Annotated in this window: 99 protein-coding genes, 3 pseudogenes and 1 riboswitch (1 of these 103 running past the window's edge); of the genes and pseudogenes, 59 read left to right on the forward strand and 43 right to left on the reverse strand. The window is 61.2% G+C overall.

What is annotated here, in order from left to right:
• From repA to ACD590_RS32795, 4 genes are all read left to right on the forward strand, one after another.
• The coding region (gene repA / locus ACD590_RS32780) for a plasmid partitioning protein RepA (protein WP_018247073.1) at window positions 1–1,218 on the forward strand (1,218 nt) is incomplete at its 5' end.
• Window positions 1,203–2,243, forward strand: coding sequence for a plasmid partitioning protein RepB (repB, locus tag ACD590_RS32785; protein ID WP_439004245.1), 1,041 nt, complete (start codon window positions 1,203–1,205; stop codon window positions 2,241–2,243). The genes repA and repB, both read left to right, overlap by 16 nt.
• 239 nt (window positions 2,244–2,482) lie before the next feature.
• Window positions 2,483–3,748, forward strand: coding sequence for a plasmid replication protein RepC (gene repC / locus ACD590_RS32790; RefSeq protein ID WP_439004246.1), 1,266 nt, complete (start codon window positions 2,483–2,485; stop codon window positions 3,746–3,748).
• A 1,735-nt stretch (window positions 3,749–5,483) separates the two neighbouring features.
• On the forward strand, window positions 5,484–5,750 hold the full coding sequence (locus ACD590_RS32795; RefSeq protein ID WP_247264763.1) for a DUF2277 domain-containing protein: 267 nt from the start codon (window positions 5,484–5,486) through the stop codon (window positions 5,748–5,750).
• A 91-nt stretch (window positions 5,751–5,841) separates the two neighbouring features.
• Here ACD590_RS32795 and ACD590_RS32800 read toward each other — a convergent pair.
• The 3 genes and pseudogenes from ACD590_RS32800 to ACD590_RS32810 form a co-directional block, all read right to left on the reverse strand.
• Window positions 5,842–6,943 (reverse strand): annotated as a pseudogene (locus ACD590_RS32800) (Fic family protein).
• Window positions 6,944–7,091: 148 nt separating this feature from the next.
• Window positions 7,092–8,009, reverse strand: a complete 918-nt coding sequence (locus ACD590_RS32805) for a recombinase family protein (protein ID WP_247264764.1) — start codon at window positions 8,007–8,009, stop codon at window positions 7,092–7,094.
• 434 nt (window positions 8,010–8,443) lie between these two features.
• A complete protein-coding gene (locus ACD590_RS32810; protein WP_439004409.1) occupies window positions 8,444–8,764 on the reverse strand; it encodes a hypothetical protein in 321 nt (106 codons plus the stop codon).
• Here ACD590_RS32810 and ACD590_RS32815 point away from each other — a divergent pair.
• Window positions 8,660–8,993, forward strand: a pseudogene (locus ACD590_RS32815) (helix-turn-helix domain-containing protein); the annotation flags it as partial. The gene ACD590_RS32810 and the pseudogene ACD590_RS32815 overlap by 105 nt on opposite strands.
• A gap of 16 nt (window positions 8,994–9,009) precedes the next feature.
• Here the strand turns inward: ACD590_RS32815 and ACD590_RS32820 are convergent.
• Entirely contained in the window at window positions 9,010–10,155 is a 1,146-nt protein-coding gene (locus ACD590_RS32820; protein WP_247264574.1) for a helix-turn-helix domain-containing protein, read from the reverse strand.
• A gap of 354 nt (window positions 10,156–10,509) precedes the next feature.
• On the opposite strand from ACD590_RS32820, the gene ACD590_RS32825 reads away from it, so the two are divergent.
• The 14 genes from ACD590_RS32825 (at window position 10,510) to ACD590_RS32890 (ending at window position 25,953) form a co-directional block, all read left to right on the forward strand.
• Entirely contained in the window at window positions 10,510–11,556 is a 1,047-nt protein-coding gene (locus ACD590_RS32825) for a UDP-glucuronic acid decarboxylase family protein (protein ID WP_131647128.1), read from the forward strand.
• On the forward strand, window positions 11,556–12,542 hold the full coding sequence (galE, locus tag ACD590_RS32830) for a UDP-glucose 4-epimerase GalE (protein ID WP_130654113.1): 987 nt from the start codon (window positions 11,556–11,558) through the stop codon (window positions 12,540–12,542). Before ACD590_RS32825 ends, galE begins: the two co-directional genes overlap by 1 nt.
• Window positions 12,539–14,446 (forward strand): glycosyltransferase family 2 protein, encoded by a 1,908-nt coding sequence (locus ACD590_RS32835; protein ID WP_439004247.1) that lies wholly within the window; start codon window positions 12,539–12,541, stop codon window positions 14,444–14,446. Before galE ends, ACD590_RS32835 begins: the two co-directional genes overlap by 4 nt.
• Before the next feature lie 19 nt (window positions 14,447–14,465).
• Window positions 14,466–15,404: a glycoside hydrolase family 26 protein gene (locus ACD590_RS32840; RefSeq protein WP_115157764.1), complete on the forward strand. Its 939-nt coding sequence runs from the start codon at window positions 14,466–14,468 to the stop codon at window positions 15,402–15,404.
• Between the two features lie 18 nt (window positions 15,405–15,422).
• Complete coding sequence (locus ACD590_RS32845) at window positions 15,423–15,929, forward strand: DUF995 domain-containing protein (protein ID WP_018247062.1); 507 nt, start codon at window positions 15,423–15,425, stop codon at window positions 15,927–15,929.
• A gap of 414 nt (window positions 15,930–16,343) precedes the next feature.
• Entirely contained in the window at window positions 16,344–17,354 is a 1,011-nt protein-coding gene (locus ACD590_RS32850; protein WP_439004248.1) for a LacI family DNA-binding transcriptional regulator, read from the forward strand.
• Window positions 17,355–17,394: 40 nt separating this feature from the next.
• Window positions 17,395–18,687, forward strand: a complete 1,293-nt coding sequence (locus ACD590_RS32855; RefSeq protein ID WP_018448914.1) for an ABC transporter substrate-binding protein — start codon at window positions 17,395–17,397, stop codon at window positions 18,685–18,687.
• A gap of 72 nt (window positions 18,688–18,759) precedes the next feature.
• Window positions 18,760–19,692 carry a carbohydrate ABC transporter permease gene (locus tag ACD590_RS32860; protein WP_018247059.1) on the forward strand — a complete coding sequence of 311 codons (933 nt, stop codon included), beginning with the start codon at window positions 18,760–18,762 and terminating at the stop codon, window positions 19,690–19,692.
• On the forward strand, window positions 19,685–20,578 hold the full coding sequence (locus ACD590_RS32865; protein ID WP_018247058.1) for a carbohydrate ABC transporter permease: 894 nt from the start codon (window positions 19,685–19,687) through the stop codon (window positions 20,576–20,578). The genes ACD590_RS32860 and ACD590_RS32865 overlap by 8 nt, the downstream gene beginning before the upstream one ends.
• A 2-nt stretch (window positions 20,579–20,580) precedes the next feature.
• Entirely contained in the window at window positions 20,581–22,281 is a 1,701-nt protein-coding gene (locus tag ACD590_RS32870) for a glycoside hydrolase family 32 protein (protein ID WP_247264570.1), read from the forward strand.
• Between the two features lie 13 nt (window positions 22,282–22,294).
• On the forward strand, window positions 22,295–23,341 hold the full coding sequence (locus tag ACD590_RS32875; protein WP_130654117.1) for an ABC transporter ATP-binding protein: 1,047 nt from the start codon (window positions 22,295–22,297) through the stop codon (window positions 23,339–23,341).
• Window positions 23,342–23,855: 514 nt separating this feature from the next.
• A complete protein-coding gene (locus tag ACD590_RS32880; RefSeq protein WP_439004249.1) occupies window positions 23,856–24,866 on the forward strand; it encodes an Lnb N-terminal periplasmic domain-containing protein in 1,011 nt (336 codons plus the stop codon).
• 452 nt (window positions 24,867–25,318) lie between these two features.
• Window positions 25,319–25,552 (forward strand): AbrB/MazE/SpoVT family DNA-binding domain-containing protein, encoded by a 234-nt coding sequence (locus tag ACD590_RS32885; RefSeq protein WP_018247053.1) that lies wholly within the window; start codon window positions 25,319–25,321, stop codon window positions 25,550–25,552.
• Window positions 25,549–25,953 carry a type II toxin-antitoxin system VapC family toxin gene (locus tag ACD590_RS32890; RefSeq protein WP_018247052.1) on the forward strand — a complete coding sequence of 135 codons (405 nt, stop codon included), beginning with the start codon at window positions 25,549–25,551 and terminating at the stop codon, window positions 25,951–25,953. The genes ACD590_RS32885 and ACD590_RS32890 overlap by 4 nt, the downstream gene beginning before the upstream one ends.
• A 163-nt stretch (window positions 25,954–26,116) precedes the next feature.
• Here ACD590_RS32890 and ACD590_RS32895 read toward each other — a convergent pair whose 3' ends face one another.
• Entirely contained in the window at window positions 26,117–27,112 is a 996-nt protein-coding gene (locus tag ACD590_RS32895) for a LacI family DNA-binding transcriptional regulator (RefSeq protein WP_130719528.1), read from the reverse strand.
• A gap of 175 nt (window positions 27,113–27,287) precedes the next feature.
• Here ACD590_RS32895 and ACD590_RS32900 point away from each other — a divergent pair, with 175 nt between their 5' ends.
• From ACD590_RS32900 to ACD590_RS32925, 6 genes are all read left to right on the forward strand, one after another.
• Window positions 27,288–28,235 (forward strand): sugar ABC transporter substrate-binding protein, encoded by a 948-nt coding sequence (locus ACD590_RS32900; RefSeq protein ID WP_439004250.1) that lies wholly within the window; start codon window positions 27,288–27,290, stop codon window positions 28,233–28,235.
• A gap of 124 nt (window positions 28,236–28,359) precedes the next feature.
• Window positions 28,360–29,481 (forward strand): ABC transporter permease, encoded by a 1,122-nt coding sequence (locus ACD590_RS32905; RefSeq protein WP_018448921.1) that lies wholly within the window; start codon window positions 28,360–28,362, stop codon window positions 29,479–29,481.
• A gap of 2 nt (window positions 29,482–29,483) precedes the next feature.
• Window positions 29,484–30,278 (forward strand): ATP-binding cassette domain-containing protein, encoded by a 795-nt coding sequence (locus ACD590_RS32910; RefSeq protein WP_018247048.1) that lies wholly within the window; start codon window positions 29,484–29,486, stop codon window positions 30,276–30,278.
• A gap of 83 nt (window positions 30,279–30,361) precedes the next feature.
• Window positions 30,362–31,165 carry a TIM barrel protein gene (locus ACD590_RS32915; protein ID WP_439004251.1) on the forward strand — a complete coding sequence of 268 codons (804 nt, stop codon included), beginning with the start codon at window positions 30,362–30,364 and terminating at the stop codon, window positions 31,163–31,165.
• Window positions 31,166–31,196: 31 nt separating this feature from the next.
• The gene (gene iolG / locus ACD590_RS32920) at window positions 31,197–32,189 is read left to right on the forward strand and encodes an inositol 2-dehydrogenase (protein ID WP_018247046.1); all 993 of its coding nucleotides are present in this window, start codon (window positions 31,197–31,199) and stop codon (window positions 32,187–32,189) included.
• A gap of 126 nt (window positions 32,190–32,315) precedes the next feature.
• Window positions 32,316–32,603: a MurR/RpiR family transcriptional regulator gene (locus ACD590_RS32925; RefSeq protein WP_130719502.1), complete on the forward strand. Its 288-nt coding sequence runs from the start codon at window positions 32,316–32,318 to the stop codon at window positions 32,601–32,603.
• A 197-nt stretch (window positions 32,604–32,800) separates the two neighbouring features.
• Here the strand turns inward: ACD590_RS32925 and cysE are convergent, their stop codons facing one another.
• Complete coding sequence (cysE, locus tag ACD590_RS32930; RefSeq protein WP_439004398.1) at window positions 32,801–33,649, reverse strand: serine O-acetyltransferase; 849 nt, start codon at window positions 33,647–33,649, stop codon at window positions 32,801–32,803.
• A 372-nt stretch (window positions 33,650–34,021) separates the two neighbouring features.
• Between cysE and ACD590_RS32935 the strand changes: the two genes are divergently transcribed.
• Window positions 34,022–35,398 (forward strand): FAD/NAD(P)-binding protein, encoded by a 1,377-nt coding sequence (locus tag ACD590_RS32935; RefSeq protein ID WP_130654124.1) that lies wholly within the window; start codon window positions 34,022–34,024, stop codon window positions 35,396–35,398.
• A 201-nt stretch (window positions 35,399–35,599) separates the two neighbouring features.
• On the opposite strand, the gene ACD590_RS32940 is transcribed toward ACD590_RS32935, so the two are convergent.
• Window positions 35,600–36,529 carry a TauD/TfdA dioxygenase family protein gene (locus ACD590_RS32940; RefSeq protein ID WP_018247042.1) on the reverse strand — a complete coding sequence of 310 codons (930 nt, stop codon included), beginning with the start codon at window positions 36,527–36,529 and terminating at the stop codon, window positions 35,600–35,602.
• An 816-nt stretch (window positions 36,530–37,345) separates the two neighbouring features.
• Between ACD590_RS32940 and ACD590_RS32945 the strand changes: the two genes are divergently transcribed.
• Window positions 37,346–37,492 carry a DUF1127 domain-containing protein gene (locus ACD590_RS32945; RefSeq protein WP_003552150.1) on the forward strand — a complete coding sequence of 49 codons (147 nt, stop codon included), beginning with the start codon at window positions 37,346–37,348 and terminating at the stop codon, window positions 37,490–37,492.
• An 855-nt stretch (window positions 37,493–38,347) separates the two neighbouring features.
• Here the strand turns inward: ACD590_RS32945 and ACD590_RS32950 are convergent.
• Window positions 38,348–38,785 (reverse strand): hypothetical protein, encoded by a 438-nt coding sequence (locus ACD590_RS32950; protein ID WP_018247040.1) that lies wholly within the window; start codon window positions 38,783–38,785, stop codon window positions 38,348–38,350.
• A gap of 27 nt (window positions 38,786–38,812) precedes the next feature.
• Entirely contained in the window at window positions 38,813–39,271 is a 459-nt protein-coding gene (locus ACD590_RS32955; protein ID WP_018247039.1) for a helix-turn-helix domain-containing protein, read from the reverse strand.
• Between the two features lie 355 nt (window positions 39,272–39,626).
• Here ACD590_RS32955 and ACD590_RS32960 point away from each other — a divergent pair, with 355 nt between their 5' ends.
• The 5 genes from ACD590_RS32960 (at window position 39,627) to ACD590_RS32980 (ending at window position 44,501) form a co-directional block, all read left to right on the forward strand.
• On the forward strand, window positions 39,627–40,829 hold the full coding sequence (locus ACD590_RS32960) for an MFS transporter (protein ID WP_439004252.1): 1,203 nt from the start codon (window positions 39,627–39,629) through the stop codon (window positions 40,827–40,829).
• A 219-nt stretch (window positions 40,830–41,048) separates the two neighbouring features.
• Window positions 41,049–41,609 carry an FMN reductase gene (gene msuE / locus ACD590_RS32965; RefSeq protein ID WP_018247037.1) on the forward strand — a complete coding sequence of 187 codons (561 nt, stop codon included), beginning with the start codon at window positions 41,049–41,051 and terminating at the stop codon, window positions 41,607–41,609.
• Between the two features lie 243 nt (window positions 41,610–41,852).
• Window positions 41,853–42,692 (forward strand): MetQ/NlpA family lipoprotein, encoded by an 840-nt coding sequence (locus tag ACD590_RS32970; protein WP_018247036.1) that lies wholly within the window; start codon window positions 41,853–41,855, stop codon window positions 42,690–42,692.
• Window positions 42,693–42,781: 89 nt separating this feature from the next.
• Entirely contained in the window at window positions 42,782–43,867 is a 1,086-nt protein-coding gene (locus ACD590_RS32975) for a methionine ABC transporter ATP-binding protein (RefSeq protein WP_026188819.1), read from the forward strand.
• Window positions 43,848–44,501 carry a methionine ABC transporter permease gene (locus ACD590_RS32980; RefSeq protein WP_032980232.1) on the forward strand — a complete coding sequence of 218 codons (654 nt, stop codon included), beginning with the start codon at window positions 43,848–43,850 and terminating at the stop codon, window positions 44,499–44,501. Before ACD590_RS32975 ends, ACD590_RS32980 begins: the two co-directional genes overlap by 20 nt.
• 1 nt (window position 44,502) lies before the next feature.
• Here the strand turns inward: ACD590_RS32980 and ACD590_RS32985 are convergent, their stop codons facing one another.
• A complete protein-coding gene (locus ACD590_RS32985) occupies window positions 44,503–45,861 on the reverse strand; it encodes an LLM class flavin-dependent oxidoreductase (protein WP_047622191.1) in 1,359 nt (452 codons plus the stop codon).
• Window positions 45,862–46,094: 233 nt separating this feature from the next.
• On the opposite strand from ACD590_RS32985, the gene scpA reads away from it, so the two are divergent.
• A complete protein-coding gene (scpA, locus tag ACD590_RS32990; RefSeq protein ID WP_439004253.1) occupies window positions 46,095–48,233 on the forward strand; it encodes a methylmalonyl-CoA mutase in 2,139 nt (712 codons plus the stop codon).
• A 63-nt stretch (window positions 48,234–48,296) separates the two neighbouring features.
• On the opposite strand, the gene ACD590_RS32995 is transcribed toward scpA, so the two are convergent.
• On the reverse strand, window positions 48,297–49,457 hold the full coding sequence (locus ACD590_RS32995) for a fumarylacetoacetate hydrolase family protein (RefSeq protein WP_018247031.1): 1,161 nt from the start codon (window positions 49,455–49,457) through the stop codon (window positions 48,297–48,299).
• A gap of 366 nt (window positions 49,458–49,823) precedes the next feature.
• Between ACD590_RS32995 and ACD590_RS33000 the strand changes: the two genes are divergently transcribed.
• Genes ACD590_RS33000 through ACD590_RS33010 form a run of 3 tightly spaced genes read left to right on the forward strand, consistent with a single transcriptional unit; the run spans window position 49,824 to window position 52,371 of the window.
• The gene (locus tag ACD590_RS33000; RefSeq protein ID WP_018247030.1) at window positions 49,824–50,834 is read left to right on the forward strand and encodes a Gfo/Idh/MocA family protein; all 1,011 of its coding nucleotides are present in this window, start codon (window positions 49,824–49,826) and stop codon (window positions 50,832–50,834) included.
• A 10-nt stretch (window positions 50,835–50,844) separates the two neighbouring features.
• A complete protein-coding gene (locus ACD590_RS33005) occupies window positions 50,845–51,942 on the forward strand; it encodes a Gfo/Idh/MocA family protein (protein WP_018247029.1) in 1,098 nt (365 codons plus the stop codon).
• Window positions 51,943–51,960: 18 nt separating this feature from the next.
• Window positions 51,961–52,371, forward strand: coding sequence for a VOC family protein (locus tag ACD590_RS33010; RefSeq protein ID WP_439004254.1), 411 nt, complete (start codon window positions 51,961–51,963; stop codon window positions 52,369–52,371).
• 97 nt (window positions 52,372–52,468) lie between these two features.
• On the opposite strand, the gene atzF is transcribed toward ACD590_RS33010, so the two are convergent.
• From atzF to ACD590_RS33050, 8 genes are all read right to left on the reverse strand, one after another.
• Window positions 52,469–54,274, reverse strand: a complete 1,806-nt coding sequence (atzF, locus tag ACD590_RS33015; RefSeq protein ID WP_018247027.1) for an allophanate hydrolase — start codon at window positions 54,272–54,274, stop codon at window positions 52,469–52,471.
• Between the two features lies 1 nt (window position 54,275).
• Window positions 54,276–57,815: an urea carboxylase gene (gene uca / locus ACD590_RS33020; protein WP_018247026.1), complete on the reverse strand. Its 3,540-nt coding sequence runs from the start codon at window positions 57,813–57,815 to the stop codon at window positions 54,276–54,278.
• Window positions 57,816–57,818: 3 nt separating this feature from the next.
• Complete coding sequence (locus ACD590_RS33025) at window positions 57,819–58,469, reverse strand: urea amidolyase associated protein UAAP2 (RefSeq protein ID WP_439004255.1); 651 nt, start codon at window positions 58,467–58,469, stop codon at window positions 57,819–57,821.
• A 12-nt stretch (window positions 58,470–58,481) separates the two neighbouring features.
• Entirely contained in the window at window positions 58,482–59,303 is an 822-nt protein-coding gene (locus tag ACD590_RS33030; protein ID WP_018247024.1) for an urea amidolyase associated protein UAAP1, read from the reverse strand.
• The gene (locus ACD590_RS33035; RefSeq protein ID WP_317277970.1) at window positions 59,300–60,130 is read right to left on the reverse strand and encodes an ABC transporter ATP-binding protein; all 831 of its coding nucleotides are present in this window, start codon (window positions 60,128–60,130) and stop codon (window positions 59,300–59,302) included. Before ACD590_RS33035 ends, ACD590_RS33030 begins: the two co-directional genes overlap by 4 nt.
• Window positions 60,127–60,945 carry an ABC transporter permease gene (locus tag ACD590_RS33040; protein WP_018247022.1) on the reverse strand — a complete coding sequence of 273 codons (819 nt, stop codon included), beginning with the start codon at window positions 60,943–60,945 and terminating at the stop codon, window positions 60,127–60,129. Before ACD590_RS33040 ends, ACD590_RS33035 begins: the two co-directional genes overlap by 4 nt.
• Window positions 60,946–61,010: 65 nt before the next feature.
• On the reverse strand, window positions 61,011–62,084 hold the full coding sequence (locus tag ACD590_RS33045; protein WP_018247021.1) for a putative urea ABC transporter substrate-binding protein: 1,074 nt from the start codon (window positions 62,082–62,084) through the stop codon (window positions 61,011–61,013).
• A 74-nt stretch (window positions 62,085–62,158) separates the two neighbouring features.
• Window positions 62,159–62,267: riboswitch (guanidine-I (ykkC/yxkD leader) on the reverse strand.
• Between the two features lie 211 nt (window positions 62,268–62,478).
• Entirely contained in the window at window positions 62,479–63,396 is a 918-nt protein-coding gene (locus ACD590_RS33050; protein WP_439004256.1) for a helix-turn-helix domain-containing protein, read from the reverse strand.
• Window positions 63,397–63,482: 86 nt separating this feature from the next.
• On the opposite strand from ACD590_RS33050, the gene ACD590_RS33055 reads away from it, so the two are divergent.
• The 5 genes from ACD590_RS33055 (at window position 63,483) to ACD590_RS33075 (ending at window position 69,679) form a co-directional block, all read left to right on the forward strand.
• Window positions 63,483–64,757 carry an extracellular solute-binding protein gene (locus ACD590_RS33055; RefSeq protein ID WP_018247019.1) on the forward strand — a complete coding sequence of 425 codons (1,275 nt, stop codon included), beginning with the start codon at window positions 63,483–63,485 and terminating at the stop codon, window positions 64,755–64,757.
• Window positions 64,758–64,840: 83 nt separating this feature from the next.
• Window positions 64,841–65,701, forward strand: coding sequence for a carbohydrate ABC transporter permease (locus ACD590_RS33060; protein ID WP_018247018.1), 861 nt, complete (start codon window positions 64,841–64,843; stop codon window positions 65,699–65,701).
• Window positions 65,698–66,534: a carbohydrate ABC transporter permease gene (locus ACD590_RS33065; protein ID WP_018247017.1), complete on the forward strand. Its 837-nt coding sequence runs from the start codon at window positions 65,698–65,700 to the stop codon at window positions 66,532–66,534. The genes ACD590_RS33060 and ACD590_RS33065 overlap by 4 nt, the downstream gene beginning before the upstream one ends.
• Before the next feature lie 20 nt (window positions 66,535–66,554).
• Entirely contained in the window at window positions 66,555–67,637 is a 1,083-nt protein-coding gene (locus tag ACD590_RS33070) for an ABC transporter ATP-binding protein (protein WP_130654140.1), read from the forward strand.
• Between the two features lie 38 nt (window positions 67,638–67,675).
• Window positions 67,676–69,679 (forward strand): aldo/keto reductase, encoded by a 2,004-nt coding sequence (locus ACD590_RS33075; RefSeq protein ID WP_130654141.1) that lies wholly within the window; start codon window positions 67,676–67,678, stop codon window positions 69,677–69,679.
• A 43-nt stretch (window positions 69,680–69,722) separates the two neighbouring features.
• On the opposite strand, the gene cydX is transcribed toward ACD590_RS33075, so the two are convergent.
• The 7 genes from cydX to ACD590_RS33110 all read right to left on the reverse strand — a co-directional run bounded on the left by cydX (window position 69,723) and on the right by ACD590_RS33110 (window position 77,659).
• Complete coding sequence (gene cydX / locus ACD590_RS33080) at window positions 69,723–69,845, reverse strand: cytochrome bd-I oxidase subunit CydX (RefSeq protein WP_017957645.1); 123 nt, start codon at window positions 69,843–69,845, stop codon at window positions 69,723–69,725.
• Window positions 69,846–69,945: 100 nt separating this feature from the next.
• Entirely contained in the window at window positions 69,946–71,100 is a 1,155-nt protein-coding gene (gene cydB / locus ACD590_RS33085) for a cytochrome d ubiquinol oxidase subunit II (RefSeq protein WP_130654142.1), read from the reverse strand.
• Between the two features lie 6 nt (window positions 71,101–71,106).
• Window positions 71,107–72,687 carry a cytochrome ubiquinol oxidase subunit I gene (locus ACD590_RS33090; protein WP_130654143.1) on the reverse strand — a complete coding sequence of 527 codons (1,581 nt, stop codon included), beginning with the start codon at window positions 72,685–72,687 and terminating at the stop codon, window positions 71,107–71,109.
• Window positions 72,688–72,762: 75 nt separating this feature from the next.
• Window positions 72,763–74,454 (reverse strand): amino acid ABC transporter ATP-binding/permease protein, encoded by a 1,692-nt coding sequence (locus ACD590_RS33095; protein ID WP_130654144.1) that lies wholly within the window; start codon window positions 74,452–74,454, stop codon window positions 72,763–72,765.
• Window positions 74,451–76,196, reverse strand: a complete 1,746-nt coding sequence (cydD, locus tag ACD590_RS33100; protein WP_168278600.1) for a thiol reductant ABC exporter subunit CydD — start codon at window positions 76,194–76,196, stop codon at window positions 74,451–74,453. The genes ACD590_RS33095 and cydD overlap by 4 nt, the downstream gene beginning before the upstream one ends.
• Before the next feature lie 4 nt (window positions 76,197–76,200).
• Window positions 76,201–76,779: a GbsR/MarR family transcriptional regulator gene (locus ACD590_RS33105; protein ID WP_026188818.1), complete on the reverse strand. Its 579-nt coding sequence runs from the start codon at window positions 76,777–76,779 to the stop codon at window positions 76,201–76,203.
• Between the two features lie 280 nt (window positions 76,780–77,059).
• Window positions 77,060–77,659, reverse strand: coding sequence for a HupE/UreJ family protein (locus ACD590_RS33110; protein WP_018247009.1), 600 nt, complete (start codon window positions 77,657–77,659; stop codon window positions 77,060–77,062).
• Window positions 77,660–77,935: 276 nt separating this feature from the next.
• Between ACD590_RS33110 and ACD590_RS33115 the strand changes: the two genes are divergently transcribed.
• Window positions 77,936–78,967 (forward strand): hydroxyacid dehydrogenase, encoded by a 1,032-nt coding sequence (locus ACD590_RS33115; RefSeq protein ID WP_247264546.1) that lies wholly within the window; start codon window positions 77,936–77,938, stop codon window positions 78,965–78,967.
• A gap of 131 nt (window positions 78,968–79,098) precedes the next feature.
• Here the strand turns inward: ACD590_RS33115 and ACD590_RS33120 are convergent, their stop codons facing one another.
• Window positions 79,099–80,094, reverse strand: coding sequence for a Tim44 domain-containing protein (locus ACD590_RS33120; RefSeq protein WP_247264545.1), 996 nt, complete (start codon window positions 80,092–80,094; stop codon window positions 79,099–79,101).
• A gap of 84 nt (window positions 80,095–80,178) precedes the next feature.
• A complete protein-coding gene (locus ACD590_RS33125; RefSeq protein WP_003549231.1) occupies window positions 80,179–80,637 on the reverse strand; it encodes a YbaK/EbsC family protein in 459 nt (152 codons plus the stop codon).
• A gap of 247 nt (window positions 80,638–80,884) precedes the next feature.
• Here ACD590_RS33125 and ACD590_RS33130 point away from each other — a divergent pair, with 247 nt between their 5' ends.
• The 7 genes from ACD590_RS33130 (at window position 80,885) to ACD590_RS33160 (ending at window position 88,072) form a co-directional block, all read left to right on the forward strand.
• Complete coding sequence (locus tag ACD590_RS33130; protein WP_247264544.1) at window positions 80,885–82,231, forward strand: extracellular solute-binding protein; 1,347 nt, start codon at window positions 80,885–80,887, stop codon at window positions 82,229–82,231.
• A 63-nt stretch (window positions 82,232–82,294) separates the two neighbouring features.
• Window positions 82,295–83,596: a carbohydrate ABC transporter permease gene (locus ACD590_RS33135; protein WP_439004257.1), complete on the forward strand. Its 1,302-nt coding sequence runs from the start codon at window positions 82,295–82,297 to the stop codon at window positions 83,594–83,596.
• 2 nt (window positions 83,597–83,598) lie between these two features.
• On the forward strand, window positions 83,599–84,441 hold the full coding sequence (locus ACD590_RS33140; RefSeq protein ID WP_439004258.1) for a carbohydrate ABC transporter permease: 843 nt from the start codon (window positions 83,599–83,601) through the stop codon (window positions 84,439–84,441).
• The gene (locus tag ACD590_RS33145; protein ID WP_018247003.1) at window positions 84,441–85,496 is read left to right on the forward strand and encodes an ABC transporter ATP-binding protein; all 1,056 of its coding nucleotides are present in this window, start codon (window positions 84,441–84,443) and stop codon (window positions 85,494–85,496) included. Before ACD590_RS33140 ends, ACD590_RS33145 begins: the two co-directional genes overlap by 1 nt.
• Window positions 85,496–86,275, forward strand: coding sequence for a glycerophosphodiester phosphodiesterase (locus tag ACD590_RS33150; protein ID WP_247264543.1), 780 nt, complete (start codon window positions 85,496–85,498; stop codon window positions 86,273–86,275). Before ACD590_RS33145 ends, ACD590_RS33150 begins: the two co-directional genes overlap by 1 nt.
• On the forward strand, window positions 86,259–87,263 hold the full coding sequence (locus tag ACD590_RS33155) for a LacI family DNA-binding transcriptional regulator (RefSeq protein ID WP_247264542.1): 1,005 nt from the start codon (window positions 86,259–86,261) through the stop codon (window positions 87,261–87,263). Before ACD590_RS33150 ends, ACD590_RS33155 begins: the two co-directional genes overlap by 17 nt.
• The gene (locus ACD590_RS33160; protein WP_439004259.1) at window positions 87,263–88,072 is read left to right on the forward strand and encodes an inositol monophosphatase family protein; all 810 of its coding nucleotides are present in this window, start codon (window positions 87,263–87,265) and stop codon (window positions 88,070–88,072) included. Before ACD590_RS33155 ends, ACD590_RS33160 begins: the two co-directional genes overlap by 1 nt.
• Before the next feature lie 75 nt (window positions 88,073–88,147).
• Here the strand turns inward: ACD590_RS33160 and ACD590_RS33165 are convergent, their stop codons facing one another.
• The 11 genes from ACD590_RS33165 to ACD590_RS33215 all read right to left on the reverse strand — a co-directional run bounded on the left by ACD590_RS33165 (window position 88,148) and on the right by ACD590_RS33215 (window position 101,096).
• Window positions 88,148–89,806: a tetratricopeptide repeat-containing diguanylate cyclase gene (locus ACD590_RS33165; RefSeq protein ID WP_334545493.1), complete on the reverse strand. Its 1,659-nt coding sequence runs from the start codon at window positions 89,804–89,806 to the stop codon at window positions 88,148–88,150.
• Between the two features lie 128 nt (window positions 89,807–89,934).
• Window positions 89,935–90,798 (reverse strand): glycerophosphodiester phosphodiesterase, encoded by an 864-nt coding sequence (locus ACD590_RS33170; RefSeq protein ID WP_247264539.1) that lies wholly within the window; start codon window positions 90,796–90,798, stop codon window positions 89,935–89,937.
• Between the two features lie 71 nt (window positions 90,799–90,869).
• The gene (locus tag ACD590_RS33175; RefSeq protein ID WP_439004260.1) at window positions 90,870–91,964 is read right to left on the reverse strand and encodes a pyridoxal-phosphate-dependent aminotransferase family protein; all 1,095 of its coding nucleotides are present in this window, start codon (window positions 91,962–91,964) and stop codon (window positions 90,870–90,872) included.
• Window positions 91,965–91,975: 11 nt separating this feature from the next.
• Window positions 91,976–92,758: an ABC transporter ATP-binding protein gene (locus ACD590_RS33180; RefSeq protein ID WP_282681130.1), complete on the reverse strand. Its 783-nt coding sequence runs from the start codon at window positions 92,756–92,758 to the stop codon at window positions 91,976–91,978.
• A complete protein-coding gene (locus ACD590_RS33185; RefSeq protein WP_439004261.1) occupies window positions 92,755–93,549 on the reverse strand; it encodes an ABC transporter ATP-binding protein in 795 nt (264 codons plus the stop codon). Before ACD590_RS33185 ends, ACD590_RS33180 begins: the two co-directional genes overlap by 4 nt.
• Window positions 93,546–94,379, reverse strand: a complete 834-nt coding sequence (locus ACD590_RS33190) for an ABC transporter permease (protein WP_439004262.1) — start codon at window positions 94,377–94,379, stop codon at window positions 93,546–93,548. Before ACD590_RS33190 ends, ACD590_RS33185 begins: the two co-directional genes overlap by 4 nt.
• Window positions 94,376–95,365 (reverse strand): ABC transporter permease, encoded by a 990-nt coding sequence (locus tag ACD590_RS33195; protein ID WP_439004263.1) that lies wholly within the window; start codon window positions 95,363–95,365, stop codon window positions 94,376–94,378. Before ACD590_RS33195 ends, ACD590_RS33190 begins: the two co-directional genes overlap by 4 nt.
• A 40-nt stretch (window positions 95,366–95,405) precedes the next feature.
• A complete protein-coding gene (locus ACD590_RS33200) occupies window positions 95,406–97,016 on the reverse strand; it encodes an ABC transporter substrate-binding protein (protein ID WP_439004264.1) in 1,611 nt (536 codons plus the stop codon).
• Window positions 97,017–97,138: 122 nt separating this feature from the next.
• Entirely contained in the window at window positions 97,139–98,536 is a 1,398-nt protein-coding gene (locus ACD590_RS33205) for an LLM class flavin-dependent oxidoreductase (protein ID WP_018448966.1), read from the reverse strand.
• A gap of 17 nt (window positions 98,537–98,553) precedes the next feature.
• Window positions 98,554–99,615, reverse strand: a complete 1,062-nt coding sequence (locus tag ACD590_RS33210) for an ABC transporter permease (RefSeq protein WP_168278620.1) — start codon at window positions 99,613–99,615, stop codon at window positions 98,554–98,556.
• Complete coding sequence (locus ACD590_RS33215; protein WP_439004266.1) at window positions 99,612–101,096, reverse strand: sugar ABC transporter ATP-binding protein; 1,485 nt, start codon at window positions 101,094–101,096, stop codon at window positions 99,612–99,614. The genes ACD590_RS33210 and ACD590_RS33215 overlap by 4 nt, the downstream gene beginning before the upstream one ends.
• Window positions 101,097–101,331: 235 nt before the next feature.
• On the opposite strand from ACD590_RS33215, the gene ACD590_RS33220 reads away from it, so the two are divergent.
• Together ACD590_RS33220 and ACD590_RS33225 are read left to right on the forward strand one after the other, a co-directional pair.
• Complete coding sequence (locus ACD590_RS33220; RefSeq protein WP_439004267.1) at window positions 101,332–102,378, forward strand: substrate-binding domain-containing protein; 1,047 nt, start codon at window positions 101,332–101,334, stop codon at window positions 102,376–102,378.
• 76 nt (window positions 102,379–102,454) lie between these two features.
• Window positions 102,455–103,663: pseudogene (locus tag ACD590_RS33225) on the forward strand (acyl-CoA dehydrogenase family protein).
• A gap of 81 nt (window positions 103,664–103,744) precedes the next feature.
• Here ACD590_RS33225 and ACD590_RS33230 read toward each other — a convergent pair.
• The gene (locus ACD590_RS33230) at window positions 103,745–104,962 is read right to left on the reverse strand and encodes an SfnB family sulfur acquisition oxidoreductase (RefSeq protein ID WP_168278626.1); all 1,218 of its coding nucleotides are present in this window, start codon (window positions 104,960–104,962) and stop codon (window positions 103,745–103,747) included.
• Window positions 104,963–105,284: 322 nt separating this feature from the next.
• On the opposite strand from ACD590_RS33230, the gene ACD590_RS33235 reads away from it, so the two are divergent.
• A complete protein-coding gene (locus tag ACD590_RS33235; protein ID WP_439004269.1) occupies window positions 105,285–106,622 on the forward strand; it encodes an LLM class flavin-dependent oxidoreductase in 1,338 nt (445 codons plus the stop codon).
• Here ACD590_RS33235 and ACD590_RS33240 read toward each other — a convergent pair.
• The 3 genes from ACD590_RS33240 to ACD590_RS33250 all read right to left on the reverse strand — a co-directional run bounded on the left by ACD590_RS33240 (window position 106,619) and on the right by ACD590_RS33250 (window position 108,457).
• On the reverse strand, window positions 106,619–107,050 hold the full coding sequence (locus tag ACD590_RS33240; protein WP_018246984.1) for a type II toxin-antitoxin system VapC family toxin: 432 nt from the start codon (window positions 107,048–107,050) through the stop codon (window positions 106,619–106,621). The genes ACD590_RS33235 and ACD590_RS33240 overlap by 4 nt on opposite strands.
• Window positions 107,050–107,310, reverse strand: coding sequence for a type II toxin-antitoxin system Phd/YefM family antitoxin (locus ACD590_RS33245; protein ID WP_018246983.1), 261 nt, complete (start codon window positions 107,308–107,310; stop codon window positions 107,050–107,052). The genes ACD590_RS33240 and ACD590_RS33245 overlap by 1 nt, the downstream gene beginning before the upstream one ends.
• Before the next feature lie 103 nt (window positions 107,311–107,413).
• The gene (locus ACD590_RS33250; protein ID WP_247265070.1) at window positions 107,414–108,457 is read right to left on the reverse strand and encodes a substrate-binding domain-containing protein; all 1,044 of its coding nucleotides are present in this window, start codon (window positions 108,455–108,457) and stop codon (window positions 107,414–107,416) included.
• 134 nt (window positions 108,458–108,591) lie between these two features.
• Between ACD590_RS33250 and ACD590_RS33255 the strand changes: the two genes are divergently transcribed.
• From ACD590_RS33255 to ACD590_RS33285, 7 genes are all read left to right on the forward strand, one after another.
• A complete protein-coding gene (locus tag ACD590_RS33255) occupies window positions 108,592–109,626 on the forward strand; it encodes a Gfo/Idh/MocA family protein (protein ID WP_168278630.1) in 1,035 nt (344 codons plus the stop codon).
• An 11-nt stretch (window positions 109,627–109,637) separates the two neighbouring features.
• On the forward strand, window positions 109,638–110,537 hold the full coding sequence (locus ACD590_RS33260) for a sugar phosphate isomerase/epimerase family protein (protein WP_247265069.1): 900 nt from the start codon (window positions 109,638–109,640) through the stop codon (window positions 110,535–110,537).
• A 103-nt stretch (window positions 110,538–110,640) separates the two neighbouring features.
• Window positions 110,641–111,903, forward strand: coding sequence for an ABC transporter substrate-binding protein (locus ACD590_RS33265; RefSeq protein WP_130654171.1), 1,263 nt, complete (start codon window positions 110,641–110,643; stop codon window positions 111,901–111,903).
• A 66-nt stretch (window positions 111,904–111,969) separates the two neighbouring features.
• Window positions 111,970–112,878: a carbohydrate ABC transporter permease gene (locus ACD590_RS33270; RefSeq protein ID WP_439004270.1), complete on the forward strand. Its 909-nt coding sequence runs from the start codon at window positions 111,970–111,972 to the stop codon at window positions 112,876–112,878.
• Between the two features lie 3 nt (window positions 112,879–112,881).
• Window positions 112,882–113,769 carry a carbohydrate ABC transporter permease gene (locus tag ACD590_RS33275; protein WP_130654173.1) on the forward strand — a complete coding sequence of 296 codons (888 nt, stop codon included), beginning with the start codon at window positions 112,882–112,884 and terminating at the stop codon, window positions 113,767–113,769.
• A 58-nt stretch (window positions 113,770–113,827) separates the two neighbouring features.
• A complete protein-coding gene (locus ACD590_RS33280) occupies window positions 113,828–114,904 on the forward strand; it encodes an ABC transporter ATP-binding protein (RefSeq protein WP_247265067.1) in 1,077 nt (358 codons plus the stop codon).
• Between the two features lie 252 nt (window positions 114,905–115,156).
• Window positions 115,157–115,343, forward strand: the start of a protein-coding gene (locus tag ACD590_RS33285) for a LacI family DNA-binding transcriptional regulator (protein WP_247265066.1). 836 nt of this gene lie beyond the right edge of the window; the window shows 187 of its 1,023 coding nt (coding positions 1–187); its start codon is at window positions 115,157–115,159; the stop codon falls past the right edge of the window.

Genomic DNA, 115,343 nt, shown 5'->3' on the forward strand with positions numbered 1-115,343 from the left:
ATGGATCAGATGACGACACGCAAGCAAACGAGCGAATCCTCCGCTGCGAAGATTACACGCCAAGCGCAGATGTTGTCAGCGCAGTTGCAGTCGCTTCGGACACATATGTATCCGCCCGAAGCGATGAAATCGTTGCGCACGTTCACATCACGCGACGTTGCCAGCATGCTCGGGATCGCAGAATCGACCCTCCGCCAAATGTCGTTGGACGGCGAAGGTGCAATGCCGGAGCGGCTGGAGAATGGCCGCAGGAGCTACACGCTGGCCCAGGTCAATGAACTCCGACGATACCTGGCAGCCAAACGTCCTGTGGAAGCGTTGGATTTCTTGCCGCGCCGGCGTCCCGGCGAGAAGCTGCAGGTCATCGCGGTTGCAAACTTCAAGGGCGGATCCGCCAAAACGACGACGACCGTCCATCTTACCCATTATCTCGCGCTGGCCGGTTTGCGAGTGCTGGCAATCGATCTCGACCCGCAGGCATCATTGTCGGCCATGTTTGGCTATCAGCCCGAGTTCGATGTCAGCGAGAACGAGACCATTTATGCGGCCATTCGCTATGACGAAGACAACCGACGGCCGATGCGCGACATCATCCGCAATACCTATTTTGACGGCATCGATCTGATACCGGGCAACCTGGAACTCATGGAATACGAGCATGAGACGCCCCAGGCGATTGCAAGCGGCGGCGGCCGCGGCGACGGGATCTTTTTCCGGCGGCTCGGCGCCGTCATAAACAGCGTTGCGGACGACTATGATGTCGTGGTGATCGATGCGCCGCCGCAGCTGGGTTATCTTACGCTGGGCGCTCTCTGTGCCGCCACCTCGCTGCTGATCACCGTTCATCCGGCGATGATCGACGTCGCCAGCATGAACCAGTTCCTGGCAATGTTGAGCGATGTCATGCACGTGATCGAGGAACGTGGCGGTATTCTTGAACACGATTTCATTCGATATGTCATCACTAGGCATAATCCGAACGATGTTCCTCAGGTGAATGTCGTCGCACTGCTGCGCTCACTGTTTGGCGAGGACGTGCTGGCGCCAGCCGTGGTGGACACGACGGCAATCGCCAGCGCCGGCTTGGAGAAGAAGAGCCTTTACGAAATGGCACGCGGTTCTGTCGGTCGTGACACCCTCACACGCGCCTTGGACTCCGTCGATGCTGTCAATCTCGAGATCTTCAACCACATCAAATCGGTATGGGGACGGTCATGACCAATGCCAAAGAACGCTCCAATCGGATGAAAACCCTTTTTGGGAATGTCGATTCCGCTGAGCTTGCCAAACAGATCTCGGCAGGTCCCGCGGTCAAAGTTGGATCTGGGGCCGTCAAGTCGATGGACCGGGCCTTTGTCGCCGTGGAAGAGGAGAACGACCGCCTTCGTGAACAACTGAGCGGTTCTGAAGCAATTGTCGAAATTGACTCCGCCCATGTCGTTCCCTCCTTTGTCAGGGATCGCCTCGACATCGAGGGAGATCCGTTATTTCAGGGTTTCGTTGAGAGCATCCGCGAAAGCGGCCAGAGACTTCCCATCCTCGTTCGCCCCTCCCCTGACAAGCAAGGCTACTTTCAGGTCGCTTATGGCCATAGGCGTTTGCGGGCCTGTCAGATTCTTGAACGGCCGGTAAAAGCGATCATCCGTGAGCTCACCGACGACGAGTTGGTGGTCGCTCAAGGGATCGAGAATACCGAACGCGCCAATCTCTCGTTCATCGAGCAGGCGCTGTTTGCTGCAACCCTCAAGTCGCGCGGCTTCCGCCGGGAGACGATTGCTGCCGCCCTCGGCAGGGCAGACGGCAAGCTGACCTATATTTCGATGCTGATTGGGATCGCAGAACAGTTCCCGGCCGAACTGATCGCCAGGATCGGTTCGGCGCCTTCAATTGGCCGGCCGAAGTGGGAAAAGCTCGCCGCCCATTTCAAGGACGGTAGGGCTCCGGCCGCAGCCCAGGTTATCATTGACCAGGTGACGTCGACGAGGACATGGGTTGCGTCCCCAAGCGATCAGCGCTTCGCCGCGCTCATGAACGCCCTGGAACACAAGGCAGCCAGCGGAGATCGCGGCGAAGAGATCGAGATCGGTGGCGGCGCGGTGATTACCGCGAAATCCTCGCGTTCCTCAACGCTCATTACAATTCCGGAAAGCAAGATGCCAGGCCTGTCGGCCTGGCTCATCGAAAAGCTTCCGGCATTGGTGGACGAGTACCGGCAACAAAACGGGGAGACGCCGATGCGGTAGGCTGGTTCAGAAATAGGAAAGGGCTCACCGACGGCAATCGGCGAACCCTTAAAATCCTAGCCGACAGTACGAAAACGTCCCGTCGACATCAGCTCTAACAAACTGATTCTATGACGGACCGCTGGCACAATCAACCCCCGCGTAACAGCTGGGAACGAAAAACTGTGCCCGTCTGCTGGCTTTCATCAACAAGAATCTCGATGGAGCCGCACGCTAAGGCGCTGCGGGCAGGCTAGCTAATGACAGAAGCAACGGCAATCGCATCGTTCAGACGCGTCAGTCCGGCCATTCTCGCAAGCGCGCGAATGGCGATGGCCAACGACATACCAGACACCTCGAAATCGGAGATCTCCCTCCTGTTGAAGAAAGCAGCGCCGATCCTTGGGATCGACGGCACGACCTATCATGTCCTGGACATTCTCCTTGGCCTCTCGCGCGGCGATGACTGGAAAGGGGCCGGCAGGCCGATCGTTGCAATTTCGAACGCCAAGCTCGCAGAATACACGCTGCGCTCCGAGCGCACGGTTACGCGGTGCCTCCGCAGGATCGTTGAAGCTGGGATCGCGGCCTACCGCGACAGCCCAACGGGCCGGCGCTTCGTGTACCGCGACAATGACGGGATGGTTGCCAGCGGCTTCGGGCTCGATTTTACGCCGGCGCGCGTGCGGCTTGCGGAGATCAAGGAGAGCGTTGACAACTATCAAAGGGAACTGAAGGCTACCCAGGATGCGCGGCGTGCGGTTACGCGGTTTTCCAGGGCAATCATCGATGCCTGCGAAGCATTCCCGGAGAAGGCGGATAGCTGGAGGTGCGCTGCACAGGCGATCATGGAGACGATGGTGAGCCGCGCTGAGCAAGCAAGCAAGCTCGAATCACTGCATTCCGAGGTTCTTGAATATGCCGAAGTTCGCTTCGGTGAGCATAATATGTCATGCGCGGGTGACATTGGCGTCACCTCCATTATAATTACAACCCCTAAAGACCTTTCTGAAAGTAATGAACGGACTCGCTCTTCCGAGCGAGACATCAAACAAACTGACGACGGCTCCGCCGTCGAAATGGCTTATGAAAATAAGCCTGAAGCGGCGGTTGGTGACACGCAATCCCGATTGCGGCAGGCGGAGAAGGCGGTTGGTGATATCCAGGGTGCTGTTTTAGCTGCGGTGCCGGTTGGCTTGCTGCAGGTTGGGTGCCGCGCGGCGCAGGAATGTGTCAGTGTGGAGTTTGACGGCTGGTCCGATGTTGTCGGCGCGGCGGAAATGATGCGGCGCATGATCGGCCTTTCGGAGGCTGCATGGGTAGACGGTGTAGGGAGGGTCGGCCGTTATGCTGCGTCCGCCATCTTGGCGACTGTGCTCGAAAAATCTTTGCGTGACCCGGAGCTGATTGCAAAGCCGGGGGGCTATTTCCGTGCAATGGTCGACCGGGCGGTCGATGGGAGTCTTCACCTTTCAAAAAGCCTTTACGGTCTTGCCGAAAGCAGGATGAATACACGGGATAGATAGGCGAAAGGTAACAGCTGTTACTCCGCGCTTGGGCATGCGGAACCGGCGACGAGGTTTACCTTGACGCCGCTACAGGAATAGTTCGATTTCCGGGTGTGGCTTCGCCATCTGGGTCGCTTGAGCGGCAATGAGGCGGGTGTATCCACAAAGAGCGGTCGTTTCGCCAGGTATCGGTTTGCGCCCGCCGTCGTGCAGCCATAGTCCATCTGGCTTCCGCAAGACGGCGAGGGCGGTACAACTGCCCTGAAGGACAGGCTGACATAGCTGAGGCTGGGGAGTCCCATTCCTCCTGTTCATTGAGACCTAACCTGCCTATCCGGGGCACCCTCCGTTCTGAATGTGTTGCCGATCGGAGGCGAAATCTTTGCGCGTTCTTGGAGCCACTCGGCTCGAAGAAGAACATGGGTGTTGGAGGGCGTAAACGAATTCTAAGGAGCGGGGTGGCGCGTGTCGAGGGCATTGAGCGAGGCCGAGCGCACAGCATCCATGATTCTGGGCGGTTCCCTTGTTCGGACATTTTGGCCAGCCAACGGGGTCAGCAATGGACGTTGATCAGGGAGAGAATGAGTGAGAGCCGTGACGAAAGGTGGTCTCCGAATGTTCATTCAAGAAGCCCTGCCCGGTTCGGCCAGCTTGTGACCCGTCCGGAGATCATTGCGTATTGCTGCCTAAAGGACGGAGAGGCAGTCGGCATGTGCGGCACCCGCCGAGCAGAAGAGGTTGCAGGAAGGCCGGTAATGGCGTTTGCGCGGGCCGGGTGCTGCAGGCTGCCTCGCCGCGGGGAGAGATGGACGGGCGGGGGCTACCTATCGCCACCTCGTTCTCCCTCCCCTGTCGAACGTAGTCTGCCTATCCACTTATGGAGGGCCGAGGCAGGATCCGGTCGACACCCACTTCGCTGGGCATCAATGCCAATTTTTTTGCCCTCGGGTTCGACGAGTCAGGCGACCTTGATCCGATGGGCTCAGGTACCAGCTGTTACCTTTTGGGTGGTGCGGCCGACAAGCATGACCCTTCTCCTCCTTGAAAACGCTCAATCACCAAAAGCGAGACAGCTTCCGGGACTTCGGCCGTTACGAGTAAGTGCCGAGCGGTCTGACGTTTTAAACATGTGGGCCGTGGAAGGATCCGACGCGGGCGGTCAAACGATGTCACCAATGGCGCGTGGCGTGCTGTGCACTTAATGCACGGAGCGATGGCAGCGACAATAACTTTGGGACAGAGAGGGAAGGGGCAGGGTCGCTCGACAAGCGCGTTTGCGGTGGCATCAATGTTAAAATTTCTGCAGCTCGTGTTGGGCGATCGAGGCGATCTTGATAGCCGGGGTCCAAAAGGTAACAGCTGTTACCTTTTGGCGAGACAGCTTCCGGGGCTTCGACGTTATGGGTTAGTGCCGAGCGGTCTGACGTTCAAGGCAAAAGGGACATGGAACCATCCGACGCAGGCTGCAAAATCAGCGTCAATGGTGACCTCGACGCCATTGCGCATGCACCCGATGCCAGGAGCGGTGGCTGACAGAATGACTTATGGCGTCTTTTTCGTTATCTAGGTGTTGTCAGCCCGAGCGACGGAGGGGTAGGACTGTCGGATCGAGGGGGAGGCGAGGATGGGATGGGCACGGGAAGTGGTCGCACCGAGAGAAGGCGCATCGTGTTTTGAAATCTCCCGGCGCAGATGAGCCACCGTCCGGCCGGCCCTAGGCCACGTGTTAAGCGGAGATGACTGGGAGCAGTCCATGTGCAGAAACATAAAACCACTTTTCAATTTCGATCCGCCGGCGACCGATCAGGAAATACGTGATGCGGCATTACAGTTCGTACGAAAGCTGAGTGGAACGACCAAGCCGTCGAAACGCAACGAGGCAGCATTTGAACACGCAGTCGTTTCAATCGCCGCATGCGCGCGCGAATTGCTCGATTCGCTCGAGACTTCACATCCGCCGCACAATCGCGAGGAAGTAGCCGCAAAAGCGCGGTCGAGAAACCTGACCCGGTTTGCATGATTTTGAGGCCCGCGTGTAGGGCAGCTGGTTCAGCCTCTTCGGTCCTTTGTCCAAAGGGGACGCGGCGGTTGAGTCTGTCTCTTATTCGTAATCAGGGCAGATTTAGTGCGTAGCGTGCATGCTGGCGTTCGCCGGTGCGCGTGAGCGCATCTCTCTCCAACAAGTCATGAAGATCGCGCGTCGCTGTCGCTCGCGAGGTCCGCCTGATCGAAATGTAATTCTCAGCGCTTAGTCCACCTTTAAACCCCCAGGGCCTTTCTGGAACATCCGAGCGATGGCCTTCTCCTGGCGGTCGTTGAATTGCCCGTGGAACCGGTCATTGAATTGCGCCTTGCGGATATAGAGGGCCACCCGCGTCAAGGTGGTCTGTTGCGCATCAAGGATGGTTCCCGCAAAATACACAGCCATTCGGTGATATCGAGCGTGCGCTGATGCCGTTCGAGCTGATCGTAATAGGCTTTCCGGCCATCCTCGATCGTGTGGACAAACGCAATCAAAGCTCGGTTTGCCCGATATTTTGGGCAAGCGATTTTTCAGCGCGCGCTCGGCCAAGCCCTCCATTTCCATCTTTAAATGGATGGATGCTTTCGCAATACAAATGACCGATGCGGGCACGGGTAAGATCGGGCAAGGGGAGTTAACGGGGTGGCGCCGTTTTGTTGAACTACTTGGTGTAGGCCGCCATTTCCGCGGGGACCCGCCTTGATGGTGGGGCTTCATAGTGGACGGTCGGATTGTCCAGACGGCCGGGCACAATCTGCATGGCATCTTCATGCGTTCGATATGCGCCGATCGCTCCAAGATGGCGATTGCCTGTCATCATCATGCCGTGCCAGCGAAACAGGGTTTCGTCGTTGAGCGGGGCGGACCAAGTGTCGTACACATCGAGCATCATTTCCGCGATGCCGCGCTCTTGCGGCGTTGATGGCCGATTGTCGACATCGAGGCCAAACTGGCGGCGCAAGGAGGAATTCACGCTCAACCGATCAAGCAGTTCGCCCTCAATCTGGGAGGTTTTCGCTGCATCGTCGCCTAATAGCTCAATACGAAGCAGATTGCGTTCCTCATCGCTGACATGACGGACTGCGCCGATCACTTCCCCCGATGACAGAAGGAATTGGCTTTCGAGTGGTTCAGGTGGCGCATGATCAGATGAAATGCGGCCAGCCTTCGTGCGTCCAGTTCCATTTCATGAGTTAGGCGCCCTTTCTATAACTCACCGAAGGCTGTCGCAGAGACCCAGAGAGCACCTTGAAAGGTTGGAATCGACTATATCCAAAGGGCGGCAAACCATATGTCGCCAATCAAGCGCGCCTCGTTCAGCCGCGTCACGACCAGCACTCATAAGCGTATGAGTCCGAAGCGGCGCGCTTCGTCCAACAGCGCCCTCACTGAAGAAGGCTGCCATTTCCGGCCACCACGCGGCGGTCGCTCATGCATCTGATCCAACTGCGCAGCAATCTCTCGAAGCGATAGGTCGGGATCGGCGATCGCGATCGCGGCGACCAGCTTCATCAGATTGTCCTCCGGCGGCCGCCGAGGAGAGCGGGCGAGCAGTTCTGGCTCGGCAAGCTTTTCGCGTACCATCCGGTGAACTGCCCGGCGCAAGCGTTCGACCGTCCAGCTGTGGCCTTTGCGATTAAGGATCAGCACCACATTGTCCCAACTATGTTGCGGCCGCAGCTTGCGAACAGTCGGCAACCATGTCTGCGCCGATGAAATCAGTTCGTCCAGATAGGCCCGATTGCGAGCGGCAGAGGCAGCACGGACAGCTTCCGGTCGCCGCTCGCGAAGTCCTGGATTGCCGGCGAGCCGCCCCCGCGCTTTAGCCGCCATCATGCCGGCTTTGGTTCGCTCTGCGATGAGCGCACGCTCGAGCTGGGCTACGGCACCCAATACCTGCAGAGAAAACATGCCTTGCGGCGTCGAGGTATCAATTGGATCGCGGAGGGACCGGAAGTGAACGCCCCTTTTCTCTAGGTCTTCGATGACAGCAAGCAAATGGCTAACGGAACGCGCCAGCCGATCCAGTCGGACGACAACGAGCACGTCGCCCGCGACAAGTTCGCGGAGAAGCTTCCTCAGGATGGGCCTCACCCTTGATGCCCCGGATCCGTGCTCCTGATGGATGCGATAGCAACCAGCCGCTCGCAACTCGTCCACCTGGGCGTCGTTGATCTGGTCTTCTGTCGACACACGCGCGTATCCAATCAGCCTCTGGGGAGCAGGACGGGGATTGGGGATTGCGGGCCTCGCCATGGAACTCCCATGTCGTTTATAGCGGCGGTTTGTACAGATAATGCATGCGTCAGTAAACGTTCCTTTGCAAGCGTGTTTTATGATCAGAATAGGAAGCCGTCGGGCGCGGAAACGAGGTCGAGATGGAGGACGGCTCATCGGAGGCCGAGAACACGCGCTGGGGGCTTGCCATGGGCAAAGAGCCCGAAATCCGAGGATCTGGAGGAGGTTAGGTACAGCCTCTTGCTCGACTGCAGGCTTTGACGCTGAAAACCCGCCGCCAAATCTTCGAGCCAAGAGCAGCCGAAAGGGAATTGCGCGGACTTTGATCGCGTCACCATCGACAATTGGTAGTTATCGGAAGTGAAACGCCGCTGTCGTGATCGTCAGCGATCGCGGAAGTAATGCCGGAGATCACTTCCAATTAAGGACGCGTTTACCATGATGTCAATGTGTTACGTTTCTACGAAAATCACCTGACCAGCCTCCTGTGGCCGATTCCGGACGCCGGGATCGCGCTGGTGCGTCTCGACGGGCGCATCGCCCATTCGCCGGTCGGTGTGGGCTGGATCGAACGATCCCACTTCATTGACGCCTGCACCTGGTTGTGGCTCGGCGGCGAACTCGTCCACCTCGAGGACCTTGTCCTCCACGACGCCCCGCGATGTGGCCGTCCCATTCCCTTCGATCAGCGCGGGCATCGCGATCGCGAAACCCGGCTGCTGGCCATTGCCCAGGGGCTGAATGCGGCTGCCGAAATCGGACTGAAGGAGCATGACCGGCTGGCGCCGACGCGACTGGTGATTGAACGGAAGCTGGATGGGAGGCCGACGTCGTCAAAGCTGCCGGAGCGGGTCATGGCAAAACCGCTTGTCTCGGCAGGCGTGGTCGAAAAAGCGCTCGGGGTGACGCCGCCAGGCGGCGCGGCGGATTGTGGGGGAGCTCGGCTTGCGGGAGATGACGGGGAGGGGGAGGTTTCGGGCTCAGCTGAGAAACGGTCCTTAGCAAGCGGCATGCCGAATCAACCCGTCAGGGCCAGCCAATCACCGATCGTTTTTCCGTAGCGCCGCGTGGAGCTGATGGCCGGAGCCGGCCGCTGTTGGGTTGCCACTGTCCTTCGGATTTCACGCGGGCTCAGCCCGAATTCGTGGATGAAGGCGCGCGTAAAATTGGCGGCGACCTCGAAACCGGCGGCTTCTGCGATTTCTGAAATCGGCCTGTAGTCGGCCGAATTGCTGAGATCCGCATAGGCCTGCAGCAATCGCCGCTTGCGAATATAATTGAGCACGCCTCCGCTCGCCTCAAACAGCTGGTAAAGCCGCGTACGCGAAATTCCCAACGCGCGGCATATCATGTCCGGTGTCAACTTTTCCGAATGGAGATTGACGTGAATGTAGCGGTGCGCCCGCTCCATCAGTCCCATGTTGGTCTGGTTTTGACCGGTATCAGTTTTTGCGGACGATGCGGCGGCCGCAACGACCATATCGCCGATGGTTTGGATGATCCGGGGCACTTCCTCTATCGTCAGATTGCCGAGGTTCGTTTCGAGGCCCGTGAGATAGCCCGAGAGCAACTCGGCGTGGCTGCCCGAGAGAACCGTGTTGCCGGCGCTCTGGAGAAGGCTCGCATCGCGCGCCAGCAGCTCATACGGCAGGAACACGAGCAAAGCTTCGGTATCTGTCATCCGTCCGCGATAGGGGCTGCCGAGAGACATGAACAATATCTCGCCGGCACCGGTCTCGGTGACACGACGGTTGACCTCGGTCCAGGCCTGGCCGCTGCGGTGCAGGCCGACGTTCCAATGGTCGATGGGGCTCGATCGAAGCATGGCCTGATCGCGGATATATCTGTGGGCCTGCGCGCGCTGCTGGACGATGAGGATATTGCCGAGATGCCAGCCGATCTGCTCCGCGAGGAACCCGTCTTCCGGTGATTTTCCCTCCGGCAAATGAACATCCACGAGCGGCGCCATATGTGCCCGCCAGGCCTGGAATTGTTCTGCCGGTGGCAGGTCCTGCGTCGAGAATCGCAGTGGCACGAGTGCGGGGGAGGCATGGGGTGGTCGTTCCTTGCGCATGGCCGGTTCACGTGCCCAGCGCCGCCGCTCCATCTGCGCCGGCCGCAGTTCCGCGGCAGGATCATCGTCGGATTCAGACCCTGTAGCCATTAATTCCTCCAGCGCATAACCCGACCCAAGCCATGGAAATTCAGAAAAGCAATTGTTTTTGCGGCTGAAATCCCCGGAGAACTCTGTCTGAAAAAGCGGAAGTGCCCGACGAGCCACCTCCATAAGTTGTTTATCATATTCCTTTCCGCTCAGAAATGTACGGAGCGATAATTTTCAGGATGTGGGGATAACGACAATTGCCTCCCTTGGCTGTATCTAAATAAACATCGGTTCTTTCCAAAAGAAAAACCGGAATAATAAAGCATTCGCCTGATAGAACGACTTAGTTTCGCACAATGCCGAAGTAAATATAGAAAATTCCACAGAAAAAGCTGAAAAACACGGGGGATAGTCATGAACTACCTTGGTAAGATTCGTGCGCGCTCTGCGCAAGCTTCGTCTCATGACGCAAGTTATTCATCCGGAAAATCTCGTGCGCCCAAGAGAGTTCTTGTCACCGGCGGTGCAGGTTTCCTCGGATCACATCTGTGCGAGACGCTTTTGGCCGCCGGACACCAGGTGATCTGCCTCGACAACTTTTCCACCGGCATGCGGCGCAATATCGCCCATCTGAGGGGCGTCGATCGCTTCAATGTCGTCGCCCACGATATCGTCCAGCCACTCGATCTGGAAGTCGACGAGATCTATAACCTCGCCTGCCCGGCATCGCCCCCGCATTATCAGGCCGATCCGGTCCATACGACGAAGACCTGCGTGCTGGGCTCCCTCAACCTTCTGGAGCTGGCCGCGCGCACCGGCGCACGCATCCTCCAGGCATCCACCTCCGAAGTCTACGGCGACCCGAACGTCCATCCGCAAGTCGAAAGCTACTGGGGCAACGTCAATTCGTTCGGGCCGCGCTCCTGCTATGACGAGGGTAAGCGGTGCGCCGAGACGCTGTTCTTCGACTTCCACAACACGCACGGCGTCGAGATCAAGATCATCCGCATCTTCAACACCTACGGCCCGCGGATGCGTCCGGACGACGGCCGCGTCGTCTCGAATTTCATCGTTCAGGCCCTGACGGGGCAAGACATCACGATATATGGCGACGGTTCGCAGACCCGCTCGTTCTGTTTCGTCGATGATCTCATCGGCGGCATGGTCCGCATGATGGCCTCGCCGTCGTCGCTGACGGGGCCCGTCAATCTCGGCAATCCGGGCGAATTCACGATCCGGGAGCTGGCCGAGCAGGTGATCGGATTGACCGGCTCCCGGTCGCAAATCATCCATCGCCCTCTGCCGGTTGACGACCCTCGTCAGCGTCGCCCGGATATTTCGCTTGCCATGCAGGAACTCGACTGGCGGCCGAAGATCGACTTGTCGAGCGGCCTGCGTCAGACGATCGACTATTTCGATGGCCTTCTCACCCGTCCAGCACGCGAGCTGGAGGCCGTCTGATGGATGCGCCCCGGGTCCTTGTCACGGGCGGTGCCGGCTATATCGGCAGCCACACCGCCAAGCTCCTCCGCTCGGAGGGGATTGAGCCTGTCGTCTACGACAATCTTACGACCGGAAACCGGTCGTCCGTGCGCTGGGGCCCTTTCGTCGAAGGTGACGTCCTCGACTCGCCATGCCTGATCGAGGCCATCGAGAAATATGCGCCCGATGCCGTCATCCACTTTGCCGCCTCGGCCTACGTGGGCGAGTCCGTGCAGAACCCGGCGAAATATTACAACAACAATGTCTGCGGTGCATTGTCGCTTATCGATGCCTGCCGGCAGACGGGGCTTCAGAACGTCATCTTCTCATCGAGTTGTGCCGTCTACGGCGTTTCCTCCGTGCTGCCGATCGATGAGACGTTGCCGAAGGCTCCGATCAATCCCTACGGCAGGACCAAGCTGATGGGCGAGAATATGCTCGCCGACTATTCGGCGGCCTTCGGCCTGCGTTATGTTGCCCTGCGTTACTTCAATGCCTGTGGAGCCGATCCGGACGGCGAGCTTGGCGAATGGCACGTTCCGGAAACCCATCTCATTCCGCGGGCGCTGCTGGCCGCGGCCGGCCGGATTCCGCACCTGGAGATATTCGGCGATGACTACGACACCCCTGACGGGACCTGCATAAGGGACTATATTCACGTCGCAGATCTCGCGCGCGCCCATGTTCAGGCTTTTACCCATCTCGCCAAAGGCGGAGCAAACCTCGCTGTCAACCTCGGCACCGGGCGGGGTTTTTCCATCAGGGAAGTGCTGCGCGTAATCGAGGAAACGACCGGCTGCGAAGTCCCGGTCGTCATCCATCCGCGCCGGCCGGGCGATCCGCCCAGCCTCTATGCCGACGCCAGCCTGGCCCGCGAGACACTCTGCTTCCAGCCTCGATATTCCGACCTCGAAACCATCGTGCGGACGGCGGCTCCGTTCTTCGGACTGGAGGTGCGCGCGTGACCGAACTTGCGATCAACCAAGCGACGCATGCTCCGGAACCCTCCCAGGAGCCGTTTCTTGTCCCGGTTCTGACCGGATATCGGCGGGCCGAATATTTGTTCTTGGCCGCCGTATGGGCCTGCGCCTTCGCCTATTTCTGGATTTGGTGGCTGGAGCCGCACCATCACGTCGATGCTTTCGGCACAATTACGGTGAGCCTCGTTCTTGCCTGGGTTACCGCTCTGCCGGCCTATTTCATCGTCGTCTTCTATCGGGCGGCAAGACCGAACGGTCCCTTGCGCCTGCCGGCGGGCAGCCGAGTGGCCATGGTCGTGACCAAGGCGCCGGCGGAACCCTTCTCGGTCGTCAGTGAAACCCTGCTGGCAATGCTTGCCCAGGAGGTGGAACACGACACCTGGCTTGCCGACGAAGACCCTTCCCCCGAGACTCTCGACTGGTGCTCCGGGCACGGGGTCTTCGTCTCGACCCGCAAGGGGCGATCCGATTACCATCGGACGTCGTGGCCCCGACGCACGCGGTGCAAGGAAGGCAACCTCGCCTTCTTTTACGACCACTACGGCTACAGCCGCTACGATTTCGTGGCGCAACTCGATGCGGATCATGTTCCCGCGCCCGACTATCTCTTCCACATGCTGCGTCCGTTCGCCGATCCAAACGTCGGCTATGTCTCGGCCCCCAGCATTTGCGACAAGAACGCTTCCGAAAGCTGGTCGGCACGTGGAAGGCTCTATGCCGAGGCCAGCATGCATGGCTCGCTCCAAGCCGGTTACAATGGCGGCCTGGCGCCGCTGTGCATAGGGTCGCATTACGCGGTACGTACCGTCGCCCTGAAACAGATCGGCGGCCTCGGTCCGGAGTTGGCTGAAGACCACTCGACGACAATGATGATGAATGCCGGCGGCTGGCGGGGTGTGCATGCGCTGGATGCCATCGCCCATGGTGACGGCCCCAGAACCTTCAGCGATCTCGTGACGCAGGAATTCCAGTGGTCGCGCAGCCTGGTCATGGTGCTGTTGCGGTACTCGCCGAGCCTCGTCGGCCGGCTGCCGCCCCGGCTCAAGTTGCAGTTCCTCTTTTCGCAACTCTGGTATCCGCTTTTTGCGTTCTTCATGTTGCTCATGTTTGCGATGCCGATCATCGCGCTTCTGCGCGGCCAGAACTTCGTGACGGTGACCTATCTCGATTTCCTCACGCATTTCGCGCCGCTTTCTATCGCTCTCGTGGTGATGGCTTATCGCTGGCGCGCCAGCAGTTCGTTCCGCCCCTACGACGCCAAGATCCTAAGCTGGGAATGCATGCTCTTTCTCTTCGCGCGCTGGCCCTGGGCGCTCGCCGGTACGCTGGCTGCGGTGCACGATTTTCTCACGGGCTCCTTCGTCGATTTCCGCGTCACCCCGAAAGGGCGGTCCGAAGTCGATCTGCTGCCGGCGCGTGTCCTGGCGCCCTACGCTGTGCTGGCGCTGATGGCGGTATTGCCCGCCCTGGCGATCGGCCATGCCGGCGCCTCCAAGGGGGGCTACTTCTTTACCGTCCTGAACGCGACAATCTACTGCGTGCTGCTTCTGGTCATCGTTGGGCGCCATTCGAAGGAAAATACGATTGCGGCGGCCCCGCGTTTCTACCGTCCGGCGATGGCGACCGTGCTTCTTGCGCTCGTCGCGCTGCCGGGGGTTGCAACCATGATGCGCGGAAAGGATGCGGCCGAGGCACTCGCCTGGGGCAGTGGCCGCCTTCAGCTGTTCGAAGAGCGCTACGCCGCCTCCGGTGCAGGCCGGGGCGGGACCGCCCTGCGCACGATCTTCTTCAAACCACGATGGATTTCCGATCCGGAAGAGATCCAACTGACACCGGATGCCGCTCACCCGGATTTGCGGCCGAGCCTGGAGGAAGTACACAATGTCTAGCCCATCCAAAATAGCCCTGTTGTCGTTAACCGGCCTGTTGCTGTCGGGAGTCGCGGTCCTGCCGACCGCTCTGGGCAGCTTTGCCGAAGGGCAGCCGCTTGCGATGACGACATCGTCCATCGCGCCGCCGACCAAAATGCCGGTCGTCACGAAGGAGTCGCTCACGTTCGGCGCCTATGATCCGCACGGAGATTTAGCCGCGTCGCCCGATTCGAAGATCGAACACCTCTTCCTGCCCTGGGAAGACGTCGATCTGCGCACGCTCGCCCTGGCCGACGATTATGCGCAAGCGCGTGGCCGCACCTTGCTGATCTCGGTCGAGCCCTGGACCTGGTCATCCGATTGGCGCCAAACCTCGCAGGAACTGCTGCACAGCATCCTGGACGGTTCGCGCGATGCGAACATGGCCGCCGTCTGCTCGACTGCCGCCAAGCTGAAAAGTCCGGTCATCATTCGCTGGGGACAGGAAATGGACGAAACCGACAGCCAGTTCTCCTGGTCGCATTGGCAGGGCGCCGATTATGCCAAGGCCTATCGGCGGATGGTGGAGGTCTGCAAGGTCCACCTGAAGACGGCCAAATACATGTGGTCACCGAAGGGTAATGAGGGGCTTCAAGCCTTTTATCCCGGCAACGATGTCGTCGATCTCATCGGGCTCTCGGTCTTTGGCCTGCAGCAATACGACAGGGACAAGACTGGCAAGGACCAGACGTTTGCAGCGCACCTTGCGCCCGGATACGCCCGTGTCGCTGGTTACGGCAAGCCCATCATGGTTGCCGAACTCGGCTACGAAGGCGACGATTCATACGTGCGAAACTGGGCTGAGAGCATAACGAAACGCTATCCCCAGTTCCCGGCCCTGAGCGCCGTTATCTACTTCAACGACCGTGAAGTCTATCCGTGGCCGGACGGCTATGGCCGCCCCGACTGGCGGGTCGTCCGCGAAAGCATCAATTGAACAAGAGGGAAGCTGAACATGTCCATGCTTCAAAAAATGCTCCTGGCCGTGGCCCTCAGCGGTATCGCCACGGCCGCGTCCGCTGCCGGAACCAATGAGCCTGCGGGGATCGAGACCGCAAAGCCGATGAGCAGTGCGGAAATCTATCAGCTCTACAACCAGAATTCCTGGATGTGGAAAGCCGGTGCCGGCTACTTCTCCACAAAGGCGCGCCGCTTTACCGCCTGGTCGCGGGAAAACGGCTCGCCGTCTTTCGGCATGGGCCGCTGGTTCATCACGGAGTCGGGTAAACTCTGCTTCAACGCCGACTGGCACGCCAAGACCGGAACGGCGACGGCAATCACCTGCTTCAGCCACCGGAAGAAGGGCGGCCTGATCTATCAGAAACGCGAACCGGACGGTCAATGGTACGTTTTCAAGAGCAGACGGGCACAAGCCACCGACGAATTCGCAAAGCTTCGCCACGGCGACTACGTGAGCTCTCAATTGGGGAGGATTGAGGCGAGCGTCAGTAAGGCCAAGTAAAGGCGAAGCAGGGGGGTTGCGCGCGGCCGAGGCGCCATCTGTGTCCTTGTAGGAGCCGATGCCTGCGCGCAACCTTTTTCATAAAAGATCGCTTCAAAGACATACAGGCAGTCCGGGCAGCGATCGTCTCATCGTGGTCCAACGGACAAACTGAGGGGCAAATCACCAAGCTCAAGCTGGTAAAGCGCCAGATGTACGGGCGCGGAAAACTTGATCTTCTTCAAGCCCGACTGATCGGCGCGACATGAGTCAATTGCACCCAATCTGCGTCAGAGCCAAGATTGCACGCCGGTAAGGGGTCAGTTTTGTGCGCCGATTGACAGATAGGTGTTCGGAACACCGAGCAGTGCACGTAAAAGCCACTTGACAAAACGCGTCCGCTGCCACTATTGGGTAATCGATCACCCAAGGAGGATGGTGAAGATCGTGGCAGTATCGCTTTCTGACATCGCGGAACGTGCGGGCGTCTCGGTAAAGACGGTTTCCGGCGCATTGCACGGCGGCTCCGCCCGCATGTCCGACGATACGCGCCAGAAGATCAAGGCCATTGCGGAAGAACTCGGCTATGTGACCAACCTTGCGGCGCGTGGCGTGCGTCAGGGCTGGCTGCCGCTGGTCGGCGTCGTCTCCGACGGCCTCATCACTTCGCCCTTCGCCACCGAGATCGTACGTGGCCTCGACGGGGCGGCCCGTAGCGCCGGCATGGCGGTCTTTGCGGTCAACCACAGAAGCGGCCAGTCTATCGGCTCGGTGCTGGACGAGGTGCAGCAGTTCCGGCCGCGCGCCGTTGCTTATGCCGCAATGTACCACAAGCATGTCGCCCTGCCGGACAGGTTGGCGGGCGCCGTCGGCGTCATGATCAACTGCCGCGAGGCTGCCGGCCGCGTTACCGCGCTGGTGCCGGACGAAGAGGGCGGCGCACGGGAGATCGTGCGTTATCTCCTCGTCGCCGGCCGCCGGCGCATCGCCTTCATCAACCTGCCGGGCATTCTCGCCGGCACGCTACGCGAGATGGGGTTTCGTGCGGCGCTTGAGGAGGGGGGCATCGACCCCGCCGGCGTGTTGCCGGCGGTGCGCCGCAGAGTCTACAGCGACCGCGCGCCAAGCCTTGTTGCCTCTCATGTGGAGGCGCTTCTGAAATCCGGTCAACGGCCGGACGCCATCCTGTGCGGCAATGACCGCGTGGCGATGGAAGTCTATGCGGCGCTTGCCCGCGCCGGCCTTCGCATTCCGGATGATATCGCGGTGGCAAGCTTCGACAACCAGGTCGAGCTTGCCTCGCGGCTGGACCCGCCGTTGACGACGATGGCCCTGCCGCACCGCGCCATGGGCCGCCTTGCCATGGAGATCCTCCTGGCCGAGCAGCCCGAACCGCCGCATCTGCGGAAACTGCCGTTCCATCTGGTCGAACGGGCATCCGTCTGAACATCGAATAGTGTCTAACAGGAGGAGAATATCAATGAGAATGGGTAATCGTTTACTTTGCGGTCTCTTCGCGTCCGCCGCGCTGGTTGCAACCGCGAGTCTTGCCGAGGCGAAGACCGTCATCCACGTTATGCACCAGGGCGATCCCGGCTGGGTGAAGGCCTATGGCGACGTTGCCACCCGCTTCGAGGCCGCCAATCCCGATGTCGATATCGAGATGATCTACGCGCCGCACGATGCCTATAACGAAAAGTTCAGCGCCGCCGTCATGGCCAAGCAGCTGCCCGATATCATGGAACTCGATGCTCCGTTCCTCGCCAATTACGTCTGGTCCGGCTATCTGCAGCCGGTCAAGCCGCTCATTGACAAGGACCTGCTCGATGACATGACGGATTCGAATATCGCCCAGGGCACCTATCCGATCGATAAGGACCTCTATGCGATCGGCCTCACCGACTCCTCGGTCGTGCTCTACGGCAACAAGAAATATCTTGAAGCCATTGGCGCCCGCATTCCGAAATCGGTCGACGATGCCTGGACCCGCGAGGAATTCGAAGGCTATCTTGAAAAGCTTTCCAAGCTCGAAGGCGTGAAGTGGCCGATCGACACCTTCCGAGGTTACGGCATCAAGACCGAGTGGATCACCTATGCCTACGGCCCCCTGCTCGAAAGCGCCGGCTGCGACCTGATCGACCGCAAGACTTGGAAGGCCAGCGGCACGCTCGATGGCGAGGCCTGCGTCAAGGCGCTGACGATGATGCAGGACTGGGTGAAGAAGGGCTGGGTCGTACCGACTTCGTCAGGCACCAACCAGTTCTACGCCGAGGGACAGCCGGCCGCGCTCGCCATGGGCGGCCACTGGTTCTACGCGGAGGCATCGGCAGCGATGAAGGACAATATCGTCGTCATGCCGCTGCCGAAGATCGGCGACAAGGGCGTGAGCCCGAACGGAACCTGGATCTGGGGCATTTCCGCGACCTCGGAAAACCCTGAGATCGCCGGCAAGTTCCTGAGCTTCCTGCTGAAGGACAAGGCGTACCGGGAATACGCCAAGACCCAGTCCGCCTATCCGGGCCTGAAGAGCTTCGCGGCCGAATCTCCGCTCTATGCGGAAGGCGGTCCGCTCGCCATCGCCTTTGAGCAGGCTTCCAAGACCGCGATCGCCCGTCCGCCGCACCCGGCCTATCCGACGATCACCTCGGCCTTCATGCAAGCCGTCGACAAGATCTTCAACGGTGGTGACGCGCAGGAAGCGCTGACGGCCGCTGCCAAGAAGATCGACGAGGATATCGAGGACAACGCCGGCTACCCGCCCTTCGACGAGCAGCAGTAAGGGGTTTTGACGGGGCCGGTTCTCCGGCCGGCCCTGGACTATCTCGGGAGGATGACCGATGAGGAGGAAACAATGACTTTGCAACAGACCTCCACGCCCGCTTTGCGGCGTCCGGCGAAACGCCGCGACAAGCAGCGGCTCTGGCAGGAAATGGCGATGATCGCGCCTGCCTTTCTGCTTCTGGCGATATTCCTGATCACGCCGTTCCTCTTGTCCTTCTGGACGGCGATGACCAACCAGCCGCTCGTGCCGCGCCCGACGCCGGTGCGCTTTGTCGGCCTCCTGAATTTCGAGCGCGTCTTCACCGATCCGCTGTTCTGGACCTCGCTGTGGAACGTTACGCGTTTCACCTTCTGGGTGCTGCCAGTGCAGTGCGGCCTCGCCTTCCTGACCGCGCTGCTCTTGCACCAGAAGCTGCCGATGCAAAACCTGCTGCGCGGCCTGTTCTTCCTGCCGGCGATCACCTCCATGGTGGTGGTCTGCGTCATCTGGGGCACGCTGTTCCAGTATCCGAGCGGCCCGCTCAACCAGATCGTCGGTTTCCTTTCCGGCGGCACGATCCAGCCGATCGACTGGCTCGGCGACCCCAACTGGGCGATGTTCTCCATCGTGTTGCTTTCAGCCTGGCAGGCCTATGGCTTTCAGATGATCATCTATCTCGCCGGCCTGCAGGGCATTCCCGAAGAACTATACGATGCCGCCCGCATCGACGGGGCAAGCGCGCTGCGCCGCTTCTGGCACGTCACCATGCCCGGCCTTCGCCCGACGCATGTCTTCGTGCTGGTCATCACTACCATCCAGGCCTTCAAGCTCTATACGCAGGTGGCGATCCTCACCCAGGGCGGCCCGAAGGAAAGCACCGAAACCGTTGTCCACTACATGGTGCGCGCCGGCTTCGAGGAGCAGAAACTCGGCTACGCATCGGCCGTTTCCGTCATCCTCTTCGTCATCGTTCTTCTGATCGCGCTCCTGCAACGCAAACTCCTGAGGCGCTTCGATGTCTGATATCGCTTTGAGCCAGCCCGCCCCGCTGGCAATCGCAAGGGGCAACGGCAAGAGAAGCCTGCGCGTCGTGCAGAGCCTCTGCATCCTGGTCATCGCGCTGGTGATGATCTCGCCGCTGTTCATGCTGCTGATCGCCAGCCTGAAGGACGACCGTTTCCGCATCCTCGCCGACATGGGCAGCTTCCGCGCCTTCTGGGTCAGCGACCCGACGCTGTCGAACTACAAGGAGATCGCCCATTTCTCCGGCGAGCTGGCCTATGGCCGATATCTCTTCAATTCGCTGGTGATCCTCGTCGCCACAGTCGTCTCGGGTCTGATCATCAATTCCATGGCGGGCTTCGTTCTGGCCTGGGGCTCGCTGCGCGGCAAGGCGGCGCTCTTGGCGCTGGTCGTCGCCCTCTATGTCATCCCGCAGGAAAGCATCATCATGCCGCTCGTCGTCATGATGTCGCGGGCGGGGCTGACGGATACCTTCGCGGTGCAGATCCTGCCCTGGGTGGCAAGCCCGCTCTATGTCTTCCTCTTCTACCAGTTCTTCGCGCAGCTGCCGAAGGAACTCTATGAAGCGGCGGAAATGGATGGTGCATCGGTCTTCCGCATCTACCGGTCAATCTACATGCCGCTCAGCCTGCCGGCGCTCGCCACGGTCTCGATCCTCATGGGCATCGAAAGCTGGAACCAGTATCTCTGGCCGACGCTGGTCACCCAGACCGACTATGCTCGGCCGATTGCCGTCGCCATCGCCACCTTCTTCGGACAGGACAGCATCTATTGGGACCGCGCCATGGCCGCCTCGGTGCTGATGATGATCCCCGTCCTCATTCTCTATCTGGCTTTCCAGCGCTGGTTCGTCAGTTCATTCGTCGGCTCCGCGGTGAAAGGTTGATCATGACTCTGCAGGCAAAATCCGAAACGTCAGCACCTGAAACCATCGAAGCGGAGCTGCCCGAAGGCACGGTGCTGCATCTCTGGCTGAAGGCGCGCCATGCCGGCGGCGAGGCGAAGCTCTTCGTCGCTGTTGATGGCAACGACATCGGCGAGCCCTCGACCCGCCGCACGGGGGAATTTGAGTTCTTCGCTGTGACGCTCGCGAAGGGCGGTCGTGCCACGCTGTCCTATGATGCGACAACCACAGCGCTCTCCGTCGCTTATGCCTTCCGGCCGGAAATAGTGATGAAGGAGGGCATCCGCGTCTTGCACAGCGATGCCCGCACCGCCGCCCCCAACGTGCCCGACAGCTACCACTTCCGCCCGCCCTTCGGCTGGATGAACGATCCGAACGGTTTTGGACGGTTCGGCGGAAACGCTCACCTCTTCTACCAGCATTATCCTCATGAGCCGCGCTGGAACACTATGCACTGGGGCCATGCCGTCTCGAAGGATTTCGTCCGCTGGACGCATCTGCCCATGTTCCTCTTCCCGGCGGCACATCTATCGGAAAAGGATGATGGCCGCGGCGGCGCCTTCTCCGGCTCGGCGATCCCCGGCGCCGGCCCAGAAGGCGAGGAAATCCGCGTCTTCTACACCGAGCATGTGCGTGATCGGCAACCGGAAGAGCAAATCCAGCTTTCCGCCGTCAGCCGCGACGGCATCGTCGCCGGCCCGTCGAAAACCGTGATGCCGCTGCGCCCGGAAGGCTTGAACCTCACCACCGATTTCCGCGACCCCTATGTCTTCAAAGGCCCGGACGGCCGCTGGAAGATGCTGCTCGGCAGCCGCGACAGGCAGGGCGGCGTCGTACTGCTCTATGAAACCGCCGACGCGCAAGGCGCCGATGGCTGGACCTTCCTCGGCATCATCCATCGCGAGGACGGTTTCGGCATGACGGCGGCGGAATGCCCCTGCATGGTGGCGCTTTCCGGCAAAAACGCAGAAACCCGCTGGGCGCTGATCTTCGGTCTGCTCACCAGCCGCGACCCGGCCACCGGCCGCCGCAACCTCACCTCCGTCACCGTCGGCGGTTTCGATGGCCGCACCTTCACGGCGGAATTCGAGCAGGAGTTGGATTTCGGTTCGGATGCCTATGCCTTCCAGGCCTTCGTTGATGGCGGCGAGCCGGTCGGCATCGCCTGGCTCGCCAACTGGTCGGATTTTTCCAAGAAGGACGATTTCCCGACGACTATGACCCTGCCGCGCCGCGTGCTTCTCGACGGTGACACCGTGCTGACCCCGCCGGTCGCAGCCGTCGAAAGCCTGCGCCATCAGTTGCTGGACGACACCGCGCTTGCCGCTGGCAAGACCGTGCCGCTCGGCACCGGCGCCGTCGAGATCGTACTTGATCTCACCGAGCCGGGCGCCGCCTTCGATCTCACCTTCGATCATCCGGATGTCGATCTAGGCGTGAAACTCGATGCCGATGGTCTGGCGATTGTCTTCGACGCGCGCACCGGCAAGACGCCGCCACGTTACCTCGCCGCCGGCGCGAAACCGTCGAGCCTGCGCATCTTCCTCGATGCCGGCTCCATCGAGGTCTTCGCTGACAACGGCCGCTGGACGGGGTCCAAACGCATTCCGGGCTTTGCCGCCGCACGTTCGGCAACGCTCACCGGCGCCGTCGCCGAGGCCGGCGTCTGGCAATTGAAACTGTGAGGGAGGACAGACAATGGCATCGGTAGCAATCGACCGGGTTCTGAAGCAATACGGCGCGGCCTCCATTATCCACGGGGTTTCCGCGGATATCGAGGACGGTGAGTTCGTCACGCTCGTCGGGCCGTCCGGCTGCGGGAAGTCCACGCTTCTGCGCATGCTGGCGGGGCTGGAGGATATCAGTGGCGGTGAAATCCGCATCGACGGCCGCGTCGTCAACGACGTCGCGCCGAAGGAGCGCGATATCGCCATGGTGTTCCAGTCCTACGCGCTCTATCCGCACATGACGGTGCGCGAAAATATGGGCTTTGCCTTGAAGCTGCAGGGGCGCGATAAGGCGACAATCGATAAGCTGGTGAGCGAAGCCGCCGGCATTCTCGCACTTGAACCCCTGCTGGAGCGCCTGCCGAAACAGCTTTCCGGCGGCCAGCGCCAGCGCGTCGCCATGGGCCGCGCCATCGTACGCCATCCGAAAGTGTTCCTCTTTGACGAGCCGCTGTCCAACCTCGACGCCAAGCTGCGGGTGACCATGCGCAGCGAGATCAAGGAGCTGCATCAGCGCCTTGGCACGACCATCGTTTACGTCACCCATGACCAGATCGAGGCGATGACCATGGCAGACAAGATCGTCGTCATGCGCGCTGGCCGCATCGAGCAGATCGGCAAGCCGCTTGATCTCTACGACCGCCCAGATAACACCTTCGTCGCCGCCTTCATCGGCTCGCCGTCGATGAACCTCTTCGAGGGTGGCGTCAGCGACGGCGGCTTCCGTATCGAAGGCGGTGTTTCCCTGCCGCTTCCGCCGCAATTGAGCCAAAGCGCGGCGCGCATCTACGGCATCCGCCCGGAAGATCTCGACATTGCGGAGACGGGCATTCCGGCCACCGTGCTGACTGTCGAGCCGACCGGTGCGGAGACCCATCTTTCGGTGCGTATCGGCACGCAGACGGCAACGATCGTACTTCACCGGCGGCTGGATTTAAAACCCGACCAGCAAATCCACCTCGCGCCCAAATCCGAGAAAATCCACCTCTTCTCCGCCGAAGGCAATCGGATAGACTGATCCCCGGCGCCTCCCGCCGAGCCGCGTCCGTCATTTGACGGGCGTGGTTCGGTTCCGGTGCCATCCAGCCTTGCGACGTCTTGGTTTGGGTGTTCGGCCCTTCAACTGATCGAATTGGCCAATTGCGCGGCGATCTGTTGCCACGGCAAGGCCAGTCGCGAGCTCGAGGCATACTGCTTTCGCCTCCGCCTTCATTGACTGCCCCTCATTCGTCACCCCAAGGATCACCTGGCGCTCATCTTCCGGATCACGCTTGCGGACGACGCGACCCGCAGAGTCAAGACGGATAGCTGCGAGAATTCGTCGTGTTGGGGGCCTTCCCCTTCGTCCTTTGACGCTCTCGAGGGAGAGGAATGATTTCGCGGAGGAATATCTTCACGCCAGCGGAATTCAAGCATACCGAAATGGAAGATCCGGCGGCCTGTCGCTTCGCATAGGTTCTGGGCTTCGAGTCCGGAAACCGATAGGGTCCAATGATCAGGACGGACGCTTCAAACTCGTTTGGAAAAGCAAAATGGTTCGACCGGTCCGTGCGATCGTCATTGCAGTGCTCGTGTTGATTGTCGCCTTTGCATCGGCCTGGACGTCGCTCGCGCTTTGGTACCGCTTGCCGGTGCCCGAGGTCGGCAGGCTAGCCAGCGCCATCTTGTTCGGGCTTTTTGGCGCCTCCGTCGTCGTGGCGCTCTTTGGCAGGAGACGCCTTCGTGCGGTCCTCGCGTTTGCGGCCGCGTTCGTCCTGGTTCTCGTCTGGTGGAGCACGATCGAACCGCAGGCAAATGGGGTGTGGGCTCCGGACGTCGCACGTCAGGTCACCGGCGAATTCGACGGTGATCTGTTGACACTGACCAATGTCCGCGATTTCGAGTGGCGCAGCACCACCGACTTCACGGAACGATGGACGACGCGCAGTTTCGACCTGAACAAGCTGAAGAGCGTCGACATGTTCATGTCCTACTGGTCAGGTCCGGCTATCGCGCATGTCATCATGAGCTTCGGCTTCGACGACGGCCGCTATCTGGCGTGGTCTATCGAAGTGCGTCGCGTTTCAGGAGGTTCGTTCTCACCGCTGGCGGACCTTTTCAAAAGCAGTCCTCTGGTCATCCTCGCCGCAGACGAAAGGGATGTGATCGGCCTCCGCTCCAATTTTCGCGGTGAGGACGTCCAGATCTACCGCCTGAGGGCGTCGCCGGCGGCTGCGAGGCTTCTTCTGCGCGAGTACGTCTCCGACGCAAACGCGCTTGCGGCCACGCCCGCTTTCTACAATTCGCTGACGACCAACTGCACGACGACCATCATCAAGATGATGCGTGTCGCAGGCGACGCCGTGCCGACGGACTGGCGCCTCATCGTCAACGGATACCTGCCGGAATACGCCTATGACCGTGGCGCGCTGGACACCTCGGTTTCCTTGTCGCAACTGCGGTCGGCCGCGCACATCGCTGCAAGGGCGCACGACGACGGTCTTTCGCCGAATTTCTCGCAGGCCATTCGCGTCGGCGTACCGTCGCCGCAGGGCGCGTTGTGACCTCCGCCGAAGCGTTGAGCAAGCAAAACGGCTAGGGCAGCAACATAATGCCTCCGGAGATTTTGACTAAGATAGGCGCCGCTTTCCGGGCTCAGCGCCATAAGCGTACCTTTTCGCACAGCATAGCCGGTGGTGGTTTGCCTTTCGTAGAAGTGCGGCGGGTGGCTTATAAGCCCTAGGCACCAAACATGGTTCGCGAGGCAACCTGAGGGTGCCGCAGCTTCCCGTGGGAAATGCGCCGCCGCGTTCCCAGCCTCGTCAGGAAAGTCGACGAGCGGCAAGGACAATGCCAACGCCCTCGACCAAATCGCGCCGTTTGTTGAGCACACATTGGCCTAGTCGGCGGCTTGGCAATCTCTCCGTATGCGACGATAAGAAGGTTCACACGGCGATGTTGAAATCGAAACCGGATAGTAATACCTAATACCAAAGCGGTATTACGAGGTTTCGGCATGACGACGACAGTCACAGCAAAAGGGCAGGTCACCATCCCTAAAGCGGTTCGAGAATTGCTCGGGATTGTTCCCGGAAGCGAGGTCGATTTTCATCGGACCGCAGATGGCAGTGTGGTACTGACGAGAGCTGACAGGAAGCAGCCCACCAGCCGCTTTCAAAAGCTTCGGGGACACGCCGGAGAGGGGCTCAATACCGACGCGATCATGGCGCTCACCCGTGGTGACGTGTGACGCTCATCGACACGAATGTCCTGCTCGATCTCGTGACCAATGACGGAACTTGGGCTGACTGGTCGATTGAGCAGCTCGAAGCGGCCAATCTCGCCGGCCCGCTGCTGATCAACGATGTCGTTTATGCCGAACTTGCGGTCCGCTATGAGCGCATCGAGGAACTGGACGCGTTCATCGACGAGGCGGGACTGGTCGTCGCGCCGTTTCCGCGGGCGGCGCTGTTTCTTGCCGGAAAGGCCTTCACGCGGTATCGCCGGGCCGGTGGCTCTCGGACGGGTGTCTTGCCGGATTTCTTCATCGGCGCGCATGCTGCGGTTCAGCAGTTTCCGCTGTTAACGCGAGACGTTGGTCGGTACCGGTCATACTTCCCAACTGTCGCGTTGATCTCGCCGGCTCAGTGATTTCACCGTGGGGGAGGGGCAAGATCGCAGCCTTGGCACCTTGGCCAGCCCTTGAATTTTCAAGAACGGGGTCGATGGTTCGAATATCATCAAGGCGATCATCTAGAACGCCATTCGATGATGGTCAGAAGCGCGAGTGCTCATTGGACGATCCTTGGGACATTCATGCCGATGACCTCGCCACAAGCCGCCCCCGCATGACAACCAGTTCGGCATCGCGCTTGCCCGTTATCATTGCGACCATGGCGTTGATCATCTCGTCGGTGGGCTGTTCGTAGCTGGTCAGTTCGTAGGCCGGAGCCCCGCCGAGTTCGATGTTGTCGAAGCCGACGACTGCCAAGTCTTGCGGAACTTTAAGACCGAATTCGCTCCGGGCGACATCCATCGCTCCCAGCGCCAATATGTCATTTTCACACATCAATACATCGATGCGCGACGCGGGCGAAGTTGCACTCAAATAACTACGTGCCGCTTCGGCACCGGCCTGAGCGCTGTATCTTTCCGCGGCCAATTCTGTGACGCCTTCGACACCTTTCCGTCGCCAGAAATTTGCATAGTGATGGCGCCTGCCCAGCGCCGTCGACAGGGTTCTCGCCCCCGTCATAAAGCCGGGACGGCGATAGCCCTTGTCGAAGAGGTAATCGACGATCTCGCTGAGAGCGAGTTCTGCATCGCAGGCAATCGCGGGAACGCCGGGGATTTGGCTGTCTCTCGCAAGAACGAACATCGGCGGGAAACCTGGGCCGAGCCGTCGATCACCCAGTGTTTCCTCGCGAAAAGCGGTCCCGAATAGGATAACGGCATCGAATTGTCGTTGGTCGGCGTTGATCAACGCGTGAACGTGATCGAAATGGCGGTTGATGTTGATCAATACGGTCAACAGACCCTCCGCCTGCAGGCGCTCGGTCAACATCTCCAGAACCGGAAGCTTGTGCGGATTGGCGAAGTCGTCGACGAAGACGGCCACCTGGTGGGTGGTGTTCGTCGCAAGACTGCGGGCAAGCAGGTTAGGCGAATAGTTCAGAACCTCGGCCGCCTGAAGCACTTTTTGTCTGCTTGCGTCCGTAATCGACGCACCGGGCGTGAACGCACGAATGACGGTCCATTTCGACACGCCGGCGGCTTCCGCCACCTCTTTCGCCGTCGCCCGTTTGCGCATGGCCGTCTCCTCCTGATTGGAATGAATATTCCACAAAAAAATAAAAATGGAATGGATGCTTGATTTTTGTCGACAATAAAGTAGTTTTATCGAGCTTGCTACCGGGTGCAAGTGGAGTTGCAACCGGTAGCATTGGGAGAGTTCGCGTATTGCGGACTGTTTTTGGGAGGGTAAAATGAAATTCGGTTTGAAATCGCTTCTCGCGAGCGCGGCCGTTGCTGGTTCGCTCATGTGCTCTTCGGCAATCGCCAATGCCGCTGACATTCGCATCGTCGCCGTCACCCACGGCCAGGCCAATGATCCTTTCTGGTCCGTCGTCAAGAACGGGGTCAACGCAGCGGCGAAGGACATGGGTATTAGCGTCGATTATCGCGCTCCGGAAACTTTCGACATGGTGTCGATGGGGCAGCTCATCGATGCTGCCGTCAATCAGAAGCCCGACGGGCTCATCGTCTCCATTCCAGACGCCTCGGCACTCGGTCCATCCATCAAGAAGGCCGTCGCCGCCGGTATCCCGGTTATTTCCATCAATTCCGGTTCCGACGTTTCAAAGGAGCTGGGAGCGCTGCTGCATGTCGGCCAGGACGAATATACCGCCGGCAAAGCCGCCGGTGGGAAACTGCATGAGCTGGGCGGCAAGGAAGGCCTGTGCGTGAACCAGGAGGTCGGCAATGTTTCGCTCGATCTGCGCTGCAAGGGCTTTGCCGACGGCTTCGGCGGCAAGGTCACGGTTCTACCGGTCAGCAACGATCCGGCTGATGTCCGTGCGAAGGTCAAGGCGGCGCTGAGTTCCAATACGGGTGTCGATACTGTCATGGCGCTTGGTGCCGGCACGGCCGGCGAGCCTTCGCTCGCGGCCGTCGAGGATGTCGGAATGACCGGCAAGATCAAGGTGGCGACATTCGACCTTTCAGCTGATTTCCTGAAGGCCGTGGCCGACGGTAAGGCAGCCTTCGCGATCGATCAGCAGCAGTTCCTGCAGGGCTATCTGCCGGTCGTATTCTTGGCCAACTATGCCAAATACGGGCTTATCCCCGGGGGTAATGTTCCATCCGGCCCGAACCTTATCACCAAGGAAAAGGCCGCCCAAGTCGTGGACCTTTCCGCCCAGGGCATTCGCTGACTGGAATTGCCGAAAGGCATTCTCCCAGAATCTCCTCCCCTTGATGGGGGAGGAGGTTTGGCTGACTGACCGCGCTGCCGAACAGCGCCAACGCTACCCTAAATTATGATCCGTGGGAGGAGTTATGGCTTCGCTTGAGCAGAGAACGGCGGCTGCGCCGAAGGCCGATGAGCGCGTCAAACAAGTAAGTGTTCTGACGCATATGATGCGGCGGCCTGAGCTTGGTGCCGTGGCGGGCCTTGTTCTCGTCATCGTCTTTTTCTTTCTCACCGCTGACCGTACCATGTTCTCGCTTTCCGGCCTGATGACCATCATGGCGCCGGCGTCGCAATTAGGAATCCTTGCCATTGCAGCAGCGCTTCTGATGATAGGCGGCGAGTTCGATCTTTCGATCGGCTCGATGGTGGCCTTTGCGGGATTGATCTTCGGCGTCATCCTCACGAATTTCGGCCAGCCGCTTTCGGTTGCCATCGTCATGACGATGCTCTTCGCCGCGTTCATGGGGGCGATCAATGGGCAGATCGTCATTCACACGCGCCTTCCGTCCTTCATCGTGACCCTGGCATTCCTCTTCATTCTCCGTGGCCTTACGCTCGTCGGCCTGAAATGGGCGACCGGCGGCTCGACACAGCTTCGCGGCATCGGCGACCGTGTGAAGGACAGTCCGCTGCTCGGGCTCTTTTCCGGCGATGCGCTGAAGAGCGTATTCCTCTGGCTCGCAGATCACGATCTGATCGACAAATTTCCGAACGGCATGCCGAAGGTCACAGGTATCCCCGTGTCGGTCTTGTGGTTCGTCGCACTTGCCCTGGCTGCAACCTGGGTGCTCCTGCGGACCCGCATGGGCAACTGGATCTTCGCAGCCGGTGGCGATCCGAATGCAGCGAGAAACTCAGGCGTCCCTGTCCATAGGGTGAAGACCGGCCTGTTCGCCTTGACGGCATGCGCGGCCGCACTGGTCGCCATCATTACCGTGCTCGATGCTGGCTCGACCGACGCCCGACGCGGCTTTCAGAAAGAGTTCGAGGCGATTATCGCTGCCGTCATTGGCGGATGCCTGCTGACAGGCGGCTATGGTTCGGCGATCGGCGCTTTCTTCGGCGCGATCATCTTCGGCTCGGTTTCCATTGGCCTGACCTATACCAAGTTCGACTCGGACTGGTTTCAGGTCTTCCTCGGCTCGATGCTGCTGCTGGCTGTCCTCTTCAACAATTTCATCCGCCGCAAGGTTACCGGGGAGCGCTGATCATGTCTGATGTCAATAGTCGAACGCCGATTATCGAAGTAACTGATATCGTCAAGCACTACGGCTCCGTGATCGCTCTCAACGGTGTCTCAATGCAAGTGTCGGCCGGAGAGGTGCTTTGTCTGCTCGGAGACAATGGCGCTGGCAAGTCCACCTTGATCAAGACGCTGTCCGGTGTCGTCCGCCCAAGTGGCGGTGCCTTCCTGGTCGAAGGAAAGCCGGTCAATTTCCGCAGTCCGCGCGATGCGCTCGATGCAGGGATTGCGACCGTGTATCAGGACCTTGCCATGATCCCGCTGATGTCGATCACCCGTAATTTCTTCATGGGGCGGGAGCCTCGCAAGGGCTTCTTCCCTTTCCGTCACCTCGACCTTACGCATTGCAACGATGTAACGCGGGAAGAGATGCGTAAGATCGGCATCGATATCCGCGATCCCAATCAGGCAGTGGGCACTCTGTCTGGCGGCGAACGCCAATGCGTTGCGATTGCGCGTGCGGTCTACTTCGGCGCCAAGATCCTCATTCTCGATGAGCCGACTTCGGCGCTCGGCGTGGCGCAAACCTCGATGGTGCTGAAATACATCCACCAAGTTCGACAGAGCGGATTGGGCGTCATTTTCATCACCCATAATGTCCGCCATGCCTATGCGGTGGCGGACCGCTTCACCATCCTCAATCGGGGCCAGACGCTTGGCACCTATGCCAAGGCGGATATCGCGATGGATGCACTGCAGAACCTCATGGCCGGCGGCAAGGAGCTGCAGCAATTGTCCGAAGAGCTCGGCGGTACGATCTAGCCGGCTTGCTTCCGAGGCGGCGTTCGATTGGTTTTCAAACTCGTCGTCGCTTTTCACTCAATCATTAATCATGGAATACGGTCATGAACGACGGTTCGTCGAATGCCTCATCCCCCTTCACGCTCGCGGTCTGCGCCGAGATGGTCTTCAAGTCGCTTCCTGTCGTCGACAGGCTGAAGCGTATCACTGAACTTGGCTTTCACGTCGAGATCTGGGATTGGACGAAACATGACATCGCCGCCCTCGCAAGATCAGGAGCGGTCTTCTCGTCGATGACGGGCTATGTAACCGGCACGCTAGCGGATGACGATGGTGCGGACGAATTGCTGCGAACCGCGAAGCAATCGATCCCGATCGCCAGGGAGCTGAATTGCCCCCGCCTCAACTTACACGGCACCGGTCTCGACGGACAGGGCCTGCCGGTGGTCAAGGCCGAGAAGGTGACGGGCGCCATGTGGCTCAAGGCGCACGACACGCTTAGCCGCATCGCCGATCTCGGCGAGAAAGAGGGCGTCACCTTCGTGCTCGAAAACCTCAATGAAGCAGTCGATCACCCCAAGACACCGTTTGCCAAGGCTGAAGATACGCTTGCGCTCGTTTCGTCGGTAAACCGACCGGCGTTGAAGCTCAATCTCGACCTCTATCACGCCCAGATCGGCGAAGGAAACCTGATCGAGCTTTGCCGGCGCGCGCTACCTTATATCGGTGAAATACAGGTGGCGGATGTTCCCGGCCGCAAGGAGCCGGGCACCGGAGAGATCAACTACAAGGCAATTGCTCGTGCGCTCAAGGATATGGGTTATCGCGGCACGATCGGCATGGAGGCCTGGGCCTCCGGCGATGATGAGACGGCGCTTGCCCGTTTCCGCGACGCCTTCACGGTTTGAAGATTTCGATAGTCAAAACGGAGAAATATCAATGATCAGATTTGGAGTGATTGGTGCCGGCCGAATAGGCAAGGTGCACGCCGCGACCATTGCGGCGAACCCCAAGGCCAAGCTCGTCTACGTGGCGGATGCCTTCAGAGCATCGGCTGAGGCGCTGGCCGCGCAGACGGGCGCCGAAGTTGCCGATGCGGAAGATGTCATCAAGTCCTCAAACGTCGACGCGATCCTGATCGCGACGCCGACACCCAGCCACGCCGATCTCATCGAGGCGGCCGCGAGGGCCGGTAAGGCAATCCTCTGCGAAAAGCCGGTGTCCCTGTCGGTCGAGCGCATCAATGCCTGCCTCGACGTCGTCGAGAAGAACAAGTCGACCTTGATGATCGGCTTCAATCGCCGGTTTGACCCGAACTTCGCCAGCGTGGAAGCGCGCCTGCGCCGGGGCGATGTCGGCGAAATCGAGATTGTGACGATCACTAGCCGAGATCCCACGCCGCCGCCGGCGGATTACGTTAAATCCTCCGGCGGTCTGTTCCGCGACATGATGATCCATGACTTTGACATGGCCCGCTTCCTCATCGGGGAGGAATTCGTCGTCGTGAATGCACTTGGATCGTCGCTCGTCGACAAGGCGATCGGCGCCGAGGGCGATGTGGACACTGCCGCCGTGCAGATGCAGACGGCTTCCGGGCGCATTGCCGTTATCACTAATTCACGCCGGGCGACTTACGGCTACGACCAGCGCGTCGAAGTCCATGGGTCCGCCGGCATGCTTGCGGCGAGGAATATTCAAGCAACGAGCGTCGAGCTTTCCAATGCGAACGGCGTAAGCGGCGATCCCGTCCAATATTTCTTCCTTGAACGCTACGCCCAGGCCTATGCCAACGAGATCAATGCCTTCATCGACGCGATCGACAGCGGCGACCGCTCGCCGAAGCCCGGTGGGCTTGATGGACTCCAGGCTCAGAAACTGGCGGAGGCCGCTACCGTCAGCTGGCAGAAGGGCAGGCCAGTTGAGGTCGAGTAACAAGCTTCGATGCGATGCGGAAATGTCGTCACATTGCCGCACCGCTACCGGAGGTGACGCTTCCTTTTAATAGGCTTCCGGGTCGCCAGTACATTGCCGTAGGGCGGCTTTGCGAGGTGAAGTGCCATGATGCAGGACAGGATTCATTGTCCTCCAACAACATTGGAGGAACTGAAGTACCAGATCGCCAAGCGCCAGATCGTCTTCCCCGATCGTCTGGAACAAGTCGCTAAACAGATCTTAGCGCAGCCGGAAGTGATTGCATTCGAAAGTGCCGCTGCGATTGCGCGCAATTGTAAGGTTTCTCAAACCACGGTTCACCGACTTGCACAGCACATCGGGTTTCGAACATTTGGCGAGTTTCGCGCGATGATAAGAGATCATCTTCGCAAGATTTCCGCAAATCATCGCTAGAGGAGCGAAGGTGGTCGAATTCACTCTGGGTTTCGATCCGAGCCCCGAGAAGGCTGCGTCGACCATAATGGCCGAAAAATAAGCACTGGATTTATATTACATTGCGACAAGTGCATGGCTGACTGCCATCGGGCAGCATCAGCGTTGCAAATGGAGACGCCCAGGAGCAAGTGAGATACGCACTGCGCCCTTCGCCCTCAGATCGTATACTCCGGTTCAGACAAGGTCTGGTCCATCGTGATTCCGGGGAGGTTGAAGTGGCGCTTGCCCACCTGCCTCGCCGGAATGCCGGCGACCGATGTATAGGCTGTAACGGCATTTATGACCACGCTGCCTGCACCCACCTTGGCGCCAACGCCAATTTCGATGTTGCCGAGAATCTTGGCACCCGCTCCGATAAGAGCGCCGCGTCGTACCTTGGGGTGCCGGTCGCCGGTTTCCTTGCCTGTCCCTCCCAATGTAACATTCTGGAGTATGGAGACGTCGTCTTCGACGACCGCAGTCTCGCCGATGACCAGGCCGCTCCCGTGATCGAGCATGATGCTCTTCCCCATCTTTGCGGCGGGGTGAATGTCCACACCGAAAACTTCAGAAATTCGGCTCTGGATGTGGCGCGCCAAATGGAGGCGGTCATGATGCCAAAGCCAGTGGGCGACCCGTTGTCCCTGCAGAGCTACAAAGCCTTTGAAATACAGGAATGGCGTCAGGATTTCCGTGTTCGATGGATCGCGTTCCTTGATCGCGGTCAGGTCAGCGGCTGCATCGGCGACAATATTGCGGTTGCCGACGAATGCCTGGGCAATCACCCCCAGCAACTCGTCATGGTCGAGGTCGTGATTGGCCAGTTTGATTGCGACCCGCTGAGCGAGCGCCTGGGCGAAACTCGCATGATAAAGCACTGCGGAATTCATGGCGCGCGTGAGTGCTGCATCCTTGGCCGAAGCATTGACGGCCTCCGCGCAAAGAGCCTCCCAGATAGCGGCGACCTGAGGCGAGGGGGATGGCTCCGTCGACAGATTGCTCAAGCTGACCAGTGGAACCGTCATGCTAGCTTCCTTCTGCATGCGGGATGACGCGACATCCGGCATGGAGACGTTAGGTTAATCTCGCCCGCGATAGATGGTCTAAAATTACGTGGATCTTTGCAGCCACTCTAAAATTCCTCTCTTTTTTCGCAAGAACCGGGAAATTATTTCCAAGTCACTGCATCGCCCGTCAGCCGTGCTCCGGAATGCACAAAGCCGGCAGCCAGAAGGGAGGCCAAGGCCCGCCAGACGCCAAAACCACGCAGTCATCGTTCCAAGTCGAATAGTGCTTGCGTTCCGGATATCATTTTCTATTATTTTGGTAGAGAATTATGCGACTGGGCGGATCGGGCGGATGTAGGCGGACCGGTCCAACGCAGAAGGAGCCGATGAATGACTCTTCTCTCGTCACGTTCTTCGAATTCGGAGAGCCAGAATGCGGACCATCTCGCAAGGATTGCGATTGTCGGCCGAGGCTTCACGGGGATCATGACCGCAATCGCTCTTTTCAAAAGAGTTGATCGGCCTTTCCATCTGGTGATGTTCGATCCGCGAGCAAAGATAGATATCGGCGAGGGCATAAGTCAGCCCGCGTCGACGGTGCTGACCAGCCGCGTTCGCGACCTTTCCGTTGATCCCGGACTGCCGGGCGATTTTCGCCGGTGGCTGGAAACGGATGACACATGGCGCGATCGCCTGATCTCGGATCCTGCCGGTCTCGAACACGCCTTTGTGCCCGGAGAAATCTTCAGCACCTATGTGTACAAACGCTTCGCCGAGGCCCTGTCCGATCGGCCTGATGTCATCGTGCAATTTGGCTCGGATACCGTAACGGCGATCGATAGGCATCTGGACGGAGGATATTCCGTTTTCCTTGGAGCGGAGCAGCGAACCCGCTTTGACGCGGTGTTTCTCGCGACGGGTTACGGGATGCGGGAAAATTCTGACGCGGCGCCTGCCGGTGAAACGCAAAGCGCCGTCGTGATCGGCGGCGGCATCCACGCGGTCGACAGGGCGCTTGGATTGCTGGCGGACTCGAAGATTTCCCATGTCACATTGATCTCGGAATCGGGCTTCCTGCCTCAGTCACATACTCCAGCCGCCGTCGGAGCTATTGTCACGGACCAACCCATGCCGGGAACGCTCCGCGGCGCGTTCCGTTTTCTGCGCGAAGCCGCCAACAGGGCTGATCTGGAAGGTTCGGGTTGGCAAGGCATCATGAACGGCTTTCGTTCACGCGCGCGCGACCTCTGGGCGGGACTGACGCCAGAAGAGCGTGCACGGTTCAAACGCCACGTGAAGGCCATTTACGACAGTCATCGCAACCGCTTGCCGCCTGAGCACTATCAGCGCCTGCATCATGCGATCGCCAGCGGCGCGATCACCGTGAGGAAGGGAAAAGTGAATTGTATCGCTACAAACGGCGTGCTGTTTTCGGCCCCGACCGGGCTTGAGGTCCTTCCCGCGGAACTGACGATAGACTGCCGTTTCCGGCCGTCCGGAACCGATAGCCCGCTTGTCCGCTCGATCATCATTGCGGGTCTTGCAACGCGGGACGAACTCGAGATCGGTATCGTCGTAGACGAATGCGGGCGGACCAAGGCGAGCGCCTTGCATGGGCTGTTCGCGATGGGACCGCTTGGCCTGGGCAGCCTTCCGGATATCGATCTGGTGCCTCAGATCGTCCAGCAAAGCCATGCGGCTGCGTCGTTGCTCAACAGCTGGATTGGTGAAGTGGCTAAAAGCGCAAGACGTCGTCAAAGCCTGTGACGACGTGTGAGAGTTATTGTCCCAACCTGTGAATGGATGGCAACAGCCGACCAAAGCTGCATCGCCGCGCCGGGCGATGCAGCGCGTCGGGAATGGGGTGCCGTCAGGCTGTTCGCGATGCCTGGATGACTGTCGGTGGCGCAAGCGGCGGCAAGCACCGCGCGATATGAAGCTGCATGGTCGTCGCCTGTCCGGCCGCGCTCACGCGGCCTTTGCTTTCGGCTTGGCGGCCTTGACGTGGGTTATGCTGCGGCGGCCGTCGACGCTGACGGGGACGTCGCCGTCAACGGTGGCGCGGCGCACGACCCGGTGCTGGTCGCCGTAGTCGTTGACGGCATAGTGCTGGGTCGCGCGATTATCCCAGATCGCCACATCTCCAGCTCTCCAGCGCCAGCGCACGGTATTTTCCGGGGCGGTAACGTAGGACTGGAACACCTCGTAGAGTTTCGCGGAGTCGCTCTTCGACACGCCGATCAGGCGCTGAACGAAATTGCCGAGCAGCAGCGATCTTTCGCCGGTTTCGGGGTGGACACGCACGACTGGATGCTCGGTCTCGTAGATGGTCGAGGTGAAAACTTCCTCGAAATGCTTCTTCTCTTCAGCGGTAGCACGAGGACGCACGGCTGCGTAGTCATAGGCATTGCTGTGAATGGCCCATAAATTGTCCGCTAGCAATTTGAGCGATGCCGGCAGACTTTCGTATGCGGCATGGGTGTTGGACCAGATCGTATCACCTCCAGCCGCCGGAATGACGACGCCGCGAAGGACCGAGAATTTAGGATAGGCATCCACGAAGGTGACATCAGTGTGCCACTGGTCCGCCCTGCCGCCGCCGCGGCTGGAATCGAGATTGAGGATGGAGGCCGTGCCGGTCACCGGACCCTGGGTTGGATGAGGCACAAGGTCGCCCAGGCGGCGTGCGAATGATTCCTGTTGGGCATCGTCAAGATGTTCCTGGTCGCGGAAGAAGATGACCTTGTGTTTCAGGAGAAGCTGGTTGATGGCCGCCACCGTTGCGTCCGAAAGGTCTCCGCCGAGGCGAATACCTCTGATTTCGGCTCCGACGCGGCCGGTCAGCGGCACGACATCGGACGCGCGGATGATCTGATTGACGAGAACTGGATTGCTCATGGAAACCTCCTGGCTGATCTTGGAAGAAGACGGCAAGTCACATGCGCCCAACGAAGCATCCGCCGGGCGTTCGAAAATCTCATTGTTAAAATCTACAGGGCTATGGAACGCTATAATCTATAAAATCAATAGACAAAATATTCTAATTTTGTCCGTTTGCCCGAAACAGCCACCTTCGATAGTTCCTTCTCGCCGATGAATTCCTCACTTGGGGCCTTCAGCGATGCATCGTTTCACCGAAGGCGCTCGTGCCAGAAGTTGGGAGCTCCCAACTTTCGTGACCCCTGAATGACACGCAGGCAAGGCAATCACCCATCAAAAAGCTCGCAGATTCGCGACTTGAACTAAAACGTCGCTCCCACAAATCAGGGTCCGCAGACCAGCAGCGCCTTGGCCACCGATTTGTTCAGCAAGACGCTCAGCGTGGCGGGGATCCTGCTTGTCACTTCGGAGAATTTGGGCCCCGATATCGTCACGCCGTGGCGCTGGGATATGCCGCTGAGCGCTTCCGTCCGGATATGTCGGATACTTCGGGCGCTCGGAACTCAACACCTGTCATCAAGAACTGTTCCCAGCATCGGCTTCGCTTCTATGATGCGAGACACGAACCCCGCCGGTCCGACGGCTTTCACCTCGCGGCTTAAAAAGAGACTATTTCGCGCAAAAAAGAAACATCCTATGCGTTTGTCGCATAGCTGAAGTGAGAGATTGTCGCTGTTTTAAACCGATTGAACCGCCTATATTCCAACCATCGAAACGACGCCGGAGCCAAGCAAGGTTGCTGACGTCATACAGCCCTCAGGAAAGGGGATTATCATGAACGTAGCACGCTCTTTCAACAACTGGCGCAAGTTCCGTCAGACCGTCACCGAACTCGGCCGCATGTCCAGCCGTGAGCTGCAGGACCTCGGTATCGACCGCGCCGACATCCGCAGCGTTGCCCGCGCATCGATCGCGCGCTAATCGCACACCACTTGGTATTTAATACTGCTTGACGCCCGCTCCTGACGCGGGCGTTTTTGCGTCGAATGCCATGGCTTAGGTCGGTTTAATCCTCGTTCGTATTGCAAGATATCCGACTTGTATTTCTTGCATAGCTGCAGTGCAGCATAAGGCATTGGCACTATCCATGGTCGGTGTATGATGAGACCCATCGAAGCAATGCACCTCCTCCCGCAAAGCTTCGACTTTCAGATGGCCCAATCCTCCTCCCAAGGGACGTCTGTCGGAACAGCGGCACTCCTCCTCCTAGTCGCTGTTCGGTTTTCAGAAAGCCTGCCGCACCTCCTCCCGCGGCAGGCTTTTTCGTATCCCGAACCTTCCCTGCTGCAGATCGATTGAGTGCGCCTGTTCCCACGTCGCGTCACCCACTCAATCGTAGGCGTCTTCCTTGGGACCGGCTGGGGTTCCCTGGAGGCGCCTGTCGCAGACCCTCGGACTCTGTCGTCCTAAAAGGAGGTCTGTTTGCCGGGGGCCGGGTCCCGCTTTGGCGCGATATCCGCCCAACAGCTGACCCACCGAATGTCTCGGTTTCGCGAGTAATCCGGCGTCCCAGAAACGGCGTTGGTGAAGTGGCTGTCGGCTATGACATCATCCATGAAGGAGGTGCCGGCAGGCAATGCGGATCGCTATGAACCTTCGCCCGCCTCAATGGCTTCAATGAACTCGTCGAATGTTTTTCCAAGCACGCGGACCTCATCTGACCATGCGCCGGCAAAGACAAACGGAATCGAAATAAAATTTTCGCCGATTAATCCATAAGCGGTCGGGCCCCCATTCGAACCAATCAGGAACGGGCCAGTCTGAAATTCGAAGAGTTCATAACCGTCCGCCGACGCTTTGGTCGGCGAGCACAGCCAGGAAGTCCTGGCGCAGGACGCCAACCAGCCGCCGCAGCTTTTCAAGAAAGCCTCCGATATCGGCGTTGGCGAGCTCGGAAAGATCGCAAACAAATGCATCCGGCTTGATCCGTACGCCGGTCGCCGTGAAGACCAGAAGTTCGGTGCCGAGCTCGATCTGGCGCGCCTGAATGCGTGAGATGCTCTTGCGCAGGTTGGCCATGATGTCGGGATTGTCATGGCTGTCCCACAGAAACCGAGCCAACGCCGAGCGCGGATATTCGCTCCCGGCTCTTTCCTGCAGATAACGATCCAACAAATAGCAAATCGTAAGCAGACCCTTTTCGGGGAACGCCACAGGTTGCCCGGCCAGATCGATCAGCCGCAACTCACCAAATGACTCGAGCCTGAGCTTCATGCGGATACTGCCTGCCGATATCCCTGGCTATTCTCCGAGCGGAAGAGTGATATCCGCTACGGAGGCTCCCAATGTTACGCCGCGACTTTCCGCCTGCGCCATCGCCTTCACCAGCGCGATGACCGTTTCGCGGATATTTCGGTCGGCAATCTTCAGAAAGGCGCGATTGAGCGCCAATCCCTCTTTCGTTCGCAGGAATTCGGCAACTGGATCAGTATTCGCCGACAGATCCAGCCCTTGCAGCGTCAACGGCTCGGAGTTCTCCTGTTCGAAGAAGAAACTCACCGACGTGTGAAGCACATCGGCGATCCGCTGCAGACGGCTCGCGCCGATGCGGTTGATGCCCTTCTCGTATTTCTGAACCTGCTGAAAGGTCACGCCGATCTGCTCGGCAAGCCGTTCCTGGCTCATCCCGAGCAACTGCCGACGCATTCTTATGCGCGCTCCGACATAGCTGTCTATCGCATTCGCTGTCTTGACATTCATCGTGTGTTTTCAGCCTCGATCGCTTTTTCAATCGGGGAAGCTGTAGTATCCCCTGCATGGCTTTTCCATGGTTGTTTTCACATAGCATACTGGATATGTGATGATCGCGACCGACTGTGATATGAAAGCCCGCCTGGAAAGACGTTAAGTTAGGCAGAAATCACTTGTCCGGAGAGAAAATCGAACAAAATCCGTACCAATACGGATAGAACTGGGCTGTAATTGCGTCCCGGCTTACGCTAAATCCACTTCAGCGACCGTCGCCCGAGAGTCTTCCCAGCCCCGATCGCCCGAAAATCCATCGAACAAAGCGACGTGGCACGGCACCGGCCGGGCCTGTGCAGGAGAAGCATTGATGGCAACCGTTGCCGAGAGCGCGCCCCGTTTCGAAAAAACAACGATGTCCATCCTCATGGCGGTCAGCTTCTGCCACATGCTGAATGACATCATGCAGTCACTGCTCGCCTCGCTCTATCCGCTGTTCAAGGCGAACTACGATCTCGATTTTGTGCAGATCGGCCTCCTCACCATGACTTTCCAGGTCACGGCTTCGCTGCTGCAGCCGCTGGTCGGTATCGTCACCGACCGCTGGCCGATGCCCTATTCGCTGCCGGTCGGTATGGCGAGTACCTTTTGCGGCCTCATCCTGCTCGGCAATGCCGGCAGTTTCGAACTGCTGCTGGTTGCCGCAAGCCTGATCGGCTTCGGCTCGGCAGTCTTCCACCCGGAATCTTCGCGCGTGGCCCGTCTTGCCTCCGGCGGTCGCCACGGTTTCGCGCAATCCTTCTTCCAGGTCGGTGGCAATGCCGGCCAGGCGATCGGTCCGCTGCTTGCCGCCTTCATCGTGCTGCCGCTCGGCCAGCACAGCGTCTCCTGGTTCGCCGCCATCGCTATGGTCGGCATGGTCGTGCTGAGCTGGGTCGGCAACTGGTACATGAGCCACAGGCGCCAGAATGCCAGCAAGCCAGCAATAAGCCGGACCCTGCCGCTGCCGCAGAACCGGGTCATCTGGGCGCTGCTGATTCTCGTGCTGCTGACGGCAACGAAGAATGTCTACATGGCCAGCGTGTCGAGCTACTTCACCTTCTATGTCATCGAAAAGTTCGCGCTCAGCGTGCAGCAGGCACAGCTGATGCTCTTCCTCTTCCTTGGCTCGGTCGCCGTCGGCACGTTCCTCGGCGGGCCGATCGGCGATCGCTTCGGCGCACGTTTCGTCATCTGGTTCTCGATCCTTGGTGTCATTCCTTTCGCACTCTTGCTTCCCTATGCAAACCTCTTCTGGACAGGCGTGCTCAGCATCGTCATCGGCCTGATCTTCGCTTCGGCCTTCTCGGCCATCGTCGTCTTCGCACAGGAACTGGTGCCCGGGCGCGTCGGGCTGATTGCCGGCGTCTTCTTCGGCTTCGCATTTGGGGCAGGGGGGCTTGGTGCTGCGCTGCTCGGCGATTTCGCCGATACCCACGGCATCGATTTCGTCTACCGCATCTGCTCCTACCTGCCGCTGCTCGGTCTCCTGACAGTCTTCCTGCCGCGTATTCCCAAGCGGAAACCAGTCTGAGGCGATACCGCTTACGGACAATCGATCGAGCCGGAATGTCACCGACACTCCGGTTCGATGCATCATGCAGTTTCGCACGTCGCCATCGCCCACAGGCCCGAACGTATTTTTCTCCTCATATGGGGAAGAGGGATCACCATTCCTTTAATCCACTATTTTTATAGATAATATTCGTCCAATAATGACGTCGGTTTCGGCACGATATTGGAAGGAAATGGCATGTCTGCTCCCAAACTGGTCGGCCTTGCGGGTAGTTTCAACCGCCCCTCGAAGACCTTTGCGCTTGTTGAAAACATTGCTGGTCTCGCCGCCGAGAAATACGGCTTCGACAACACCATCTACGACCTGACCGATGTCGGCCCTTCGCTTGGCCAGGCGCTGCGCCGTGACGATCTCGACAGTCGCGCCAAGGAAGTCATCGACGACATCGTCAATGCCGACGTGCTGGTCATCGGAGCGCCAACTTACAAGGGCAGCTATCCCGGCCTCTTCAAGCATCTGATCGACTTGATCGACCCGCATGAGCTGCGCGCCAAGCCGATCATCATCACCGCGACCGGCGGCGGCGACCGGCACGCGCTGATGGTCGAGCACCAGCTTCGCCCGCTCTTCGGTTTCTTCATGGCGCACACGCTGCCGACCGCCGTTTACGCGTCCGACCGTGACTTCACCAATTACCGTGTCTCATCCGACCCGCTTTCCAATCGGATCGGGGAGGTCATCGGCGAGCTCACGGCCTTCTTCCCCAGCCGGAATCAAGCGCTTATCGCTGCCGAATGAAGAATGTCGGGATAGGCTTGAAACGGCGCCATGGAGGCGCCGTTTTCGTTTTAAGACTGTCCTTTTCAAGTCGTCATAGTCCACAAATTTGATGGAAATTTATCCTGCCGATAGCAATGGCAGGGCAAGAGTTTTTCCAGCCCTTCTTCCACATCAGACATTCGTGCTTCGCCTCCGATACGCGCATTTGCAATGATCGGCCTGCTCGGGGCGTTGGCCTCATTCAGTCAGACGGGATATAAAATGATCAAGAACAAAAATCTTCACGGCTTCCACCTTTCGCGCCGGGCGGCTCTTGCCGCCGTGGCCGTTTCCGCTGCCGCACTCTTTGCCTTTGCAGCACCCGCTCCTTCCTTTGCCGAGGACAAGTCGATCAAGGTCGGCATCATGGCCGGCGAGGAGGAGGACATCTGGCGCGTGGTCGCGAGCGAGGCGGCGAAGAAGGGTCTCAAGATCGAGACCATCACCTTCAACGACTATACGCAGCCGAATGAAGCGCTGGAACGCGGCGAACTCGACGCCAACGCCTTCCAGCACCAGCCCTATCTCGACAACCAGATCAAGCAGCACGGTTATCACATCGTTCGCGTCGGTTATACCGGGGTCTGGCCAATCGGCCTTTACACCAAGAAGTACAAGTCCGTCGCCGAGATCCCGGAAGGTGCCGTCATCGGCGTGCCGAACGATCCCTCGAACGAGGGCCGTGCGCTGCGCGTTCTCCAGAACGAAGGCCTGATCAAGCTCAAGGACGACACCGGTATTCTTGCGACCGTCGCCGACGTCACCGACAATCCGAAGAAGATCGAGATCAAGGAACTCGACGCCGGCATCGTCGGCCGCTCGATCGACGATCTGGATGCCGGTATCGTCAACACCGACTGGGCGTTGAAAAGCGGTCTTTCTCCGGCCGAACGCATTGCCCAGGAGCCGATCGCCGACAATCCATACCGCAACTTCATCGCCGTCAAGGACGAGAACAAGGATGCCGACTGGGTCAAGACGCTTGTGTCTTCTTATCAGAACGAGACCGTCAAGGCCGAGTTCGACAAGGTCTATAAGGGGACGGGTCTCAGCGCCTATTGATCCGGAGCAGGGCTGGGGTTAAGGCCTGCCGAGAGGCGGTCCGGGCGTTCTTTGCCCGGGCCGCCTTCAGCATTTGTAAGGAAAAACACATGAATTCCTTTGTTTCCACCACGGCGATCGAGGCAGAGCCGCAAACGGCGACCGAAGAGGTGGTGAGGCTGACCGACGTGAAGCGGCGGTTCGGAACCACTGCAGCACTCGACGGCATTTCGCTGACGGTGAAGAGAGGCGAAATCCTCGGCATCATCGGCCGCAGCGGCGCCGGTAAATCGACGCTGATCCGCTGCTTGAACGGCCTGGAGCGCGCCGATAGCGGCGAGATCCTCATCGAAGGCCGAGATATCACCGGACTTTCAGAACAGGAGCTGCAGCCGCTGCGCCGCCGCATCGGCATGATCTTCCAGCATTTCAATCTGCTTTCCGCCAAGACCGTCGAGGAAAACGTCGCGCTGCCGCTGAAGATCGAGGGTCTTGCAAAGAGTGAGCGCCTGAAACGGGCGCATGAGCTGCTCGAGCTCGTCGGTCTTGCCGACAAGGCGAAGGCCTATCCCTCATCGCTGTCCGGTGGCCAGAAACAACGCGTCGGCATCGCCCGGGCGCTCGCGGCACGCCCGGCACTGCTGTTGTCCGACGAGGCGACATCGGCGCTCGATCCGGAAACGACCCGGTCGATCCTGGCGCTGCTCAAGGACATCAACCGTAAGCTCGGGCTGACCATTCTGCTGATCACCCATGAGATGGAAGTGGTCCGCGGCATTGCCGATCGCGTCGCGGTCATCGATGCCGGGCGGATCGTCGAGGAGGGACAGGTCTGGTCGATCTTCGCCAACCCGCAGGCTGATATCACCGGGAGCCTGCTCGGCGGCATCCGGCCGCAGCTTCCTGAGCATATCGCCGGCCGGCTGTCGGCGACGGCGGGAAGCGAAGCGATCCTCAGCGTCGATCTCGCCGGGCCGCAGGCGCAGGGCGCGCTGTTTGCCGAACTCTCGGCGGCGCTGCCGCATTCCTTCCGCCTCGTCCATGGCGGCATCGACCACATCCAGAACCAGCCGGTGGCGCGGTTCTTCATCGCCGTTCCCGCGCGCGACCCCGCGCTTGCCGGAAAGGTCGAACAATTCCTGACGGCCCGGTCCGCCCGGGTGGAGGTGCTTGGTTATGACACCGATCATGCTTGAACTGCTTATTCGCTCCCTTTGGGAGACGATCCTGATGACCGTCGCCTCGGGAGTGATTTCGCTCGTCGCCGGCCTGCCGCTCGGCCTTGCTCTGGTCGCGACGGCGCGCGGCGGCATTGCCGAAAACCTCTGGATCAACCGCGTGCTCGGCGGGGTCATCAACGGCTTCCGCTCGGTGCCCTTCATCATCCTGCTGGTGGCGCTGATTCCGCTGACGCGGCTGATCGTCGGCACCGCGCTCGGCACCTGGGCGGCCATCGTGCCGCTCGCCATCGCCGCAACGCCCTATTACGCCCGCATCGCCGAAGTGTCCCTGCGCGAGGTCGACCGCGGGCTGATCGATGCCGTGCGCGCCATGGGCGGCAACCGCTGGACAATCATCCGCGAGGTGCTGGTGCCCGAAGCGCTGCCTGGCATCGTCGCCGGTTTCACCGTCACGCTGGTGACGCTGATCGGCGCCTCGGCCATGGCGGGCGCGATCGGCGCCGGCGGCCTTGGCGATCTCGCCATCCGCTATGGCTATCAGCGTTTCGAAACCAGTGTGATGATCGCGGTGGTGGCCGTCCTCATCGTGCTCGTCTGCGGCATCCAGTGGCTTGGCGACCGGCTGGTCGCCAGGCTGGACCACCGATAAATCAGCGCCGGAATTGGACGGCGGGATGAGCGGCGGGCAACCTGCCGTTCCCGCCGCCGAAAAGCTTCTGCCGCAAGGGTCCTGCAGCATAGTCCGCCTTGAAGATGCCGCGCTCCTGTAACACCGGGACGACCAGGTCGACGAAATCGCGCAGGCTTTCCGGCGCCACTGTCCGCGCCAGATTGAAGCCGTCGATGCCACCCTCTTCGATCCATGTCGCCAGATGATCGGCGATCTGCTCCGGCGAGCCAACCATCGGCTTCATCCGGCTGCCCAGTACCATCTGGTCGATGATGTCACGCAACGTTACCGGCTTCGCCGCCTGTTTCGTGATGGCCGCAAGTGCGGATTGATTGGCGTTGGTCGAGCTCTGGTCGATGACGTCGTCCAATCCATACTTCGAAAAGTCGATACCGACGGAGGCGGAGTAATGCGCAAGCGAGGCCTCGACGCTCGCATGGCGGCGGTACCCCTCCAGCTTGTCCCGTGCTTCCTTCTCCGTCCGCCCGACGACAACAGTGATCAGGCTCAGGATTTTCAATGCGTCGGCGCCGCGGCCGAATTCCTCCGCCTTCGCCCGCAGCGCATCGACGGTCGACCTGGCCGCCTTGGGATTGGGCCCCGCGATGAAGACGCATTCGGCGTGGCGCGCGGCGAAATCCCGCCCGCGTGCCGAGGCGCCGGCCTGAAAGAGCAGGGGCGTGCGCTGCGGCGAGGGCTCGGAAAGATGGATGCCTTCCATCCGGTAATATTTGCCGTCGTGACGAACAGTGCGCACTTTGGAGGGATCGGCATAGATGCCTCCTGCCTTGTCACGCAGTACCGCATCGTCGTCCCAGCTCCCTTCCCAGAGCTTGTAGAGGATCTCGAGATATTCTTCGGCGGCGTCGTAGCGCGCATCATGTTCCGGCAGCTTGTCGAAACCCATGCTGCGGGCGGCACTGTCGAGATAGCCGGTGACGATGTTCCAGCCAATCCGTCCCTTGGTCAGGTGATCGAGCGTCGACATGCGCCGCGCCAGCAGGAAGGGTGGCTCATAGGTGGTGTTGACGGTGACGCCGAAACCCAGATGTTTCGTCACATAAGCCATCGCCGAAATCGGGATCAGCGGATCATTGACCGGGATCTGCGCGCCCGTCTCGATCACCGGCGACGGACTGCCCCTGTAGACGTCATAGACACCGACTATATCGGCCATGAAGATGCCGTCCAGCTTGCCGCGTTCGGCGGTCTTGGCAAGCTCGGTCCAGTAGTCGAGATCGGTATAATGCGCTGAGCGGTCGCGCGGATGCGTCCACAGGCCGTGGTTGATGTGCCCGACGCAGTTCATGTCGAAGGCATAGATCTGCATGGTCTTCATGAGGCGGGTTCCAAAGCCGGCAATAGAAATCAAGGATTTGCCGCATTAATTATCCAAGAGCATGATGCCGAAAAGTGTGAGCGGTTTTCGGACGACATCATGCTCTAACTATATAATGTAGAACAGGATTCAGATTTTAGGCCGGCTCGGCCTAAAATCATCCTGTTCGGGCTCTATCGCACGAGGAGCCTGTGAAATGGTAGGGTTGGGATGAAAAAAGCCGGAGGAACCGCATGACGAAGAAGACGCTGTCGGATTGGGCGGAGCTGGCGCAAAAGGAACTGCGCACCTCGCCCGAAACGTTGACCTGGCAGACGCCGGAAGGCATTGCCGTCAAGCCGCTCTATACGGCCGAGGATCTCGACGGCGCCGGGCACCTTGGTTCGCTTCCGGGCTTTTCGCCTTTCACCCGCGGCCCGCGGGCGACGATGTATGCCGGCCGGCCCTGGACGATCCGCCAATATGCCGGCTTCTCGACGGCAGAGGAATCGAACGCCTTTTATCGCCGCAATCTGGCGGCCGGCCAGAAGGGCCTGTCGGTCGCCTTCGATCTTGCTACCCACCGCGGCTATGACAGCGATCATCCGCGCGTCGAGGGTGACGTCGGCAAGGCGGGTGTGGCAATCGACAGCGTCGAGGACATGAAGATCCTTTTCGACGGCATTCCGCTCGGCGAAATGTCGGTGTCGATGACCATGAACGGCGCCGTCATTCCGATCCTCGCCTCCTTCATCGTGGCCGGCGAAGAGCAGGGCGTTCCCCAGGCCGAGCTCTCGGGGACCATTCAGAACGACATCCTCAAGGAGTTCATGGTCCGTAACACCTATATCTATCCGCCCGAACCCTCAATGCGGATCGTTGCCGATATCATCGACTATACCGCCCGCGAGATGCCGAAGTTCAACTCCATCTCGATCTCCGGCTACCACATGCAGGAAGCCGGCGCGACGCTGGTGCAGGAATTGGCCTTCACACTGGCCGACGGCCGCGAATATGTCCGCGCCGCCATCGCCAAAGGCCTGAGCGTCGACGAATTCGCCGGCCGCCTGTCCTTCTTCTTCGCCATCGGCATGAACTTCTTCATGGAAGCCGCCAAGCTGCGCGCCGCCCGCCTGCTCTGGACGCGGATCATGGAAGGGTTTCATCCGAAGAAACAGTCCTCGCTGATGCTGCGCACCCATTGCCAGACCTCCGGCGTCTCCTTGCAGGAGCAGGACCCCTACAACAACATCATACGCACGGCCTTCGAGGCGATGTCGGCCGTGCTCGGCGGTACGCAGTCGCTGCACACCAATTCTTTCGACGAGGCGATTGCGCTGCCGACGGAATTCTCCTCACGCATTGCCCGCAATACTCAGCTGATCCTGAGCCACGAAACCGGCGTGACAAAAGTGGTCGATCCCCTGGCGGGCTCCTACTATGTCGAAAGCCTGACGGCCGAGCTTGCCGACAAGGCCTGGGCCTTGATTGAGGAGGTCGAGGCACTGGGTGGCATGACCAAGGCCGTAGCGGAAGGCCTCCCGAAACGGCTGATCGAGGAAGCGGCCGCGCGCCGCCAGGCGGCCGTCGACAAGGGCGACGAGGTCATCGTCGGCGTCAATCGCTACCGGCTCGACACCGAGCAGCCGATCGAAATTCTGGAGATCGACAACAGCGCGGTGCGCAAAGCGCAGATCAGACGTATCGAGGAAACGAAGCGGCGCCGCGATGGCGGAGCCGTGCGCGAGGCGCTGGCGGCCCTGGTAGAGATCGCACAGAGCGGCAAGGGCAACCTGCTGGAAGCCGCCATCGCGGCGGCCCGAGCCCGCGCCACGGTCGGCGAAATATCGGACGCCATGCGCGCTGCCTTCGGCGATCATGCCGCGACCCCTGAAGTCATCAAGGGCGTCTACGGCGAGGCCTATGAAAATGAGCCGGAACTCGCCGTGCTCAAGACCCGCATGACGGAGGTGACGGAAGCCATGGGGCACCGGCCGAAGATCATGGTCGCCAAGCTCGGTCAGGACGGACACGACCGAGGCGCCAAGGTGATCGCCTCGGCTTTCGGCGACATCGGCTTCGATGTACTCGCCGGTCCCCTCTTCCAGACACCGGAGGAAGCTGCCGGCGTCGCACTCAGCGAAAAGGTCAATGTAATCGGCGTCTCGTCGCTGGCGGCCGGTCACAGGACGCTGCTACCACAGCTGATCGACAGGCTGAGGGAACAGGGCGGTGGCGATATCATCGTCGTCTGCGGCGGCGTCATCCCGCGTCAGGACTATGAGTTCCTGCACGAACACGGCGTCGCAGCCGTGTTCGGCCCGGGGACAAATGTTCTCGAGGCGGCAAACTCCGTCCTCGATCTGCTGCAGGGCAGGCGAAGAAACCAGTAGCTGAAGCATTTCCAGGAAAAGTGCGACGCGATTTTCCGCCCGGAAATGCGCAAAATCAAAGAATTAGAGCAGCCCGCGCTTTGCGAGGTTGCTCATCAGTGCCGAAATGCCGAAGGTCCAGGGCGGGCATTCGGTGGAAAGGCGCACGGTGTTGACGAGCGCACCGAGGCCTGCCGAGGAAATCTCGACGACATCGCCGATCTTGTGGGTGAAGCCTTGCTTTGGCGCGTCGCGGTCCTGCGTCGGCGCAAACAGCGTGCCGAGGAAAAGCATGAAACCATCGGGATACTGATGATGGGCGCCGACCGTCTGCTTGACGAGATCGGTCGGGTCGCGGCTGATCTTTGACATCGAACTCTTGCCGTGCAGCACGAAACCGTCCTGGCCGGTGACTTTCAGGTCGAGTTCGGCCTTGCGTACGTCATCCAGGCTGTAACCGGCATCGAACAGGCGGATGAAAGGACCGATCGAGCAGGAGGCGTTGTTGTCCTTGGCCTTGCCGAGCAGCAGTGCCGAGCGGCCTTCGACGTCGCGCAGGTTGACGTCGTTGCCGAGGGCCGCCCCCTTGATCTCGCCGCGGCTGTTGACCGCGAGCACGATTTCCGGCTCGGGGTTGTTCCAGGTCGAGATCGGATGCAGGCCGACATCCGCACCCCAACCAACGGAGGAAAGCACCGGCGACTTGGTGAAGACTTCGGCATCCGGCCCGATGCCGACCTCGAGATATTGCGACCACATGCCCTCGTCGATCAGCGCCTGCTTGACCTTGACAGCCTCCGGCGAGCCGGCTTTGAGATTGGTGAGGCTGCCGCCGATCAGCGTGCTGACACGCTCTCGGATCGAGGCGGCACGCTCCGGATTGCCGGCCGCCTTCTCCTCGATGACGCGCTCGATCATCGACTGCGCAAAGGTAACGCCGCAGGCCTTGACTGCCTGCAGGTCGACGGGCGCAAGGAGATAAGGGCGCGTTTGATCCGGAGCTCCGGTACTATTGGCGGCGATGTCCGCCAGCGAGCCAACCGCCTTGCCACTTGCTGCACGGACGAAGGCGGCGGCATCCTGCCGCTCGAGCAGAGCGCTCAGCGTCGGCGCCTCCCGCGACGTGATGTCGAGCAGCATGCCCTCGCGTAACGTCACAATGCTCGGTCCCTCTACTTCGGGATTCCAGATTCGACCGACAAAAAGACCACCCGAAGCGGCGACATCGAGAAGAGCTTGAGACATGGTGATCTTCCATCAAGGCGAGCGAGAAGAGCTCTTTTAAAAATTGCGGGGTGTTGCCGCCCTCCGACCCGGCGACGACCAAAATCGATCACATTCATGAAGACGGGGCAAGATGCGCGGGGGAAAAAGACATTTGCCTGTTCGGCTCAAGCGGCGGGCTTCCTCGGGAATCCAATTGCAAAAGGCCACAAAATAACTATTTAGATACAAAATAACTGTTATATTTCAAATATTTAAATACAGGCTGTGACGATTTTGCCCTCTATCTCGCCTTGACAGGAGCCGGCTTTCGTTATCTGTTTTGCCCAACATGGAGGAGGCTGGCGTCAGCCGGCCACACGAAAATCCCAGGAGGATATTGTAGCGATGTTGAGATTTGCCGTCGTCGGAATCGACCATGGGCATACGTTCGATCACGTGAAGGGATTGCTTGCTTCAGGCGGCGAATTCGTCGGCTATTGCCCGCAGACCTCGGTGCCGGCACTGCGCGAGGCCTTTGAGAAGACCTATCCTGACGCGCCGCAGATTGACCGGGAAAAGCTGTTCGACGATCCGTCGATCGACGTCATCTGCATTTCCGCAATCCCCCGCGATCGTGCCGGACTTGCCATTCGCGCGATGAGATCGGGCAAAGACGTGATGACTGACAAGCCCGGCGTGACGACCTTCGCCCAACTCGAGGATGTCAGGCGCACCGTTGCCGAGACAGGCAAGATCTTCTCGATCTGCTTTTCCGAGCGCCACTGCGTGCGCTCCGCCGTCAAGGCCGGCAAGCTCGTCGCCGAAGGCGCGATCGGCAAAGTGATCCAGACGCTCGGCGTCGGTCCTCACCGGCTGCAACTGCCGACCCGGCCGGACTGGTTCTTCGATCCCGAGGCCTTTGGCGGCATCATCGTCGATATAGCTTCACACCAGGTCGACCAGTTCCTGTTCTATACCGGCTCGACCACAGGCGAGGTTATCGCAAGCTCGATCGGCAATTTCGGCATGCCTGACAAGCCCGCCTTCGAGGATTTCGGCGAGGTCCTTCTGCGCTCCGACAAGGCGGCGGGTTATGTCCGTGTCGACTGGTTCACGCCGGAGGCGCTGCCGACCTGGGGTGACGGGCGCCTGACCATTCTCGGCACCGAAGGCTACATCGAGCTGCGCAAGTATATCGATATTGCCGGCCGGCCGGGCAAGGATCACCTCTTCCTGGTCAACGGCAAGGAAATGACCCATATCGATTGCAGCGGCGAAAAGCTCGATTATTTCGACGCTTTCACCGCCGACGTTGGCAACCGCACGCAGACGGCGATGACCCAGGATCACGTTTTTGAAGTCTGCCGTCTTTCGCTCGAAGCCCAGGCGAAAGCCGCGCGCATCGGCGCTCGCTGAGGAGGATATCATGACCAGGAAATTGCGCGTCGGCGTCATCGGCGCAGGCATCGCTGCGCGGCATCTGGCCGGCTTCGGCTGGAACAAGGAGCTTTTCGAGGTTCCTGTGCTCTGCTCGCTCGACGAGGAACGCGGCAAGGCGCTGTGCGAGGAATACGGCATTGGCGAATACACGCAGGATGCGGATGCGCTGTTTGCCCGCGACGATCTCGACATCATCGACATTTCGACGCCGCCGAGCTCGCATTTCGAACTTTGCCGCAAGGGCATCGAATCCGGCAAGCATGTGATCTGCGAGAAGCCGCTCTTCGGCTCGATCGCCGAGGTCGACGAGATGGGGCGCATCCTCGATCGTTACCCCGGCAGGAAGCTGATGCCGATCTTCCAGTATCGCTACGGCTCCGGCCTGCAGAAGTTGAAGCTGCTGATCGAGCGCGGCCTGGCCGGTAAGCCGTTCCTGACAACGATCGAAACCCATTGGTGGCGCGGTCCGGATTATTATGCCGTGCCGTGGCGTGGCAAATGGGCGAGCGAACTGGGCGGCGGCCTTCTCGGCCACGCCATCCACGCTCATGACATGCTGAACTATGTACATGGCCCCTGCGCCGAGGTGTTTTCCTATGGGGCGACGCTGGTCAATCCGATCGAGGTCGAGGATACGGCAGCCCTTTCGGTGAAGATGCAGAATGGCTCGCTGGCGACGCTGTCGATGACGCTGGGTTCGCGCAAGGAGATCTCGCGGTTGCGCTTCTGCTTCAACGACCTCGTCGCCGAAAGCATCATCGAACCCTATACGATGGGCCGTGACCCGTGGACTTTCGTCGCCGGGACAGAGGAACATCAGGCGCGGATCGACGAAGTGCTCGCCGCCTATGTGCCTGGCGAGGATGGCTACACCCGTCAGTTCGAGCTCTTCCACAAGGCGATCGTCGAGGATACCGACCCACCGGTGACGCTGCAGGACGCCCGCAATTCGCTGGAACTGGTAACGGCCGCTTATTTCTCGCAGCGAACCGGACAACCGACGCCGATGCCGATCGCCGCCGATCATCCGCTCTATCGCTCCTGGCTTCCGGCCGGGGAATGGCGTGTTGCGGCCACCGTCTGAACCGGGAAGGGCTTTCCCATGCTGAAATCCTTCGAGCATGTCGGCATGACGGTCAGCGACATGGACCGCACCGTCGATTTCTACTGTGGCCTGCTCGGCCTCAGCCTCGTGCCGCGCAAGACGATGGCGAATGGCATGCAGGTAGCGTTCCTCGATGCAGGCGGCGGCATGCTGGAGGTCTTTGCGCCGCCCGGCGGCGCGTCGAGGGCGGTCGACGTGGCTGAAGATACGGCCGGCGTCCGCCACCTCACCTTTCATTTCGACAGTGTCGACGAGGTCTTTGCCCGCCTTGAACAGGCGGGCGTCGAGATCAAGGAGCGGCCGCGCTTCGCCGTCCACTCCGAGATGCTGAACAAGATCGCCTTCGTTCGCGATCCCGACGGCATCATTGTCGAGCTTGCCGAACGCTCTCAGAGCCGCCAGGGCTGACACAGGTGCTGCCGATCGCTTCGCTGCGGGCGGTCAGACCGTCCCGCAGCAGATCGATCAGGCGCCGGACAAGTTTTGCTGCCATGCAAGGCTCTCCTCAGCTCGCCAGCTTGGCACTGATGTAGTTGCGCCAGCCGCCAAGTGCGGTGATTTCCTCGGCACCTTTCACCGCATGGGCCTCGCAGACGAAGCCGGAGACGCTGGAACCGTCTTCGAGCGTCAGCTTACCGATGCCGAGGGGTGCCGGAATCTTCTGGACGAACCTGCCGAAAGCATCGGCCGGCAGTGCCCAGACCTCGACCTCCAGCCCCTGACCCTTATGGCCGGGTTCGCGCAGCAGCCCTGGTTTCGCTGGCGTGGTATTAGGCAGAACGAAGAGGCGATAGTCGCCGGCCGTGCGGCAGGTCTTGACCAGACGCCCGCCGGCGCCTGCCAGTTCGTGATTGAGCGGCATGCCGGTCAGATGCGCACCGACAACCGCGATTTCGATGAAACCGTCATCGCCAGGCACAACACGGCTTGCTTCGGGGATCGCTGCCTGCCGGTCGATGCCCATGCCGGAGCTTGCTGCGCGGTGCAGCGCATCGGCAAGCGGCGCCAGCGCATCGTCGGTGAAGGCAGGTGCAATGACGGTAACGCCGCCCGGCAGCCCACCTTTGCCGAAGCCGGCCGGAACGGCGATCGCTGCGCAATCGAGCAGGTTGACGAAATTGGTGAAGCGACCGAGGCGGCCGTTGAGCACGACGGGATTGGCCAGCATGTCCGCCACGGTGTAGGTGGTCGGTGCGGTCGGCAGCAGAAGCACGTCGGCCTTTTCCCATTCGGCCTCGGTCTTGCGACGCAATTCTTCCAGCCGGTATCGGCCGTTGAAAGCCTCGACCGCGGTCTTGCCCTTGGCGCCTTCGATAATCCCCCGCACCGTCGGGTCGAAATCGGCCGCGTTCGTGGCGAGGAAGGTCTCGACCGCCGCCAGACGTTCGGCGACCCACGGCCCGTCATAGAGAAGGGCGGCGGCCTCGCGGAATGGCGCGTAATCGAAAGGCACGATGGTCGCGCCGAGCGCTCTGGCCCGCTCGATCGCCTGATCGTAGAGCGCCTCCACCTCCTTGTCGCCGAAGAACTCCCGCTCGGCGTCGGTCAGGACGCCGATGCGCAAGCCCGACACAGGCAGGTTCGCCGGTTCGGCGCGACGCGAGAAAGCATCGGCGGCATCGAAGCCTTCGGCGACCTTGCGGATCGCAACACCGTCGCCGACGGTCGCAGCAAAGATGGTGATGCAGTCGACGCTCTTGCAGGCCGGTATAGCGCCGGTATTCGGCAGGAGGCCCGGCGTCGGCTTGATGCCGACTAGATTGTTGAAGGCAGCCGGCACCCGGCCGGAGCCGGCCGTATCGGTGCCGAGCGCAAAGGCCGCAAGGCCGGAGGCCACCGTGACCGCCGATCCGGAACTCGAACCGCCTGAGATATAGGCCGCATCGAAGACCGAACGCGGCGCGCCATAGGGAGAGCGCGTGCCGTTGAGGCCGGTCGCGAACTGGTCGAGATTGGTCTTGCCGATGATGATGGCACCGGCCGCCTTCAACCGGGCAACGACGGTCGAGTCCGCCTCCGGCCGATATTCATAGGCCGGGCAGGCGGCAGTTGTCGGCAGGCCGGCGGCATCGATATTGTCTTTCACGGCAAAGGGAACGCCCCAGAGCGGCAGGCTGTTTGCCTCAGGCGCGCGTGCCATCAAGGCTTTGGCGGCAGCGCGCAGCTCCTCATCCGGCACCGGGGTGATGAAGATTGCCGGATCTTTCGCGGCGGCGCGGCGGGAGATCACCTCTTCGATGGCATCGAGCGGCGTCAGACCGGATTGATAGGCGGCGCGAAGGCTTGAGAGATCGAGGATGGTCGGCAGCATGTCAGCATTCCTCCAGAACGACGATGATATCGCCGGCTTTGACGTTTCTTCCCGGCCCGGCGCGCAGATCGCGGACGCGGCCTGCCGCATGGGCGGTGACGTTGATTTCCATCTTCATCGATTCGATGATGGCAAGTGTATCGCCAGCCGCAACCGGGGCGCCCGGCTCGACCAGCAATTTCCAGATATTGCCGGGCACGGCGCTGGCAACACCGAAGCAGCCGTCGGGAATATCCCCATCCGGGCTTTCGCCGGTGCCTTCATCGGTGACGAAGCTGTCGAGCCCGGCGTCCTTCCAGCGCTGGCGTTCGGCATCGAAGGCGGCCTGCTGCGTTGCCTTGAAACGGCCGATCGACGCCGCGTTAGCCTGCAATTCCCTCTCATAGGCGGCATAGGAGAATTCCGTCTCCTCGATCCTGATCGGATAACCGCCATGCGGGAAGGCGGCACGCGCCTCCGTCAATTCCTGATTGCTGACCGGGAAGAAACGGATCTGGTCGAAGAAATTCAGCAGCCAGGGCTTGCCCCTGGCAAAGGCCGGCGTCTCCCGCCAGGTGTTCCAGACCTGGATGGTGCGGCCGAAGAGCTGGTAGCCGCCCGGTCCTTCCATGCCGTAGATGCACATATAGGCGCCGCCGATGCCGACGGCATTTTCCGGCGTCCAGGTACGGGCGGGATTATACTTCGTCGTCACGAGGCGGTGGCGTGGATCAGTCGGGGTCGCAACCGGCGCACCGAGATAGACGTCGCCGAGACCGAGCACCAGGTAGCTGGCATCAAAGACGATATCGCGGACGGCCTGTTCGTCGGAAAGACCGTTGATGCGGCGGATGAACTCGATGTTCGACGGGCACCAGGGCGCGTTCGGGCGCACGAGCTCCTGATATTTGCGCATCGCAAGTTCCGCATCCGGATCGTTCCAGGAGAGCGGCAGATGCACGATGCGGCTCGGCACCGTGACGTCCTGGGCTGCCGGAAGGGTGGCCTCGATCTCGGAGAGCAGCCCGAGCAGGCGCCGGCGCGTGAGCTGCGTGCCGTCATAATGGATCTGCAGCGAGCGGATACCGGGGGTGAGGTCGACGACGCCAGGGAGGCGGGCCTCGACGACCGCCTGCATCAGCAGGTGCACCCGCAGCCGCAGCGCGATATCGAGCGTCATCGGCCCATATTCGACGAGCAGATTGTCGTCGCCCTGGCGGCGATAAACGACAGAAACCGGGCCATCCTCGCTGATACCGAGGATCGGCGAACCTGTTTCTTCCGAGGGCCGCCGCACCGCCGGGCCGGCGATCGGGTCTTCCGGCCGCGCCAGCGCATGAAAACGGATACGGTCGCCGGGCTTGAACTGGCCCATCTTCCACTGCTCTTCGCGGGCGATCACCGCCGGGCAAACGAAGCCGCCAAGGCTTGGACCATCGGGCCCGAGGATGATCGGCATATCGCCGGTGAAATCGATCGCCCCGATCGCATAGGCGTTGTCGTGCAGGTTGGAGGGGTGCAGCCCCGCCTCACCGCCGTCGCTTCGTGCCCATTGCGGGGCTGGGCCGATCAGGCGCACCCCGGTGCGGGCGCTGTTGAAATGCACCTCATAAGCCGTCGAAAACAGCGTCTCGATATCGCTGTCCTGAAAGAAATCGGGAGCCCCGTGCGGGCCATAGACGACGCCGACATCCCATTCGCGCGTCAAGGCCGCCGCCTCCGTCGCCGGTCTCACCGGTTCGGCCGGCACCTGCCGGGCAAAATGCAGCACATGCCCTGTCTTCAGGGTGCCGGTGGCGTTACCGCCGAATTGGCCAAGGCCGAAGGTCGCGCGCGAGCCGAGCACAACGGGAGCGGCAAAACCACCGGCGACGGCGAGATAGGCGCGTTGTCCCGGTCCTTCGATTGAACCGATAGATAAAGTCTGACCGGCGCGGATTGTCACCGGGGCGTCATGCGGCAATTTTACGCCGTCGCATGTCATTGGCATCCGCGCGCCGGCAAGCGCGATCGTCTGGTCGGCATAAAACCGCAAGGTCGGACCGGAAACGGTCAACTCCAGCGCAGCCGTCAAATCGGCATTGTCGACCAGCCGGTTGGCATGACGGAAGGAGCGCTCGTCCATCGGCCCGCTCGGCGGTACGCCGACATGCCAGAGGCCGAGCCGGCCCGGCAGTTCCTGGATGCTTGACTGCGCCCCGGGCGCGAGAACCTCGACGACATCGGGAACGAAGGCGAAGTCGCGTAGCGCCGTCGTCTTAACTTTGGCGCTGGCAAGCAATTCGGAAGCGGCGATCGCCCTGAGATAAGCGAGATTGGTCTCGATGCCCGATATCGATGTTTCGGCGAGTGCCGCCTTAAGCTTCTCGATCGCCGCCGGCCGGTCTGCCGCCGCCACGATCAGCTTGGCAAGCATCGGGTCGTAGAAGGGCGTGACCTCGGTTCCCGTCTCGATCCAGCCGTCGACGCGGGTGCTTTCCGGAAAAATGACTTCGGTCAAAAGGCCGGCACTCGGGCGGAAATCGGCATGCGGCATCTCGGCATAGATCCGCATCTCGATCGCCGCACCCTTCGGCGTCAGACCCCCAGCACCCGAGAGCACATCCTCGCCGGCCGCCTGACGGATCATCCATTCGACGAGGTCGATGCCGAAGACAGCTTCCGTGACGGGATGCTCGACCTGGAGGCGGGTATTGACCTCGAGGAAATAGAATTCCTGGCGCTGGGGATCGTAGATGAACTCGACGGTGCCGGCCGATTCATAGGAGACCGAGCTTCCCAAATCGACCGCCGCTTTGTGCAGCCGCGCCCTTGTCTCCGCGGTAAGGCCAGGCGCAGGCGTCTCCTCGACGACCTTCTGGTTCCGCCGCTGCAGCGAGCAGTCGCGTTCGCCGAGCGCAATCACGCCGCCCTTGCCGTCGCCGAAGATCTGTACCTCGACATGGCGCGCTTCGGCAACGAAACGCTCGATGTAAACGCGCGCATCGCCGAAGCTGGCGCGCGCGGTCCGCTGCACGCTTTCGAAGGAGGCCTTGAGGCCGGCCGCATCGGCGCAGAGCTGCATGCCGATGCCGCCGCCGCCGGCCGTGCTTTTCAACATGACGGGATAACCGACGGTCTCGGCAGCCGAAAGCGCCTCGTCGACGCTCTGCAAGAGATCGGTGCCGGGCAGTAGCGGCACGCCGCTCGCTTTCGCCAATTCGCGCGCCGTATGCTTCAGGCCGAAGGCCGACAGATGCTCTGGGCGCGGGCCGATGAAGGCGATGCCTTCAGCGGCGAGCCGCTCGGCAAAGCCGATATTCTCCGAGAGGAAGCCGTAGCCTGGGTGCACGGCCTCAGCGCCCGTCGCCTTGCAGGCGGCAATGACGGCATCGACGTCAAGATAGCTTTCGGCAGCAGGCGCCGGGCCGAGGCGGACGGCCTCATCAGCGGTCAGCGCCGGCTTCGAGAATCGATCGGCATCGGAATAGACGGCGACTGAGGCAATGCCCATCCTCTTCAATGTGCGGATGACGCGGACGGCGATTTCGCCGCGATTGGCGATAAGAACCTTGGTGAACATCGATCAGTCCTCGCCGTCCCAGATCAGCACCCGGATCGGCGTCGGATCGAAACCGTTGCAGGGATTGTTGATCTGCGGGCAATTGGAGATGACGCAGAGCACGTCCATCTCCGCCACCAGTTCGACATAGTCGCCAGGCGCGGAAATGCCGTCGACGATGGTCATCTCGCCGTTCGGCTTGATCGGCACGTTCATGAAGAAATTGATGTTCGGCACGATGTCGCGCTTGCTCATGCCGTGTTTGGTCACCTCGATCACGAAATTGTCGCGGCAGGCATGGAGGTATTTGGTTCCGTGGCCAAAACGCACCGTGTTGCTCTCGCAGGAGCAGGCGCCGGCTGATGTATCGTGCCGGCCGCAGCTATCGGCCGTCATGACCAGCATGACGTTGCCCTCGTTCGAGATGATCTTCGTGCCGGTGCCGATATAGGCGCCACCTTGCGCCCGCATCGTATCCTGGTTGGAATAACGCTCGGCAAAGTCATCGGCGCGATAAAACAGTGTATCGATTGCCTGTTGGCCGTAGCTGTCCTCGATGCGGATGGTCTGACCCATGCGCACGATGCCGGACCACGGCGCTTCGGCCGGGATGAAATGTTCCTGCACGGCGTTTTCGAGGCTGCGCGAAGCTGAAGTCTTGATGAAATCGGTCATCGTCATCCTCCCTCAGGCCAGCATCGAGGCGTTGTTCTCGAAGCCGCGAAGGGCTTCGGCGGTTGCCGTGCGCGCGAGATCGTCGACTGCGGGTGCGGGCGCGCGAAAGCGCGTGACGATGATCGGCTTCGGTGCATAGACCGGGTCGGGATCGAGCGGATGCGGGCAATTGGAAAGGCCGACGATCATGTCCATTTCGGCGCGCAGCTCGGCATAATCGCCGCTGTTGGAGAGTTTGCCGCGCCAGTGGAAGCCGCCGTCATCGTCGACGCGGACCGGGGCGAAGAGATTGAGGATCGCAGGAATATCGCGCCTGGCAAGACCAAGCTTGCCGGCGACGAGCACGAGATTGTCGCGGGTGTTGCGGGTCTTGACGCCCGGATACTTTGCGGCATTCGAAGCTGACGTCGAGCCGCCCATCAGGCAGTCGTGGGCGCCGGAGCTATCCTCGATCAGCGAAAACATCACCCGGCCCATGTCTGAGAAGATGACGCGGCCCTTGCCGAGGGCGGTCGTCCACTGCACCTTGACCGTATCGACGAGATTGAGCCGTTCGCTCGTGTCAGCGGCGTTCCAGGCGACGAGCGCCACAGTCGATCCGCCTTCGCCCTGATCAATGCGGAGCGCCTCGCCGCGCTTCAGCGCGGTCGACCAGTACCAGCCGCCGGGGATGGTTTCCTGATGGATGATCGCAGCCGCATCGATGGCGGTGGCGGGAAGGGGGCTCGGCGCCGGCAAGGCCTTCGGCGCAAATTCCAGCCCCTTCTTCTGATGTTCCTCATAACGCTGCCGGTTGGCGGCGATCTCTTCGGGCGAACGTCTGACATGCATCATGGCTTTTCTCCTGACGGACTGGAAGCCGGGTCGTCCCGGCGAAGGCCCAGAGAAATGACCGGGCCGTCCCGGTCGGGGCTGAAGACGGAGGGCGCGCCGGCAAGCCTGGGCGGCCAGATGGAAATGTCCTTGGTGATCGTCGCGCCGTAGCGCTCCTTTTCCTCCGGGCGGTCACGCCGACGCTCGAAGGCGACAACGCGCGTCGCCAGCGTGAAGGCCTCGCGCATGTCGTGCGTCACCATGACGACGGTCATCTGCGTTTCGTGCCAGAGCCGCTTCATCAATGTGTGGATTTCGGCGCGGATGCCAGGGTCGAGCGCGCCGAAGGGCTCATCGAGCAGCAGCACCTTCGGCTTCATGATCAGCGCCTGCGCCAGTGCCAGGCGCTGCTGCATGCCGCCTGACAGTTGCGCCGGATATTTGTCCTCGGCGCCGGAAAGACCGACTTCGGCAATCAGCCGCCGGGCTTCATCGACGGCGTTGCGACGGGCAGCGCCGAAAAGCTTGGCTTTATAGCGAGACCCTGAGAGTTCGCGCCCAAGCAGCACATTGCCGAGCACGGTCAGATGCGGGAACACGGAGTAGCGCTGGAAGACGACACCGCGATCCGGACCTGGCTCCTGCGGCAGAGCTTCGCCGTCCAGCAGGATGGTCCCTCTTGTTGGCCGCTCCTGGCCGAGCAGCATGCGCAGGAACGTCGACTTGCCGCAGCCGGACGGTCCGACGAGCGCGACGAAGGCGCGCGAGGCGACGGTCAGCGACACATCTTCGAGGACGATCTGGTCGCCATATTCCTTCCAGACCTTTTCGACCACCAGTTCGCTCATGCCTGCTTCTCCAGCTCCGACCAGGGGAAGACGGCGATGCGGATGCGATCGAGGATATAATTCATGATCACGGCGAGCAGCGTGATCCAGACGACATAGGGAAAGATGACGTCCATCGAGAGATAGCGGCGGACGAGGAAGATGCGGTAGCCGAGACCGGAATCCGACGAAATCGCTTCGGCGGCGATCAGGAACAGCCAGGCAGGACCGAGTTGAAGCCTGAGGCAGGTGATCAGCCGCGGCAAGATCTGCGGCAGCACGACACGAAGGCCGATCTGCCAGGAGGAGCCGCCGAGCGTTTCGGCCTTGACGATCTGCTCGCGCGGCAGCTCCAGCGCCTTCAGCGCAAGGTCGCGGATCATCGTCGGCGCAACGCCGATGACGATGAGCGCGATCTTCGAGGCTTCGCCAAGCCCCATGGCGATGAACAGGATCGGCAGCAGCGCCAGCGGCGGCACCATTGAGATAACGGCGACGAAAGGGGAGAGCAGAGCCCTCATATAAGGCAGCATGCCGATCAGCATGCCGATGACGAGCGCGGTGATCGTGGAGATGCCAAGGCCGGCAAACAGGCGCACCAGGCTCGCTCCGGTATCGGACCAGAGCAGGTATTCGCCGGTGCGCGGATCGGCGATGAAGGCCAGGCGATCGATCGCATCGGCAAAACCGGCAAGACCGGGCAGTAGCTTGTCATTGGCATTTTCCGCCAATCGTGCCACCGAGCCGAAAGTGTAGGCAACGATCAGCAGCACGAAGGGCAGCAGCGTCAAGGCAAGCTGCGCGCCCCGGCTCGGCCTTGTGTTGATCCAGCGCATGAGGAAAGCTCCGCTGATGAAGGTCGGGCGGCGCGGTCAACGCCGCGCCGCGGCTTTTAGATCGCTCAGAGCGAACCGTCGGCGGCGGCCTTCATGTAGGTCTCGGTGAAGCGCAGCTTGACGTTGCCGCTATCGCCGAGGATCTTGCCGTCCGGCATTTCGATGCCAATGACGTCGGCGGACGGCGCGCCATTGCCGAGCAGGCCTTTTTCGAACAGGAAGTTGCGGACGAGATCCATTGTCTTCGGCAGGCTGCCCGAGGCAGTGAAGGCAACGGCATCGGCCGGCTTGGCAAACAGCTTGGTGGCGGCAAGCTGGGATTCGAAGCCCTTGAGATCGGTACCCGATGCCTGGCCCATCGCCTCGCGTGCAGCCTTGCCGTCGGCACTGTCGGCAGTCAGCAATGCTGCGGTTTCATACCAGATGCCGGCGAGCGCCTTGCCGAAATTCGGATTGTCCTTCAGCACGCCTGAATTGGCGACCATCAGGTCGATAATCTCGCCCGGCACTTGCGAGCTGTCGAAGACCTTCTTGGCCGTGGGATCCTCGAGGATGGTCGAGACCAGCGGGTTCCAGGTGACGACCGCGGTCACGTCAGCCGTCTTGTAGGCGGCGACCATATCGGCGTCGGAGGTGTTGACCACTTTCACATCGCGCTCGGTCAGCTTGATGCTTTCGAGCGCGCGGGCGAGCAGGTAGTGCGAGACGGAAAATTCGACGAGATTGACGTTCTGTGCCTTGATGTCGGCAAGGCTCGCTTTGTCCTTGAGGATGACGGCATCATTGCCGTTCGAGAAGTCGCCGACAATCACGGCTGTGGTATCGACGCCGCCGGCAGCCGGGATCGACAGGCCGTCCATATTGGTCAGCGTCACGGCATCGAAGGCGCCGGCGGTATACTGGTTCATCGATTCGACGTAGTCGTTGAACTGGGTCACCTCGATCTTGATGCCGTATTTGTCGGCCCATTTCTTGACGATACCGTGATCGGCGGCGTAGCCCCAGGGCATCCAGCCGACATAGATCGACCAGGCGACCTTGAAGTCGGTCTTCTGTTCGGCCTTCGCGATGGAGCCGAGTCCCAGCGCCAGGGACGCCGTCAGCGCGGCAATTGATAGAATCTTCGAAAAAGTCTGCATTGAAATTCCCCTTTTGCTTTTCTTCAAAAGGGATCGGCAATGACCATCGTGCCGCCAATCCCTTGGCTTACGAGGTCTCCCGGGCTTTTGTCCCGCCGTGCACCCGGCGGGATGTCTCCCCTGCCGGTGGTAGCTCTCGGACCAGCCACGCCTTGCGACGCCGGAACCCTAGCCACCAACTCTGCAACTATCGAAGCAAAGTGTGTGCCAATTTATAAATCATTGATTTTATTGAGAGTGCGATGGCACCAATTCCCTGGCAAATGCAATAGTGCATGCACTTGCACAGAAAATGTGCGTATTCTGCCGTCACCTTAGGCGTTGGTTCTTTTTTGCCCAGTGAAAGACAAGTCGCAGGCAGACGCACAGAACGCCGAATTGCGGCTGCCCCGAGCTAGTTCCGGAAAGAGCCGGCCGGAACCGTCGTCACCAGCCGGATATCACGGCGGAAGTCCGATGGTGACATGCCGGCGATGTGGCGGAAGGATTTGTTGAAGGCGCTGATCGAGCCGAAGCCGCTGTCCATCGCCACCTGCAGCACGTTGGCGCCCTCGCTCATCAGCATTGCCTGAGCGCGCGACAGCCGCAGCAGCGTCACATATTTGCTGAGCGTCATGCCGGTCGATCGTTTGAACAGGTTCATCGCATATTTCGGATGCAGGTCGGCGGCGCGGGCGATATCGACCGAATCGATATCGTGCAGGAAATTGGCGGCGATGAAATCGCACATGCGGGCGACGCTGCGCGAGGAATGCGGATACGGGTGATCGCCGTCGAGATTGATGGTCGCCTGCGACGTCATCGAATAGGGTTCGAGCGCGATCCGTTCGATGCGCAGTAGCAGCTCGTCGACGGCGTGCTGGGCCTTGGCGGGATCGCCTGAGTTGGCATAGCGGAACCAGCGGGTGAAGTTCTCCCTGTCGGCGGCATCCGTTGCCGAGGTCAGCAGCGTCTCGCCCTTCATCAGCCGGCTGGAAACGCTGATCGGCAGGCGCAGCCGGAAGAAATAGACGAGCGGCAGATGGGCGCCGGCATAGAGCGAATCATCCGAGGATTCGTCCATCTGATGCGGCTGACCACCCCAAAAGAGGCACATTTCGCCGGCGTTCAGCCGGAATTCGTGGTCGCTCATCCGGTAGTGCACGGTACCGCGCATCACGTAGTTGACCTCGACCTGTGCGTGCCAGTGCGGCATGGCCATAACAGGCGGATGGGCATGAAACATCTGCAGCGCTGTCGGCAAACCCTCGATGCTGCTCGCGCCGGGCTGATAGATTGCACGTGTGCCGACCTTACTTTCCGCCAAATTCATGTTCCCTTTTTAGGAGACACCCGCTCCCTTACAGATAGTCTAACCGCGTTCGTGAAAGATCGGCAATTGAAAAGGGAGGATTTTCAATGCGCTTCAAACTTCTCGCTGCGACCGCAGCTGTCGCAGTGCTTGCTTCCGGCTCCGCATTCGCGCAGTCGGCCAATCTCACCATCTGGAGCTGGAATGTCGCTGCATCGGCATTGAAGTCCACGCTTCCAGGCTTCAACAAGCAGTTTCCCGATATCAAGATCACCGTCGAGGACCTCGGCAACAGCCAGGTCTTCGACAAGACGCTCGCTGCCTGCGCTGCCGGTGGCGACGGCTTGCCCGACATTGTCAGCATCGAGAATTTCGAGGCTGAAATCTTCTGGAGCCGTTTCCCGGATTGCTTCGCCAATCTGAAGGAGCTCGGCTACACGGCCGATATCCAGGCGAAATTCCCTGATTTCAAGCGCACCGAGCTTGAAGTCGGCGATGTCGCCTATGCCATGCCGTGGGATTCCGGTCCTGTCGCCGTCTTCTACCGCCGCGATCTGTACGAAAAGGCGGGCGTCGATCCGAGCACGATCAGCACCTGGGACGATTTCATCGCTGCCGGCAAAAAGATTTCCGCCGCCAACCCCGGCGTCGTCATGGCGCAGGCCGACTTCAACGGCGACAGCGAATGGTTTCGCATGATCGCCAACGAACAGGGCTGCGGCTATTACTCGACCGACGGTCAGAACATCACCATCAACCAGCCGGCCTGCGTCGCCTCGCTGCAAAAGGTGAAGGAGATGAAGGATGCCGGGACGCTGACGTCGGCCAACTGGGACGAAAAGATCCAGGCCAATACCGCCGGCAAGGCCGCAAGCCAGCTATATGGCGGCTGGTATGAGGGCACCGTGCGCTCGACCTCTCCCGATCTCAAGGGCAAGTGGGGCGTCTACAGAATGCCGAGCCTGACCGCCGATGGCCCGCATGCGGCCAATCTTGGCGGTTCGTCGCTCGCCATTTCGGCGACATCCGCGAATAAGGAAGCCGCCTGGAAATTCGTCAATTACGCCCTCGGCACGGATGAGGGTCAGATCACCATGCTGAAGGAGTTCGGTCTGGTTCCGTCGCTGCTTTCGGCTGAGAAGGATCCCTTCGTCAATGAGCCGCAGCCCTATTGGGGCGGCCAGAAGGTCTGGGCGGATATTCTGGCGACACTGCCGAAGATCGTACCGAGCCGCGGCACAGCCTTCCAAAGTGATGCGGAAGCCATCTTCAAGGCGACGCAGACGAAGTTCTTCGCTGGCGGCTATCCCGATGCGAAGGCGGCTCTCGACGACGCCGCCAAGCAGATCGCTTCGGCGACCGGCCTCCCTATCGCGCAATGAATGACGATGCCGGGCGCTTCAGGCGCCCGGCTTTCCCCCGGTTTGCAAAGCGGCCGGTCATTCGCTCGTGAGGAGGAGGCTTGATGCCGTTCAGAACCCGGAGCGCCTATGCGTTCCTCGCCCCCTATCTGCTGGTCTTTGCCACCTTCTGGGTCTGGCCGATCATCAATTCGTTCCTGATTTCGTTTCAGAACACCCGAATCAATCCGTGGAAATTCAGTTTCCAGGCCAATTGGGGCCGGCTCTTCTATGACCCGGCTTTCTACAATGCTCTTTACAATACGCTGATCATCCTGCTGATTCAGGTGCCGGTGATGATCGCACTCGCGACGGTCATGGCGGTAATGCTCAATTCGCCGCTGCTGAAAGCGCGGCCGCTCTTCCGCTTCGCCTTCTTTGCGCCTGTCGTCGTCGGCGAGGTCGCCTATGCTGCCGTCTTCCGGCTGATGTTCAGCCTCGATTTCGGTATCATCAACAAGCTGATTTCAGCCGTCGGTCTCAGCCCGGTCTCCTGGTTCGACAATGCGAATGCCGCCATGGCGCTGATCATTCTCGCCGTCACATGGCGCTGGGCTGGCTACAACGCCATCATCATCCTCGCCGGCCTGCAGTCGATCCCCGACGATGTCTACGAGGCAGCGACACTCGACCGGGTGAGCAAGGTACAGCAATTCTTTCATATCACCCTGCCGCTTCTGAAACCGATCATCCTCTTCTGCGTGGTTCTTTCGGTGATCGGCACCATGCAGCTCTTCACCGAGCCCTTCCTGATCACCAATCGCGGCGGTCCCGGCGGCGGCACCGAGACGCTCGGCCTGCTACTTTATCGCCAGGGCTTCACCTCGCTGAACTTCGGCTACGCCTCGGCGATCGCCTATACGATGGCTGCCCTTGCCGTGGCGATCTCGCTTCTCAATCTCTGGGTCGGGAGGGATCCGAAATGAGATCCAAATCGCAATCCCTTCTGCTGCGTCAGATCGCGCTGCATGCCGCACTGGCGCCGCTTGCGATAATCTGGCTGTTTCCGCTCTGGATGATGTTCGTCTTCTCGACGATGCCCGACAACGGCATCTTCAGCCCTGACATCGTGCTCTGGCCATCGACCAACTTCGTCGAGAATTTCAAGAACCTGCAGGCCGATACCGATTTCATCGGCGCCATGGTGATCTCCGTCGGCGTCGCGCTCATCTATACGGTCCTGTCGGTACTGCTGACCTCGATGGCGGGCTGGGCGCTGGCGCGGTACCGTTTCGTCGGCCGCTCCATCGTCATCGCCATCATCCTCGGTACGATCACGCTGCCGTTTTCGGTGGTGGTGATCCCGCAATTCATCATGGTGGCACGCGAATTCAAGCTGGCAAACACCTGGGTGGCGCTGATCGTGCCACCGCTGTTCAATTCGCTCGGGGTGCTGTTCATGCGGCAATCCTTCTCGATGATGCCAGGCGAGCTCTTTGATGCCGCCCGGGTCGAGGGCGTCAAGGAATGGCAGATCTTCCTGCGCATCGCCCTGCCGCTGGCGCGTCCGACCATGGCGGCACTGGCGATCATCCTGTTCCTGGCCTCGTGGAACAACTATCTCTGGCCGCTGCTGATCAATTCCAAACCGGGAATGATGACGGCGCCGGTGGCACTGGGAACGCTGATCGGCCTCACCAAGGTGTCATGGGGCGGCATCATGGCCGGCGCGGTGCTGCTGACGGCGCCGATCCTTGTCGTCTTCGTGGCTCTCCAGCGCCATTTCATCGCCGGCATCGCGGCCGGCGCAATCAAATAATCGAACAATAGGGAGGCCGCATGGCAGAGCTTTCACTCAGCAATATCGTCAAGCGCTTCGGCGGCTTTGAGATCATCCACGGCGCCAATCTGGAGGTGAAGGACGGCGAATTCGTCGTCTTCGTCGGCCCCTCCGGCTGCGGCAAGTCCACGCTGCTCAGGATGATCGCCGGCCTCGAGGACATTACATCAGGCGAACTTCAGATCGGCGGCAGGGTGGTCAACGACGTCGAGCCGGCTGATCGCGGCATCGCCATGGTCTTCCAGTCCTATGCGCTCTATCCGCACCTGACCGTCGAGGAAAATTTGAGCTTCGGCCTGCGCATGAACGGCAATCCGAAGGCCGATACCGAGCGGCGCGTGCGCCATGTCGCCGAGATCCTGCAGATCACCGAGTTGATGAAGCGGCGACCGAAGCAGCTTTCCGGCGGCCAGCGCCAGCGCGTCGCAATTGGCCGAGCCATCGTCCGCGAACCCCAAGTCTTCCTGTTCGACGAACCTTTGTCGAACCTCGATGCGGAACTGCGCGTGCAGATGCGCGTCGAAATATCAAGACTGCACAAGCAGCTCGGCACGACGATGATCTACGTCACCCACGACCAGACGGAAGCGATGACACTCGCCGACAGGATCGTCGTGCTGCGCGCCGGCAATATCGAACAGATCGGCGCGCCGCTCGACCTTTACGACGACCCCGCAAACCAGTTCGTCGCCGGTTTCGTCGGTTCGCCGAAGATGAATTTCCTGAAGGCCGTGGTGGTTGACACGCAGCCGGGTCGGGTGGTGATTGCCCTGGAAAGCGACGCCAATACGCGCCTGCCGCTGCCTGTCGCCGTTCCGATCGAAGCCGGCGCAAAGGTGACGCTCGGGATCCGTCCCGAACATTTCGTCGATGCGGGGATGGGCGATGCCGACATCACCGTCACCATCGACGTCGCCGAACACCTCGGCAATACCAGCTACATCTACGCCACCATAGGTCCCGAGCAACTGATCATCGAGCGGCCGGAATCGCGCGTCGCCGGCAACCGCGAGACGCTGACAGTCGGCCTTCCCGCCAATCGCACATTCCTTTTCGACGGCGCCGGTAAACGGCTTCGCTGAACCAAATCCCAGGACAGAAAGACGAAAGAGGATTTTCCATGACTTCAGATCAACCGATCCGGTGGGGCATCATCGGCCCCGGCACCATCGCCCGCACCTTTGCCGATGGCGTCGCCCATTCTCGCACGGGGAAGCTGGTGGCGATCGCTACCCGCAATCCGGCAAAGCCAGGCCTTGCCGAAAACTTCCCCGGCGCCCGCATCGTCAATGGCTACGAGGCGCTGCTTTCCGACCCCGAGGTTGATGCTGTCTATATCTCCGTGCCCCATACCGGCCACGCCGAATGGGCGATCAAGGCGGCACGTGCCGGCAAGCACATCCTGGTGGAAAAGCCGATCGCACTCTCGGCCTACGATGCCGAAGCGGTTTATTACGAGGCGAAAAAAGCCGGCGTCTTTGCCGGGGAAGCCTTCATGTACCGCGTGCATCCGCAGACGGAGAAACTGGTCGAACTCGTCAAAAGCGGCGTCATCGGCACCGTTCGCATCATCCGCTCGAGCTTCGGCTTCAACATGGGCAGCTACAAGCCGGAACACCGGCTTTTCGCCAATGACACCGCCGGCGGCGGCATTCTCGATGTCGGCGGTTATCCGGTCTCGATGGCCAGACTGATTGCCGGCGCCGCAGAGGGCAAGGCCTTCCTCGAACCGGAGAAGGTCTCGGGCGTCGCCCATCTCGGAGAGAGCGGCGTCGATGAATGGGCATCTGCCGTGCTCAAGTTCCCGAACGAGATCATCGCCGAAGTCTCCTGCTCGATCATGGCCCAGCAGGACAATGTGTTGCGCATCATCGGCTCCGAGGGCCGGATCGAGGTCCAGGACTTCTGGTTTGCCTCCGGCCACAAGGGCGGCGTCGGCAAGATCGAGATCTTCAAGGGCGGCAGCCGAGAAACCGTCGAACTCAGGGAGGATCGCTGGCTCTATTCCTTTGAGGCGGACGCGGCAGGCGATGCCATCCGCGCCGGCAAGACCGAATTCAGCTCTCCAGGCATGAGCTGGGCAGATTCGATCGGAAACCTGCGAGTGCTCGACCAGTGGCGTGCCTCGGTCGGCCTCGAATACGGCGTGGAAAAAGCCAGCAAACGCACAGCAAACATTGCCGGCGGCGCGATCGCGCGCGGCAACAGCGTTCCGCAGCGTGAAATTCCCGGCATTTCCAAGCCGGCCTCGGTCGTGACCCTCGGCTTCGAGTTCTTTCCGAACTTCGCCTCTGCCTCGCTGACGCTCGACGCCTTCTACGAGGCCGGCGGCAATGCCTTTGACACGGCCTATGTCTATGGCGGTGGCAAGACGGAAGCGATCTTCGGCGACTGGCACACGAGCCGCAAGGTGCCGCGCGAGGAGATCGTGCTGATCGGCAAGGGCGCCCATTCGCCGCTCTGCTATCCCGATATAATCGCAAAGCAGCTCGACCAGTCGCTTTCCCGGCTGAAGACCGACTATGTCGACATCTATTTCATGCATCGCGACAACACCGACGTGCCCGTCGGCGAGTTCGTCGATGCCATGGATGCCGAGGTCAAGCGCGGACGCATCCGCGGCATATTCGGTGGTTCGAACTGGACGCGGGCGCGCTTCGACGAAGCGATCGCCTATGCCGAAAAGACCGGCAAGACGGCGCCGGCAGCGCTGTCCAACAACTTCTCGCTCGCCGAGATGCTCGACCCGATCTGGGCCGGCTGCGTTGCCGCTTCCGATGACGACTGGAAAAAGTGGCTGAACGACAAGCAGATCCCGAACTTCGCCTGGTCGAGCCAGGGTCGCGGCTTCTTTACCGATCGTGCCGGCCGCGACAAGCGGGATGATGAGGAAATCGTCCGGGTCTGGTATTCCGAGCGCAACTTCGGACGTCGCGACCGCGCCATCGAGCTTGCCAACAAACTCGGCCGCAATCCGATCCACATCGCGCTTGCCTATGTGATCGCCCAGCCTTTCCCGGTCATTCCACTGATCGGGCCGCGCACCGTCGCCGAATTGGAAGACAGTCTCTCGGCACTCGACATCAAGCTGACGCCCGATCAGGTGAAGTGGCTGGAAGGCTGATGCAACAGCCAAGGGCGCGGTTTGAACCGCGCCCTTTGCTTTTCTACTTGCGCGGCTCGGAAGCTTTCTTCCTGGCCGCGTCGTCCATCAGCTCATACCACATGGCGTTGAGGACGGCGAAAGCCGCGGCCAGCGGCAGGCCGAGGATCCATGCAAAATACCACATCGTTTGGTCTCCCTCAGAGCAATTCCAGGAAAAGTGCGAAGCGGTTTTCCGTCCGGAATTGCGTAAAAACAAAAGGTTAGAGCGGTTCTCCTGAATCGCTCTAGTAAGCGTGACTGTTCTTGTCGGTGATCGACTTCTCATCGACCTTGCCCCACAGAACCTTGTAGACCCAGGCTGTGTAGGCGAAGATGATCGGCAGGAAGATCACCGTCACGACCAGCATGATGAACAGCGTCATGTGGCTGGAGGACGCATCCCAGACCGTCAGGCTCGATCGCGGATCAAGCGAGGAGGGCAGGATGAACGGGAACATCGACAAGCCGACCGTCGAGATGATGCCAAAGATCGCCACCTTGCTGAACAGCAGCGTCATGACCTCGCGCCTTGCCCGCATGGCGATGAACGCCAGCGCCGCGCCGACGAAGCCGAGGACGGGCGCGATGATCATCCAGGAATGAGCGGCGTAGTTGGTCAGCCACGCGCCTTTCTCAAGCGCCACGGTCTTCAGCAGCGGATTGGAGGGACCGATCGGGCTGATATCGCTGGTGATGCGATAGCCACCGACGCCGATCCACAGGAAGAGGCCGCCGAGTGCGAAAAGCATGATAACGGCAAGGGCGGCGATGCTGCCATAGGTTCTGGCACGCACGGCGACCGGGCCACTCGACTTCAACACCAGCCAGGCCGCACCATGCATCGTCAGCATGGCTAGCGAAAGCAGGCCGCAGAGCAGAGCATAGGGGTTGAGCAGGGCGAAGAACGAGCCCTCGTAGAAGATCCGCATATCGTCGGCAAAGCGAAAAGGCACGCCCTGTAGCACGTTGCCGACGGCAACGCCGAAGATCAGCGACGGCACGAAACCGCCGACGAACAGCGCCCAGTCCCAGCCGCTCCGCCAGCTGGCGCTTTCCCGCTTCGAACGATATTTGAAGCCGACTGGGCGCAGGATGAGCGCGAAGAGGATCGCGAACATCGCCAGATAGAAGCCCGAGAAGGACACCGCATAAAGCGGCGGCCAGGCAGCAAAGATGGCGCCGCCGCCGAGGATCAGCCAGACCTGATTGCCCTCCCAGGTGGCGCCGATGGTGTTGATCGCCACGCGCCGTTCCGTATCGGTCCGGGCAACGAAAGGCAGAAGGGTGCCGACGCCGAGATCGAAACCGCCTGTTGTCGCAAAGGCGATCAGCAGCACGCCGAGCAGCAGCCACCAGATGAGACGCAGGGTTTCATAGTCAATGAGTTCGTGAAGGATCATGGCAGGTCACTCCGCGGCGGGGATGAGGGTTTCGGAAATCAGAACCGCTTCCGGCTCGTCGTCCGGCTCCGGTCCTTGCTTGATTGCCTTGATCATCAGGCCCATCTCGATGACGATCAGCGTCGTGTAGAGCGCCGCAAAACCGATGATGGTCAGAAGCACGGTGTCGGCGCCAAGGCTGGAGACGGCGGCGGCCGTCGGCAACACGCCTTCGATCACCCAGGGCTGGCGGCCGAATTCGGCGACGACCCAGCCGAGTTCAATGGCAACCCAGGGCAGGGGGATCGCCAGCACGGCAATCTTCAGAAGCAACGGATATTTGTCGAGGTGGCGGCGCGCTGACAGCCAGAAGAAGGTGGCGGTCAGCAGGATGAAGAAGATACCGAGGCCGACCATGATGCGGAAGGACCAGAAGAGCGTCGGCACGTGCGGGATGGTATCGCGCGCGGCCTGAACGATCTGCTCCTCGGTCGCCCGGCGCGGATCGTCGACGTAGCGCTTCAGTAGAAGAGCATAACCAAGATCGTGGCCGAGATCCTCGAAGGAGCCGCGCACTTCCTGCGCAACCTGGTCCTGTGCCGGTGCCGAACGGATCTGCATCAACGCGTCGTAAGCCTTGATACCGTCCCGGATCCGGGTTTCGGCCTGCTGTTCGAGCTTGTCGATGCCGGGGATTTCGGTCGTCAGCGACCGCGTGCCGATCAGGCCCATGACCCAGGGAATGTGCACGGCAAAATGCGTTTCGCGGGCTTCCTGGTCGGGGAAGCCGAAGGCGGTGAAGGCGGCCGGCGCCGGTTCCGTCTTCCACATGCCCTCGATTGCCGCGAGCTTCATCTTCTGGTTCTCGGTCGCGAGATAACCGCTCTCATCGCCAAGGACGACGACCGAAAGCGCCGAAGCGAGGCCGAAGGAGGCGGCGACCGTCATCGAACGCTTGGCAAGCTCGATATGCCGGCCCTTGATTATATACCAGGCCGAGACGCCGAGCACGAAGATCGAAGCGCAGACGTAACCTGCCGATACCGTATGGACGAATTTCGCCTGGGCCACCGGGTTGAAGACCACATCGAAGAAGCTTGTGATCTCCATGCGCATCGTTTGCGGATTGAGCGCCGATCCCACCGGGTTCTGCATCCAGCCATTGGCAATCAGGATCCACAGCGCCGAGAAGTTCGAGCCGAGCGCCACAGCCCAGGTGGCGACCAGATGGCCGACCTTCGACAGTTTGTCCCAGCCGAAGAAGAACAGCCCGACGAAGGTCGCCTCGAGGAAGAAGGCCATTAGGCCTTCGATCGCCAGCGGCGCACCGAAGATGTCGCCGACATAATAGCTGTAATAGCTCCAGTTCATGCCGAACTGGAACTCCATGACGATGCCGGTGGCGACGCCGATCACGAAATTGATGCCGAACAACGTGCCCCAGAATTTCGTCATCTGTCGCCAGATCTGGCGGCCGGTCATGACATAGACGGTTTCCATGATCGCCAGGAGCACGGACAGGCCGAGCGTCAAGGGCACGAACAGGAAGTGGTAAAGCGCCGTCAGCGCAAATTGGAAGCGCGAAAGTGCTACGATATCTAGTTCCATTGTCTTTCTCCCACGGTCCCACGCGGTACAGGGCGTTCCTCAGCGCCGACGGCGCGTGAGGGCATGCAATCTTGCTCAGTCCGGCCGAAGCCGGTCGAGCGCCTTTTCGAACGCCGCCTCTCCGCGGCGCGAAATTTCTGTGATGCGACCGCCTTCGATGACCGCGATGCGGTCTGCGATCGCAGCCTCGCGGCGGATATGCGTGGCGATCAGCAGCGAGCGGCCCGCCGCCATTGCCGAGAGACGGCGGAGCACGTCGCGGGCGGTGACGCCGTCAAGGCCCTCCGTCGGCTCATCGAGCAGCCAGAGTGGCGTGTCGCGCAGGAAGAGCCGGGCAAGCGCCAGCCGGCGCGACTGGCCACCGGAAAGGCCGATCCCGCCTTCGCCGAGCGGCGTATCGATCCCCCCCGGCATGGCCTCAATATCGGCAAGCAGGCCGGCAGCAGCGAGCGCTTCGCGAAGGCAGGCCTCACTCGCATTGGGGTTAGCGAGACAGAGGTTGCCGCGCAGGCTGTCTTCGAAGAGCTCCGTCCGTTGCGTCAGCAAGGTCGTCGCCATCACGGCAACACTTCCCGTCTTTGCCGGCAATTCGCCGGCAAGGAGGGCAAGCAGGCTCGACTTGCCGGCGCCGCTGCTGCCGATGATGGCCAGGTGTTCGCCTTGTTGAAGCGCGAGCTCGATGCCCTGGAGCGCCGGCACGGCGGAGTTTTCATGGAAGGCTGATACGTTCGCCAGCGAAAAAGCGCATCCCGGCAACGGCGCCGCCAATGCTCCAGGTGCCGCCGCGACGGCAAGCCGCGGCGCGATACGCCTTGCCGCAAGCAGCGTCCTGCCGAGTTCCAGGGCACCGCGGCGCAGCGCAGCGAAGGGTTCGACTGCCGCAAAGGCGACAAGCAGGCCGAGTGCGGCGACAGGAGCGGTAATCACCTTCGTTTCCGCAAGTACCGCAACGGCAAGCAGCGATGCTGTGAGCAGCACGGTGGAGACAAGGCCGAAGCCGAATGTCAGGAGGGTCTCGACGCGGTTCAACCGGTCGTCGGCGCGAGCGGCGTAACGATCGGCCGCGGTAATCGCCTTCCTCTGCGCCGTAAGGCGGCCGGCCATCAGCAGATCGGTCTGGCCAGCGACAAGATCGATCGTTCGAGACCGCAGCGCCTCGATGCCATGGGCGCGTTGGCGGGCATGTTTGCGCGCCGCCCGGCCGGCAATCAACGGCAGGCCAAGGCCGGCACCGGCGAGAAAAAGGCCGAAGCACAGGCCGAACAAGGGATGGATCAGCCCCAGCACGAGGCTTGCCGCCAGTGCTGCACCGATCGCGACAGCAGCCGGCACGAGGATGCGCAGGTAGAGGGAATCGAGCGCATCGATATCGGCCGTCAGACGGAAGAGCAGCCGTGCGGGACGGTGTGCTAGCGCGCGGGCAGCACTCGGTTCGGCAAAGCCGCGAAACAGCCTTTCGCGCAGGGCGGCGAGCACGCCGAGCGTTGCATCATGGGTCGCAAGCCTTTCGCCGTAGCGTGCGACTGTGCGGACAATGGCGAGAAGGCGGATGCCGGCTGACGGCGCAAAGACGTCGAAGGTGATGGCGACAGCGGCCGAAAGGCCGGCGAGCGAGGTGGCGGTGATGAACCAGCCGGACAGGCCGAGCAGGGCGATGCCAGCTGTCATCGTCGCCGCCGAAAGGGCTGCGCCGAGCAGCAGCGCACGCCGGCGCTCGGCAAGGAACAGACGCAGGATCGGCTTGAGGTCTGCAGCAAATCCGCTCATTCGGCGGCCTCCCTCATGACGATGTCTGCATCGACGCGCATGGCGCGATGCATGCGGGCGGCAAGCAGCGGATCGTGAGTCGCAACGATCAAAGTACGGCCCCTGGAGAGCGAAAGCAGGCTCTCGGCAACCTCGGCGGCTGTGGCGGCGTCGAGATGCGCCGTCGGCTCGTCGGCCAGGATGATCCGGAGACGCGGGTTGCAGGCGGCCCGCGCGATCGCAAGCCGTAGCGCCTCGCCGCCGGAAAGCCCGATCCCGCCTTCGCCAAGCGGCCGGTTGCCATAGGCGGCGGCGACCTTTCCGAGCCTGGCGGCGCCGAGCGCATCCGTCACGTCGCCGCTTGAGATACCGGGCCTGCCGAGCGCGATATTGCCGGCGATGGTGCCTGCGAAAATATGCGGTCTCTGGCCGATCCATGCCATGCTGGCCCGCAAGGCGGCAGCGGTGTCATCCGCAAGTTCCATGCCGCCGATGACGATGCGTCCGCCGGTACAGGGCGTCAGCCCTGATATGAGCGAAAGAAGCGTCGACTTGCCGGAACCGCTTGCGCCGAGAAGCGCCAGATGTTCGCCGGTCGCGATATCGAGGTTGAAACCGTCAAGGATCAACGGCTCGGCGGCGTTGTAACGGAAATCAACATTCTCAAGACGGATGGCCGGCGCTTCGACGACGGCAGATGCTGCTGGCGCGACTTCGGCTGTTCCTTGGATGGACAGGCCGCCGGCAGCGAGGGCGTCCAGGGCTTTCAGCGCCGCTTCGCCGGCCGCCCGATCGTGCCAGACAGCCGAGAGTTCGCGCAGGGGCTCGAAGAAGGCCGGTGCCAGCAGCAGGATGAACAGTCCCTCGGTCAGGTCGAGCCGGCCCACCCAAGTGCCGAAGCGGATCTCGCCGAGCAGGCTGAAACCGACATATACGGCAATCATCGCCACGCCGAGTGCGGCGAAAAGCTCGAGCACCGCCGAGGACAGAAAGGCGATCTTCAGCACCGCCATGGTGCGCACACGCAGCGACTCCGCCTCCGACCGCAGGCGCAGTGCCGTTGCATCGACTGCGTCGAGCGCACGGATGGTCGCCAGTCCGCGCAGTCGATCGAGCAAGAAGCCGTTGAGGCCGCCGGTGGCGACGAGCTGTTTTTCGCTGGCCGCCTGAGCACGCCAGCCGATCAGCGCCATGAAGATGGGGATCAGCGGCGCGGCGAACAGCAAAACCAGCGCGGCGATCCAGGAGACTGGAAGGATGAAGGCAAGGATGACGAGCGGCACAAGGCTCGCCTTCATGCGCGCCGGCTGGAAACGGGCAAGATAGGGCACGATCAGTTCGGCCTGTTCGCCAAGCACGCTCGCGGCTTTGCCCGAGGCAGGCCGGCCGCGATCGATGGGCGACGACATGGAAAGTGCCGCGGCGGCAATCTGCCGCCTGCGGCTGAGCTCGCCGCGGGCGGCTTGAAAGGCCAGGCGGCCGCCAGCTGCGTCGAGACAGCTTCTTGCAAATCCGAGGACAAGGATGCCGAGGGCTGGCCAGAGGACGTCATGCAATCCGCCGCCATCGGCGATGCGGCCAACCGAGACGGCCAACAACCCCGCCTGCGGGATCCAGACGGCAGCGGCCAGCGCCTGCAGCATTGCCGCTCTGCGCAGCCCGCCTTTCGCATCATCTGGACCGGTGATGGGCGAGACTGCATCGCCGTCCGGCAACGGCTCGGCCGCTTGTCTGTCCTTCGCGTCGAAGAAAGCAGTGCCCATGGCGCTAACTCTTGTTCGCAGGATTCGGCCGGCGGCTGCGGCCGAGCGAAACGACCCGGTCCTTGGCCTCCAGAAGCTTGGTCACTTTCGCGCCCAGCGAGAGTAGTGTTGCAAGCCTTTCTGTTTCAAGTTGTTTTACGTCCTCATACCAATGCGTCAGCTGCTCGATCAGCGTGTGCATCTCGCTCATGCGTTGCTGCGCATGCCGCTCGGCTTCGCTGGCCGGCCGTTGCATCAGGATCTCACGTAGAACCGACAGCGTCGGATCGACTTCACGCTTCTTTCTCTCTTCGGCAAGCGTCCTCAATATGTGCCAGACATCATCCGGCGTGGTGAAGAAATCGCGACGATCGTCCGGCCTGTGTTTCAGGATGACGAGGTTCCAGGCCTGCAGTTCGCGCAGGCTCATCGAAACATTGGAGCGCGAGATGCCGAGCGACTCGGCGATCTCCTCCGCGCAGACCGGCGCGGGCGAAACGAAGAGCAGGGCATAGATCTGGCCGACCGTGCGGTTGATTCCCCAGCGCGATCCCATTTCGCCGAAATGGAGAACGAAGGACTGGACGAGAGGCGGAAGGTTCATGGTCATTTCCGTTGCGTCTGTGATTTCAGAAATTTCTGAAATCACTATACTGACTTTCGCGTCTCGCCGGCAATCGGCAAGGCAGGCCTGCGTCAATTTGGATATCCCTTCGTCGATCGTTGGCTAGATATAGCCGGGTGCGACGTGGCTGGATTTGACTTGGGTCAAGTCCACAGCACTTTGCAGCGATGACACAGAAACGCCCGGCGGTGCGTTACGCATGCCGGGCGTTCTGTCGGATCGCGATGTCTAGGCCGCGGCCTAGTTAATGCCGTCAGGCTCAGATCAAGCCGGCCAGGATGCCGACGCCGGCAATGGCGGCAATGCCACCTGCCGTGCGCGTCACGAAGACGCCCTGGCGTTCACCGGCGCGGCCGATGATGTAACCAATGGCGAGACCGGCGACATGCAGCAGCGCCGTCGCGGCCATGAAGCCGGCAGCATAGGCGACACCAGCGGCATTTTCCGGCATTTCGGCGCCATGTGCATGACCGTGGAAGATGGCGAAGAGGCCGATGATGCCGAGTGCTGCGGCCAGCGGCGCCTTGACGTTGAGCGCAACGACGGCGCCGAGGACGACGACGGAAAGCGCGATGCCCGTTTCAACGAAGGGAACAGCAATGCCGGCAACGCCGAGAGCACCACCGAGTGCCATAACCAGAACGAAGGTCGTCGGCACGAGCCAGGTGGCGCGGCCGCCGAGCTGAAATGCGAAAACACCGACCATCACCATGGCGAGGACATGATCGAGGCCAGACATCGGATGGGCAAAGCCATGGCTGAAGCCGGCAGCTTCGCCGATGGCGGGATGGGCGGAGGCGACGGCTGGAAGCGCTGCGGCAGCCAAGGCAAGCAGGCCGCTCTTGATTGCTGATTTCATTGCTCGATTCCCTCGTGAGTTTTCGAATATCCTGCGGCGGCCGAACACCGGCATGGTTCCAAGTCGCGCGCATTACGCTAGTTCAAAGAATTCTCGCCGTCAACGAAAACTCCATGAAATACAAGCCAATTCAAGTGCTTATCTGATAGGCAGATGCCGCTTTCGATAGCTCCGTCCAACGCCCAGCGACTCAAGATCGAACTGGAAACGGTCCCCCACAGAGGCTATCAATCGTCCGGCAGAGACGGCGCAGACCGCCGTGATGGAGGAGACGCCATGACGAATACCAAACGGGCGCTGGCGATCAGCGCGCCCGAGCCGCGCACGCTCGATCTGATCTTCAGCGACAGCGCGCGCGCCGAACTGCATGCGAAATATGAGATCGTCGAGGCCGATCCCGAGAACATCGCCGGTCTCGGCGACGAGATCCTCGGCAAGGCGCGCTACATCATCGGGCAGCCGCCGCTTTCGGCCGACACGCTGGGACGTATGCCGGCCTTGCGCTCGATCCTGAATGTCGAAAGCAATCTTCTCAACAACATGCCCTATGAGGTGCTCTTCCAGCGCGGCATCCATGTCGTGACGACAGGCCAGGTCTTTGCCGAGCCGGTCGCCGAAATCGGCCTCGGCTTCGCACTGGCCTTGGCGCGCGGCATCGTCGATGCGGACGTCGCCTTCCGTCAGGGCACCGAACTCTGGGGCGGCGAGGGCAATTCGAGTGCGCGGCTGCTCGCCGGTTCCGAGATCGGCATCGTTGGCTTCGGCGATCTTGGCAAGGCGCTGCGCCGGTTACTGTCCGGCTTCAGGGCCCGTATCAGAGTGTTCGATCCCTGGCTGCCGCGCTCGATCCTCGAGGAAAACGGCGTCGAGCCGGCGAGCCTGGAGGACGTCCTGACGAAGAGCGATTTCGTCTTCGTCGTCGCCGCCGTCACCAGCGAAAACAAGGGATTTCTCAGCACGGAGGCCTTTGCCAGCATGCGCAAAGGCGCGGCCTTCATCCTCCTCAGCCGCGCCGATGTCGTCGATTTCGATGCGCTGATGGCGGCCGTTTCCTCGGGCCACATCGTCGCGGCGAGCGACGTCTACCCGCAAGAGCCGCTGCCGCCCGATCATCCGGTGCGAAGCCTGAAGGGTTTCATCCGCTCGGCGCATCGGGCCGGAGCACTCGACAGCGCCTTCAAGAAGATGGGCGACATGGTGCTCGAAGACATGGACCTGATGGATCGCGGCCTGCCGCCGATGCGGTGCAAGCGGGCGGAACGCGAAACAGTCTCACGCATGCGTTCCAAACCGGTCGCGGTGAATTAAAGCATGTCGCGCAAAAGTGTGCGGCGGTTTTGCGATAACGACATGCGTGAAGATTAGAATCTAAAGCGCGAGGAGCGGATCTGAAAGATTGCGACGCGCTTTAGAGCAAAATGCTGATTTGGCGCGTCGCGTTAGGCGGCGCGCTGTTCGGCACCCTGGATCGCCGCAAGCTTCCAATCGGCGCCAGACCTGCGCACGAAGGTCCAAACCTCCGTGCTTTCGCTCGGGTGGCGGTCGTCGCCGGAAACCACGCGGCCGCTGTCGCGTTCGACCATGGCGTCGATCGAGGAATAACGCATGGCGAGCGTCGCATATTCCTGGCCGTCTTCGCGCCAGGCCTCGGCGATATCGCCCTGCAGCAGCTTGACGTCGGAGACGCGGTTGCGCACGCCGTTGGTAGCATTTTCGCCGAGTTCCTCGGCAAGATAGGACATCGCCTCGGGCGTCGTCAGCCGGCGCAAGGTGCCGTAATCCTCGGCGCCGTAAGCGGTCTGCACTTGGGTCAGCAATTCCTCGAACTGATCGAGATCGGCCTGCGCCAGCCCGATCTCGTCGCTCGGTCGATTGCCGCGCGACGGCTGGCCGGAACCGGCGCCCGAACCGATCGTCGGGATCTGGAAGGACGAATTGTTCGTGGGCGACATGTTATAGGACTGGCTCTGGCCGCCGACGCCGTAGGAAGGCTGGCGGCGGTTGGCGAAATAACGCATGGCGAGCATGACGGCGCCGCCGATCAAGACGATCTGCAGCAGCATGCCGAGAAAACCGAAGCCGCCGCCGAAACCGTGACCGAGCAGCATGCCGAGAAGGCCGCCGGCAATCAGGCCGCCGATCATCGAACGGCCGAATCCGCCGAAGAAACCGGGGCGCTGAGCGCCGAGGGGCTGTTGCGCGGTAGCAGGCGCGGTGGTCTGCGGACGTGGCGTCATCGACCTTTCGATCGGTGCTGCGGTTCCAGGCGCGGTGCTGGTGACAGGCGGTGCCTGGAAGGTGCGCGTGCCGCGGCTTCCGAAACCGCCGCTTCCGGCGCGGCGCGCCTCGGCATCGTCAAGGGAAGCAAAAACGGTAGCGCTCGTCAGAGCGGCAATTGCCGCGATCTTGGCAAAACGCGAAACGGCACTTGGCATTCCTGATCTCCTGTCATGCGCAATCACGGCATGTTGAGACCTAATATAGGTAGTCTTTCCTCCGTGTGAAGCTCTTCAGCTCCGTTACTGGCAGACGTCGACCCAGCTGGCGCCAGTCAGCTCAGCCAGCCGTCCGGTTTCGATGCGCACGGCCGAGTTCGTCGAGCCGGCCGCCGGCACGACTTCATCGAAGCGTTTCAATGAGATATCGCAATAGATGGGCAACGGCGATGGCAGGCCGAAGGGGCAGACGCCGCCGACCGGATGGCTGGTGACCGCTACGACCTCTTCGGCATCGAGCATGCGCCCCTTGGCTCCGAACGTGTCCTTGAACTTGCGATTGTCGAGCCGCGCCGTGCCACCGGCAACGACCAGCATCATCTGCTCGCCGACACGCAGGCAGATCGTCTTGGCGATCTGGGCCGGCTCGACGCCATGGGCTTCGGCGGCAAGTGCCACCGTCGAGGAACTCTCGGCGGTTTCGATGATTTCGATATCGGGTGCGTGGGCACTGAGAAAGGCGCGGACAGATTCAAGGCTCATGGCGCAATGCTAGACCAGGAAAAGCGCAATTTGAAGCGTAAAAGACGCCCGTCGAAAACCGCCGCTTGCAAGTCGTGCAGACATCGTCATAATAATTTTGCACACGTGCTCAATTTTGTCATTCGGCCGTTACGTTCAACCCCTAGAGCGGGATACGCCACGTTTTCGTGGGGTTTCGGAGCGGTCATCATCAGCAGTGCTGACCCGTCAAGAGGCCTCACACTGCTCTTCTAGGGAGACGAAGAAGATGACCATTTTGCCGACACTGAAATCCTTTGCCGTCGCAGCCGCCATCCTGGCGTCGACCTCTGCAATTGCACTCGCCAAGGACGTTCACATCAGCGTCTGGGCCGGCGGCACCGGCCCGAACGACGTCTATCGCCTCGACGCCATCGAGATCGCAGCCCAGCAGCTGCAGCGTGAAGCCGCCCTCAAGGGCGAAGATCTGAAGATCACCGTCGAGAAGAAGCCCTATTCGGCCTGGGAGGACTTCAAGCAGGCGCTGACCCTTGCCGCCGAAGCCAAGACCGCCCCGAATATCGTCGTCAGCGGCCATGAAGACATCGCACCCTGGTCGCAGGCCGGACTGATCGTTCCGATCGAGGATTATGTCGATCTCGATTCATGGCCGCTCAGCGACATCTATGAAAACCTGTTGAAGATCGCGTCCTACAACGGCACCGTCTATGGTATCCCGCAGGACGCTGAATCCCGCCCGATGTTCTTCTGGAAGCCTTACATGAAGGCGATCGGTTACAGCGATGCCGATCTGGACGCGCTGCCGCAGAGCGTCCAGGACGGCAAGTACACCATGAAGAACCTGCTCGAAGACGCCAAGAAGATGCAGGACAAGGGCCTCGTCCAGGCCGGCTACGGATTTTATCCGCGCACCAGCAACGGCCCTGATTACTGGCAGTTCTACACCAGCTTCGGCGGCACGATGGAAGAAGGCGGCAAGCTCGTTTTCGACAAGGCCGCGATGACCCGCACCTATCAGTTCTTCGCCGATGCCGTGAAGGCCGGTGTTACCAAGAAGAACCACATCGGCATGCCGGGCGACCAGTGGTGGAAGGAAGTCGCCACCGGCAAGGCCGGCATCTGGGATGGTGGCACTTGGCACTATGCCCGCCTCGTCAACCAGGAAGGCCTGAAGGACTTCTTCGGCAACGTGATCTTCACGCTGATCCCCGCCGGCGAAGGCGGTAAGGCCAACACGCTGACCCATCCACTCGTCTACCTTCTGACCGCAGGCCACGACAAGGAAGACACCGAGATCGCCGCCCAGCTGGTCAAGATCGCCTCCGAGCCGCGCACCAACGCGCTGCATGCGGTCAAATCAGCCCATCTCGGCATCTCCAAGTCGGAATCGACGGTCGACTTCTACTCGGCTGACCGCTGGACCCGCGAAGCCACCGAGCGCCTGCTGCCGCATGCCAATGCCATGCCGAACAATTCCGATTTCGGCAAATATTGGAACATCATGTGGAAGAACCTCGAAGCATCCTGGACCGGCGCCAAGACCGTAGACGCCGCGGTCAGTGATGCAGAGAGCGAGCTGAAGAGCACGCTCGGCGCCAAGATCGTCATCCGTTAAGATTGAAGCACTCTTCCGGGCGGCGGCAGCGCCGCCCGGTCGGTCCGCGACGAGGGGGCTTCCATGAAATCGTCCAGAACGCTCGGACTGGTGATGATCGCGCCTGCCGCGATCATGATCATCCTCTTCTTCCTGATGCCGGTCGTTCTGACGGCGGTCTTCTCGATGACCAGCATGACGACGGCGACCGGCATATCCGGCGGTGTCTACCAGATCGCACCGAATTCCCTGATCGCGCTGAAATCGGCGGTACCAGACATTGCCGCCGAGATGGCCGAACCGCGCTACGCGATCGACGAGGCGGGCCTCAAGGCCGTTGAAGGTCTCGGGCTTGCGCCGGGGATTGCTGGGGAATTGCGCGCCAAACATGCAGGTGAGGTGTTCACGGCACGCCGCGACGTCGAGCGCATGCTCAAGGATCTCGCCGACCGGCCTTCGACGCGCGACGTCAAGCAGATTTCCGAACAGTTCAACCGCTCCGTCCTCAACACCCGCTTCGACAGCAAGGAACAACTCTTTTCGGCGCTGGATGGTCTGGGTTTCAAACTGACACCTGAGCAGAAGGAAACGGTCGCCAAGGCCACTTATACCGGCTGGGTTTGGACGACCGACAATTTCTCGCGCATGACCACCTCACCCGACATGGCGCGCGTGCTCTTGAATACCGTGCTCTACGTCGCGCTGGTGCTGATGCTGTTCAATGTCGGCTATGCGCTGCTGCTTGCCATCTGGACGCATTACATGCCGCCGATGCCAGCCTCGATCTTCCGCGGCATCTGGCTCCTGCCGCGCATTACCCCCGTCGTCATCTACGTCATGCTATGGAAGTGGCTTGCCTGGGATACCGGCTTCATTTCGATCCTGATGGGCAAGTTCGGCTATCCGCCGAAGAACTACCTTCTCGACAACGCCTATAACGCATGGTTCTTCGTCGTGCTGATCAACGGCTTCATCGGCGCCTCGATGGGCATGTTGGTTTTCTCCTCGGCGATGAAGGCCATTCCGAAGAGCCAGTTCTATGCGAGCGAGGTCGACGGCGCTTCGCGCTGGCAGCAGATCCGCTACATCATCCTGCCGCAGATGCGTTGGCCGATCCTCTTCGTTACCTGCTACCAAACCTTGTCGCTCCTTGCCTCCTTCAATGAAATCCTGCTTGCCACCAATGGCGGACCGGGCAACGCGACCGAGGTCTGGGCGCTCTCCGCCTATCACACTGCGCTCAGAAACTATGCCGGCAATCTCGAATACGGGTTGGGTGCCGCCATGGCGCTGGTGCTCGTCGTCATCGGCGTCATGCTGTCGCTCCTTTATCTGCGCGTCTTCAACTACGGCACGCTTGTCGCCAAGCCCTTGATCGAGGATTGACCATGGCCGAACGATCGCAGCCCTCGGCAAATTATCGCAGCTGGCCTGTCATATCGGCGCTGACCATCGTCAGCCTGCCGCTGCTCCTGATGTATGTCTATCTCTTCCTAGACACGGTGACCGTCAAGCAGGCGGACGCTCTGCTGCCCTCCGGCTTGACGCTTAGTCACTGGCGATTCCTCTGGCATACGACGGAAGGCAAGGCAAACATCTGGCAGGTGACGCTGAATACATTGCTCTTTTCGGCCTGCACCACCAGCCTCGTGCTCATCGTCTCATCGATGGCGGGCTATGTGCTATCGCGGCTGAACGTGCCGGCGCGCGGCTTCTTCCTTGCCGGCGTCATGGTGCTGCATGCCTTCCCGTCGGTGACGCTGATCATCGCCATCTTCATCGTGCTGCAGATGATCGGTCTCTACAATTCGCTGATCGGGGTCATCCTGGTGAAGGCGGCGATTGACCTGCCGCTCGGCATCTGGCTGATGAAGGGCTTCTACGACACCGTGCCGTGGGAAATCGAAATGGCCGGCGTCGTCGACGGCGCCTCGCGCTTCCGGGTCTGGCGCAGCCTCGTGCTGCCGCAGGTCAAGCCCGGCATCATGGCGCTCGGCCTGTTCTCTTTCCTCTCCGGCTGGGGCGAGTTCATCCTGCCGCAGGTGCTGGCACCTGGTAATCAGGTGCAGGTGCTTTCGGTCTATCTCGCGGCCTTCCTCGCCGACGACAACAACTATGATTTCAACATGTTCAAGGCGGTCGGCGTCTTCTACCTCGTTCCGGTGCTGATCGTTTATGCGCTCTTCAACAAATATCTCATGAACATCTACGGCGGCGGGAGCAAAGGCTGATGCGCATCCTCCTCGACAATTTTTCGAAGAGCTTCGGCTCCACCAAGGTCATCGAGAACATGCGGCTCGAAGTCGGCAGCGGCGAGATGCTGGCGCTGCTCGGCCCTTCCGGTTGCGGCAAATCGACGACGCTCTTTTCCGTCTGCGGCATCCACCGGCCGAGCGGCGGACGCATCCTCTTCGGCGACCGCGACGTCACCGACCTGCCGAGCCAGGCTCGCAATGTCGGCGTCGTTTTCCAGTCCTATGCGCTCTATCCGCACATGACGGTTACCGAGAACATCGGTTTTCCGCTGAAGGTGAAGGGCATGCCCGCCGCCGAGATCCGCAAGGAGGTCGACCGTATCGCCGCCCTCGTGCAGATCGGCAACCTGATGGGCCGCAGGCCGGCCGAGCTTTCCGGTGGCCAGCAGCAGCGCGTGGCGCTGGCGCGCGCGCTGATCCGCAAGCCAGATGTGCTGCTGCTCGATGAACCGCTCGCCAATCTCGACGCCAAGCTGCGCCTCGAAATGCGATCGGAAATCCGCCGCCTGCAGCGCGAGACCGGCATCACCGCCATTCTCGTCACCCATGACCAGGTGGAGGCGATGAGCATGTGTGACCGCATCGCCATCATGAAGGAAGGCGAGATCGTCCAGATCGCTACGCCGGCCGAGATGTACAATGATCCGAAGACCGCCTTCGTTGCCGGCTTCCTTGGTAATCCGCCGATCACCTTCCTGCGCGGCGTTGTGGACAATGGCGCCTTCACAATCCCGCAAAGCGAGATCCGCGTGCCGCTGCCCGATACCGTCGGAGCCGCCGAGGGCACGAAGCTGATGCTCGGTGTCCGGCCGGAACATTTTACGCCGGCAGGCGACATCACCGTGCCCGGCAAGATCACCTTCGCCGAAACGCAAGGTCGCGAGAACCTCTACGACGTGGCTCTTGCCGGCGGACCGCTGCTGCGCTCCATCCAGCCGGTGCGCAGCGATGTTCACGTCGGCGACGACGTCCGGTGGGCGATCGACAGCCGCGGCATATTCGTCTTCGACGAAAATGGCAGGAGGCTCTGATGACCCGAGATTTCTCAGCATTTTTCCAGCGTTACGGCTGGCCGTCAGGCAAGGGTCGGCTTCCCTTTTGCATCGGCCATCGTGGCGCAAGCGGCCATGAACGCGAGAACACCCTTGCCGCCTTCCGCCGCGCTGCCGAACTCGGCGCTGAGATGTGGGAGCTCGACACGCAACTGACCAAGGACGGCGTGGTCGTCGTCTCGCATGACGACCATCTCGAGCGTGTCTTCGGCATCGACCGCCGCATTTCCGAAATGACGGCGGCGGAGCTTGGCGCACTTGACGGCGTCGACGTGCCGAGTTTTTCGCAGGTCGCCGCACTCGGCCGCGAGACCGGGACCGGTCTCTATGTCGAGCTGAAGGCGCCTGGAACCGGCATGCGCTGCTGGCGGCACCTTGTCGAGATGAACCAGCGTTTCGCCTGCCTCGGCTCCTTCGACACGGCGCAGGTGCGCGAACTCAGCGACGCCGCCTGCGATTTTCCGCTCTCGGTGCTGATCCGTGTCGGCCACGATCCGCATGCGCTCGGCGACGAGGCCGGCGCCGATATCCTGCACCTCTGCTGGGAGAGGGCAGGCGAGCGTCCGCAGGATCTGGTGACCGACGCGCTGATGCGCCGCGCTTTCGAGGCCGGCCGCGAGATCGTGCTCTGGCACGAGGAGCGGCGGGCCATTCTCGATGACATCATGAAGCTTCCGGTTCTCGGCATCTGCACGGATCTGCCCGATCTGATGCGGCCGCCTGCGGTTAAGGAAAATGCAGTTGGCAGACAGGGATAAGGGACCACGCAAGGCAACCTCCTTCGACGTGGCGCGTGTGGCCGGCGTCTCGCGCGCTGCCGTCTCGCGCGCCTTCACCCCGGATGCCAGCGTCTCGCCGAAGACGCGCGAGAAGGTCTATCAGGCCGCCAAGGAACTTGGCTACCGGGTCAACTATCTTGCCCGAAGCCTGACCAACAAACGCTCCGATCTCGTCGGCGTCGTCGCCGCCGGCCTCGACAATCCGTTTCGCACGTTGCAGATCGAGAATCTGGCGAGAGTGCTGATCGCCCGCAATTTCCGTCCCATCCTGCTGCCGACCTCGCAAGAGGCGGACACCTCGACCGTCATCGGCCAGCTGCTCCATTACGCCGTGTCGGGCGTCATCGTCACCTCGGACGCCCCGCCGACCGAGATCTGCGAGCAATGCGCGGCCGAAGGCGTGCCGATCGTGCTGATCAACAAGGGCAACGACATCCCCTTCGTCGACCGCATCATCTCGGACGACCGCATGGCCGGCCATCTCGCCGCCACCCACCTGATCGACAGCGGCGTGCGAAAGCCCGCTGTAATGGCCGCCCCCGCCATATCCTATACGGCGCGGCGGCGCAGCGAGGCCTTCATCGCACGCTGCAAGCAGCTCGGCGTCGAGGCGCAGTTCCTGCAGATCAGGATCAATGATTACCGGAGCGGCTATGATGCGGCAGCCGAACTTGCCGCATCCGGCATCGACGGGCTGTTCTGCGCCAACGATTACATGGCCTGCGGCGTGATCGACCGCGTCTTGCAGGGCCGCGGCCGTGATGATGCGCCGCCGCTGCGCATCATCGGCCATGACGACATTCCTCAGGCGAGCTGGACCGCCTACAATCTGACGACCATCCGCCAACCCTGCGACGTCCAGGCCGAAAAGACGGTCGACCTGCTGATGAGCCGGATGGCCGAGCCGGACCTGACGGCGCGAGTCGAATTCACGCCGGTGACACTGATCAGAAGAAGGACTGCCTGATGAATTCCGCATTCGACGCCGCTGCCATCCGCGCACGGGCGGAGGTCGCCATCACCGTTGCCCTCGAGGTCGGACGGGAGACGGCCCGGTTTCGGCGCGACTCTGACCCCGGAACCCTCGCCGTCGAGAACAAGGGATTGCAGGATTTCGTCACCATCGCCGACAGGAGGGCCGAGCAGGCGATCCACAACGGGCTGCTCTCGCGCTTTCCGGGTGATAGTTTCATGGGTGAAGAGAGCGGCGGACGATCGGGTAAGGACGGCACCTGGGTCGTCGATCCGATCGACGGCACGACCAACTATATCAGGGGCTTCCGGCACTGGGGTGTCTCGATCGCCTTTGTCGTCGGCGGAAAGGTGGAGGTCGGCGTGGTCTACGACGCCGCCGGAGACAAAGTCTTTCACGCCGTCCGCGGCGGTGGCGCCTTCAAGGACGAGATTCCGGTCCATGCGGCGGCGACCGCCGATCCAGCCAATGCGCTTGTCATTCTCGGCCATTCCCGCAAGACGAGCTTCGACGACCATCTCGCGCTCTCGCGGCGGCTCCACGAACGCGGCATGGATTATCGCCGCATGGGCGCGGCCGCGATCGACCTCGTTCGTGTCGCCGAGGGTGCTGCCGATCTCTATTACGAACGCCACCTCAATGCCTGGGACATGCTCGCCGGCGCGCTGATCGCCGAAGAGGCCGGCGCTGTGGTGGCGATGCCGCCGGTCGATAGGCTGCTTGCACAGGGCGGACCCATCATCGCCTACTCGCCGGGGCTTGCCGGCGAATTCGCGTTCATTCTCGACATCGAGGGGCTATAGATACACCTCTCCCACAGACGCGATCCGCCCGATTTGTGAGACTGCGAACTTCGCCCGAAAGTTACGGAACGCCCGTTACGCAACAACGCGATTGCGGCCGCTCTTTTTCGCCGCATAGAGATTCTGATCTGCGATCGCCAAAATCTCGTTCGGAGAATTGGTGGATAGAGTACTACCGGCGACACCGATGCTGATCGTCACATGCAGCCCGTTGCAGACCTCGGACCAGTCCCACCGCTCAATGGCCGAACGCAACTTCTCGCAGATATCGGTAGCGCCTCGGGGAGTGCCGGCGAGCAAGACGACGAATTCCTCGCCGCCAAAGCGAATTGCCTGATCGGTAATGCGCAGCTGGCCGCGCAGTATAGTTCCAATGGCACTCAGGACCCGGTCGCCGATCATGTGAGAGAAGTTATCGTTGATCGACTTGAAGTGATCGACATCCAGCATCGCGATCGAATATGGACGTTTCTCAGATGTCAGCGCTTTAAACCGGCTGTCGAGATATTTGCGATTATAGAGCCCGGTCAGTGCGTCCAGATAGACGGCATTGGCAAGGATATCGGTTTGCTCCTGCAATTTCTGATAGGAGGCCTCCAGCGTTTCTGCGCGCTTCGACTCCGTTTCGGCAACTTCCTTGAACCGTTTGGTTTCATAGTAGATTTCGGCGAGACGTGCGCGCCGCTGGGTACTCTCGGCGCTATTGCGCAAATAGGCCTGGTGGTATTTCTTATGTGCCTCCAGCGCCTGATCGAACTGCCCCAGCCCCTCATAGGCCTGCGACAGATAAAGATAGATCTGAACATAGGAATCGAAACTGCCGCCGGCGTCGATCAGCTCCAGCGCCTCGAGCAGCGGCGACAGGGCTTCCGTGAATTTTCCGGAATTGTTGTAGATCTGGCCCAGGGTGTAGAGATATTGCTGCCTGTCCCGGACATAGCTGTTCTCTTGAAACAGCCGGTAGCGCTCCATGCATTGCAGCGCCTTGTCATGCTCGCCCAGATGGCTGTGGAACTCGGCTTTGTTGCCGAGGCAGATACGAGCAGCCCAGCTGTCGCCGATCTCGGTTGCGATGTCGAGCGCCTGTTCGGTCAGTTCCAGTGCTCTGACCAGCATCTGGTGTCCTTCCTCCGGCCGACCGAGCGCCTCCGCGATATATCCGCCTTCCGAATGAGCGCCGCCGAGATTGATCAGCCACCAGCATTCATAGGTTCTGTCGCCAATCAACCTGGCGAGTTCGACGGACCTCTCGCTCATCAAGATGGCCCGGTCGGGCTGCTTGTTGTACCAGAAGATGATTCCAACGACGTTGGTCGCCAGGCTTTGCGCTTTCGGGTCTGCTGTCTTGTCGGCCAGATCCAAGGCGCGGGTCGCTTCTTCGATCGCTTCCTCCGGCAAGCCCAATTCCAAGAGCAGCCATCCGAAATACGCCCGGGCGCAGGCTTCCTGTTTGCGCTCCCCGTTCAATTTCCAGAAGTCTACCGCCCGCCGGATATGCGTCAGCCCAAGTTCGGCCTTGCCGATTTGAAAACAGTACCAGGCAATGTCGGTGTCGCATTGCGCGGCGAGCCGATCGTCGCCCCGCGCCTTGGCATCAGCAAGGATTTCGCCGGCCAGTGCGAGTGCCTCAAGCGAATGGCCTGTACATCCAAGATGCCACGCTTCTTGTAAGTTGGGATTTGCCTGCTGAGTAACTGCTTCAGTATCAACAACTTGCATCTCGAACACCAACATTTGTCTGCTGATATGGATAGCATCAGAAGTTTAAAATGATGCAAATTGCAAAAAGTACGCGACAAGCCCGGAAATAGGCTATCGAAAATCTCTCATATCTTTCGACACCATGCGCCGACGCCCGCCGGTTAATCCGCTATGCGGCGTTCCCAGGCGCGTTCGGTCGCCGGCGCCTCGTCGGTGGTGATCTGATCCGGCTTCAGGGCCATCAGCGCCGAAAAGCTCAGCCATTCCTCTTCACTGAAGCCGGCCTCTGGATCCTTCAGGGTGAAGGTCCAGGCATCGACGCGTTTGCCTTGCTCCTGGCAGAGCGCGATCATGTCGAGACCTTCATTGGCGGCATTAAGGATCAGCCGCCAATTGAGATAGATCGTGTCCGGTTCCGTCGGGCCGAGCAGGTCGGCGCGCAATTCCGCCTCGACCGCCTTCCAGCCGCGAGCCTTGCTGATATCGTAGAGCTTGTCGGTGGGGTCGATCCCACGCAGCAGATGCGGGAGCTTCTCCTTGACCGCGACGATGAGATCGAGACTGTCGCCGCTGACGATCACCGAGGCCGCGATATCGCGGAAATGCTCGGCAAGATGCTCAATGCCCCTGGCGCCGATCGCCTCGTAATCGTCCTTCATATCGAATTGCAGCAGCGCGGCCGGATTCGTCGATTGCATCATGGCGGCGAGATCCTCACTGAGGATCAGCGGCCGGTCGCCCTCCTGCATTCTGATATCGCCGAGGTCACCGATGCTCTTTTCGGTGATCGGTCCATGCCCGGTCGTTTCACCTTCGAGGTCCTCGTCGTGCAGCACGACGAAACCGCCATCGGCGCGCACGCGCAGATCGAGCTCCATCGAGGCGCCTGACGCAAATCCCTCCGCCATCACTTCGGCTGAGAACAACGGATCGGCAAACCGCTTGCGCAATCGGTGCCATTTCAGGCGGGTGCGATGCCCCTCATGTGAAATCTCCAGGCCCTGCGCATCCAGCAATTTCGTCATCTGCACCAAGTCTCCGCGATACCACTCTCCTGCCTTGATGAGCCATGATTATCAAGGGCCGAATACGGCTTTCATCGGCTGTAGGCTGCGGATATTGCCTCCGCAGCGGCTGATATATCCGAGGGATGGCCGGTCTGCCTGAGGGCCGCGCCATACGCCACGACGTTCGAGAGCACCGTCTGGAATGCGGCGCGCGGACCAGTGTGGTTCAGCCGCAAGAGACGGGCCGGCCCAGTTCCGACGCCTTCGGTCAGCTCGACTCCCAACTGCCCGGCGGCTGCGATCAGCGCGGCAGGCGCCAGTGCCTCCGGCACCGGCACCGCCGTCACCAGGTTCGAAGCCTTTGCTGCCGGTACCCAGTCCGGGGCGCCGAGCGCGGCAAGCCCCGCCCGTGTCGCCGATGCCGCCAGCGCATGGCGGGCGACGATATTCTCCAGGCCTTCGGCCTCGACGCGGTCGAGCGCCGTTTCCAGCGCGAAGAATTCCAGCGGCGCCGGCGTTCCCGGCAGGCCGCGTCGGCCGCTGTCGACCCAGGTCTTCAGATCGGCCAACGACAAGATCGAATCGCACGGTGCGCCATCCGTCAGGATCAGATCCCAGGCGCGGTGGCTGACCGAGAGTGCGGACACGCCGGCAGGCCCGCCGAGCGCCTTTTGCGGGCCGACAACCGCAATGTCGATGCCGAGATCGTCGACTTCGAAACCATGACCGCCGACCGAGGCCACTGCATCGACGATGGTGACGATGCCGCGGGCCCGGGCAAGCGCCAGTATCTCGGGCAGGGGGTTGAGGATGCCGCTTGCAGATTCCGCGTGCACAAGAGCGAGCACATCGATGCGAGGACCGGCGTCGAGCGCTTTGGCGACTGCTTCGATCTCGATCGGCAGGCCCGGTTCGGCGACGATATCGGCGACCGTCGCACCGCCCCGCCGCAGCCATTGCCCGAACCAGCCGCCATAGAGGCTGGTGACGATGTTGAGTGCTGTGAGGCCCGGGCGCGCAAGGCTGACGGCAGCCGCCTCCAGCGCCACCACCGCCTCGGCCTGCACCAGCAATATATCGTTGCGGCTGCGCAAGATGCCGCCGATTCTGTCGGCAAGGACGGCGTAGCGCTCCGCGGGATAGGAGGGCACGCCATGCAGGGGATTCCAACCAAGATCGGACATGGATACTTCCTTCAGCAGGGATCGGTCACGAGACGGGGGACGGCGGCAACGAGCGCACGGGCAGCCTCGGATTGCGGCGCCGCAACGACCGCCGCTGCCGGACCGGTCTCGACGATCCGCCCGCCATCCATGACGGCGATGCGGTGGGAGACGGCCCGGACCACGGCAAGATCGTGCGAAATGAACAGACAGGCAATGCCCTGTTCTTTCTGCAGATCGACCAGGAGCTCGAGGATCCGGCCGCGGACGGTCACATCGAGAGCCGAGACCGCCTCGTCGAGCACCAGCAGCGAGGGCCGTGTCGCAATCGCCCTCGCGATTGCCACACGCTGCCGCTGGCCACCGGAGAGTGCGCGAACTGGCCTGTCGGCATAATCGACAGGCAGGCCGACACGTTCGAGAAGCATGACGATCTCGCCCGGGCGTCGGTCTTTCGCCGCGATGCCGTGGATGCGAAGCGGATCGTCGAGCACCGTGCCGACGGTCGCCAACGGATTGAAGGCCGCAAGCGGATCCTGAAACACCATCTGCATGCGCGCCCGCCGGCGGCGCAAAGACGCGCCGTTCAGAGCGAACCAATCCTCTCCCTCGAAGCGGATCGAGCCGGCATCGGCGCTGAGAAGCCGCAGCAGAATGCGCGACAGCGTCGATTTCCCGCTGCCGGAGGCGCCGACGAGACCGAGCGTTTCCCCAGGCGCGATCGTCAGCGACACATTGTCGAGAGCGGCAACCTGGCGGCCCGCAGAAGAAAAACCTTTCGACAGGTTTTCGACGGAAAGCAAGGTATCGTTCATGCCGGCACCTCCGCGATCAGCGGCGGCGTTGCGAGGTCGCGATGGCTGGCGATGAGGGCGGCGGTATAGTCGCTTTTCGGCGCCGAAAGCACTGAACGGACGGGGCCCGCCTCGACCAGCTTGGCATTGCGGAAAACGGCGATGCGATCGACGAATCCGGAGGCAAGCGCGATGTCGTGGGTGATGAAGAGCAGCGTCATACCGTCCTCGCGTACCAGCCCGTCGAGCAGGCGGACGATCTCGGCCTGAACGACGACGTCGAGCGCATTGGTCGCCTCGTCGGCGATCAGTAGGGCAGGTTGCGCAGCGATGGCCGCCGCGATCGCCACACGCTGGCGCTGGCCGCCGGAAAGCTGATGCGGAAAGGCCCGCATGGCCTTGTCAGGCTGCGGTATTCGCACCCGCCCGAGTAATTCCCATGCCCTGACATAGGCCTGCTTCCAGCTGAGGCCGAGATGGCGCCTGGCGCCTTCGGCAACCTGCTCGCCGACCGTCAGGACGGGATTGAGGCTGGAGCCTGGATCCTGGAAAACCAAGCCGAAGTCGCGGCCTGGGCGCGGCGGACGACCAAGTCCGGGCCAGAGCATCTCGCCGCCGACCTTCGCTCCCTCCGGCAGCAGGCCGGCAAGCGCGCGGGCAAGCGTGCTCTTGCCGGAGCCGCTTTCGCCGATGATCGCCAGCCTTTCGCCGGCGACGATATCGAGATCAACGCCATCGAGCGCGGCCGCGCTATTCCTGTCGCGCCCATAGGTGACCGAAAGCTGTCGCAGGCTGCAGAAAATGCCGCTCATGTCGCCCTCACACCGTCATCGCCAAGCACCTTGCCGAGCCCCTCGCTGAAGAGATGGACGCCGAGCACGGTCGTGGCGAGCGCAGCGCCCGGTATGACTGAGAGATAGGATGCCGAACGCAGCACGCTGCGACCTTCGGCGATCATCGAACCCCAAGTGGCGATATTGGGATTGCCAAGGCCAAGGAAGGCCAGCGCCGCCTCGGTGAGGATCGCACCGGCGACGATGGTGGCGGAGAGCGCCAGCACCGGCGGCAACGCGTTTGGCAGGATTTCCCGGAAGGCGATCTCGGCCGGATGCATGCCGATCACCCTTGCCGAGGCGACGTAATCCTGCTCGCGGATTGCAAGCACCTGCGCCCTCGTCAGCCGCGCCGGATCGGCCCAGGTACCGAGTGCGATGGCAAGGACGACAACGGGCGTCGACACCCCGATGGTGCTGACGAAAGCAAGAGCGAGCAAGAAAGCCGGTACGATCTGGAAGGCGTCGACCACCCGCATCAGCGCCTCGTCAATGAGCCCGCCGGCAAAACCGGCAGCCAGGCCGACGCAGAGCCCCAGCACCATGGCCGAAAACGCTGCCGCCACACCGACGGCAAGCGAGGTTCGCGCGCCGTAGAGCAACCCCGCCAGGACGTCGCGGCCGAGACGGTCGGTGCCGAGCGGAAAAGCCGGATCGGCGAACGGCGCCAGCAGGGCGCGGCCGGCAATTTTCAGCGGATCGCCCGGCGAAATGACGGGAGCGAGCAGTCCGGCCGAAAGCAGGACGAAAAGGATCGCAAATCCGGCCACACCCTCCGGCGTGCGCAGCAGGCGCCGCAGCCAGCTCATACGCCGCCCTCCGATGCCCCGATGCGCGGGTCGAGCGCGGCATAGACGAGATCGACGAGGAAATTGACCGAGATGACGAGGACGGCGCTGGTGACGACGATGCCCATCAGCAGCGGCGCGTCGCGGCCGTTGACCGCCTCCTGCGCCAGCCGGCCGAAACCCGGGATCGCAAAGACGCTCTCGATCACCACGCTGCCGCCGAGCATGGCCGCCGACTGCAGCCCGAGCATGGTGACGAGCGGCAGCAGCGCATTACGCGCCACGTGACGCAGCACGATGCGGCTGCGCGACAGGCCCTTGGCCCGGGCGAAGAGCACGAAATCCAGCTTCCACGCCTCGGCCATACCGCTGCGCATCACCCGCAGGAACAAGGCGAGATAGATCAGGGCCAGTGCGCTCACCGGCAGAACCAGATGATCTGAGATATCGAGCGCGCGCGAAAAACCCGTCTTGCCGGAAGCGATCGTCTCGACGCCAGCGATCGGAAACCAGCGCAGCTTCACCGAGAAAGCGATGCTCAGAACCAGACCGAGCCAGAAACTCGGAATGGCGTAAACAATCAGCGAGCCGATCGACAGCAGCCGGTCCCGTAGGCCACCCGGCCGCGCCCCGGCAAGGATGCCGAGCGCCGAGCCGAGACCGAAGGAAAGCGCCGTCGCACTGCCCATCAGCAGCAGCGTATTGGGCAACCGTTCAGCGATGAGCGCAACGACCGGCCTGTTGAAGGCGACCGACCAGCCGAGATCGAAGCGTGCGAGCGAGGAAAGATAGAGCCAAAGGCGCGCGAGCATCGATTGGTCGAGGTCATAGCTCTCGCGCAGCGACTGCTTAAGTGCGGCATCGCCGCCGCCGATCGAGCCGAGATAGGCGTCGACGGCATCGCCCGAGGCGGTTTCGAGCAGGAAAAAGGTGAAGATCACCACGATCAGCAGCACCGGAATGCTGCTGATCGCCCTGCGCCTCAGGAGGATGATGGCTCGTTTCACGCCGGACAGGGCCTCTGGAAGAGAATTGCCGCCGATTCTATCACGATTGCAGCGTGGTATCGCCCCAGTTCGAGACCGCCCAGCGCGGATTGTCTGCGACGTTGAGCACGGTGTCGCGCGCGACGGTGATGAACCCCCATTCCGCAACGTTGATCAGCGGCAGATCGCCGACGACGAGCTGCTGGAACTTGCGGTAGAGATCGGTGCGCGCCGCAGTGTCGACCGTCTCGGAGGCCTGCTTGATGATCTTGTCGAGCTCCGGATTGACGTAGCCGCCCTGGTTGGAGAAGGGCACACCATCAGGGGTGCCGGACTGGACGAGAATGGTGGTGGAGATCGCCGGATCGCCACGGAAGACCGGCGGACCGACGGCGAGGTCGAAGTCGTGGTCGGTATAGACTGCCTTCTGATGTGCGGCCGCATCGGCATTGACGATCTCGGCATCGATACCGATCACGGCAAGCGCCTGGCGAAGGTAATCGCCGAACTGGCGGGTCTCGTTAAAATAGGGCGCGGGGCGGAGCTTCAGCGTAAAGCGGTTGCCGTCTGCCCCCTGTTTGTATCCTGCTTTATCGAGGATATCGTTCGCCGCTGCGGGGTTGAAATCATAGGCCGCGACATCTGATGTATAGAACTCCGGCGCATTCTTCGGCACCGGACCGGTCGAGGCGGCGGCGTAACCGAGGAAGATCGTGTCGACCACGAATTTCTTGTCGATCGCCTGCGCGATCGCCTGACGGACTCTGAGATCGGCCAGTTCCTTGCGGCGATGATTGATCTCGACGACGAGCTGATAGGTCAAAGCCTCGTAACCCTTTGAGATCACCTTGATGCCGCCGACCTTCGAAATGCGGTCGAGATCGGCGAGCGGCACCGCGGAGAAGGCGGCAAGCTGGATTTCGTCTGCTTCGAGCGCCGAACCTGCCGCTTCGCGATCGGGCAGCACGCGGAAGACGATCTCGTCGAGTTTCGGCTGGTCCTTGTCCCAATAATTCTCGTTGCGCGTCAGCCGGTAATATTCGCCGGGCTTGTGTTCGGCGAACTTGAAGGGACCGGTGCCGATCAGCGTGTTGTTCGCCGGATTGGTGGCGATATCGGTGCCGTCGAAGATGTGCTTGGCGACGACGCTGGTGACGACAGGGAGCGCGTTGCGGATCAGCTGGAACGGCGTCGGCTTGGAGAAGCGGAAGATGGCGGTGTAATCGTCGGGCGTATCGACGGCTTGAAGATTGGCAAAGACCAGGCGGCCGAGATTCTGCAGCGGCTTCCAGACGTTGAGCGCCGAGAAGGCTACATCGACCGAGGTAAACGGCTTGCCATCGTGCCAGGTGACGCCGTCGCGGAGCTTGAAGGTGACGGAGAGGCCATCGGCCGAGCCTTCCCAGGAGGTGGCGAGGCGCGGCGAAAGCCCATCCTTGCCGTCGAACGACGCTTCGGCGAGCGGCTCGATCACCTTGCTTGCGACGAAAAATACGCCGTTCGAGGCGACGATGGCAGGATTGAGGTTCTTCGGTTCGGAATCGGCTGCAACGATCAGCCGGCCGCCGGCGGGCGCGGTCTGCGCGAGCGCCTGCCGGGCGAGCGCCGTCGAGGCAAGGAGCAGGGCGGTGCCCTTCATCAGCGTGCGCCGCGAGATAGATGATACGGTCATGACCCCTCCTGATCGGTGAAATTCGGGTGCCCATATTCAGGGCGAAATGCAAATTGTCATAGAGGTTAGATTCGAATGGTCGGGCTGGGCGAGATATTTTTTGTCACCCAGCCATTATTCGCTCAGCCGTTGGCGGCGACACGTGCGGGCGCGTCGAAGAGATTGCGATAAGCGGCGCCCGGATGTGGCGCGACGAGCCGCGGCCCCGCTCCCCCGAGCTTTTCGCGCAGCGTTCCCTTGGCGTATTCGGTCTTGTAGACGCCGCGCTTTTGCAGTTCCGGCACCAGCAGATCGACCGCGTCCTCGAAACTTTCGGGCGTCACGGCATAGGCAAGGTTGAAGCCGTCGACATCGGTGTCTTCGATCCATTCCTGCATCAGATCGGCGACCGTCTGCGGCGAGCCGACGAAAACCGGGCCGAAACCGCCGATGCCGACCCAGTCGGCCATTTCGCGCACCGTCCATTCCTTGGTGGGATCGATTGTGGTGAAGGTTTCGACGGCCGATTGCACCGCATTGGTATGACGGTGCCGCAGCACCTCGTCCGGCCCGAACTGGCCGAAATCGATGCCGGTCCAGCCGGAGATCAGTGTCAGCGCGCCTTCGAAGGAAGCGTATTTGCGGTATTCGTTGAACTTCCGCTGTGCTTCCGCATCCGTTTCGCCGAGGATCACGGTTTGCAGGTTGAAGGCGAGGATTTCGCGCGGGTTGCGGCCGACCCGTTCCGCCGCCTCGCGGACATTGGCGACGTAACGCTTCAGCACGGCTTTCGACGGGGACGCGACAAAAATGCATTCGGCATGGGCGCCGGCGAAATCCTTGCCGCGGCTGGAGGCGCCGGCCTGGTAGAGCACCGGTGTACGTTGCGGCGAGGGTTCGCTCAAGTGAATGCCGGGCACGTTGAAATGCTTGCCGGAATGGCGGATCGGATGGACTTTTTCCGGATGGGTGAAGATGCCGCTTTCGCGGTCGCGAACGACGGCGCCGTCCTCCCAGCTTCCCTCCCAGAGCTTGTAGCAGACCTCGAGATATTCCTCGGCGAGGTCGTAGCGGTCATCGTGCTTCGTCTGCGCCGGCTGGCCGATATTGAGCGCGCCGCTGTTGAGGTAAGAGGTGACGATATTCCAGCCGACACGGCCTTTGGTCAGATGGTCGAGCGTCGAGATGCGGCGGGCGAAGGTATAGGGATGCTCGAAGGAGAGCGACGCCGTCAGGCCGAATCCAAGGTGTTCGGTCTCATAGGCCATGGTGGGGATGAGCTGCAGCGGATCATTGACCGGCACCTGCGCCGAATGGCGAAGTGCGGCGTCGACATTGCCGTGCAGCACATCGTAGACCCCAAGCACGTCGGCGATAAACAGCCCATCGAACTTGCCGCGCTCCAACGTCTTTGCCAGATGCACCCAATAATCGAGATCCTTGTAGGTCCAGGACTTGTCGCGCGGATGGCGCCAGAGCCCCGGCGACTGGTGTCCAACGCAATTCATGTCGAAGGCGTTCAGCCTGATTTCGCGGGTCATGTCTTTCTTCCTTGGAATTAGGGATTGCTGCGGCCGAGGCCGTAGGTCAGCGCTAAGGCTCCGACGAGCACGGCGCCCTTGACGAAATCCTGGGTGTAATAGGGAGCATTCAGCATGGTGAGACCGTTCAGCAGCACGCCGACGAAGACGGCGCCGGCAATGGTGCCGAGCACGTTTGGACGCCGCAGGTTGAAGACGGCGAAACCGATCAGCGCGGCGGCGACCGAATCCATCAGCAGCGAACCTCCGGAGGAGACATCGCCACGCCCGACGCGGGCGGCGATGACGATGCCGCCCAGCGCCGCCAGCGTGCCAGAAATGACATAGGCGAGCGTCTTCAGCCGGACTGTCGACGCGCCGGCAAGCCGGGTCGCGACCTCGTTGCCGCCGGTCGCAAACAGCAATCGGCCGATGCGGGTGCGTTCAGTGAGAATGAAGAGTGCGACGGCGACCACCGCCATCAGCACCACGGAAACGGGCAGGGTGCCGAGGATGCTGTAGCGGCCGATCAGCAGAAAGGCCGGGTCGTAGGCGCCGGTCGCCTTCGAGCCGTCAGGCAGGGTAAGGCCGGCCGAAATCGATCGGCCGGCGGTCGGGATCAGCTGCAGGCCGGAAAGCAGAAACATCATCGCCAGCGTCGCCAAGAGATCAGGCACCTTCAGGCGCACGATGAGGAAGGCGTTGACGAGGCCGATCAGGGCGCCAAAGGCGAGCACCAGCGGCACCGTCGAATAGGCATCAAGGTGCCAGACGATCATCGCGTAACTCGCTGCCATCACGCTCGATGCGGCGACCGCGCCGATCGACAGGTCGAAACCGCCGACGGCCAACGTGACGGTGACGCCGGCGCCGAGAATGGCGACGACGGACACCGCCTGCAGGATGCTCATCAGATTGGCGATATTGATGAAGGCGGGTTGGGCGATGGTGAAGCCGACGACGAGCAGTGCCAGCAGGATGAACACCGCGCCCGCCCGGAGGAAGGCCCCGAGGGCTGCGAGACGACCGCTATCAGCTTGCGGCGATGCCTTCGGCCGGGCGCTTGCCTGTGGAAGAGTGTCGTCGTCGATCGTCGTCATACGGATATTCCTTGGATGGCGGAGGCAAGAGGGGCCCCGTCTGCCGCAGGCCTCAACACGTGGCGGTCGATGACGAGGATGCGGTCGGCCACCTCATAGGCCTCCTCCGGATCGGAGGTCGCGATCAGCGTCGCCCTGTCGGTGCGGGCGCGAATTGCCCGGATGATGTCGTGGCGGGCGCCGACGTCGACGCCCTGGAAGGGCTCGTCGAGCAGCAGCAGCCGGCTCGGTTCCGCCTCCCAGCGGGCGATCACCGCCTTCTGCTGGTTGCCGCCGGACAGCGACCAGACCGAGGCGAGTGGACCCGCAGCCTTGATCCCGAGACGGGCGATTGCCTGTTCGGCCTCGCGTCGTTCACGGCCGCCGACCAGGAAACCGTGCGGATACCATTTGCCAAGATGCGGCAGACTGATGGTTGCCGACAGCGAATGGCCGGGCCATGCCGGTGGCATCAGCGAGGAACGATGACGGTCTTCGGCCGCCATCGCCACGCCTGCGGCGATCGCCTCGGCCGGGCTTTTCGGCCGATAGGGCCGGCCACCGAGGAACATTGTCCCACCGGCAAGCGCCGTCACGCCGAAGATCGCCTGGAGCAACCGGCTCTTGCCGGCGCCGAGCACGCCTGTTACCGCCACCACCTCGCCCTCATACAATGAAAGATCGAAGGAAGCGGCTTCAGGGAGCAGGCTGATATCACGCATCTCCAAAATCGCCGCACCGGTCGCAGGCCGCGCATCCGGCCGGGCCGCATCCAGTCTGCGGCCGATCATCGTCTCGATGGCGGTCGAAAAATCGATCGGCCGCGAGAAAGTGCCGACGACGCGGCCGCCGCGCATGACCAGCGCGCGGTCGGCGATGGCTTCGAGATCGGCGGTACGGTGCGAGATATAGAGGATTGCCAGGCCCCGCTTGCGAAGCTTCAGCAGAATATCGAAGAGGCGGCGGCTTTCTTCTCCGGAAAGGCTCGCCGTCGGCTCGTCGAGGATGAGGAGATCTGCACGGTTGGCAAGCGCCCGGGCGATCGCCACCAGTTGCCGGTCGGCGCTGGTGAGCTCGCCGAAATCACGCTCCAGCGGCAGGCTGAAGCCGGCGGCATCGAGCATTGTCTGCGCGGCGCGACGGATGCCGGCGCGCGAGACGAAGAAGGGCGTGCTGCGATCGGCGAACCGGTTGAGCAGCAGCGCATCGGCAACCGTCAGGCCGGCGGCGCCGACCAGGTCTGTCGACTGATGCACCGTCACGACGCCAGCCTTCGCCGCTTCGGCCGGGCTGCGCGGCGCAAAGGGGCGACCGTCGAGACTGACCGTGCCGCCATCGGCCGGAAGCACGCCGGAAAGAATCTTCACCAGCGTCGATTTGCCCGCGCCGTTTGCACCCATCAGCGCCACGATCTCACCGCGCTCCATCGACAGATCAGCACCGGCAAGCGCCCGCGTCGACCCGAAACTGCGGGTGATGTTTTCAATGTGAAGAAGCGGCATCAATAGTGTCCGGGGCTGCATTCGAAGCCGGAGTGTGCCCTGTCCGGGCGGTCGAACTCCAGGCACGCCTTTCCCTCACAAACTGTCCTCGGGAAACAAAGAGTCTCCCGCAGCCCGTAAAATCGGATCATTTACTCTACTAAAAACATAGAGATTATATCTAAATAATCCGACGCGTCGCGAGGGCTGTCAGACCTGTCAGACGACGCTTTCGTTTGCTAGAAGGAACGCGACGATGAAATCCCTCGCACGGCTCGCACTGTCTGCCGCCGTCATTCCGTTCATTTTCATTCAAGCCGCCAAAGCCGACGGCCTGTCCGGCGCTCCGGCCCCCTTCGATAAGGGCGGCGTCAAGGTGGCTCTGATCAGCTACATCTCGGCCGGCGATTTCTTCCAGGCCTACCAGGCCGGTGCGGAAGCCCAGGCCAAGGCGCTGGATATCGACCTGCGCGTCTTCCCCGGACGGCAGGACGCCGCCGAGCAGCGCGAGCAGATCCTGCAGGCGATCAATCTCGGCGTCTCCGGCATCGTCATAGACCACGGCCTGCCGGAATCGCTCGGCGACGTCGTGCAGCAGGCGCTCGACAAGGGCATCAAGGTCGTGGCCTTCGACGTCAACCTCAACAACCCCAAGATCCCGCAGGTGGAGCAGAGCGATCACGAGCTCGCCTCTCTTGCGCTCGAACAGGTGGTGAAGGACAACGGCAAAGACTTCAACGCCGGTTATGTCTATGTCGCGGGCTTTGCGCCGCTCGACCGCCGCAACGAGGTCTGGGACAAGTTCAAGTCGGAGAATAAGGGCGTGGTCGAAAAGGCCCGTTTCGGCAATGTCAGCGACACGACGGCGACCTCGACCGCCGACCAGGCGAAGGCCGCGCTCACCGCCAATCCCAATATATCGGTTGTTTTTGCCCCCTATGACGAATTCGCCCGCGGTGTGAAGCTCGCGGCCAACGACCTCGGCATAGCAAAGAAGCTGAAGATCTATTCGGCCGACGTCTCGACGGCCGATATCCAGGAAATCACCGAGGAGGGCAGCCCCTGGGTTGCGACCGTCGCCACCAACCCCGCCGTCGTCGGCGCCGTTTCCATACGTGCCGCCGCCCTGGAGATCGCCGGCCAGACGGTTCCCCGTCAGATTACCGTGAAGCCGACGCTTCTGACGCAGGAGAGCCTGCGCGCGGCCGGCGTCAAGACGATCGAGGAACTGGCTGCGAAGATCCCCGCCTTCAGCACGAGCGATGCGGCGACCGCGAGCTGGATCCCGGACAAGCTTTTCTGAGGAGGTCACCCTCATCCTTCCGGTGGGAGCGTCAAGCTCCCGCCGGATCCCCTTTTGGAGAATTGGAGTTTCGCGCATGAGCCAGTCCAATGTCGTCTTCGCGGTGAGCCGCAATCCGACGCGAGAAGACCTCTTTGCCCGTGCCGAGGAGATCTCTGCCGATCTTTCCGGGCGCGCCGCAGACCTCGACCGCGAAGGCCGCCCGCCGCTTGCCGAGATCATCAAGCTGAAAAATGCCGGGCTGCTCAATGCGCTGCATCCCACGCAAATCGGCGGCGGTGGCCTCGATTGGGTCGACGGGCTGAGGCTGGTGCGCATCCTCGCCCGTGGCGAGAGCTCGATTGGCCAGCTGCTCGGCTACCACTATGTCAACAGCCAGTATATCTATTAGGCCCTCGATGCCGCACGCGCCCATGCGCTGGGCAGCGATACGGTCGCCAGGAACCTCTATTGGGGTGCGGCCGTCAATCCGCGCGATACCGGGCTGGTGCTCACCCGCCGCGGCAACGGCTATGTGCTGAACGGGCGCAAGTCCTTCTCCACCGCGGCGCGGGTCTCCGACTATATCAATGCCAATGCGACGCTCGACGACAAGATCGCCGGCTTCGCCGTGCCGACCAATCGCCCCGGCTACGTCGCCAATGACGACTGGGACAATATCGGCCAGCGCCTCTCCGACAGCGGCAGCGTCGAGTTCCGCGACTTCCCCGTCTACGAGGAGGATTTCGTCGGCGCGCCGGCCGCACCTGATGTGGCGCCGCCTGTATTGTCGACCTTCAACACGCCGTTCATCCAGCTGGTCTTCGTCAATTTCTATCTCGGTACCGCCGAAGGCGCTCTGCAGGCGGCCGTCGATTACGTCAGAACCACCACCCGGCCGTGGATCACGTCAGGTGTCGAGCGGGCGGCGGATGATCCATATATCCTCGAACGCGTCGGCGAATTCACCGCCGCGCTGAAGGCCTCGGCGGCCCTTGCCGACAGCGCGGCATCAGCCGTGCAGGCGGGCCTTGCCCGCGGCCGCGACGTCACCGCGCGCGAGCGCGGCGAGGCGGCGGCGGAAGCCTATACCGCCAAGGTCCACGCCACCCATGTCTCGCTCGACATTACCTCGCGCGTCTTCGAGCTGACAGGCGCGCGCTCGACGGCCGACAAATACCGCTTCGACCGCTTCTGGCGCAATGTCCGTACCCACACGCTGCACGATCCCGTTTTCTACAAGGCGAAGGAAGTTGGCGAATTCGTGCTGAACGACAGGATACCGGAAGTCAGCCTCTATAGCTGAGGCGGCCGCGCTGTGATCGAAAGTGAAAAACCCCACTGCCGGCACCGGCGGTGGGGTTTTCGTTTAGCAGCAACGAAAATTTCAGAGCGCGCCGTTTTTCGGCGGCGTAACGCCGTTCAGATGGTAGTTGCCGACGACGTGATATTTCCAGCGCACGGGATCGTGCAGCGTATGGGTGCGGGCATTGCGCCAGTGGCGGTCGAGGTTGAGGCCGGCCTGCACCGACGAGGTTCCGGCAAGCTCGAAGAGCGTGTTTGAGGCCTCGATCGCCACTTCGGTGGTCAGCACCTTGGCGGCGGCAACCGCAAGCGTCGCCGCGACCACCTTTTCCTCCGTCGTCTCGACCTGCGCGGCATCGACCTTGTGGCCTGCGCGCTCGACAAGAGCCGTTGCGGCTTCCAGGCGGATGGCGATCTGGCCGACCTTGGCGATCGTCAGCGGATCGTCTGAGGCGCGGTCAAGGCCGCTATCCATCCACGGGCGCGATTTCGTCCTGATGAAATCAAGCGTTTCGGCAAAGGCTGCCCGTGCGATACCGAGATCGACGCCGGCATGGATGATCTGACCGACGGAGCCAATCGTCGTCGGCCGTTCAAAACCTTTGTGGTGGAAGACCACGGAATCGGCGCTGACATAGACATTGTCGAGGATGGTCGTGCCGCTGCCGGTGGTGCGCTGGCCGAAGCCGTCCCAGTCGTCGACGATCTCGACGCCGTCGGTGCCCTTCGGCACGAAGGCCATGGTCAGCCGATCCTCCGGATCGAGCGCAAAGATGGTGATCCAGTCGGCGAAAAGGACGCCGGTCGAATAGAATTTGCGGCCATTGATCCGGTAACCCGGCCCGTCGCGGGTGATGCGCGTATTGTAGTGGCCGACCGTCTTCGTGCCGCGCTCGGAAAGCGCATTGCCGAAACGATCGCCGGCCAGCACCCGGCCGAAGAAATAACGCTGCTGCTCCTCGCCACCGTCGGTTCTGAGCGCCTCGAGAATATAGAAATGGTTCTGCGGGATCTGGCCGATCGAACCATCCGCCTCGGACAGGATCGCGGTGATCTCGGCAAGCACGGCGTTGGAGACGTCGAGCCCGCCATATTGCGCAGGCACGGTGATCGCCAGAAGGCCGGACTGGGCGAGAAGATCGAGTTCGGAAAACGGCAGGATCCGGTCGGCGTCGCGCTCGGCTGCGCGTGCGGCAAATTGCGCCGCCAGTCTGCGGGCGGTGGCGATCGCCTCGTCATCGCTGCCGATACGGTCGGCCACGGGCCGGATCTGATCTGCTTGCCTCAGCACGGTGTTCATCGATGTCTCCAATTCTGACGAGCCTATCGGTGAAAGAAATTAAGCGTCGAGATAAGAGCACAAATTCTATAGATGCGATGGAAAATGAAAAGTGTTTGCTTATCAGGCTTAGACCGCCGCGATTAGTGTCGCGGTCCGGCACTCGTCCGACGAAGTCGCCTGGGAAGCGATGAAATTCCTGCCCAGAACTGGCGCTCCCGGTCTCGTTTTGACGACGGCGACCTCCTACGTAACCGATGTCAGGTGCGTCACCGCGCCGGTTGCAGAAAGAACGCCCAATGCGGGGCAGGGCGACCGCCTTGCCCGATCCATGAGGAAAATCATGACCCGTTCACGGCAGTTGCGCCTCGGCGCCTTCATGCGTCCCGTCAGCCTGCATACCGGCGCCTGGCGCTATCCCGGTTCTTATCCCGACGCCAATTTTAATTTCGCCCATCTGAAATCCTTCGCGCAGGCGCTGGAACGGGCGAAATTCGACGCCTTCTTCATGGCCGATCATCTTGCCGTGCTCAACATGCCGGTCGAGGCGCTCAGGCGCAGCCACACCGTTACCTCCTTCGAGCCCTTCACATTGCTATCAGCGCTGGCAGGGGTGACTGAGCGCATCGGCCTTGTCGCCACGGCCTCCACCACCTTCGACGAGCCCTATCACATCGCCCGGCGGTTCGCCTCGCTCGACCATATCAGCGGCGGCCGCGCCGGGTGGAACATCGTCACGACCTCGAACCCCGACGCCGCTCTCAATTTCGGCCTCGACGAACATGTGGAGCATGGCGAGCGGTATCATCGCGCCCGGGAATTCTACGATGTCGTCACCGGGCTCTGGGACAGCTTCGCCGACGATGCCTTCATGCGCGACCGGGAAAGCGGTCTGTTCTTCGATCCGGCGAAGATGCATGTGCTGAACCACAAGGGTGACGAACTCAGCGTGCGTGGGCCGCTCAATATCGCCCGGCCGCCGCAGGGTTGGCCCGTCATCGTCCAGGCCGGCCAGTCGGACCCCGGTCGCCAGCTTGCCGCTGAGACCGCCGAGATGGTCTTCTGTTCGCCGCGCGATCTGGCCGCCGGCAAGGCGCTTTATGCCGATATCAAAGGCCGCATGGAAGCCATCGGCCGCAACCGCGACCATCTGAAGATCCTGCCCGCCGCCTTCGTCATCGTCGGCGACAGCATCGAGGAGGCCCGCGCCAAACGCGCCACGCTCGACAGCCTGGTGCATTACGACAGCGCTATCGCCTCGCTTTCGATCGCGCTCGGCCATGACGCTTCGGGCTTCGATCCCGACGCACCGCTACCATCAGATATTCCCGACACCAATGCCAGCAAGACCGGCCGCGCCCAGGTGCTGAAACTTGCCGCGGAAGAAAATCTGACGGTGCGGCAGCTGGCGCAGCGTTATGGCGGCTATGCCGGCCTTGCCTTCGTAGGCACGCCGGCAAGTATCGCCGACGACATGGAGCGCTGGCTGGACGAGGAAGGCTCGGACGGATTCAACGTCGTCTTTCCCTATCTGCCGCAGGGTCTCCTCGACGTCACCGAACGGTTGGTTCCCGAGCTTCAGCGCCGCGGCCTGTTCCGCAGCGAATACGAAGGCACGACACTGCGCGAGCATCTCGGATTGCCGCGGCCGGAGAACCGGTTCTTTGCTGCTGGTGCTTAGGTTTGCAGGCCGGCAAAGCGCCAGGGATCGATGCATTCGATCCCGAGCGGGATGAAATGCGCGACATTGCGCGTAACCAGTTTCAGCTCGTGCTCCAGCGCGGTGGCGGCGATCATCGCATCGGCGGAGGGGCGCTTGTCCGGGGTCGGCAGCAGGCCGGCCCGGCTTGCCGTTGCGGCATCGAAGGGCAGGATGCGTTCGGCGAATTCGGCAAGCACGATCTCATCCATCCAGCGGCGGAGATCCTCGGCGAAACCAGGATCCTTTGCCCGCTCGCGCTGGATGCCGAACTGGATTTCCATAATGGTGATCGCCGAGAGATAGGCATCGGCGACCGAAAACTCCTTCATGAAGTTCTGGAATTCCGCCGCCTGCCGTTCGACCCTTCGCGCAGCAGAGATGACATTCGTGTCGAGCAGAAATGCCATTAGAACTCGACGGTCCTGTTGTCGAAGTTCAGCCGCTCAGGTTCGAACTCTCTTTCATCGGCCCCCGGATCGCGCAGGGCCGCAAAAAGGGTCTTGGGCGCCTTCCAGTTCGCCTGGAATTCGGCATAGCTGACAAGCACGTAGGCTGCCTCACCGTGATCGGTGATCACGAGTGGCTGCTCGCTCGCCTCCTTCTTCGCTTTGCTCGGATTCTGATTGAAGGCGGCACTGGTCATGAAGGACATTTTCATCGAAATCATCCATACTACATTTGTTAAGAAATATACTACATCCGGCTCGATTTACAAGATCGCCGAAATGGACGGCCTCGCTTTCTGCTTTCCGGAAGCAAGCCGATCGCGCTCAGGCCATGACCCCAACCCGAAACGCGTCGCTTTCGCCCGCCATCAGTTCGAGCGGCCAGATAATGTTGCGCCCGTCGCCTGGATAAAACTCTCGATAGACCGGCATGTTGGCGAGAAGCATCCGGCCGAGTTCGACGCCGAGATCGTAGAGCGACATGCGAAAGCAGCTGAGCGAGGGCTGCAGGAACCGTGCGCGCGGAGCGTCGCGGAAGCCGATCACCGCAAGGTCGCGGCCGGGCATGACGCCCGATTCCATCAGGCAGCGATAAAGGCCGATCGCCATCAGCTCGTAGATCAGGATCACCGCCGTCGGCCGTTCTTCGAGGAGCAGCAGCTCGTGAGCCGCCTGATAGCCGCCCTGTTCACTCGACTTGACGCGGATGACGAGCGAGGGGTCGAAGGGAATATCGTGCCGCTCGAGCGCGCGGCGATAGCTTTCGATAAAGAGATAGCCGAGGTTGGCCTCGCTCGACGGCGCAGTGATTGCGATCCGGCGATGTCCCAGCGCGATCAACCGCTCGACGGCATGGTCGGCCACGCCCTCGAAATCGAGATCGATCCAGGGAAAATTGCTGGCCGAAAGGCTGCGGCCGAGCGCGACGAAGGGGATCTTCGCCCGCGACAGAAAGTCGATGCGCCGATCGACGCGCTGCGTGTCCGAGATGATCATCGCATCGACGATGCGCCGCGCCACCATCCGCTTCAGATATTCGTGCGGGTCCTCGTCGCTCGGGCAGGGCAACATGATGAGGTCGAGCTTGTGGCGGGCAAGGACGCTCTGCAGGCCGCTGGTGACGCCGAGGAAGAAGTTGTCGGCGTTCTCGACCGTTTCCTTGCTGGATTCGATCATCAGCCCGATGACCTTCGTCTCCCCCTGCCTCAGGCTCCGCCCAGACTGGTTGGCGACGTAGCCGAGTTCGTCGGCCGCCGCCAGCACCCGCCGGCGGGTTTCCTCATTGACATCGGGCTTGCCGTTCAGCGCACGGGACACCGTGCCGATCGAGATATCCAGGTATTCGGCAAGCTGGCGAATCCCCTTCATCGGCCGCGTTTTTCTTTCAGTCTGCAATTTCGCATTTCGCCTCTATTGACACGGTAAAATGTTTCCGTTTACAGTCGTAAACGTTTACGGAGTGCGTGTCATCAGGAGTTGGCGCCATTCCCTCGGAGGAAATCGTGAAATTCAGTGCCATTCTGTGCGGGTGCGGAGCTATGTCCAAAGGTTGGTTGCGAGCCATCGCTTCCAACCCTCTGCTGGCCGACTCCATCACCATCGTCGGCCTTGTCGACCTGAACCGGGAGACGGCGGAAAAGCTTGCCGCGGAGTTCGGCCTTGATGGCGCCGTCATCGGTTCGGACCTGTCCGACGTCATCACGGCCACGAAGGCCGACCTGGTCTTCGACATCGTCATTCCGGCTGCGCGCTACGACGTCGTTTCGACGGCACTCAAGGCCGGCTGCCATGTGCTCAGCGAAAAGCCGATGGCCGCCTCGCTTGCCGAGGGCGCTGCGCTGGTCAATCTTGCCGCCGAGACCGGCCGCATCCACGCCGTCATCCAGAACCGTCGCTTCATATCAGGCGTCAGGCGCCTGCGTCGTTTCGTCGACAGCGGCGCGATCGGCGACCTCACAGGCATCCATTGCGACTTCTTCCTGGCACCGCATTTCGGCGGCTTCCGCGAAGAGATGGACAACGTCCTGCTTCTCGACATGGCGATCCACACCTTCGATGCGGCGCGCTACGTTGCCGACAGGAAGCCGCTCGCCGTCTATTGTGTCGAGCGCAATCCAAAGGGTTCGTGGTACCGGCACGGCGCCTCGGCCAACGCCATTTTCGAATTTTCCGACGACATCGTGTTCACCTATCGCGGCTCCTGGTGCGCCGAGGGCGAGCGCACCAGCTGGGAGAGCCAGTGGCGTCTCGTCGGTTCGAAGGGAATGCTCACCTGGGATGGCGAAGAGAGTTTCAAGGCGACTGTTGCCGGCGAAGAGCCCGGCCTTTTGCACGGCTCTGTCGCCGTAAACGTTCCCGGTCCGGAACATGACGAGGAAACCCATGGCCACGCCAGCGTCATCGCCGACTTCATCGCTGCGATCGGCACCGGCAAACAGCCCGAGACGGTCAATTCCGACAATATCAGAAGCCTTGCCATGGTCTTCGGCGCAATCGAAAGCGCCAAGACGGGCAGGCGCGTCGAAATTTCAGCATAGGATGAAGTGACGTGAGCAACCCTGCAAAATCCATTCGTATCGGTACCATGGTCAGCGGCAACAAGGGCGATGCCGCAACCCGCATCGGCGAGATCGCCGACATGGGCTTCGAAAGCTTCGAACCCTTCTTCTGGCAGACGACCAAAGGCCAGGATCTTGCCGAACTCGGCAAGCGCTGCCTCGATGCGATCGGCGACCGCGACATCACCATCTCGACGCTCGGCATGTTCGGCAATCCGCTTGAAGAGACCGCAATCGACCTTGAGACGCTGCAAGGCTGGAAGCACTGCATCGACAATGCTCATCACTTCGGCGCCACCTGCGTTGCCGGCTTCACCGGGCGCATCCGCGGCAAGCCGCTGACCGACAGCCTGCCTCGCTACAAGCAGATCTGGAGCGAGCTTGCCAAGCGCGCCGCCGACAAGGGCGTCAAAATCGCTTTCGAGAATTGCGCCATGGACGGCAACTGGGCGACCGGCGACTGGAATATCGCCCATAATCCCGATGCCTGGGAACTGATCTTCAACGAGACGCCGGATGACAATATCGGGCTGGAGTGGGAACCGTGCCATCAGATGGTCTATCTGATCGACCCTTTGCCGCAGATCCGCAAATGGGCGCACAAGTTCTTCCATGTCCACGGCAAGGACGCGACCATTCGCTGGGAGGTCATCAAGGAACACGGCATCTTCGGCAAGGAGAAGTTCGTCTTCATGCGCACGCCGGGCTTCGGCGACAGCAACTGGACCGACATCATTTCCGAGCTGCGCCTTGCCGGCTGGTCCGGCTCGATCGACATCGAAGGCTGGCACGACCCGGTCTATCGCGACGAACTCGAAATGACTGGCCAGGCCCACGGGCTCAACTATCTAAGGAAATGCCGGGGCGGAGATTTCATTGTTGATCCCTGATCAACCGCCTAAGGTGGGCGCCGCCGGGCTGGGAGGCCCGGGGGGCGCCATGACTGACTAACGTGGTCTTTTCGCGGCGCAGCCGCTTTTTTGGGAGGAAAGCATGAAAAGAATTGCAAGACTTGCGCTAGCACTCGGCACGGCGATGCTGATGACATCGGTCGGCCATGCCGAACAGAAGACCTTCAAGATCTGGTGGTTCGAGGAGCCGACCACGGCTCAGGGCATTGTCTGGAAGAAAGCGCTCGAGGAGTTCAAGGCGAAACATCCGGACATCAACGTCAGCTTCGAGCAGAAGACCTTTCAGCAGTTGCAGGCCTCAGGCGGCATGATCCTCAATTCCGACCAGGCCCCCGACGTGCTCGAGTACAACAAGGGCAATGCGACCGCTGGCTTGGTTGCAAGCCAGGGATTACTGACCAATCTGGATGACTATGTGAAGAAGGAAGGTTGGGACAAGATCCTTAACGAAGGCGATTTTGTCCTTAGCCGTTATGACGAAAAGGGCATCTATGGCTCCGGCCCTGTTTGGGGCGTATCGGTCTTCGGCGAATATGTTTCGTGCTTCTACAATATTGACATGTTCGAAAAGGCAGGCCTCAAGCCGCCGACGACGCTCGAAGAGTGGGTCGCTGACATGGAAGCATTCAAGCAGAAGGGTCTCACGCCCCTCGCGCTCGGCGCCATCGACACCAGTGGCCAGCACTTGCTAGCCTCTCTCGCCTATACCAAGGCCGATGACGCCTGGGTCCAGAATTATCAGGGTTTGAAGGCTCCCCTCGACGGCGCGCCCTACCTCTATGCGGCGCAGACATTGCTCGACTGGGTCACAAAGGGCTATATCAACAAGGACTCCACGGGCATGAAGGACCCGGATGCGGCTCTGCTCTTCACCTCCGGCAAGGCGCCGATGTACGTCTCGGGCACTTGGAATCTCGGTACCTTCGCCTCGACCATCAAGGACTTCAAGTGGGGTCAGTTCGTCATTCCGACGCCGAAATATTCGGTCGGCTCGACAGGCAATCTCTGGGTCGTTCCCAAGGGTAGCAAGAATCCCGATCTCGCCGCCGAGTGGATCAGCCTGACCTTGTCGCCGAAATACCAAGCTGAACTCGGCAATGCCGGCGGCGTGCCGATCGCCGCTGATCTTTCCGTCATCACCAACCCCATTGGTAAGAACGCCGCAGCGGTTTTCAAGCAGATCTCTGACAAAAGCGGCCTCGGTTTCTATCCTGACTGGCCGGTTCCCGGCTACTACGACGTGCTCAACCAGAAAGACACCGGTCTTTTCCAGGGCAGTCTTACTGCGGAGCAGTTCGTCGAACAGATCAAGCAGGTTTACGACGACACGCAGGAAAATCAGTAGCGCGACCTTGAACGATGGGCTGCGCCGAAGGCGCAGCCCAGCATGGGAGGCTGAAGGAAGAATGATATGGCCATATCCAGCCAGCGATCGAGCGACAGTTCACGAGGCTATAGCCTCTATCTCATTCCGGGGACGATCGGCTTCATTCTAATCGTACTCATTCCGCAGCTTGCTAATCTCGGGCTGAGCTTCACGGCATGGAAAGGCGTCGGCACGCCACGACCGGTCGGCCTGCAGAACTATCATCGCCTGCTGACGGATGATCAATTCTGGGGATCGATGTATCACACGCTGCTGTTCATCGTTTCGATGACCGTGATACCGGTGTGCATCGGCCTAGTGCTGGCCGCTCTGCTGTTCGACTATGTCAGGGACGAATTCGGGGAATGGGTCTCGAGCTTTTTCAGGGCCGGTTTTTACTTACCGCAGATTCTTCCCGTAACGGTCGCGGGCGTCCTCTGGGGCTGGATTCTCAATCCCGTAGGTGTCATCAACATCACGCTAAAGGCCATCGGCCTTGAAAATCTCGCACAGAACTGGATCGGTGATGCGACATACGCGCTTGCTGCCGTCTCGCTCGTCATTGTCTGGATACAGGTCGGCTACTGTCTGGTGGTTTTCATGGCCGGTCTTTCGCGCATCGACCCTTCTCTCTACGAGGCTGCCGAGCTCGATGGGGCAAACTGGTGGAGCCGGCTGGTGACGATCACCATTCCACTCCTGGCGCCGGAGATTTTCGTCGTTGTGCTGACCACGCTGATCGCGGCGCTTAAAGTCTTTGCGCCAATCTTTGTCATCACCGCCGGCGGCCCCGACAATGCCACGCTTGTACCATCCTATCTGACTTACTACCACTTCTTCACCACACAGCGCGTCGGCTATGCCGCAGCCATCGCGGTCGTGCAAACGACTCTGACGATCGCTTTGGCTGTCATTTTCCTACGCTTCCAGAGCCAGCAGCAGTCGAAGGAGTAGATCATGGCTTACTCAGTTCTCAGCGATGGTACGACCAAGGCAAAGGCGACGGCGGCAGCCGATCGCGCGCGACGCGATCCGATGCGGTGGGTGGTGCTGGCTATCCTTATTCTACTCCTCGCCTTTACGCTCTTTCCCTTTTTCCTTGCTCTGCTCAACGCCGTCAAGGCGAGTGCCGAATACGCGATCGGCGGACCGCTATCGATTCCCCGGTCGATCGATCTCACGGCGATCGAGAAATTTTGGACGGTGTCTGATTTCAGCCGCAAGCTGCTCAACAGCGTGGTGATCAGTCTCGCTGTGTCGGTGTTGGGGGTACTGATAAGCCTGTTCAACGCCTATGCGATTGGGGTCGGCAAGGTGCCGGGTTCGCGCGTGATTTTGGTGGTCTTTCTTCTGGGCATTATGGTGCCGCAGGAGTCAATCATTTACCCACTATACTACATGGCGAAAGCGAGCGGTCTCTACGATACGCAGCTTTCCGTGATCATCATTTTCGCGGTCCTGCAAAGCGCTTTCGGGACTTACCTGCTCTCGACCGTGCTGAGTACCTTTCCCAAGGAAATCCTCGAAGCGGCCGAGATGGATGGTTCGACCCACTGGAAAACGCTGTGGTTCGTTGTCGTCCCAGTACTGCGGCCGACACTCATGGTCCTGGGAACCTTCTTTTTCATCTGGACTTGGAACGAATTCTTGATCCCGCTCGTCATGCTGGTGTCCAACAACAACCAGACGGTCTCGGTCGCCATGGGCCTCACCCGCGGTCAGAATATGTCGGACCCTGTGCTGCAGGCCTCGGCGGCTTTCCTGGGTATAATACCGACCGTGATCTTCTTCTTGATCTTCCAACGCACGCTAACGCGCGGTATCGCCGCCGGGGCAGTCAAATGATGATTTTAACCCTTGGCCATCCAATCGGTCCCGGTTGGGGACCAGCAAGGTTTTCGGCATGAGCCAGAACATCCAGATCGAACTCTTGGGCATCGAGAAGCACTACGGCGCCTTTCACGCGCTTAAGAATGTCAACCTTTCAATTCCCAAGGGCACGTTTGTGGCGCTGGTCGGTCCGTCCGGATGCGGCAAGTCCACGTTGCTCCGCTCGCTTGCCGGGCTGGAAAAAATTACCGGCGGCACGCTGAAGATTGCCGGCGAGGTGATGAACGACGTGCCGCCGCGGGCGCGCAATATCGCCATGGTTTTTCAGAGTTACGCCCTGTATCCGCATATGACGGTGGAACAGAACCTGACCTATTCGCTGAAAATGCACGGCGTCCCCAAGGCTGAGGCAAAACAGAAAGCCGAGGAAGTCGCTGTCATCACCGGTCTTTCCCGGCTGCTCGACCGTTATCCGCGCCAGCTTTCGGGAGGCCAACGGCAGCGTGTAGCCATGGGCCGCGCCATTATCCGCAACCCCCAGGCCTTCTTGTTCGACGAGCCGCTTTCCAACCTTGATGCAGCGCTACGTGTCTCGATGCGCAAGGAAATCCGCGCCCTGCACGACCGGCTGGGCGCCACCTCGGTGTATGTTACCCATGACCAGATTGAAGCCATGACGATGGCCGATCACGTGGTGGTGATGCGCGACGGCATCATCGAACAGCAGGGCGCGCCGCTCGACCTCTACGACCGGCCGGCGAACCGGTTTGTTGCTGGTTTCATTGGCTCGCCGGCGATGAATTTCATTCCCGCGATTGCCGCGGAAGGCGGCAAGAGCCTGATCCTGGATTTCGGCGCGGTGAAGCAGACGCTTGCGATATCACGCGCCATCGAGCCCGGACGTAAGCTCATCGCCGGCATCCGGCCGGAACATATCGGCGTCGTCGAGCCCGGACATGGCAGCTTCGATGTGCCGATCGCCTTCGTCGAATCGACCGGCTCCTCGACCTTCATCGTCGCGGAGACCCAGCCGGAGCTAACGATCGTCGAGACGCGCCGCGACAGGGTCAAGGCAGGAGACATGATCGGACTTTCGGTCGATCCGGACCAGATCCATCTCTTCGACACTTCGACGGATCACGTCATATAAAGGCAGCAGCCTGTCGGCTTGGAAGTGTCATAAAATCGAACCGGGTGACGCCGTCGAGCCAGATCTCGAAAGCACGACCGGCGACTGGCGCGACAAGCTCGGCCCAACGATCGCCTGAGGGCCTGTCCGGTCGAGCTTCGATCGGATCGCAAGAAAAACAAATCCCGCACGATCAACGCTGTTGACAACGGCGAGCAATCGATATTGTCTTGTAAAGCGCTTTACTAAACCGCTTTACATTAGGTCCAGCCAATGGCCAAGGGAACGACACCAAGCTTGAAGGATGTTGCGGCGGCCGCTGGCGTGTCGGTCACCACCGTGTCGCGTTTCGTCAACGGCAGTCTCGATCTTCCCTTTCAGACCAAGAAGCGCATCGAGGATGCGATCAAGACGCTGAACTACCGGCCGAACCCGCATGCGCGTCGGTTAAGCAGGGGGC

This window comes from Rhizobium sp. 862_C5_N1_2 (assembly GCF_051811205.1).
Lineage (GTDB): Bacteria > Pseudomonadota > Alphaproteobacteria > Rhizobiales > Rhizobiaceae > Rhizobium > Rhizobium leguminosarum.

Bases quoted from the DNA above. Each gene is read 5' to 3' on its own strand.
- repB (WP_439004245.1), top strand. From the start codon at position 1,203: ATGGGGACGGTCATGACCAATGCCAAAGAACGCTCCAATCGGATGAAA.
- repC (WP_439004246.1), top strand. From the start codon at position 2,483: ATGACAGAAGCAACGGCAATCGCATCGTTCAGACGCGTCAGTCCGGCC.
- ACD590_RS32795 (WP_247264763.1), top strand. From the start codon at position 5,484: ATGTGCAGAAACATAAAACCACTTTTCAATTTCGATCCGCCGGCGACC.
- ACD590_RS32805 (WP_247264764.1), bottom strand. From the start codon at position 8,009: ATGGCGAGGCCCGCAATCCCCAATCCCCGTCCTGCTCCCCAGAGGCTG.
- ACD590_RS32810 (WP_439004409.1), bottom strand. From the start codon at position 8,764: ATGCTCCTTCAGTCCGATTTCGGCAGCCGCATTCAGCCCCTGGGCAAT.
- ACD590_RS32820 (WP_247264574.1), bottom strand. From the start codon at position 10,155: ATGGCTACAGGGTCTGAATCCGACGATGATCCTGCCGCGGAACTGCGG.
- ACD590_RS32825 (WP_131647128.1), top strand. From the start codon at position 10,510: ATGAACTACCTTGGTAAGATTCGTGCGCGCTCTGCGCAAGCTTCGTCT.
- galE (WP_130654113.1), top strand. From the start codon at position 11,556: ATGGATGCGCCCCGGGTCCTTGTCACGGGCGGTGCCGGCTATATCGGC.
- ACD590_RS32845 (WP_018247062.1), top strand. From the start codon at position 15,423: ATGTCCATGCTTCAAAAAATGCTCCTGGCCGTGGCCCTCAGCGGTATC.
- ACD590_RS32850 (WP_439004248.1), top strand. From the start codon at position 16,344: ATGGTGAAGATCGTGGCAGTATCGCTTTCTGACATCGCGGAACGTGCG.
- ACD590_RS32855 (WP_018448914.1), top strand. From the start codon at position 17,395: ATGGGTAATCGTTTACTTTGCGGTCTCTTCGCGTCCGCCGCGCTGGTT.
- ACD590_RS32860 (WP_018247059.1), top strand. From the start codon at position 18,760: ATGACTTTGCAACAGACCTCCACGCCCGCTTTGCGGCGTCCGGCGAAA.
- ACD590_RS32865 (WP_018247058.1), top strand. From the start codon at position 19,685: ATGTCTGATATCGCTTTGAGCCAGCCCGCCCCGCTGGCAATCGCAAGG.
- ACD590_RS32870 (WP_247264570.1), top strand. From the start codon at position 20,581: ATGACTCTGCAGGCAAAATCCGAAACGTCAGCACCTGAAACCATCGAA.
- ACD590_RS32875 (WP_130654117.1), top strand. From the start codon at position 22,295: ATGGCATCGGTAGCAATCGACCGGGTTCTGAAGCAATACGGCGCGGCC.
- ACD590_RS32880 (WP_439004249.1), top strand. From the start codon at position 23,856: ATGGTTCGACCGGTCCGTGCGATCGTCATTGCAGTGCTCGTGTTGATT.
- ACD590_RS32885 (WP_018247053.1), top strand. From the start codon at position 25,319: ATGACGACGACAGTCACAGCAAAAGGGCAGGTCACCATCCCTAAAGCG.
- ACD590_RS32895 (WP_130719528.1), bottom strand. From the start codon at position 27,112: ATGCGCAAACGGGCGACGGCGAAAGAGGTGGCGGAAGCCGCCGGCGTG.
- ACD590_RS32900 (WP_439004250.1), top strand. From the start codon at position 27,288: ATGAAATTCGGTTTGAAATCGCTTCTCGCGAGCGCGGCCGTTGCTGGT.
- ACD590_RS32905 (WP_018448921.1), top strand. From the start codon at position 28,360: ATGGCTTCGCTTGAGCAGAGAACGGCGGCTGCGCCGAAGGCCGATGAG.
- ACD590_RS32910 (WP_018247048.1), top strand. From the start codon at position 29,484: ATGTCTGATGTCAATAGTCGAACGCCGATTATCGAAGTAACTGATATC.
- ACD590_RS32915 (WP_439004251.1), top strand. From the start codon at position 30,362: ATGAACGACGGTTCGTCGAATGCCTCATCCCCCTTCACGCTCGCGGTC.
- iolG (WP_018247046.1), top strand. From the start codon at position 31,197: ATGATCAGATTTGGAGTGATTGGTGCCGGCCGAATAGGCAAGGTGCAC.
- ACD590_RS32925 (WP_130719502.1), top strand. From the start codon at position 32,316: ATGATGCAGGACAGGATTCATTGTCCTCCAACAACATTGGAGGAACTG.
- cysE (WP_439004398.1), bottom strand. From the start codon at position 33,649: ATGACGGTTCCACTGGTCAGCTTGAGCAATCTGTCGACGGAGCCATCC.
- ACD590_RS32935 (WP_130654124.1), top strand. From the start codon at position 34,022: ATGACTCTTCTCTCGTCACGTTCTTCGAATTCGGAGAGCCAGAATGCG.
- ACD590_RS32940 (WP_018247042.1), bottom strand. From the start codon at position 36,529: ATGAGCAATCCAGTTCTCGTCAATCAGATCATCCGCGCGTCCGATGTC.
- ACD590_RS32945 (WP_003552150.1), top strand. From the start codon at position 37,346: ATGAACGTAGCACGCTCTTTCAACAACTGGCGCAAGTTCCGTCAGACC.
- ACD590_RS32950 (WP_018247040.1), bottom strand. From the start codon at position 38,785: ATGAAGCTCAGGCTCGAGTCATTTGGTGAGTTGCGGCTGATCGATCTG.
- ACD590_RS32955 (WP_018247039.1), bottom strand. From the start codon at position 39,271: ATGAATGTCAAGACAGCGAATGCGATAGACAGCTATGTCGGAGCGCGC.
- ACD590_RS32960 (WP_439004252.1), top strand. From the start codon at position 39,627: ATGGCAACCGTTGCCGAGAGCGCGCCCCGTTTCGAAAAAACAACGATG.
- msuE (WP_018247037.1), top strand. From the start codon at position 41,049: ATGTCTGCTCCCAAACTGGTCGGCCTTGCGGGTAGTTTCAACCGCCCC.
- ACD590_RS32970 (WP_018247036.1), top strand. From the start codon at position 41,853: ATGATCAAGAACAAAAATCTTCACGGCTTCCACCTTTCGCGCCGGGCG.
- ACD590_RS32975 (WP_026188819.1), top strand. From the start codon at position 42,782: ATGAATTCCTTTGTTTCCACCACGGCGATCGAGGCAGAGCCGCAAACG.
- ACD590_RS32980 (WP_032980232.1), top strand. From the start codon at position 43,848: ATGACACCGATCATGCTTGAACTGCTTATTCGCTCCCTTTGGGAGACG.
- ACD590_RS32985 (WP_047622191.1), bottom strand. From the start codon at position 45,861: ATGAAGACCATGCAGATCTATGCCTTCGACATGAACTGCGTCGGGCAC.
- scpA (WP_439004253.1), top strand. From the start codon at position 46,095: ATGACGAAGAAGACGCTGTCGGATTGGGCGGAGCTGGCGCAAAAGGAA.
- ACD590_RS32995 (WP_018247031.1), bottom strand. From the start codon at position 49,457: ATGTCTCAAGCTCTTCTCGATGTCGCCGCTTCGGGTGGTCTTTTTGTC.
- ACD590_RS33000 (WP_018247030.1), top strand. From the start codon at position 49,824: ATGTTGAGATTTGCCGTCGTCGGAATCGACCATGGGCATACGTTCGAT.
- ACD590_RS33005 (WP_018247029.1), top strand. From the start codon at position 50,845: ATGACCAGGAAATTGCGCGTCGGCGTCATCGGCGCAGGCATCGCTGCG.
- ACD590_RS33010 (WP_439004254.1), top strand. From the start codon at position 51,961: ATGCTGAAATCCTTCGAGCATGTCGGCATGACGGTCAGCGACATGGAC.
- atzF (WP_018247027.1), bottom strand. From the start codon at position 54,274: ATGCTGCCGACCATCCTCGATCTCTCAAGCCTTCGCGCCGCCTATCAA.
- uca (WP_018247026.1), bottom strand. From the start codon at position 57,815: ATGTTCACCAAGGTTCTTATCGCCAATCGCGGCGAAATCGCCGTCCGC.
- ACD590_RS33025 (WP_439004255.1), bottom strand. From the start codon at position 58,469: ATGACCGATTTCATCAAGACTTCAGCTTCGCGCAGCCTCGAAAACGCC.
- ACD590_RS33030 (WP_018247024.1), bottom strand. From the start codon at position 59,303: ATGATGCATGTCAGACGTTCGCCCGAAGAGATCGCCGCCAACCGGCAG.
- ACD590_RS33035 (WP_317277970.1), bottom strand. From the start codon at position 60,130: ATGAGCGAACTGGTGGTCGAAAAGGTCTGGAAGGAATATGGCGACCAG.
- ACD590_RS33040 (WP_018247022.1), bottom strand. From the start codon at position 60,945: ATGCGCTGGATCAACACAAGGCCGAGCCGGGGCGCGCAGCTTGCCTTG.
- ACD590_RS33045 (WP_018247021.1), bottom strand. From the start codon at position 62,084: ATGCAGACTTTTTCGAAGATTCTATCAATTGCCGCGCTGACGGCGTCC.
- ACD590_RS33050 (WP_439004256.1), bottom strand. From the start codon at position 63,396: ATGAATTTGGCGGAAAGTAAGGTCGGCACACGTGCAATCTATCAGCCC.
- ACD590_RS33055 (WP_018247019.1), top strand. From the start codon at position 63,483: ATGCGCTTCAAACTTCTCGCTGCGACCGCAGCTGTCGCAGTGCTTGCT.
- ACD590_RS33060 (WP_018247018.1), top strand. From the start codon at position 64,841: ATGCCGTTCAGAACCCGGAGCGCCTATGCGTTCCTCGCCCCCTATCTG.
- ACD590_RS33065 (WP_018247017.1), top strand. From the start codon at position 65,698: ATGAGATCCAAATCGCAATCCCTTCTGCTGCGTCAGATCGCGCTGCAT.
- ACD590_RS33070 (WP_130654140.1), top strand. From the start codon at position 66,555: ATGGCAGAGCTTTCACTCAGCAATATCGTCAAGCGCTTCGGCGGCTTT.
- ACD590_RS33075 (WP_130654141.1), top strand. From the start codon at position 67,676: ATGACTTCAGATCAACCGATCCGGTGGGGCATCATCGGCCCCGGCACC.
- cydX (WP_017957645.1), bottom strand. From the start codon at position 69,845: ATGTGGTATTTTGCATGGATCCTCGGCCTGCCGCTGGCCGCGGCTTTC.
- cydB (WP_130654142.1), bottom strand. From the start codon at position 71,100: ATGATCCTTCACGAACTCATTGACTATGAAACCCTGCGTCTCATCTGG.
- ACD590_RS33090 (WP_130654143.1), bottom strand. From the start codon at position 72,687: ATGGAACTAGATATCGTAGCACTTTCGCGCTTCCAATTTGCGCTGACG.
- ACD590_RS33095 (WP_130654144.1), bottom strand. From the start codon at position 74,454: ATGAGCGGATTTGCTGCAGACCTCAAGCCGATCCTGCGTCTGTTCCTT.
- cydD (WP_168278600.1), bottom strand. From the start codon at position 76,196: ATGGGCACTGCTTTCTTCGACGCGAAGGACAGACAAGCGGCCGAGCCG.
- ACD590_RS33105 (WP_026188818.1), bottom strand. From the start codon at position 76,779: ATGAACCTTCCGCCTCTCGTCCAGTCCTTCGTTCTCCATTTCGGCGAA.
- ACD590_RS33110 (WP_018247009.1), bottom strand. From the start codon at position 77,659: ATGAAATCAGCAATCAAGAGCGGCCTGCTTGCCTTGGCTGCCGCAGCG.
- ACD590_RS33115 (WP_247264546.1), top strand. From the start codon at position 77,936: ATGACGAATACCAAACGGGCGCTGGCGATCAGCGCGCCCGAGCCGCGC.
- ACD590_RS33120 (WP_247264545.1), bottom strand. From the start codon at position 80,094: ATGCCAAGTGCCGTTTCGCGTTTTGCCAAGATCGCGGCAATTGCCGCT.
- ACD590_RS33125 (WP_003549231.1), bottom strand. From the start codon at position 80,637: ATGAGCCTTGAATCTGTCCGCGCCTTTCTCAGTGCCCACGCACCCGAT.
- ACD590_RS33130 (WP_247264544.1), top strand. From the start codon at position 80,885: ATGACCATTTTGCCGACACTGAAATCCTTTGCCGTCGCAGCCGCCATC.
- ACD590_RS33135 (WP_439004257.1), top strand. From the start codon at position 82,295: ATGAAATCGTCCAGAACGCTCGGACTGGTGATGATCGCGCCTGCCGCG.
- ACD590_RS33140 (WP_439004258.1), top strand. From the start codon at position 83,599: ATGGCCGAACGATCGCAGCCCTCGGCAAATTATCGCAGCTGGCCTGTC.
- ACD590_RS33145 (WP_018247003.1), top strand. From the start codon at position 84,441: ATGCGCATCCTCCTCGACAATTTTTCGAAGAGCTTCGGCTCCACCAAG.
- ACD590_RS33150 (WP_247264543.1), top strand. From the start codon at position 85,496: ATGACCCGAGATTTCTCAGCATTTTTCCAGCGTTACGGCTGGCCGTCA.
- ACD590_RS33160 (WP_439004259.1), top strand. From the start codon at position 87,263: ATGAATTCCGCATTCGACGCCGCTGCCATCCGCGCACGGGCGGAGGTC.
- ACD590_RS33165 (WP_334545493.1), bottom strand. From the start codon at position 89,806: ATGTTGGTGTTCGAGATGCAAGTTGTTGATACTGAAGCAGTTACTCAG.
- ACD590_RS33170 (WP_247264539.1), bottom strand. From the start codon at position 90,798: ATGACGAAATTGCTGGATGCGCAGGGCCTGGAGATTTCACATGAGGGG.
- ACD590_RS33175 (WP_439004260.1), bottom strand. From the start codon at position 91,964: ATGTCCGATCTTGGTTGGAATCCCCTGCATGGCGTGCCCTCCTATCCC.
- ACD590_RS33180 (WP_282681130.1), bottom strand. From the start codon at position 92,758: ATGAACGATACCTTGCTTTCCGTCGAAAACCTGTCGAAAGGTTTTTCT.
- ACD590_RS33185 (WP_439004261.1), bottom strand. From the start codon at position 93,549: ATGAGCGGCATTTTCTGCAGCCTGCGACAGCTTTCGGTCACCTATGGG.
- ACD590_RS33190 (WP_439004262.1), bottom strand. From the start codon at position 94,379: ATGAGCTGGCTGCGGCGCCTGCTGCGCACGCCGGAGGGTGTGGCCGGA.
- ACD590_RS33200 (WP_439004264.1), bottom strand. From the start codon at position 97,016: ATGACCGTATCATCTATCTCGCGGCGCACGCTGATGAAGGGCACCGCC.
- ACD590_RS33205 (WP_018448966.1), bottom strand. From the start codon at position 98,536: ATGACCCGCGAAATCAGGCTGAACGCCTTCGACATGAATTGCGTTGGA.
- ACD590_RS33210 (WP_168278620.1), bottom strand. From the start codon at position 99,615: ATGACGACGATCGACGACGACACTCTTCCACAGGCAAGCGCCCGGCCG.
- ACD590_RS33215 (WP_439004266.1), bottom strand. From the start codon at position 101,096: ATGCCGCTTCTTCACATTGAAAACATCACCCGCAGTTTCGGGTCGACG.
- ACD590_RS33220 (WP_439004267.1), top strand. From the start codon at position 101,332: ATGAAATCCCTCGCACGGCTCGCACTGTCTGCCGCCGTCATTCCGTTC.
- ACD590_RS33230 (WP_168278626.1), bottom strand. From the start codon at position 104,962: ATGAACACCGTGCTGAGGCAAGCAGATCAGATCCGGCCCGTGGCCGAC.
- ACD590_RS33235 (WP_439004269.1), top strand. From the start codon at position 105,285: ATGACCCGTTCACGGCAGTTGCGCCTCGGCGCCTTCATGCGTCCCGTC.
- ACD590_RS33240 (WP_018246984.1), bottom strand. From the start codon at position 107,050: ATGGCATTTCTGCTCGACACGAATGTCATCTCTGCTGCGCGAAGGGTC.
- ACD590_RS33245 (WP_018246983.1), bottom strand. From the start codon at position 107,310: ATGATTTCGATGAAAATGTCCTTCATGACCAGTGCCGCCTTCAATCAG.
- ACD590_RS33250 (WP_247265070.1), bottom strand. From the start codon at position 108,457: ATGAAGGGGATTCGCCAGCTTGCCGAATACCTGGATATCTCGATCGGC.
- ACD590_RS33265 (WP_130654171.1), top strand. From the start codon at position 110,641: ATGAAAAGAATTGCAAGACTTGCGCTAGCACTCGGCACGGCGATGCTG.
- ACD590_RS33270 (WP_439004270.1), top strand. From the start codon at position 111,970: ATGGCCATATCCAGCCAGCGATCGAGCGACAGTTCACGAGGCTATAGC.
- ACD590_RS33275 (WP_130654173.1), top strand. From the start codon at position 112,882: ATGGCTTACTCAGTTCTCAGCGATGGTACGACCAAGGCAAAGGCGACG.
- ACD590_RS33280 (WP_247265067.1), top strand. From the start codon at position 113,828: ATGAGCCAGAACATCCAGATCGAACTCTTGGGCATCGAGAAGCACTAC.